The 111,825-nt window shown below is 66.9% G+C and carries 114 protein-coding genes, 1 tRNA gene and 1 pseudogene (2 of these 116 running past the window's edge); 44 read left to right on the plus strand and 72 right to left on the minus strand.

Annotated elements, in window-relative coordinates; translation table 11 throughout:
* The 3 genes in view from ACFVUS_RS07690 to ACFVUS_RS07700 are tightly spaced (at most 31 nt apart) and all read left to right on the plus strand, a layout consistent with a single transcriptional unit that may run on beyond the window.
* On the plus strand, window positions 1-1,036 hold the 3' portion of the coding sequence (locus tag ACFVUS_RS07690; RefSeq protein WP_387762387.1) for a glycosyltransferase. It extends 134 nt beyond the left edge of the window; only the last 1,036 of its 1,170 coding nucleotides appear in the window; the start codon falls outside the window, past its left edge; the stop codon is at window positions 1,034-1,036.
* Window positions 1,037-1,048: 12 nt separating this feature from the next.
* A complete protein-coding gene (locus ACFVUS_RS07695) occupies window positions 1,049-1,522 on the plus strand; it encodes an NUDIX domain-containing protein (protein WP_387762388.1) in 474 nt (157 codons plus the stop codon).
* 31 nt (window positions 1,523-1,553) lie between these two features.
* Window positions 1,554-2,207, plus strand: a complete 654-nt coding sequence (locus ACFVUS_RS07700) for a L,D-transpeptidase (RefSeq protein WP_387762389.1) — start codon at window positions 1,554-1,556, stop codon at window positions 2,205-2,207.
* A gap of 49 nt (window positions 2,208-2,256) precedes the next feature.
* Here ACFVUS_RS07700 and ACFVUS_RS07705 read toward each other — a convergent pair whose 3' ends face one another.
* Both ACFVUS_RS07705 and ACFVUS_RS07710 read right to left on the minus strand, forming a co-directional pair.
* Window positions 2,257-2,700 carry a hypothetical protein gene (locus ACFVUS_RS07705; protein ID WP_387762390.1) on the minus strand — a complete coding sequence of 148 codons (444 nt, stop codon included), beginning with the start codon at window positions 2,698-2,700 and terminating at the stop codon, window positions 2,257-2,259.
* Between the two features lie 99 nt (window positions 2,701-2,799).
* A complete protein-coding gene (locus ACFVUS_RS07710) occupies window positions 2,800-3,459 on the minus strand; it encodes an RraA family protein (protein WP_387762391.1) in 660 nt (219 codons plus the stop codon).
* Window positions 3,460-3,665: 206 nt separating this feature from the next.
* Between ACFVUS_RS07710 and ACFVUS_RS07715 the strand changes: the two genes are divergently transcribed.
* Window positions 3,666-4,460 carry a hypothetical protein gene (locus ACFVUS_RS07715; RefSeq protein WP_387762393.1) on the plus strand — a complete coding sequence of 265 codons (795 nt, stop codon included), beginning with the start codon at window positions 3,666-3,668 and terminating at the stop codon, window positions 4,458-4,460.
* Here the strand turns inward: ACFVUS_RS07715 and ACFVUS_RS07720 are convergent.
* Window positions 4,454-5,464, minus strand: coding sequence for an Lrp/AsnC family transcriptional regulator (locus ACFVUS_RS07720; RefSeq protein WP_387762394.1), 1,011 nt, complete (start codon window positions 5,462-5,464; stop codon window positions 4,454-4,456). The genes ACFVUS_RS07715 and ACFVUS_RS07720 overlap by 7 nt on opposite strands.
* 125 nt (window positions 5,465-5,589) lie before the next feature.
* Here ACFVUS_RS07720 and ACFVUS_RS07725 point away from each other — a divergent pair, with 125 nt between their 5' ends.
* Both ACFVUS_RS07725 and ACFVUS_RS07730 read left to right on the plus strand, forming a co-directional pair.
* Window positions 5,590-6,750, plus strand: a complete 1,161-nt coding sequence (locus ACFVUS_RS07725) for a lactate 2-monooxygenase (RefSeq protein ID WP_387762396.1) — start codon at window positions 5,590-5,592, stop codon at window positions 6,748-6,750.
* A gap of 154 nt (window positions 6,751-6,904) precedes the next feature.
* Complete coding sequence (locus ACFVUS_RS07730; RefSeq protein WP_387762397.1) at window positions 6,905-8,050, plus strand: FG-GAP repeat domain-containing protein; 1,146 nt, start codon at window positions 6,905-6,907, stop codon at window positions 8,048-8,050.
* 3 nt (window positions 8,051-8,053) lie between these two features.
* Here the strand turns inward: ACFVUS_RS07730 and ACFVUS_RS07735 are convergent, their stop codons facing one another.
* A complete protein-coding gene (locus ACFVUS_RS07735; RefSeq protein WP_387762398.1) occupies window positions 8,054-8,956 on the minus strand; it encodes a helix-turn-helix transcriptional regulator in 903 nt (300 codons plus the stop codon).
* Window positions 8,957-9,029: 73 nt separating this feature from the next.
* On the opposite strand from ACFVUS_RS07735, the gene ACFVUS_RS07740 reads away from it, so the two are divergent.
* A complete protein-coding gene (locus tag ACFVUS_RS07740) occupies window positions 9,030-9,701 on the plus strand; it encodes a methyltransferase domain-containing protein (RefSeq protein ID WP_387762399.1) in 672 nt (223 codons plus the stop codon).
* A 42-nt stretch (window positions 9,702-9,743) separates the two neighbouring features.
* On the opposite strand, the gene ACFVUS_RS07745 is transcribed toward ACFVUS_RS07740, so the two are convergent.
* Together ACFVUS_RS07745 and ACFVUS_RS07750 are read right to left on the minus strand one after the other, a co-directional pair.
* Window positions 9,744-10,292 (minus strand): HD domain-containing protein, encoded by a 549-nt coding sequence (locus tag ACFVUS_RS07745; RefSeq protein ID WP_387762400.1) that lies wholly within the window; start codon window positions 10,290-10,292, stop codon window positions 9,744-9,746.
* 154 nt (window positions 10,293-10,446) lie between these two features.
* Window positions 10,447-11,430, minus strand: a complete 984-nt coding sequence (locus ACFVUS_RS07750) for an alpha/beta fold hydrolase (protein ID WP_387762401.1) — start codon at window positions 11,428-11,430, stop codon at window positions 10,447-10,449.
* A gap of 54 nt (window positions 11,431-11,484) precedes the next feature.
* Here ACFVUS_RS07750 and ACFVUS_RS07755 point away from each other — a divergent pair, with 54 nt between their 5' ends.
* From ACFVUS_RS07755 to ACFVUS_RS07770, 4 genes are all read left to right on the plus strand, one after another.
* The gene (locus ACFVUS_RS07755; RefSeq protein ID WP_387762402.1) at window positions 11,485-12,333 is read left to right on the plus strand and encodes an SDR family NAD(P)-dependent oxidoreductase; all 849 of its coding nucleotides are present in this window, start codon (window positions 11,485-11,487) and stop codon (window positions 12,331-12,333) included.
* 44 nt (window positions 12,334-12,377) lie between these two features.
* Window positions 12,378-13,571, plus strand: a complete 1,194-nt coding sequence (locus ACFVUS_RS07760) for a beta-ketoacyl synthase N-terminal-like domain-containing protein (RefSeq protein ID WP_387762403.1) — start codon at window positions 12,378-12,380, stop codon at window positions 13,569-13,571.
* Window positions 13,572-13,593: 22 nt separating this feature from the next.
* A complete protein-coding gene (gene fadD8 / locus ACFVUS_RS07765; RefSeq protein ID WP_387762404.1) occupies window positions 13,594-15,201 on the plus strand; it encodes a fatty-acid--CoA ligase FadD8 in 1,608 nt (535 codons plus the stop codon).
* Between the two features lie 166 nt (window positions 15,202-15,367).
* The gene (locus tag ACFVUS_RS07770; RefSeq protein ID WP_387762405.1) at window positions 15,368-15,871 is read left to right on the plus strand and encodes a hypothetical protein; all 504 of its coding nucleotides are present in this window, start codon (window positions 15,368-15,370) and stop codon (window positions 15,869-15,871) included.
* A gap of 133 nt (window positions 15,872-16,004) precedes the next feature.
* Here the strand turns inward: ACFVUS_RS07770 and ACFVUS_RS07775 are convergent, their stop codons facing one another.
* The 9 genes from ACFVUS_RS07775 to secG form a co-directional block, all read right to left on the minus strand.
* Window positions 16,005-16,385, minus strand: coding sequence for a hypothetical protein (locus ACFVUS_RS07775; protein WP_387762406.1), 381 nt, complete (start codon window positions 16,383-16,385; stop codon window positions 16,005-16,007).
* A 98-nt stretch (window positions 16,386-16,483) separates the two neighbouring features.
* Window positions 16,484-17,362, minus strand: a complete 879-nt coding sequence (gene thpD, locus ACFVUS_RS07780; RefSeq protein WP_387762407.1) for an ectoine hydroxylase — start codon at window positions 17,360-17,362, stop codon at window positions 16,484-16,486.
* A gap of 23 nt (window positions 17,363-17,385) precedes the next feature.
* On the minus strand, window positions 17,386-17,775 hold the full coding sequence (locus ACFVUS_RS07785) for an ectoine synthase (RefSeq protein ID WP_387762409.1): 390 nt from the start codon (window positions 17,773-17,775) through the stop codon (window positions 17,386-17,388).
* A 1-nt stretch (window position 17,776) separates the two neighbouring features.
* On the minus strand, window positions 17,777-19,048 hold the full coding sequence (ectB, locus tag ACFVUS_RS07790; protein ID WP_387765444.1) for a diaminobutyrate--2-oxoglutarate transaminase: 1,272 nt from the start codon (window positions 19,046-19,048) through the stop codon (window positions 17,777-17,779).
* Window positions 19,048-19,590 (minus strand): diaminobutyrate acetyltransferase, encoded by a 543-nt coding sequence (gene ectA, locus ACFVUS_RS07795; protein WP_387765446.1) that lies wholly within the window; start codon window positions 19,588-19,590, stop codon window positions 19,048-19,050. The genes ectB and ectA overlap by 1 nt, the downstream gene beginning before the upstream one ends.
* Window positions 19,591-19,705: 115 nt before the next feature.
* A complete protein-coding gene (locus ACFVUS_RS07800; protein ID WP_387762411.1) occupies window positions 19,706-20,494 on the minus strand; it encodes a sensor histidine kinase in 789 nt (262 codons plus the stop codon).
* The gene (locus tag ACFVUS_RS07805) at window positions 20,494-21,219 is read right to left on the minus strand and encodes a response regulator transcription factor (protein WP_387762413.1); all 726 of its coding nucleotides are present in this window, start codon (window positions 21,217-21,219) and stop codon (window positions 20,494-20,496) included. The genes ACFVUS_RS07800 and ACFVUS_RS07805 overlap by 1 nt, the downstream gene beginning before the upstream one ends.
* A 119-nt stretch (window positions 21,220-21,338) precedes the next feature.
* Entirely contained in the window at window positions 21,339-22,025 is a 687-nt protein-coding gene (locus ACFVUS_RS07810; protein WP_387762416.1) for a DUF1361 domain-containing protein, read from the minus strand.
* 79 nt (window positions 22,026-22,104) lie between these two features.
* Window positions 22,105-22,338, minus strand: coding sequence for a preprotein translocase subunit SecG (gene secG / locus ACFVUS_RS07815; RefSeq protein WP_067564549.1), 234 nt, complete (start codon window positions 22,336-22,338; stop codon window positions 22,105-22,107).
* 249 nt (window positions 22,339-22,587) lie between these two features.
* Between secG and ACFVUS_RS07820 the strand changes: the two genes are divergently transcribed.
* On the plus strand, window positions 22,588-23,784 hold the full coding sequence (locus ACFVUS_RS07820; RefSeq protein WP_387762419.1) for an alpha/beta hydrolase family protein: 1,197 nt from the start codon (window positions 22,588-22,590) through the stop codon (window positions 23,782-23,784).
* 3 nt (window positions 23,785-23,787) lie between these two features.
* Here ACFVUS_RS07820 and ACFVUS_RS07825 read toward each other — a convergent pair whose 3' ends face one another.
* Entirely contained in the window at window positions 23,788-24,153 is a 366-nt protein-coding gene (locus tag ACFVUS_RS07825; protein WP_387762421.1) for an HIT family protein, read from the minus strand.
* A gap of 33 nt (window positions 24,154-24,186) precedes the next feature.
* On the opposite strand from ACFVUS_RS07825, the gene ACFVUS_RS07830 reads away from it, so the two are divergent.
* A complete protein-coding gene (locus ACFVUS_RS07830) occupies window positions 24,187-24,795 on the plus strand; it encodes an NAD-dependent epimerase/dehydratase family protein (protein ID WP_387762422.1) in 609 nt (202 codons plus the stop codon).
* 3 nt (window positions 24,796-24,798) lie between these two features.
* On the opposite strand, the gene ACFVUS_RS07835 is transcribed toward ACFVUS_RS07830, so the two are convergent.
* The 3 genes from ACFVUS_RS07835 to ACFVUS_RS07845 form a co-directional block, all read right to left on the minus strand.
* Window positions 24,799-24,872 (minus strand) — tRNA-Met (locus tag ACFVUS_RS07835).
* A 192-nt stretch (window positions 24,873-25,064) separates the two neighbouring features.
* Window positions 25,065-26,684: an MFS transporter gene (locus tag ACFVUS_RS07840; RefSeq protein WP_387762424.1), complete on the minus strand. Its 1,620-nt coding sequence runs from the start codon at window positions 26,682-26,684 to the stop codon at window positions 25,065-25,067.
* 85 nt (window positions 26,685-26,769) lie between these two features.
* Window positions 26,770-27,402 carry a TetR/AcrR family transcriptional regulator gene (locus ACFVUS_RS07845; RefSeq protein ID WP_387762426.1) on the minus strand — a complete coding sequence of 211 codons (633 nt, stop codon included), beginning with the start codon at window positions 27,400-27,402 and terminating at the stop codon, window positions 26,770-26,772.
* A 169-nt stretch (window positions 27,403-27,571) separates the two neighbouring features.
* Here ACFVUS_RS07845 and ACFVUS_RS07850 point away from each other — a divergent pair, with 169 nt between their 5' ends.
* The 5 genes from ACFVUS_RS07850 (at window position 27,572) to ACFVUS_RS07870 (ending at window position 34,017) form a co-directional block, all read left to right on the plus strand.
* Window positions 27,572-28,978 carry a lipase family protein gene (locus tag ACFVUS_RS07850; protein WP_387762428.1) on the plus strand — a complete coding sequence of 469 codons (1,407 nt, stop codon included), beginning with the start codon at window positions 27,572-27,574 and terminating at the stop codon, window positions 28,976-28,978.
* Between the two features lie 18 nt (window positions 28,979-28,996).
* Complete coding sequence (locus ACFVUS_RS07855; protein ID WP_387762430.1) at window positions 28,997-29,779, plus strand: META domain-containing protein; 783 nt, start codon at window positions 28,997-28,999, stop codon at window positions 29,777-29,779.
* A 58-nt stretch (window positions 29,780-29,837) separates the two neighbouring features.
* Window positions 29,838-30,392, plus strand: coding sequence for an exonuclease domain-containing protein (locus ACFVUS_RS07860; protein ID WP_387762432.1), 555 nt, complete (start codon window positions 29,838-29,840; stop codon window positions 30,390-30,392).
* Window positions 30,393-30,530: 138 nt separating this feature from the next.
* Entirely contained in the window at window positions 30,531-32,732 is a 2,202-nt protein-coding gene (locus ACFVUS_RS07865; RefSeq protein ID WP_387762434.1) for a thiamine pyrophosphate-dependent enzyme, read from the plus strand.
* Window positions 32,733-33,054: 322 nt separating this feature from the next.
* Window positions 33,055-34,017: a M56 family metallopeptidase gene (locus ACFVUS_RS07870; protein ID WP_387762436.1), complete on the plus strand. Its 963-nt coding sequence runs from the start codon at window positions 33,055-33,057 to the stop codon at window positions 34,015-34,017.
* Here the strand turns inward: ACFVUS_RS07870 and ACFVUS_RS07875 are convergent.
* The 8 genes from ACFVUS_RS07875 to ACFVUS_RS07910 form a co-directional block, all read right to left on the minus strand.
* Window positions 33,926-35,227, minus strand: a complete 1,302-nt coding sequence (locus ACFVUS_RS07875) for an MFS transporter (protein WP_387762438.1) — start codon at window positions 35,225-35,227, stop codon at window positions 33,926-33,928. The genes ACFVUS_RS07870 and ACFVUS_RS07875 overlap by 92 nt on opposite strands.
* Window positions 35,224-36,348, minus strand: a complete 1,125-nt coding sequence (locus ACFVUS_RS07880) for a PLP-dependent cysteine synthase family protein (RefSeq protein ID WP_387762440.1) — start codon at window positions 36,346-36,348, stop codon at window positions 35,224-35,226. Before ACFVUS_RS07880 ends, ACFVUS_RS07875 begins: the two co-directional genes overlap by 4 nt.
* Before the next feature lie 99 nt (window positions 36,349-36,447).
* Entirely contained in the window at window positions 36,448-37,011 is a 564-nt protein-coding gene (locus ACFVUS_RS07885) for a hypothetical protein (RefSeq protein ID WP_387762442.1), read from the minus strand.
* 170 nt (window positions 37,012-37,181) lie between these two features.
* Window positions 37,182-37,553, minus strand: a complete 372-nt coding sequence (locus ACFVUS_RS07890) for a BlaI/MecI/CopY family transcriptional regulator (RefSeq protein ID WP_375953342.1) — start codon at window positions 37,551-37,553, stop codon at window positions 37,182-37,184.
* 253 nt (window positions 37,554-37,806) lie between these two features.
* Window positions 37,807-38,169: an ACT domain-containing protein gene (locus tag ACFVUS_RS07895; RefSeq protein ID WP_364632589.1), complete on the minus strand. Its 363-nt coding sequence runs from the start codon at window positions 38,167-38,169 to the stop codon at window positions 37,807-37,809.
* Between the two features lie 115 nt (window positions 38,170-38,284).
* Complete coding sequence (locus tag ACFVUS_RS07900) at window positions 38,285-38,941, minus strand: response regulator (RefSeq protein ID WP_387762445.1); 657 nt, start codon at window positions 38,939-38,941, stop codon at window positions 38,285-38,287.
* Entirely contained in the window at window positions 38,908-40,071 is a 1,164-nt protein-coding gene (locus tag ACFVUS_RS07905) for a sensor histidine kinase (RefSeq protein ID WP_387762447.1), read from the minus strand. The genes ACFVUS_RS07900 and ACFVUS_RS07905 overlap by 34 nt, the downstream gene beginning before the upstream one ends.
* 5 nt (window positions 40,072-40,076) lie before the next feature.
* Entirely contained in the window at window positions 40,077-40,565 is a 489-nt protein-coding gene (locus tag ACFVUS_RS07910; protein ID WP_387762449.1) for a hypothetical protein, read from the minus strand.
* A 132-nt stretch (window positions 40,566-40,697) separates the two neighbouring features.
* On the opposite strand from ACFVUS_RS07910, the gene ACFVUS_RS07915 reads away from it, so the two are divergent.
* The 4 genes from ACFVUS_RS07915 (at window position 40,698) to ACFVUS_RS07930 (ending at window position 43,373) form a co-directional block, all read left to right on the plus strand.
* On the plus strand, window positions 40,698-41,537 hold the full coding sequence (locus ACFVUS_RS07915) for a TIGR02452 family protein (RefSeq protein ID WP_387762451.1): 840 nt from the start codon (window positions 40,698-40,700) through the stop codon (window positions 41,535-41,537).
* Entirely contained in the window at window positions 41,534-42,127 is a 594-nt protein-coding gene (locus tag ACFVUS_RS07920) for a DUF4291 domain-containing protein (protein WP_387762453.1), read from the plus strand. The genes ACFVUS_RS07915 and ACFVUS_RS07920 overlap by 4 nt, the downstream gene beginning before the upstream one ends.
* Window positions 42,128-42,293: 166 nt before the next feature.
* The gene (locus ACFVUS_RS07925) at window positions 42,294-42,671 is read left to right on the plus strand and encodes a hypothetical protein (RefSeq protein ID WP_387762455.1); all 378 of its coding nucleotides are present in this window, start codon (window positions 42,294-42,296) and stop codon (window positions 42,669-42,671) included.
* Window positions 42,672-42,758: 87 nt separating this feature from the next.
* Window positions 42,759-43,373, plus strand: coding sequence for a methyltransferase family protein (locus ACFVUS_RS07930; RefSeq protein ID WP_387762457.1), 615 nt, complete (start codon window positions 42,759-42,761; stop codon window positions 43,371-43,373).
* A 3-nt stretch (window positions 43,374-43,376) separates the two neighbouring features.
* Here the strand turns inward: ACFVUS_RS07930 and ACFVUS_RS07935 are convergent, their stop codons facing one another.
* Window positions 43,377-43,754 carry a hypothetical protein gene (locus ACFVUS_RS07935; RefSeq protein ID WP_387762459.1) on the minus strand — a complete coding sequence of 126 codons (378 nt, stop codon included), beginning with the start codon at window positions 43,752-43,754 and terminating at the stop codon, window positions 43,377-43,379.
* A 75-nt stretch (window positions 43,755-43,829) separates the two neighbouring features.
* Between ACFVUS_RS07935 and ACFVUS_RS07940 the strand changes: the two genes are divergently transcribed.
* Window positions 43,830-44,816 (plus strand): dimethylarginine dimethylaminohydrolase family protein, encoded by a 987-nt coding sequence (locus ACFVUS_RS07940; protein WP_387762461.1) that lies wholly within the window; start codon window positions 43,830-43,832, stop codon window positions 44,814-44,816.
* 65 nt (window positions 44,817-44,881) lie between these two features.
* Here ACFVUS_RS07940 and tpiA read toward each other — a convergent pair whose 3' ends face one another.
* The 7 genes from tpiA to uvrC all read right to left on the minus strand — a co-directional run bounded on the left by tpiA (window position 44,882) and on the right by uvrC (window position 53,273).
* The gene (tpiA, locus tag ACFVUS_RS07945; RefSeq protein WP_387762463.1) at window positions 44,882-45,667 is read right to left on the minus strand and encodes a triose-phosphate isomerase; all 786 of its coding nucleotides are present in this window, start codon (window positions 45,665-45,667) and stop codon (window positions 44,882-44,884) included.
* Between the two features lie 3 nt (window positions 45,668-45,670).
* Window positions 45,671-46,885, minus strand: a complete 1,215-nt coding sequence (locus tag ACFVUS_RS07950; RefSeq protein WP_387762464.1) for a phosphoglycerate kinase — start codon at window positions 46,883-46,885, stop codon at window positions 45,671-45,673.
* 5 nt (window positions 46,886-46,890) lie between these two features.
* Complete coding sequence (gene gap, locus ACFVUS_RS07955) at window positions 46,891-47,907, minus strand: type I glyceraldehyde-3-phosphate dehydrogenase (RefSeq protein ID WP_364632567.1); 1,017 nt, start codon at window positions 47,905-47,907, stop codon at window positions 46,891-46,893.
* Window positions 47,908-48,133: 226 nt separating this feature from the next.
* Window positions 48,134-49,117 carry a DNA-binding protein WhiA gene (gene whiA, locus ACFVUS_RS07960; RefSeq protein WP_364632565.1) on the minus strand — a complete coding sequence of 328 codons (984 nt, stop codon included), beginning with the start codon at window positions 49,115-49,117 and terminating at the stop codon, window positions 48,134-48,136.
* Window positions 49,108-50,154, minus strand: a complete 1,047-nt coding sequence (yvcK, locus tag ACFVUS_RS07965; RefSeq protein WP_387762467.1) for a uridine diphosphate-N-acetylglucosamine-binding protein YvcK — start codon at window positions 50,152-50,154, stop codon at window positions 49,108-49,110. The genes whiA and yvcK overlap by 10 nt, the downstream gene beginning before the upstream one ends.
* Window positions 50,151-51,101 (minus strand): RNase adapter RapZ, encoded by a 951-nt coding sequence (gene rapZ / locus ACFVUS_RS07970; protein WP_387762469.1) that lies wholly within the window; start codon window positions 51,099-51,101, stop codon window positions 50,151-50,153. The genes yvcK and rapZ overlap by 4 nt, the downstream gene beginning before the upstream one ends.
* Window positions 51,102-51,272: 171 nt before the next feature.
* Window positions 51,273-53,273 carry an excinuclease ABC subunit UvrC gene (gene uvrC, locus ACFVUS_RS07975; protein ID WP_387762472.1) on the minus strand — a complete coding sequence of 667 codons (2,001 nt, stop codon included), beginning with the start codon at window positions 53,271-53,273 and terminating at the stop codon, window positions 51,273-51,275.
* 187 nt (window positions 53,274-53,460) lie between these two features.
* Here uvrC and ACFVUS_RS07980 point away from each other — a divergent pair, with 187 nt between their 5' ends.
* Complete coding sequence (locus ACFVUS_RS07980) at window positions 53,461-53,673, plus strand: hypothetical protein (protein ID WP_387762474.1); 213 nt, start codon at window positions 53,461-53,463, stop codon at window positions 53,671-53,673.
* 117 nt (window positions 53,674-53,790) lie between these two features.
* Window positions 53,791-54,123 (plus strand): hypothetical protein, encoded by a 333-nt coding sequence (locus tag ACFVUS_RS07985; protein WP_387762476.1) that lies wholly within the window; start codon window positions 53,791-53,793, stop codon window positions 54,121-54,123.
* 179 nt (window positions 54,124-54,302) lie between these two features.
* On the opposite strand, the gene ACFVUS_RS07990 is transcribed toward ACFVUS_RS07985, so the two are convergent.
* On the minus strand, window positions 54,303-55,553 hold the full coding sequence (locus ACFVUS_RS07990; protein WP_387762478.1) for a winged helix-turn-helix domain-containing protein: 1,251 nt from the start codon (window positions 55,551-55,553) through the stop codon (window positions 54,303-54,305).
* 80 nt (window positions 55,554-55,633) lie between these two features.
* Here ACFVUS_RS07990 and ACFVUS_RS07995 point away from each other — a divergent pair, with 80 nt between their 5' ends.
* Complete coding sequence (locus ACFVUS_RS07995) at window positions 55,634-57,298, plus strand: FAD-binding dehydrogenase (RefSeq protein ID WP_387762480.1); 1,665 nt, start codon at window positions 55,634-55,636, stop codon at window positions 57,296-57,298.
* 55 nt (window positions 57,299-57,353) lie between these two features.
* Here the strand turns inward: ACFVUS_RS07995 and ACFVUS_RS08000 are convergent, their stop codons facing one another.
* Together ACFVUS_RS08000 and ACFVUS_RS08005 are read right to left on the minus strand one after the other, a co-directional pair.
* The gene (locus ACFVUS_RS08000) at window positions 57,354-57,851 is read right to left on the minus strand and encodes a hypothetical protein (protein ID WP_387762481.1); all 498 of its coding nucleotides are present in this window, start codon (window positions 57,849-57,851) and stop codon (window positions 57,354-57,356) included.
* A gap of 241 nt (window positions 57,852-58,092) precedes the next feature.
* Entirely contained in the window at window positions 58,093-59,562 is a 1,470-nt protein-coding gene (locus ACFVUS_RS08005; RefSeq protein WP_387762482.1) for an amino acid permease, read from the minus strand.
* Window positions 59,563-59,791: 229 nt separating this feature from the next.
* Here ACFVUS_RS08005 and ACFVUS_RS08010 point away from each other — a divergent pair, with 229 nt between their 5' ends.
* On the plus strand, window positions 59,792-61,756 hold the full coding sequence (locus tag ACFVUS_RS08010) for a gamma-glutamyltransferase family protein (protein ID WP_387762484.1): 1,965 nt from the start codon (window positions 59,792-59,794) through the stop codon (window positions 61,754-61,756).
* A 4-nt stretch (window positions 61,757-61,760) separates the two neighbouring features.
* Here the strand turns inward: ACFVUS_RS08010 and aztD are convergent, their stop codons facing one another.
* From aztD to aztB, 3 genes are read right to left on the minus strand one after another with little or no spacing between them, the layout of a single operon-like run.
* Window positions 61,761-62,924 (minus strand): zinc metallochaperone AztD, encoded by a 1,164-nt coding sequence (gene aztD / locus ACFVUS_RS08015; RefSeq protein ID WP_387762486.1) that lies wholly within the window; start codon window positions 62,922-62,924, stop codon window positions 61,761-61,763.
* 43 nt (window positions 62,925-62,967) lie between these two features.
* Complete coding sequence (gene aztC, locus ACFVUS_RS08020; protein WP_387762488.1) at window positions 62,968-63,882, minus strand: zinc ABC transporter substrate-binding protein AztC; 915 nt, start codon at window positions 63,880-63,882, stop codon at window positions 62,968-62,970.
* Window positions 63,879-65,912 (minus strand): zinc ABC transporter permease AztB, encoded by a 2,034-nt coding sequence (gene aztB / locus ACFVUS_RS08025; RefSeq protein WP_387762490.1) that lies wholly within the window; start codon window positions 65,910-65,912, stop codon window positions 63,879-63,881. Before aztB ends, aztC begins: the two co-directional genes overlap by 4 nt.
* A 51-nt stretch (window positions 65,913-65,963) precedes the next feature.
* Here aztB and aztA point away from each other — a divergent pair, with 51 nt between their 5' ends.
* The gene (gene aztA, locus ACFVUS_RS08030) at window positions 65,964-66,656 is read left to right on the plus strand and encodes a zinc ABC transporter ATP-binding protein AztA (protein ID WP_387762492.1); all 693 of its coding nucleotides are present in this window, start codon (window positions 65,964-65,966) and stop codon (window positions 66,654-66,656) included.
* On the opposite strand, the gene ACFVUS_RS08035 is transcribed toward aztA, so the two are convergent.
* From ACFVUS_RS08035 to ACFVUS_RS08050, 4 genes are all read right to left on the minus strand, one after another.
* Window positions 66,657-67,187, minus strand: a complete 531-nt coding sequence (locus tag ACFVUS_RS08035) for a PH domain-containing protein (protein ID WP_387762494.1) — start codon at window positions 67,185-67,187, stop codon at window positions 66,657-66,659. It lies immediately after the preceding gene.
* A gap of 150 nt (window positions 67,188-67,337) precedes the next feature.
* Window positions 67,338-67,817, minus strand: coding sequence for a 6,7-dimethyl-8-ribityllumazine synthase (gene ribH / locus ACFVUS_RS08040; RefSeq protein WP_387762496.1), 480 nt, complete (start codon window positions 67,815-67,817; stop codon window positions 67,338-67,340).
* Between the two features lie 37 nt (window positions 67,818-67,854).
* Window positions 67,855-69,114, minus strand: coding sequence for a bifunctional 3,4-dihydroxy-2-butanone-4-phosphate synthase/GTP cyclohydrolase II (locus ACFVUS_RS08045; protein ID WP_387762498.1), 1,260 nt, complete (start codon window positions 69,112-69,114; stop codon window positions 67,855-67,857).
* A gap of 85 nt (window positions 69,115-69,199) precedes the next feature.
* On the minus strand, window positions 69,200-69,826 hold the full coding sequence (locus ACFVUS_RS08050; RefSeq protein WP_387762500.1) for a riboflavin synthase: 627 nt from the start codon (window positions 69,824-69,826) through the stop codon (window positions 69,200-69,202).
* A 581-nt stretch (window positions 69,827-70,407) separates the two neighbouring features.
* On the opposite strand from ACFVUS_RS08050, the gene ACFVUS_RS08055 reads away from it, so the two are divergent.
* Window positions 70,408-70,719 carry a hypothetical protein gene (locus ACFVUS_RS08055; protein ID WP_364632527.1) on the plus strand — a complete coding sequence of 104 codons (312 nt, stop codon included), beginning with the start codon at window positions 70,408-70,410 and terminating at the stop codon, window positions 70,717-70,719.
* On the opposite strand, the gene rpe is transcribed toward ACFVUS_RS08055, so the two are convergent.
* Window positions 70,705-71,370 carry a ribulose-phosphate 3-epimerase gene (gene rpe, locus ACFVUS_RS08060; RefSeq protein WP_364632841.1) on the minus strand — a complete coding sequence of 222 codons (666 nt, stop codon included), beginning with the start codon at window positions 71,368-71,370 and terminating at the stop codon, window positions 70,705-70,707. The two genes, ACFVUS_RS08055 and rpe, sit on opposite strands and share 15 nt — an antisense overlap.
* Before the next feature lie 261 nt (window positions 71,371-71,631).
* Between rpe and ACFVUS_RS08065 the strand changes: the two genes are divergently transcribed.
* From ACFVUS_RS08065 to ACFVUS_RS08075, 3 genes are all read left to right on the plus strand, one after another.
* Window positions 71,632-72,054, plus strand: a complete 423-nt coding sequence (locus ACFVUS_RS08065) for an anti-sigma factor (protein ID WP_375953389.1) — start codon at window positions 71,632-71,634, stop codon at window positions 72,052-72,054.
* A 314-nt stretch (window positions 72,055-72,368) separates the two neighbouring features.
* Window positions 72,369-73,157, plus strand: a complete 789-nt coding sequence (locus ACFVUS_RS08070) for a SigB/SigF/SigG family RNA polymerase sigma factor (protein WP_387765448.1) — start codon at window positions 72,369-72,371, stop codon at window positions 73,155-73,157.
* Window positions 73,158-73,243: 86 nt separating this feature from the next.
* A complete protein-coding gene (locus ACFVUS_RS08075) occupies window positions 73,244-73,870 on the plus strand; it encodes a hypothetical protein (RefSeq protein WP_387762502.1) in 627 nt (208 codons plus the stop codon).
* A 141-nt stretch (window positions 73,871-74,011) separates the two neighbouring features.
* Here ACFVUS_RS08075 and ACFVUS_RS08080 read toward each other — a convergent pair.
* From ACFVUS_RS08080 to ACFVUS_RS08105, 6 genes and pseudogenes are all read right to left on the minus strand, one after another.
* A pseudogene (locus tag ACFVUS_RS08080) lies at window positions 74,012-75,331 on the minus strand (RsmB/NOP family class I SAM-dependent RNA methyltransferase); the annotation flags it as partial.
* A gap of 773 nt (window positions 75,332-76,104) precedes the next feature.
* On the minus strand, window positions 76,105-77,028 hold the full coding sequence (gene fmt / locus ACFVUS_RS08085) for a methionyl-tRNA formyltransferase (RefSeq protein ID WP_387762505.1): 924 nt from the start codon (window positions 77,026-77,028) through the stop codon (window positions 76,105-76,107).
* On the minus strand, window positions 77,028-77,588 hold the full coding sequence (gene def / locus ACFVUS_RS08090; protein ID WP_387762507.1) for a peptide deformylase: 561 nt from the start codon (window positions 77,586-77,588) through the stop codon (window positions 77,028-77,030). Before def ends, fmt begins: the two co-directional genes overlap by 1 nt.
* A gap of 86 nt (window positions 77,589-77,674) precedes the next feature.
* Window positions 77,675-78,652 carry an esterase/lipase family protein gene (locus tag ACFVUS_RS08095; protein ID WP_387765450.1) on the minus strand — a complete coding sequence of 326 codons (978 nt, stop codon included), beginning with the start codon at window positions 78,650-78,652 and terminating at the stop codon, window positions 77,675-77,677.
* 123 nt (window positions 78,653-78,775) lie between these two features.
* Window positions 78,776-79,480, minus strand: coding sequence for a PadR family transcriptional regulator (locus ACFVUS_RS08100; protein WP_387762509.1), 705 nt, complete (start codon window positions 79,478-79,480; stop codon window positions 78,776-78,778).
* A 116-nt stretch (window positions 79,481-79,596) separates the two neighbouring features.
* On the minus strand, window positions 79,597-80,292 hold the full coding sequence (locus ACFVUS_RS08105) for an HAD family hydrolase (RefSeq protein WP_387762511.1): 696 nt from the start codon (window positions 80,290-80,292) through the stop codon (window positions 79,597-79,599).
* 87 nt (window positions 80,293-80,379) lie between these two features.
* Here ACFVUS_RS08105 and ACFVUS_RS08110 point away from each other — a divergent pair, with 87 nt between their 5' ends.
* Window positions 80,380-81,180 (plus strand): ABC transporter ATP-binding protein, encoded by an 801-nt coding sequence (locus ACFVUS_RS08110; RefSeq protein ID WP_387762513.1) that lies wholly within the window; start codon window positions 80,380-80,382, stop codon window positions 81,178-81,180.
* A 69-nt stretch (window positions 81,181-81,249) separates the two neighbouring features.
* On the opposite strand, the gene ACFVUS_RS08115 is transcribed toward ACFVUS_RS08110, so the two are convergent.
* Complete coding sequence (locus tag ACFVUS_RS08115) at window positions 81,250-81,822, minus strand: TetR/AcrR family transcriptional regulator (RefSeq protein WP_387762515.1); 573 nt, start codon at window positions 81,820-81,822, stop codon at window positions 81,250-81,252.
* Between the two features lie 75 nt (window positions 81,823-81,897).
* On the opposite strand from ACFVUS_RS08115, the gene ACFVUS_RS08120 reads away from it, so the two are divergent.
* Genes ACFVUS_RS08120 through ACFVUS_RS08130 form a run of 3 tightly spaced genes read left to right on the plus strand, consistent with a single transcriptional unit; the run spans window position 81,898 to window position 83,672 of the window.
* A complete protein-coding gene (locus ACFVUS_RS08120; RefSeq protein WP_387762517.1) occupies window positions 81,898-82,743 on the plus strand; it encodes an NAD(P)H-binding protein in 846 nt (281 codons plus the stop codon).
* Window positions 82,744-82,789: 46 nt separating this feature from the next.
* Complete coding sequence (locus tag ACFVUS_RS08125; protein ID WP_387762519.1) at window positions 82,790-83,221, plus strand: hypothetical protein; 432 nt, start codon at window positions 82,790-82,792, stop codon at window positions 83,219-83,221.
* A gap of 10 nt (window positions 83,222-83,231) precedes the next feature.
* Complete coding sequence (locus ACFVUS_RS08130) at window positions 83,232-83,672, plus strand: MarR family winged helix-turn-helix transcriptional regulator (RefSeq protein WP_375953410.1); 441 nt, start codon at window positions 83,232-83,234, stop codon at window positions 83,670-83,672.
* A 45-nt stretch (window positions 83,673-83,717) separates the two neighbouring features.
* Here ACFVUS_RS08130 and ACFVUS_RS08135 read toward each other — a convergent pair whose 3' ends face one another.
* The 9 genes from ACFVUS_RS08135 to ACFVUS_RS08175 form a co-directional block, all read right to left on the minus strand.
* Window positions 83,718-86,609 carry a primosomal protein N' gene (locus ACFVUS_RS08135; protein WP_387765452.1) on the minus strand — a complete coding sequence of 964 codons (2,892 nt, stop codon included), beginning with the start codon at window positions 86,607-86,609 and terminating at the stop codon, window positions 83,718-83,720.
* Between the two features lie 48 nt (window positions 86,610-86,657).
* Window positions 86,658-87,872, minus strand: a complete 1,215-nt coding sequence (metK, locus tag ACFVUS_RS08140; protein ID WP_387762521.1) for a methionine adenosyltransferase — start codon at window positions 87,870-87,872, stop codon at window positions 86,658-86,660.
* Window positions 87,873-88,068: 196 nt separating this feature from the next.
* A complete protein-coding gene (coaBC, locus tag ACFVUS_RS08145; protein ID WP_387762523.1) occupies window positions 88,069-89,289 on the minus strand; it encodes a bifunctional phosphopantothenoylcysteine decarboxylase/phosphopantothenate--cysteine ligase CoaBC in 1,221 nt (406 codons plus the stop codon).
* A 79-nt stretch (window positions 89,290-89,368) separates the two neighbouring features.
* Window positions 89,369-89,647 carry a DNA-directed RNA polymerase subunit omega gene (gene rpoZ, locus ACFVUS_RS08150; protein ID WP_213556271.1) on the minus strand — a complete coding sequence of 93 codons (279 nt, stop codon included), beginning with the start codon at window positions 89,645-89,647 and terminating at the stop codon, window positions 89,369-89,371.
* 78 nt (window positions 89,648-89,725) lie between these two features.
* Window positions 89,726-90,307 carry a guanylate kinase gene (gene gmk, locus ACFVUS_RS08155; RefSeq protein ID WP_387762525.1) on the minus strand — a complete coding sequence of 194 codons (582 nt, stop codon included), beginning with the start codon at window positions 90,305-90,307 and terminating at the stop codon, window positions 89,726-89,728.
* 7 nt (window positions 90,308-90,314) lie between these two features.
* Window positions 90,315-90,638 (minus strand): integration host factor, actinobacterial type, encoded by a 324-nt coding sequence (gene mihF, locus ACFVUS_RS08160; RefSeq protein WP_067571887.1) that lies wholly within the window; start codon window positions 90,636-90,638, stop codon window positions 90,315-90,317.
* A gap of 537 nt (window positions 90,639-91,175) precedes the next feature.
* A complete protein-coding gene (locus ACFVUS_RS08165; protein ID WP_387762529.1) occupies window positions 91,176-91,601 on the minus strand; it encodes a VOC family protein in 426 nt (141 codons plus the stop codon).
* A 13-nt stretch (window positions 91,602-91,614) separates the two neighbouring features.
* Entirely contained in the window at window positions 91,615-92,244 is a 630-nt protein-coding gene (locus tag ACFVUS_RS08170; RefSeq protein WP_387762531.1) for a LysE family translocator, read from the minus strand.
* A gap of 53 nt (window positions 92,245-92,297) precedes the next feature.
* The gene (locus ACFVUS_RS08175) at window positions 92,298-93,140 is read right to left on the minus strand and encodes a patatin-like phospholipase family protein (RefSeq protein ID WP_387762534.1); all 843 of its coding nucleotides are present in this window, start codon (window positions 93,138-93,140) and stop codon (window positions 92,298-92,300) included.
* Between the two features lie 77 nt (window positions 93,141-93,217).
* On the opposite strand from ACFVUS_RS08175, the gene ACFVUS_RS08180 reads away from it, so the two are divergent.
* On the plus strand, window positions 93,218-93,739 hold the full coding sequence (locus tag ACFVUS_RS08180; protein ID WP_387762536.1) for a hypothetical protein: 522 nt from the start codon (window positions 93,218-93,220) through the stop codon (window positions 93,737-93,739).
* A gap of 62 nt (window positions 93,740-93,801) precedes the next feature.
* Here the strand turns inward: ACFVUS_RS08180 and pyrF are convergent, their stop codons facing one another.
* Genes pyrF through pyrR form a run of 7 tightly spaced genes read right to left on the minus strand, consistent with a single transcriptional unit; the run spans window position 93,802 to window position 102,512 of the window.
* Complete coding sequence (pyrF, locus tag ACFVUS_RS08185; RefSeq protein WP_387762538.1) at window positions 93,802-94,626, minus strand: orotidine-5'-phosphate decarboxylase; 825 nt, start codon at window positions 94,624-94,626, stop codon at window positions 93,802-93,804.
* A gap of 4 nt (window positions 94,627-94,630) precedes the next feature.
* A complete protein-coding gene (gene carB, locus ACFVUS_RS08190) occupies window positions 94,631-97,936 on the minus strand; it encodes a carbamoyl-phosphate synthase large subunit (RefSeq protein WP_387762540.1) in 3,306 nt (1,101 codons plus the stop codon).
* Window positions 97,936-99,054: a glutamine-hydrolyzing carbamoyl-phosphate synthase small subunit gene (gene carA, locus ACFVUS_RS08195; protein WP_387762542.1), complete on the minus strand. Its 1,119-nt coding sequence runs from the start codon at window positions 99,052-99,054 to the stop codon at window positions 97,936-97,938. Before carA ends, carB begins: the two co-directional genes overlap by 1 nt.
* The gene (locus tag ACFVUS_RS08200; protein WP_387762544.1) at window positions 99,051-99,563 is read right to left on the minus strand and encodes a transporter; all 513 of its coding nucleotides are present in this window, start codon (window positions 99,561-99,563) and stop codon (window positions 99,051-99,053) included. The genes carA and ACFVUS_RS08200 overlap by 4 nt, the downstream gene beginning before the upstream one ends.
* On the minus strand, window positions 99,563-100,918 hold the full coding sequence (locus tag ACFVUS_RS08205; protein WP_387762546.1) for a dihydroorotase: 1,356 nt from the start codon (window positions 100,916-100,918) through the stop codon (window positions 99,563-99,565). Before ACFVUS_RS08205 ends, ACFVUS_RS08200 begins: the two co-directional genes overlap by 1 nt.
* Complete coding sequence (locus ACFVUS_RS08210) at window positions 100,915-101,880, minus strand: aspartate carbamoyltransferase catalytic subunit (protein ID WP_375953429.1); 966 nt, start codon at window positions 101,878-101,880, stop codon at window positions 100,915-100,917. Before ACFVUS_RS08210 ends, ACFVUS_RS08205 begins: the two co-directional genes overlap by 4 nt.
* Window positions 101,877-102,512, minus strand: coding sequence for a bifunctional pyr operon transcriptional regulator/uracil phosphoribosyltransferase PyrR (pyrR, locus tag ACFVUS_RS08215; protein WP_387762548.1), 636 nt, complete (start codon window positions 102,510-102,512; stop codon window positions 101,877-101,879). Before pyrR ends, ACFVUS_RS08210 begins: the two co-directional genes overlap by 4 nt.
* Window positions 102,513-102,922: 410 nt before the next feature.
* Here pyrR and ACFVUS_RS08220 point away from each other — a divergent pair, with 410 nt between their 5' ends.
* Window positions 102,923-103,798, plus strand: coding sequence for an alpha/beta fold hydrolase (locus ACFVUS_RS08220; RefSeq protein WP_387762550.1), 876 nt, complete (start codon window positions 102,923-102,925; stop codon window positions 103,796-103,798).
* A gap of 3 nt (window positions 103,799-103,801) precedes the next feature.
* Here the strand turns inward: ACFVUS_RS08220 and ACFVUS_RS08225 are convergent, their stop codons facing one another.
* Window positions 103,802-104,404 carry a TetR/AcrR family transcriptional regulator gene (locus ACFVUS_RS08225; RefSeq protein WP_387762552.1) on the minus strand — a complete coding sequence of 201 codons (603 nt, stop codon included), beginning with the start codon at window positions 104,402-104,404 and terminating at the stop codon, window positions 103,802-103,804.
* Window positions 104,405-104,501: 97 nt separating this feature from the next.
* On the opposite strand from ACFVUS_RS08225, the gene ACFVUS_RS08230 reads away from it, so the two are divergent.
* The 4 genes from ACFVUS_RS08230 to ACFVUS_RS08245 all read left to right on the plus strand — a co-directional run bounded on the left by ACFVUS_RS08230 (window position 104,502) and on the right by ACFVUS_RS08245 (window position 108,027).
* A complete protein-coding gene (locus ACFVUS_RS08230; RefSeq protein WP_387762554.1) occupies window positions 104,502-104,948 on the plus strand; it encodes a MarR family winged helix-turn-helix transcriptional regulator in 447 nt (148 codons plus the stop codon).
* Window positions 104,945-106,342 (plus strand): MFS transporter, encoded by a 1,398-nt coding sequence (locus ACFVUS_RS08235; RefSeq protein WP_387762557.1) that lies wholly within the window; start codon window positions 104,945-104,947, stop codon window positions 106,340-106,342. Before ACFVUS_RS08230 ends, ACFVUS_RS08235 begins: the two co-directional genes overlap by 4 nt.
* Before the next feature lie 84 nt (window positions 106,343-106,426).
* Window positions 106,427-107,053, plus strand: coding sequence for an alpha-ketoglutarate-dependent dioxygenase AlkB (locus tag ACFVUS_RS08240; protein ID WP_387762559.1), 627 nt, complete (start codon window positions 106,427-106,429; stop codon window positions 107,051-107,053).
* Window positions 107,054-107,142: 89 nt separating this feature from the next.
* Window positions 107,143-108,027, plus strand: a complete 885-nt coding sequence (locus tag ACFVUS_RS08245) for an aldo/keto reductase (protein WP_387762561.1) — start codon at window positions 107,143-107,145, stop codon at window positions 108,025-108,027.
* Between the two features lie 22 nt (window positions 108,028-108,049).
* On the opposite strand, the gene ACFVUS_RS08250 is transcribed toward ACFVUS_RS08245, so the two are convergent.
* Window positions 108,050-109,282 carry an FAD-dependent oxidoreductase gene (locus tag ACFVUS_RS08250; RefSeq protein ID WP_387762563.1) on the minus strand — a complete coding sequence of 411 codons (1,233 nt, stop codon included), beginning with the start codon at window positions 109,280-109,282 and terminating at the stop codon, window positions 108,050-108,052.
* A 73-nt stretch (window positions 109,283-109,355) separates the two neighbouring features.
* Window positions 109,356-109,919 (minus strand): DUF4334 domain-containing protein, encoded by a 564-nt coding sequence (locus tag ACFVUS_RS08255; RefSeq protein WP_387762566.1) that lies wholly within the window; start codon window positions 109,917-109,919, stop codon window positions 109,356-109,358.
* Window positions 109,920-110,006: 87 nt separating this feature from the next.
* Here ACFVUS_RS08255 and ACFVUS_RS08260 point away from each other — a divergent pair, with 87 nt between their 5' ends.
* Both ACFVUS_RS08260 and ACFVUS_RS08265 read left to right on the plus strand, forming a co-directional pair.
* Entirely contained in the window at window positions 110,007-111,155 is a 1,149-nt protein-coding gene (locus ACFVUS_RS08260) for a serpin family protein (RefSeq protein WP_387762568.1), read from the plus strand.
* A gap of 74 nt (window positions 111,156-111,229) precedes the next feature.
* A protein-coding gene (locus ACFVUS_RS08265; protein ID WP_387762571.1) for a J domain-containing protein crosses the window boundary here: on the plus strand, window positions 111,230-111,825 show its 5' portion. The gene runs 424 nt beyond the window's last position; only the first 596 of its 1,020 coding nucleotides appear in the window; the start codon lies at window positions 111,230-111,232; its stop codon lies off the right edge, out of view.

A 111,825-nucleotide genomic window follows, 5' to 3' on the forward strand; every position in this document is an offset into this window, starting at 1 on the left:
GGCCGGCTTGCCGTTCGCGCAGGCGGGCCTGAACGCGCCGGACGCGGCCGCCCAGGCGGTCGGATTGCCGGAGTTCCGCGCCGGTGCACAGCCGTGGCGAATCGGAGCGGTGATGTTCAGCCGAGTCATGGCACCGGCCAAACTGCCCGAGTTGCGCGAGATCGCAAAGGATTTCGCCCCGGATCTGGTGTTGCACGCACCGGTGGATCTGGCCGCGCCGATCCTGGCGGCCGAAATCGGCGTCCCATCGGTCACCTACGGCACCGGACTGCCACTCGAACCGGAATTGATCGCCGCGATGGCGGAATGGGTTGCCCCACTGTGGCATTCGTCCGGCCTGGAGCCCGATGACCACGCCGGACTGTACCGCCACGGCTACCTCGATCCGATCCCGCCGAGCCTGCGACCGGATCTCGGACCGGCGCGGGCCATCGCACTGCCGATCCGCCCGGCGGTCTCCGGACAGCACGACGACGAACTCCCGGACTGGGCAACCGGACTGGGCGGCCGTCCGGTGGTGTACGTATCCCTCGGCACCGTGCCGATCTTCAATCAGCCCGCGGCCTTCGAACCGCTGCTGCGCGGACTCGCCCACCTCGACGCCGACATCATCGTCACCGTCGGCACCGAGACGGACCCCACGGCGATCGGCCCGCAACCCGGCAATATTCATGTCGCACAGTGGTTGTCGCTGGCCGCACTGCTCCCCCGCTGCGATGTGGTGCTCTGCCACGCCGGTGCGGGCACCACCCTGGCGGCGTTGACGCACGGAATTCCCCTGCTGCTGTCCCCGCGCGGCGCGGATCAGTTCCCCACGGCCGCCGCCGTCCGGCACGCGGGTGCGGCGCGCGTGCTGCCGCCGGACCGCGTCACCCCCGCCGCCGTTGCCGAGGAAGTTCGCCTGCTGCTCACCGAGGACGCGTATCGTAGTGCCGCCGAACGCATTCGCTCGGAGATTGCCCGCATGCCCGCACCGGCCGCGGCGGTCGATGAGCTACTGCACCGCTTCGCGCTCGAGCCCCGAGTCGCGCCGTGAACGGAGTTACCCGTGCCGTATACGAGCTACGTCGATGTGCTGCTCATTCTGACGCGCGGCAATGAGGTGCTGCTCGCGCGACGAGCGAATACCGGCTATTCGGACGGATTGTGGAATCTGCCGTCCGGCAAGCTGGAAGCCGGTGAGGATCTGGAAGCCGGAATGATTCGCGAGGCCGCCGAGGAGATCGGTATAGCGCTCCGCCGCAAGGACATTCGCATGGCCGCCGCGGTGCACTATCTGCCGCCCGATGGCCAGGCCCGGGTCGGATTCTTCTTTCACGCCGACCGCTGGTCCGGCGAACCCTTCAATGCCGAGCCGGACAAGTGCTCCGATCTGCGCTGGTTCGGGTTCGACGAGATTCCGCCGGACACGGTCCGCTATACAAATGCCGGATTGGATCTGTTTCGGCGCGGTGAGCATTTCGGCGTGTCAGGCTGGACAGCGACGGCCGATACCGCCGGGGACTCTAGTGAGATTGGCTGATATCGGCGTTCTAACAGCAGGGCGGTGGATCATGGCGGTATTCGTCGTTGGGCTCGGCGTTGCGCTTTTGCCGCGCGTCAGTACGGACAAACCGCCATTCGATCCCGATTCGGTCCCCGGCACCCAGGTGGTGTGGGTGACCGCACCCGCGGGTGAGGCGCGCGGCACCCTGGAGTTGTGGCAGCGAAATCGCCTGCGCGACTGGAAGCGCAGCTTCGCGACACCCGCGTGGGTCGGCTCGGAGGGCATCTCCGAACTCGCCGCGGAGGGCCGGTCCTTCACGCCCAAGGGCACTTTCGCATTGACCGAGGGATTCGGCCGCATTCCCGATCCGGCCGCGCGACTGCCGTACATCGCGATCGACCGATCCAATACCTGGTGGTGGGTCTCGGATGTGGAAAGTCCGCTGTACAACCGGAGTTTCCGCTGCGCATCCCCGGACTGCCCGTTCGACACCTCGCTGAGCGAGAATCTGGGCCGGACCGATCCGCAGTACAACCACGCGCTGGTCATCGATTACAACCGTTTTCCGGCGGAACCCGGCGCGGGTTCGGCGTTCTTCGTACACGGCGATATCGGCAGGCCCACGGCGGGCTGCGTGGCCGTCTCCGAGGATGTGGTGCGCACCCTGCTGGCCACCCTGCAACCGTCCCGGAAACCGGTGATCGGCCTGTACACGAGTTGAAAAGCGCTCCGGCCCACAGTGACTCGGGCCGGAGCAACCGTCGTACGAATCAGACGCACATACCGTTCAGGTTCACGGCGTTGATGGTGGTCTGACCGACCGCGGGACGCATATCCGACGAATCGTCGAAGTAGAACGCGCTCACCGTATGCGTGCCCTCGACACCCGGCACCCAGAAGATGCTGGCGGTGCCATCGGTGACCGGCACGGTGCCCACCACATTGCCGCCCATATTCGGCAGGTGGCTGGTGAATTCGACGAACCCGCGCGAGACCGGGGTGCCGTCCGCCATTTTCACCGAGGCGATCGCGGTCTGCCCGCAGCCCACCGAGGCCACCTTGACCGGCCCGATCGGCGCCCCCGACATGGAGACCGACAGGTTGGGCGTCGCCGCCGCGCCCGCCTGCGGTGCGATGACGGCCACCGTCACCGCCAGACATGCTGCCGCGACCGCCGTACCGGCTATGCCGCGCGAAACTTCCAATCCGCTCATCGTGCCCCGTCTTTCGGATTTCCGGACCAATCGTGGACAGATCATCGAACCGGAGGCAGGGTACCGGATTCGGGGGCGGTGACCCGGTAGGCGGGCCGATCAGACCAGGAAGGTCAGCGCGGATTCCGCATCGTTCTCCAGCGCCTCGGTGTGCGCGGCGATATTGAGGCAGTCGCTCAGGGTCGCTCCCGCATCGAGTTTCGCGATGACCCGGGATTCGGCCTGTTTGACCGCGGTCGCGGCGGCCAGCAGCCCGTCCAGCGCGGCCGGGTCCACCACCACGATGCCCTCCTGATCGGCCAGCACCACATCGCCGGGACTCACCGGCACGCCACCGCAGGTGACCCGCACCTGGAGTTCCCCGAGTTCGGTGGTGGAACCGGACATCGGCGTGATGAAGCGGCTGTAGATGGGCAGTTCGCATTCGCGCACATAACCGATATCGCGGTACCCGCCGTCGACGATGATGCCGCCGAGTCCGCGCACCAGCGCACCACGCGCGAAAAGCTCACCGGCCAGGGCGATTTCACTGCTGCCCCCGTCGATGATGACTACATCGCCGGGCGCGGCGGCCTCGATGGCGCGCAATGCCCCGAAGAAGTCGTCCTGACAGCGAACGGTGAAGGCGGGTCCCAGGATTCCGATACCCGCCGAACGCGGTCGAATCGCACTGTCCATCACCCGTAATGACTTGTCGGCATCACAGAGTGCGGTCGTATCAACGGAGTGGAATGCGGCGGCATATCGGTCGGCGAGCATGAGCGACGCCTTTCGAGTTCGAATGCTGGTGGAACCTTCGACCCTACCGACCGCCGCCCGCGCAATTCGGTGTGTCGCCGGAATCGGGCGCGAGACGGAACCTGGCGCGGTCCGCGATTTCGGGTAGTGCGCTACTCGCGTTTCATGCGCTGACCAGTTCTAACGTCATCTCGGCGGCGAACGGTTCGCCGCAGGAGGGGACGATCATGATCGACGTAATCACCCTGCGCGGCACCGGCGAGCAGCGCAGCACGGACGGCACCCCGGCGGGCATGCTGCACGATGTGGCCAAATTGCTGGATCCCGCGAAATTCGACTGTTTCGAACCGGATTGGCCCGCGTCCATCGGCCCGGAGCCGGCGGTATGGGGGCCGTCGTTGGAGACCTCGGTGCGCAAGGGCGTGGCGGCGGGGGTCAAGGCCATTCAGGATTCACCGAATATCTGTGGGCTGCTGAGCTATTCGCTGGGCGGCATTGTCGCGAGCACCATTCTGGCGGGCGTGCGGACCGGGCTCTACACCAATACCGACGGATCTCCGCTGGAGATCGCGTTCGTGGTGAACATCGCCAACCCGATGCGCAGGCCCGGTCAGTCCGTCGGAAATCTCTGCGGTTCCGGCACTTTCGGCCTGCACGGCAAACGCAACGCCTGGCCGGCGGGGATCGATGTGCGGGAGTACGCCAATCCCAATGACATCATCACGTCCGCGCCCGCGGATTCGCCGCTGCGGTTCATCGATACCACCATCTCTCCGTTCTCGCTGATCGAGGGCGCGCGCATCGGGAACCTCACCGCACCGCTGTTCCAGGAACTGCTGAACTTCCTGCTGCAGAACCCGATCGCCAATATCGACCGGTATTCCGAGGCGGTGCGCGGACTGCTCGGCTACCTCACCCCGTGGCCGGACGGCGAGCATGTGCGTTATTCCGGGCACACCATGCCCGGCACCGGCGTGCTGTGGACCACGCACGCCGCGGACTATCTGAACGCGAACTACTGAGTCGTATCGGCCCAGATATCGGGCGGCACGACGGCGCGGGATCGGCCGTGCGAGTCCAGAATTCGACCGAGCAGCTTCTCATGCCGCAGCGTCACGGTGCGTTCGGCGACGAGCAGTCCCGGATGGGCTGTGGTGAGCTGGTTTTCGAAACGCGTCACCTCGGCGACCGAATGCAGCCCGGCCTGCAGCACGAGATTGTGGGTGCCACTGACGGCGGCGCAATTGCGGGTCTGCGGTAGCCGGATGAGGGCGTAACCGATCTCGGGCAGCGCGGCGGTGGGCGCGGTGGCCCGATAGGTGACCGCCACCGGCCACCCGCCCAGCGGGCGCGCGAAATCGCAGCGGAACTTCAGCATGCCCAGCCGGGTGAGTTCATCGATGCGCCGCTTGACGGTGGCCCCGCTGATGCCCAGGGCGGCCGCGACCGCGCGATGCGAGGCCCGGCCATCGCGCGAGAGTTCCGCCATCATGTCGCGATCGGCCGCGCTGATCCGGCGATCGTGGGCACGGGTGGCGGCTATCGCGGGCGCGCGCAAGCGTTGGCGCTGCTCCGGGGCGAGGGCGTCGATACGCCAGCTGCCGCCCTCGGCGAACCAGTGCGTGACGATCTGGGTGCGCACGGCGGCGATATGCGCGATGGCCGGGAGTTGGTCCAGGGTGTAGCGCGCCATCTGGTCGAAGTCCCGCGTCGCGACCGTGGCGAAGACGCGATTGCTGCCACCGGCGCGTTCCAGGGTGAGCATATGCGGATGCCGGGCGAGCGCGGCCACCACGCTCGCGGTTTCCCCTGCGGCGCAATCGATATCGACGTAGGCCGCGCAGACGTGATCGTAGAGCGCCGGGCCCGGTGACATGCACACCCAGGCCTCACCGCGCTCACCGAGCCGCTGCCAGCGCCGCGCCACGGTCACCGGGTCGACGCCCAGTACCGCCCCGAGTTCGGTCCAGGAGGCGCGCGGGCGCAGTTGCAGGGCGTGAATGAGCGCGAGGTCGTCCTCACTCAACCGCCTGGCATCATCCTGCATTGCGACCCGACTTCCTGGCGACATCCTGCGAAATACCCGCCCGCATCGTTCAGTCTCGCACAATCGATACGACCCTCGATGCGGAGAGAGCTGGAGACTGCGGCATGGCGTTCGGTGACTATCAGAACGAGATCTACTTCAATGGCCTGCGCGGCGTGGTGCCCACGTTCCCGGTGAGCTTCGGCGAGCTCGAAGCCCGCGCCCAGACCGCCATGCCGCCCTCGGTGTGGTCCTATGTCGCCGGCGGCGCGGGCGATGAGCGCACCCAGCGCGCCAATGTCAGCGCCTTCGACCACTGGGGGCTCATCCCGCGCATGTTCGTCGGCGCGGCGCAGCGCGATCTCTCGGTCGAGCTGTTCGGAATGACCTTGCCCGCACCGGTTTTCATGGCGCCCATCGGCGTGATCGGCATCTGCGATCGGGACGGGCACGGCGATCTGGCCACGGCCCGCGCCGCCGCCCGCACCGGGGTGCCCATGGTCGCCTCCACGCTCACCGTCGATCCGCTCGAGGAGGTGGCGGCCGAATTCGGTGATACCCCGGGCTTTTTCCAGCTCTACACCCCCACCGATCGCGATCTCGCGGCCAGCCTCGTGGAGCGCGCCGAAAAGGCGGGCTACAAGGGCATCGTGGTCACTCTGGACACCTGGGTCACGGGGTGGCGGCCGCGCGATCTGTCCACCGGCAATTTCCCGCAGCTGCGCGGGCACTGCCTGGCGAACTACTTCAGCGATCCGGTCTTCCTGAAGAGTCTGGCGAAGTCACCCGCCGAGGATCCGCAGACGGCGATCCTGCGCTGGATCCAGCTTTTCGGAAACCCGCTCACCTGGGCCGATCTGCCGTGGCTGCGCTCGCTCACCACGCTGCCGTTGATCGTGAAGGGCATCTCGCATCCCGATGACGCCCGGCGCGCCCGCGATGGCGGCGTGGACGGCATCTACTGCTCCAATCACGGTGGGCGGCAGGCCAATGGCGGTATTCCGGCCATCGATCTGCTCCCGGATGTGGTGGCGGCGGCCGACGGGCTGCCGGTGCTGTTCGACTCCGGTATTCGCTCGGGCGCGGACATCGTCAAGGCGCTGGCGCTCGGGGCCACCGCGGTCGGCATCGGCCGTCCGTACGCCTACGGCTTGGCGCTCGGCGGTACCGAGGGCATCGTGCATGTGCTGCGCACGCTGCTCGCCGAGGCCGATCTCATCATGGCCGTCGACGGATATCCCACCCTCGCGGATCTGACCCCGGAGGCGTTGCGCCGCGTGCTGTGAGGCGAGGCCGCGTCTTTGGCGGATTGCACCAGGAAATCCGCGCGAGTCCGGCAATCGGCCGAAAAGCGTTGAAGCCGTGAGAATGCCGGTTGCGGGTGTCCTAGAGTCCGTGGCCACCACCGCACGGTGGTGCTACTGCGAATCAGGAACACCTATGCAACTTCGCACTTTGCGCGCCTTCCTCGCCATTTCCGCCGCCGCCTCGGCCATTGTTCTCGTGCTACCGGGAGCGGCCTGGGCGGCGGGCAGTATTCAATTCGCGGCATCGGTCGACTCGCCTTCGGGCGGGTCGTTTCCGTCCTGGGGGCCGGGGCCGTCGCCGATCGGAATGGTGGGGGCGGATTTCACCGGGGACGGGGTGCCCGATATCGTCGCCGCCGATTTTCAGGGCGATGGCCCGATTATCATGGCGGGCAAGGGCGATGGCACCTTCTCGCCCGGAAAGCGCGTCGGTTCGGTGGGCATCGGATTCGGCGCCATCGGGGCGGGTGATCTCAATGGCGACGGTAAGCCCGATGTGGTCGCGCAGGCCTGGACCCAGATCGTTGTCTTTTTGAACAATGGCGACGGCACCTTCAAGGTGGGCAAGAAGTACACCACCCTCGAAGGCGCACAGCAGGAGGTCATCGTCGCCGATGCCAATGGGGACGGGAAAGCCGATGTGCTGAGCCTGATTCCGACCGGGGTGCAGACCTGGCTGGGGCAGGGCGACGGGACGTTGAAGTCGGGTCCGTCCGCGCTCATCGCCGGTCCGGCGGCGGCGTTCACCACCGGAAAGTTCAACAGCGACAATAAGATCGATATCGCCGTGAACAATGATCTGCTGCAACAGGTGGAGGTGTTCACCGGTAATGGCGATGGCGGGTTCACCCGCCGTGGCGCCAGCACCAGCGGATTGATCACCGAGGATGTCCGGGCGGGTGATTTCAACGGTGACGGCATCGACGATATCGTCACCGCGGATTCGTTCTCGTTCAGCACCACCGTGCTGATCTCGGACGGTCAGGGCGGCTTCAAGAAAACCAATCGGGTGAATCTGTCCGGCCTCGGCCCGACCAGTATCGCGGTCGCGGATTTCGATCACAACGGCACCCTGGATGCCGCGATGTCGGCGGTATTGAGCTCGAAGATCGTGGTGTTCAACGGAAATGGCGACGGCACCCTCACCATCGCCAACAGCTATCCGGTGACCGGGCAGCCGCAAACGCCGGTGATCGCCGATTTCAACGGCGACGGTAAGCCCGATATCACCGTGGCGGGTGCGGCGAACGCGGTGTCGTTCCTGCGCAATAATTCCTGACCCTCAGCCGAATGACCCCGCGGGATCCAGGCGTTCACGCCACGCCCGCGGGGTCATTCCGTGTTCGCGGCGGAAGCGGCGGGTGAAGTAGCCGGGATCGAAAACGCCTACGCGCCTGGCGATATCGTTGATGGGCAACTCCGATTCGGCGAGCAGGCGGCGCGCCTCGGACATCCGGCGATCGATGAGCCAGTCCTGTACGGTGCGCCCGGTGCGGCGGCGCACCAGCGTGGTGAGGTAGGCGGGGGTCATGCCGACCGATTTCGCCACATCGCGCAGCGAGATCTGTTCGGCGAAGCGCTGTTCGATCACCTCGAATACCTCGGCCAGTACGGTCTCATTGCTGCGCCGCAGATCGCCCACCACATCGACGGCCAGGCGCGCGACATCGACCAGCAGCAGGGTCAGATGTGCGGCGGCGGCCTGCCGGAATCCGGTGCGGCGCGCGGCCAGTTCCTCCTCGATCGCGGCGAGCGTGCTCTCCCACACCGGTTGCCGTTCCGGCGGCACCCGCAGTCGCAGCAGGCCCGTGGAGGTGCCGTGCAGGAAGGGGAACAGCAGCGGATGTCCGCGCCAGGCGGGCCACGGCGTGCCGGTGTCGTCACCGAGCGCGGCCGGGTCGAAGAGCACGCCGACCGCGCTGCCCATTCGCATTCCGGCCGCGTCGATGACCGCACCGGGCGCGACGACGTAGAGATCACCGGTGCGCGAGGCCGGGTCGTCGTCATCGGTTCCGGCGGCGATGTACATGAGCACCGGAAAGTCGTGAATGTGCGGTACCCCGTGCGCGGGCCGCATATCGCCGGTGAAGCGCATGACCGAGAGCGGTGGCACCGCCGGGTCGGTGGCGTAGCGGTACACCGGCACACCCGCCTGATATCGGATGGGGTGCATGCGTTCGGACATGAACCAAAGATAATCCCAGTTCTACCGAAAATCCCCCAATTGCTGTGGCCGCAAGGCGACGAGCATGGAGCACATGACGAAAAATACTCCGCTTTCGCAGGCCATGGGCAATGACCACGACTATCTCCCCGCCGCCGGGCGCGATGCCATGCTGCCGTACTACGACATACTGACCAGGGCGCTGGGTGCCGGTAAGGTGCACAGCGCGCTACTGCGGCAGGCGAGCCTCGCACCCGGGGACCGCGTCCTCGAAATCGGCTGCGGTACCGGAAATCTCACCATTGCCGCCAAGAATGCTCAGCCCGGCGCGGAGCTGATCGGCACCGATCCGGATCCGCTGGCGCTGGCTCGCGCCGAGCGTAAGAGCAAAGGCCGCAATGGACTTCGCTACGAACGCGCCTACAGTCAGGCACTGCCTTTCCCGGACGGCGGTTTCGACCACGTGCTGTCGGCCTTCATGCTGCATCACCTCGACCCCGAGGTGAAGGAGGCCACGGCGGCCGAAGTCTTCCGCGTGCTGCGCCCCGGCGGGCAGCTGCACCTGGTGGATATCGGCGGTAACCTCACCGCCGCCGATGGGTTCAGCGCCCGTCGCATGCTGAAGAACCCGCACGTGGCCGCCAATCTCGGCGACGGCATTCCCAGCCTGCTCCGCAAGGCCGGATTCGATTGCCAGGAGGTGGATTCCAAGGTCTACCGGCACGTCAGCCGGGTCACCTATTTCCGTGCGACCCGTCCGGCCTGATCGGCGACTCGGCGCGGCGTCGACTCCTCGCTCTCGGACCACTCACCACTTGAGCACGGGCAGCGGGGAAAGCGGGTGTGTGCGAATGCGTTCCGCGCCGAGCTGGAGTAGACGGCGGTGGAATCCGGCGTCCGGGAACTCCTCGGTCAGTTCCCGGTAGGCGGCTCGCCGCACGCCGAAGCGGCCCAGCACCGCCATTTCCACATCGACGGCGTCGGCCCGGCGGAAGATCTCCACCGGGTCGTCATCCTCGCCCGCCGACCGGAGTTTGTGGTGCTGGTCGATCATCCGGGTGACCAGCGGGGTGAGTTCGCTCTGGCCGTTGCCCTCGAGCCAGTGCCCGGCGAGTTCCTCGGACGGGGCGAGGTAGTCGAAGGTGCCGGCGGTCCAGATGCCGAGGTCGTGAAATACGCCCGCCGCCAGGAACTCCGGCCGATCGCTCGGCGCGGGGCCCGGCCCCCGGGCGATCAGGTCACTGAGTGCGATGACCCGGATGACGTGGTTGGTGTAGGCGATTCGATCGGGGCCCAGTTGTGCCGACCACGGTTCGAGGCGGCGATCGATTTCCTTGCGCAGCGCAGTGCTGTCCATACCTGGAGACGATAGAAGAATCGCCGCGCCGCAGGCCGATATCGGGCCTCGACGCGGCCGATTTCTCTTGGTACAGGACCGATTTCGCGATCGATTCGAGTTCTCGGCGGCGAATCGGTGGCCCGCGTACCCGTTGCGCGGGCCACCATCGGCGCTAGGAGTTGACGGCCGCGGGTACGCCCAACGATTGCAGGGTGTCGATCAGGAAGGCGTTCACGGCGTCGGGGCGTTCCAGCTGGACCAGGTGGCCCGCCGCCGGAACCTCGGTCACCGTGCGCAGATCGGGCACACCCGCGCGCATGGTCGCCAGTGGATCGCGACCGCTGAAGCCCTCCATATCCGGATCCTTCTCGCCGTAGAGGAAGAAGGCCGGAACCGAGACCTCGGCGTCCGCGAACGCCTCGGTGAGTTCCCAGTTGCGGTCCAGATTGCGGTACCAGTTCAGGCCGCCGGTGAATCCGGTGCGTTCGAAATCGGCCACCAGCGTGTCGAATTCCTCCTGCGAGAGCCAGGCCCAGGGCAGCGGCGGAGCCTCGGGCAGCACATCCAGGTAGCCCAGGCCGGGCGGGTTCTTCCAGGTGTCCAGGTAGTGGTACTCGCCGCTGAGCGAGTAGTACACCCGGGCCAGGAAACCGCGGGTATCGGCCGCGAGTTCGGCATCGGCGATGCCGGGGGTCTGGAAGTACGACAGGTGCAGGAAGTGCTTCTCGGCCGCCCGGGTCCAGAAGGCCGAGGGCGCGCGGGGCGGGCGCGGGCTGAACGGATTGTTCAGCACCGCCACCGCCGCGACCCGTTCGGGCGCGCGCAGGGACAGCTCCCAGACCAATTGCGCGCCGAAGTCCAGGCCGACGAAGACGGCCTTGTCCGCGCCGATATCGTCGAGCAGGAAGAGCAGATCGCCGATCACGGCCTCATTGGTGTACGACTCCAGCCCGGCGGGCGCGTCGGTGCGACCGTACCCGCGCAGGTCCGGCGCGATGGCGCGGTAGCCGGCCGCGGCCACCGCTTCCAGCTGGTTGTGCCACATGAACCAGGTGTGCGGGAACCCGTGGCAGAAGATGACCGGATACCCCTCACCCTGCTCTGCCACGTGCATACGGATCTCCCCGGTATCCACCGTCCGATGCGTCAGCTCCACTACCGCCTCCAATTTCTAGAACACGTTCTTATTTCAAGGTAGTGTCCAGAGGTCGTGAGCGAAATACCCAAGATTCTCGCCGGAACGGTCGCCGTGGTGACCGGAGCCAGCCGTGGCATCGGCAAGGGCATCGCCCTGGAGCTGGGCGCGGCCGGTGCGACCGTGTACGTCACCGGCCGCACCACTACGCCCGGACACCTGCCCGGCACGGTGGCGGGCACCGCCGCCGAGATCGACGCGCTCGGCGGCGTCGGTGTGCCGGTGGTCTGCGATCACAAGGACGACGGGGCGGTGGAGAAGCTGTTCGCGCAGGTGCGTGACGAACAGGGCCGCCTCGACGTGCTGGTGAACAATGTCTACAACTCCCCCGCCGCCGCGCGCTGGCTGGGCCGCAAATTCTGGGAGGTACCCGCCAAGGCGTGGGATGAGACCTTCGATATCGGGGTGCGATCGCACTATGTGGCAAGCGTTTTCGCCGCGCCGCTGCTGATCGAATCCGGCGGGTTGATCGTGAACGTTTCCTCGCCGGGCGCGGTGCGGTACATGCACAATGCCGTCTACGGCGTCGGCAAGACCGCACTGGATCGGCTCACCGTCGATCTGGCGCACGATCTCGCCGAGACCGGGGCGACCGCGGTCTCGCTGTGGCCGGGCATCGTGGATACCGAACTGCTGCAAATGGTTCCGGCGGACGCGAACGGCAATCGCATCGTCACCCTGCCCGGAGAGGGCAGCTTCGATCTCAATGACGCCGAATCCCCGCGCTTCCCGGGTCGCGCCGTCGCCGCACTGGCCGCGGATCCGAATCGCAAGGCGCGCGGCGGGAAAGCCTGGAAGGTCGCCGACCTCGCCGAGGCGTACGGCTTCACAGATATCGACGGCCGCGTACCGCGCGCGGACTAGTCACAACCGAAAAACGTTCCCGGACAAGAGGAGTACAGCAAGTTATGCGTCGCGTTTTCGTCGTCGGTGTCAACATGACCCCGTTCGTCAAGATCGGGTCCCGCGAGTGGACCTACCCCGAAATGGTCGGTGAGGCCGTGCGCGGGGCACTCGGCGATGCGGGTGTCGGCTATGACCAGGTGCAGCGCGCCGCCGTGGGATACGTGTTCCAGCCGTCGGCCGCCGGTCAGCGCGCGCTGTACGACGTGGGCCTGACCGGGATTCCGGTGGTCAACGTGAACAACAACTGCGCCACCGGATCCACCGCGCTGATGCTGGCGCGCGAATGGGTCGGCAGCGGGATCGTCGATGTGGCACTGGCGGTCGGGTTCGAGCAGATGACCAAGGAGGCCATGGCGGGTCCGGCGACTCGACCCAAGGCCACCACCGTCGACCACCACCTGGGTGTGATGCGCGGGCAGTACGAGTTCAGCCAGGCGCCGATCACCACGCAGTTCTTCGGCAATGCCGCCATCGAGCATATGAAGCAGTACGGCACCACACCCGAGCAATTGGCGGCGGTCGCGGTCAAGAATCATGAGCATTCGACGCGGAATCCGCTGGCGCAGTTCCAGGACGCCTACACGCTGGAGCAGGTGCTCGGCGATAAGCCGGTGCACGGGCCGCTGACGCGTTCGCAGTGCTCGCCCATGTCCGATGGCGCGGCGGCCGCGGTGGTGGTCAGCGAGGAGTACGTGCGGGCACACGGGCTCGAGGCGCAGGCCATCGAGATCCTGGCGCAGGAGCTGGCCACCGATGACGGGACCTCGTTCTCGACCGGGTCCATGATCGATGTGGTGGGTGCGCCCATGACGCGCGCGGCGGCCTCGAAGGTGTTCGCCACCGCCGGAATCGGCGTGAATGACGTCGATGTGATCGAGCTGCACGACTGCTTCACCATCAACGAGCTCATCACCTATGAGGCGCTCGGACTGTGCGGTGAAGGCGAGTCCGGTGCGCTGATCGAATCCGGTGCGACCACCTACGGCGGTACCTGGGTGGTGAATCCGTCCGGCGGGCTCATCTCCAAGGGGCATCCGCTCGGTGCGACCGGCCTGGCGCAGGCCACCGAATTGTCCTGGCATCTGCGCGGACTCGCGGGCGACCGGCAGGTGCCGGGCGCACGCACCGCGCTGGCGCACAACCTCGGCCTCGGCGGCGCGGTGGTTGTCACCCTGTACGCCGCCAACACCCTCTGATTCCGGACGGAGTGAGATCCCTATGACTGCAATCGATCCCGACACCCTGCTGCGGCTGCCGGTGCACAATGGGCACGCCCTGGTGGCGGGGCTGCGGCGGCACAAGAACCGGCCGGTGCTCACGCTCGGCGACCATATCCTCACCGGCGGTGAGGTTTTGGACGCCGTGAGCCGGTATATCGCGGCGTTCGAGGAATACGGCGTCGGCACCGGGACGCCCGTGGGCGTGCTGGCGCTGAACCGGCCCGAGGTGCTGTTCACCATCGGTGCGGGTCAGATCGTGGGTTCGCGGCGTACCGCGCTGCATCCCATCGGCGGGCTGGACGATCACGCGTATGTGCTTGCGGACGCCGGGATTACGACGCTGATCCTGGATCCGGTACCCGCGTTCGTCAAGCGGGCGCGCGAGCTGGTGGACCGCGTCGAGGGGCTGAACCGCGTGCTGACGCTCGGGCCCGTGCCCGAGGAGCTCGCCGATGTGGGCGTGGATCTGCTCGCGGCAGCGGACAAGTACGAGCCGCGGCCGGTCGAGGCCGTGGAACTGCTGCCCGATGATGTCATCTCCATCGCGTACACCGGTGGCACCACCGGTAAGCCCAAGGGTGTCATCGGCACCGCGCAGGCCATGGCCACCATGACGCAGATTCAGCTCTCGGAGTGGGAATGGCCGACGCGGCCGAAATTCCTTATCTGCACACCGCTTTCGCATGCGGGCGCGGCGTTCTTCCTGCCCGTGGTGCTGCTCGGTGGGCAGTGCGTGGTGGTGCCGCGCTTCGAGCCCGGTGAGGTGCTCAAAGCCATTGAAGAGCACAAGATCAGCGCCACCATGCTGGTGCCGTCCATGCTCTACGCGCTGCTGGATCACCCCGATTCCAAGACCCGCGACCTGTCCTCGCTGGAGACGGTCTACTACGGCGCGGCCGCCATCGACCCGAATCGGTTGCAGGAGGCCATCGATCGGTTCGGCCCGATCTTCGCCCAGTACTTCGGTCAGTCCGAGGCGCCCATGGCGATCAGCTACCTCGGTAAGGAGGAGCACGACAAGGAACGCCTCACCTCCTGCGGCCGTCCCTCCACCGCCATCCGAGTCGCGTTGCTGGACAAGGAAGGCAACCAGGTCCCGCAGGGCGAAGTCGGCGAAATCTGCGTCTCCGGACCGTTGCTGGCCGGTGGCTACCTCAACCTGCCCGAGGTGACCGCCGAAACCTTCACCAACGGCTGGCTGCACACCGGCGACCTCGCCCGCCAGGACGAGGACGGCTTCCTGTTCATCGTTGGCCGCAGCAAGGACATGGTCGTCACCGGCGGGTTCAACGTCTTCCCCCGCGAGGTGGAAGACGTTGTCTCCGAACACCCCAAGGTCCTGAACGTGGCAGTGGTCGGCGTCCCCGACGCCTACTACGGCGAAGCGGTCACCGCCGTAATCGTCCTGGACCCGGCCACCGCCGCCGACCCCGCCGCGATCGAAACGGTCACCGCCGAAATCCAGGCCGCCGTGAAGCAGCGCAAGGGCTCGGTCCAGGTCCCCAAGCACGTCATCATCATCGAGGAACTCCCCCTCACCGGCCTCGGCAAGCCCGACAAGAAGAACATCCGCATCCTCGCCGCCGAACGCCTCGGCCTGGCCTGACACGTACCGACCACAAGCCCCGCCGGCAGTCTTCACAGACTACCGGCGGGGCTTGCCTCGTCCCGAGCCCATATATTCGGCTGCGCCCCACAAACGACACCTCGAGCACGGTGGTCGGGTTCTTCTGTATTGTGTTCTGTTCCAATACTTTCCGGGGAGATCGACAATGAGAACACTGGGCGTCGCCATGTCATTCGGGGCGGCGATGGTTATGGGGCTGTGCGCGTCATCGGTGGCGGGGGCGTATCCGAATCAGTACGAGGGCCTGCCCGTCGGCGGTTGCGCGTATTGGGACCAGGCGAGCAATACCGCCGGACCCGCCGATTGCGACACACCGCTGGCGAAATACCGCCTGATCGAACAGGTCCAATTGACGCCGGAGACACAGGAACTCGACTGCGGACCCGAGGCGACCTTCCGCTACCGGCACCGCACCGCTGACGGCTACCGGCTGGCGCTGTACTGCTTCACCTACAACATGACGGTCGACAGCTGCTGGGACCTCACCGACACCAAGAACCCCTATCGCCTCGATTGCGCTGCCCGCCAACCCAACAGCGAACGAATCACCCAGGTCTTCAACGACGTCTACCCCGACAACCCCTGTTCCTCACCGGCAGTCATCTACGACCGAGTCAAACTGACCATCTGCGTCGTCCCCAACTCATGATCCTGCCGACGAGGCGCGCGCGTCGCTGTTGCGATTGTCGGCGTTGCGGTCGCGGTGGCGCTTGATAGCGACTGAGCGCCCCGCGGACCATATAGGTCCGCGGGGCGCTCGGCGAAATACGTTGGGGCGGGTGTTAGATCACGAGGCAGGAGCTGCCGCCGTTGATGCCGGTGCCCACGGTGAGGGGGATGGTTTTGGTGTCGCCGTTTTGGACTATTTGGAGGATGTGGGTGCCGGGGGTGGCGGGGGTCCAGTTGGCTACGTGGGTTTTCGGGGTGGGGCTGCCCTGGGTGGCGGCGAACCAGGCGCCGTTGTCGTAGAAGTCCATGCCAGCGGTGGAGGCGCTGTTGGCGGTTACCGCGTAGGTGCAGCCGGTGCCGTAGCCGTTGCTGAGGCCGCCGCCCGCGATGATGACCTGGGAACCTATTTCGGCTGAGGCCTGCGGGGCGGTCAGGGCGACACCGGCGGCGGCCAGGGCGATGGTGACGGGCAGGGCATTCCGAAGGTTGCGCATCGAATACCGACTCCTCTAGTTGCTCGGATGGACCCGAACCATGTTGCCGGTCAAGCGTTCCCGGCCGTATCGGTCATGTGCCCCATTCTGGGAACCACTCAGGCGATCGGGCGGAAGTCGCGGCTGCCGATATGGGTCGGGCGGGGAGCGGGAGCGGCGAACGGGGTGGTGAGGGTGTTTTCGACGCTGTTGAAGACGATGAACAGGTTGGAGCGCGGGAACGGGGTGATGTTGTTGGACGAGCCGTGCATGATGTTCGAATCGAACAGCAGGGCCGAGCCCGCGCGACCGGTGAACTGGGCTATACCGTGCTTGTTGGCGAGTTCGGTGATATCGGCTTCGGACGGGACGCCGATCTGCTGCTCGCGCAAGGAGTTTCGGTAATTCGCGTCGGGCGTCTCCCCTTCGCAGGGCACGAATGTCCGGTGCGAGCCGGGCATCACCATCAGGCTGCCATTGAAGGGGTGATTGTCGGTGAGCGCGATGGAAACGCTCACCGCGCGGGGCGCGGGCATTCCGTCTTCGGCATGCCAGGTCTCGAAGTCGGAATGCCAGTAGAAACCCGCGCCGCGCAGACCGGGCATGTAGTTGATGCGGCTCTGGTGGATGTACACCTCGGAGCCGAGCACCTGCCGCGCCAAACCGGCGATTCGGCTCTCCCGCACCAGATTCGCGATGACGTTACTGAGCGTGTGCACCTCGAAAATGGAGCGCACGCGATTCGAGCCCTTCTCGATGACGACGCGCTCGTCGAGCATGAGTTCGGGATCGCGAGTCATGCGGCCGAGTTCGGCCACCACATCGGCGACCTCCTCGCGCTCGAGCAGACCGTCGAGAATCGCGTAACCATCGGCATCGAAATTCGACAGCTCCGGAATACCGATCTCACCCCACACGGTGGGATCGATGCGCTCCAGATGGGGTGCGGGTCCGGCGGTGCGGGTGGGGTATCGGTCGATCAACGCGTGCGACGACATTCCTTGCGAACTCCCAACTTTGGCTAGTCGACGGCGACGAGCGGATAGACGCCGTGCTCGTCGTGCACTTCCTTGCCGGTGACCGGCGGATTGAACACGCACAGCATGCGCATCCGGGTGCGGGTGCGCAGCCGGTGCTTCTCATGGCCATTGAGCAGGTACATCGAGCCGGGACCCAGGTCGTACGTGACGCCGTTGTCGAGGTCTTCCAGGGTCCCGTCGCCTTCGACGAGCCACACCGCCTCCACGTGATTGCGGTAGTGGAATTCGTGCTCGGTCCCGGCTTCGATGGTGGTCTCGTGGAACGAGAATCCCACGCCGTCACCACCGAGCACGATGCGCTTGCTGCGCCAACCCGCTTCGGCCACATCGCGATCGGTGCCGGTGATCTCCGAGGTGCTGCGAACGATCATGTCAGTGCGCTCCTTCGCAGACCACACCCACCGATTCGGCGAGAATGCCCAGTCCGTGCTCCAGTTCCGCGCTGGTGATCGTCAGCGGCGGAAGCAGTTTCACCACTTCGTCGGACGCGCCGGAGGTCTCGGTGAGCAGACCGCGCTCGAAGGCCGCCTGGCAGACCTTGCCCGCCTGCGAGGGCTCATCGAAGACCAGGCCGTGCACCAGACCGCGACCGCGCGTCGACAGACCCTGGAACGATTCGGTGAGTCCGCTCAGATTGCGGTGCACCAGTTCACCCTTCGCGAGCGTCCCGGTGCTCAGCAGGGTATCGGACCAGTAGTGCTCCAGCGCCACCTGCGCGGTGATGAAGGCGGGGTTGTTGCCGCGGAAGGTGCCATTGTGCTCGCCGGGAGCCCACTGATCGAGCTCGGGCTTCATGAGCACCAGCGCCATCGGAAGCCCATAGCCACCAATGGATTTGGACAGCGTCACGATATCCGGGGTGATGTCCGCGGCCTCGAAGGAGAAGAACGGCCCGGTGCGCCCGCAACCCATCTGCACATCATCGACGATGAGCAGAATCTCACGGTCGGAGCACAATTGGGCAAGGCTGCGCAGCCATTCCGCGCTGGCGATATTCACCCCGCCCTCGCCCTGCACGGTCTCCACGATCACCGCGGCGGGCTTGTCCACGCCCGAGGAGGCATCGTCCAGGATGGTCTCCATCCACACGAACGGGTCGTCCCCACCCTCGGGCAGATAGCCTTCGAACGGCATCGGCGTGGCATGCAGCAGCGGCACACCCGCACCGGCCCGCTTGGCGGCATTGCCGGTGACGGCCAGCGCGCCCAGCGTCATACCGTGAAAAGCGTTGGTGAAGTTCAGAATCGTGGTGCGCCCGGTCACCTTGCGCGCCAGTTTGAGCGCGGCCTCGACCGCGTTCGCGCCGGTCGGCCCGGGAAACTGCACCTTGTAATCGAGATCACGCGGCTCGAGCAGTGTGGTCCGAATCGTCTCCAGCAGCCGTCGTTTGGCCACGGTCGACATATCCAGTCCGTGCGTAATGCCATCGCGCATCACATAATCGACGAGCGCCTGCTTGAGCACCGGATTGTTGTGCCCGTAATTGAGCGCGCCCGCACCGGCGAAGAAATCCAGATATTCCCGGCCGTCCTCATCGCGCAGCCAGGAGCCCGACGCGGTATCGAAAACCGTCGGCCACGCCCGGCAGTAACCACGCACATTCGATTCGAGTTGTTCGAAGATGTTCATATCGAGGGTAGTCATCATCCAACCTCCTGGTCAGGGGTTATACGGAACAGATGCTCGGGTTCGTGGCCGTCGGGGAAATGGCTGGGATCGAACAGCGCGCGGTGGCTCAGCCAGCATTCGCGGCGCACCGCGAGCGAGGCGAACATGGCCCGCGACGCGGTGTTGTCCGGTGAGATGGTGGTCTCCAGAATGGAGACGCCGTGCGGGGACAGGTTTTCCATCAGGAAGTCGAGCATGGCCACACCGAGGCCCTGACCGCGATGTTTGCGATCCACCGCGACCTGCCAGACGAAGAAGATGTCGGGTTGTTCCGGACGGACATAGCCGATGACGAATCCGCCCACTTCACCGTCGATTTCGACGACCGCCGAGGTGGCCGCGAAATCGCGGCACCACAGCAGATAGGCGTAGCTCGAATTGGTGTCGAGCACTCCCGAATTCGCGGCGATCTGCCACAATCGGGCTCCGTCGGCCAGGACCGGAGAACGAAGGAGCGCCGCATTCTCGCCGCGTACCGAGTGCAGGGGAATCAGCGCGGTAGGGGGTTCCGGAGTGATTTGCTGAACTAGGGCGTCGAATTTCATGAATTGGGTTTGCATGACCCAATTCAGATTGCCGAACGAACTTTGAGGTCTTCTTGTCGCTTCATTACGATCGTGTGACGATCCGGTGTCATCGGGTGGCGCTCGGCAACCTGATGGTGAATCGTGCTCCGCCGCTGGGACGTTCGTCACAATTCACCCGGCCACGATGGGCCGCAACGGTTTCCGCGACCAATGCCAGGCCGATGCCGGTGCCGCTGGCGGCCCGGCGGGCATTGCGCACGGTCGCGAAGCGTTCGAAGATGCGTTCCCGTTCGGCGGCGGGGACACCGGGACCTGCGTCATCGACGGTGATCACCACTTCCGAGCCCGCTCGGACTGCGGTCACGGCCACCACTCCCCCGCCGTGCCGGTCGGCATTGTCGAGCAGATTGCCGATCGCGCGCTCCAGCTCCAGTTTCCGGCCCGAGATGATGATCTCGCCGGGCGCCGTCAACAGATCAGGGGCATAGCCGCGATCGGCCAGCATATGGGTGAGAAGTTCTGCGGCACAGAGTGGTTCGGTATCTCCGCGATGCACACCGGCTTCGACCCTGGCCAGTTCGAGCATATCGTCGAGGATGTGACGCAGATGCTCGAGTTCGACGCTCACGAATTCGAGCGCACGGCGCGATCGTTCGGGCATTTCGCTCGAATGCCGGTTCAGCACAGCGACACTGGTGATCAAGGTGGTCAGCGGGGTGCGGAGTTCATGGCTGACATCGCCGACCAGGCGGCGTTCGCGATCGACCCGGCATTGCAGCGAATCGACCATGGTGTTGAACTCTTCGACGGTGGTGGACAGCCGCCGCCGGGTCGCCCAGACACCCACCGCCGCACCGAGAATGGCCGCGAGCACGCCGACCAGCAGGGTGAGCATCAGCGCTGGGTGTCGAGCCGGTAGCCCAGACCGCGCACGGTCACCACGAGTTGCGGATCCGAGGGATCGTGTTCGATCTTGGTACGTAGTCGGCGGACGTGGACATCGACAATGCGCTCATCGCCGAAAAAGCCGCGGTCCCAGATGCGTTCGAGCAGAGCCGTGCGGCTGAGCACGCGGCCGGGACTGGCGGCCAGTTCACACAGCACCCGGAATTCGGTGATGGTCAGGTGCAATTCCTCATCGCCGCGCCGCACCGTGCCACCGTCGGGTGAAAGCATCAGCGGGGCTTCCGGATCCGCGTCCAGCATCACTTCCTCGGGCGATTCGGGCGCGGGCTCGTCCTGGGCACTGGCCAGTCGGGCGCGGCGGCGCAGGGCCCGCATGCGCGCGGTGATCTCCTTGATCTCGAACGGTTTGGTGACGAAATCGTCCGCGCCCGCCTCCAGCGCCGCGACCACGTCATGGGTGTCATCGCGGGCGCTCACCACGATGATCGGCACATCGTGATCGCGGCGCACCTCGCGGATACAGGTGAAGCCGTCCATTTCGCCGAGCATGAGGTCCACGATCATCACATCGGGCACTCCGTGATCGCGCAGATGCTCGAGCGCGGTCTCGGCGGCCTCGGCCTCGGCCACGTCGTAGCCCTCGTCCTCCATGGCGAGCCGCAGCGCCCCGCGAACCCGGTCGTCGTCCTCCACGATCATCAGGCTCGCACCCATACCCATCCCTCACCTACCCACGAATGCGGCGAACCGCACCCTCGCGAACGCGCGCCCAGGCGGGCGCACACGAACACCCCCGGTTACCCGGTGTCGCGGATGGCAAACAGTCGCGTGGTTCAGGCCTGGTCAGCGCTGGGCGGCGTGAGCCGGACCCCGCGCACCACCCGCACGCCACGGCGGGCGCTGGCCACGCTCGCCTCGACCACGGCGCGGGTGACGAAATGCCCCAGCGCGGTCGCCACGAATACGGCGGCGATCAGGATCGGAGCCCACTCCCAGGTGAGCGCCAGCACCATGCGCTCGAATGCGCCACGGGGTTCGACCATGGGTTCCCAGCTGTTCAGCCGCACCCAGCGACCCAGGAAAACGCCTATGGCACAAAGAAAATGGATGGTGAGAATGACCGGAACCCGCCAGAACGCCAGCCCCGAACGCTCCAGGAACGCGCGTAGCTCGGCGAGAACCAGGTAGTAGGCCACGAATCCCGAGACGATGAAAACGCCGTAGACCGGCAGCACCGTACTGACCACCGGCCCATTGCCGATGGCCTTGATGTCATCCCGCAAATGCACCAAATCGGTCACCACATAGGGCGCGTTGGGCAGAAACAACATCAACAGCACCACCCCGGCCCACCACACCGGCGAAACCGGCAATCTCTTGCCCACCTGCGGGTTCGACCGAAACACCAGCAGTGCCAGAGCCACAGGCACCCAAGCCAATACGGTATTCCAGGTCATCCACAACAGATCCCGCCGCAACAGCCCCGCCAGACTCGGTGTGACCGCGTTCACCACGTCCATGGATCCATGATGCACGCAGACAGCACAAGTCGCCCGGGCGTCGCTGAAAGCGAGACCCGGGCGTTTTGCGCTGAACGAACTAGCTGAACTTGATCTCGAGTCCGATACCCAGAATCGAGATCAACCAGATCACCCCGAGAAAGATGGTGATCCGATCAAGGTTCTTCTCCACAACCGTCGACCCGGAAAGGCTCGACTGCACGCCACCACCGAAAAGGCTCGACAAACCTCCGCCCTTGGCGCGGTGCAACAGCACCAGCAGCACCAGCAGCACGCTGGTGATGATCAGGAGGATATCGAGGAACATCCGCATGCCGGACATCCTATGCGGTCGGATTCAATCCCCCCGCATCAGCCCTCTCGCCTGGGCATGCCCACCGCCGACCCCCGCACCGACAGCTCCGATGACGTGACGATCCCAGCGCCGCGGACGCGCCCATGCGCACCCGTGCGGGCTTTACCGTCGCTTCGGCATCCCGAGGACTCCATATTTGTGACCCACGCATGTTTTCGATCTTGTATGGTGACGAACCGAGGATCACACCTACTCGGGGGAATTATCTTGGAACACAAGGGTTTACGGCGGCATATCCTGGCCGCCGCCGCGATTTCGATGGCTGCTACCGCGGCCGTCGGTGTTGCCGACGCGAGCCCGGGCACGCCTGTTGTCACGATCTCGCTGCCCGCTCCGACCGGGGCGAACGCGGTCGGAATGACGGAATGGCATATCGTCGATGATGCGCGCGCCGACCCGTGGGATGCCACGCGACGGCGCGAACTGATGGTGCAGATCTGGTATCCGGCCGGCGACGCCGGTGGTGCGCCTATGGCTGCGTGGATGCCGCCGGGTGGGCTGCAGGAGCAGCAGTTCGGGCTGGGGCAGTTCGGGGTCGCCGCGGACAGTTGGCAATTGGGGCCGAGTCATAGCCGGGACAGTGCGTCGGCGCGGGTCGGCGGGCGGTTTCCGATTCTGCTGAATTCTCCGGGGATGGGTGACACCACCGGTTTCAGCACCGCTCAGGCCGAGGATCTCGCCAGCCACGGTTACGTCGTGGTCGCCATCAACCACACACATGAGTCGTTCGCGGTGCAGTTCCCGGATGGGCGCACCGAACGTGGTGTGGTGCTGCTGGATTCGCCGCCGAACGTGCTCCCCGATCTGCTGCTTCCCGTCCGGGTGGCCGATGCGCGATTCGTGCTCGATCAGCTCGCGGCCGCGGCGGCGCACCCGGGCGATGCCGCGCTGCCGCAGCATCTCGCCGAGGATCTGGACCTGACGAAGGTCGGAATGTTCGGCCATTCGCTCGGCGGATCGACCACCGCGCAGACCATGCACGACGATCCGCGAATCGCGGCCGGGGTCAACCTGGACGGGCCGATACTCGGCTCGGTGGCCGCCGAGGGTCTCGATCGTCCGATGCTGATGCTTGCCAGCGATACCTCGCCCTGGTTCGGAAACGCCGGGTGGGAGCCGTATTGGGCGACCAATAGCGGGGTGAAGCTGCCGCTGCGCATCGCGGGCACCCGGCATATGTCGCTCTGCGATGAGCAGGTGATCGCGGCGCAGCTGGCCACCGCGGGACTCATCAGCCCAGAACTGAAGGACACCGCGATCGGCACGATCGATGCCACCCGTTCGGTCGACCTCCAGCGTGCCTATCTACTCGCCTACTTCGATGCCGCGTTCGGCCGCGGCGTCGCCAATCCCGCGGAAACCATCACGCGGCTCGCCCAGCCCGAGATGCTCCCGCATCCCTAGCCCTCATCCCGCCGTCCCCGACCATGGCAGCAGCAGTCCATCACCTGCGGCGCGTGGCACATAGTGCACGTGAATGTGCGGAATCGTCTGCGTGGCAGCGGGTCCCGATGAGGTGATCAGGTTGAAGTCGACGCGCTGACGACCGGCGTAGACCTCGGCATCACTCATCGCGGCCCGCACCGCGAGGTGATTCGGATGCTCGGCATGCCAATCCGGGATGATCAGCATGTGTCCCGGGGTGACGGGGTTCAGCGGTTCGAAACGCACGGCCTGCGCACTGACGCGTTCCGCGTATTCTCCGCGTTCGATGCGATCGCAGAACCGGCAATCCGCATCGAGAATGGCCGGGGTTCTTCCGGGGGCAGACATGACCCCATTCTCGATCCCTTAGCCTGGAAAACTATGCGGATCTTTCTGGCAGGCGCCAGCGGCGTCCTCGGCGCCCGGCTCGTCCCACTGCTCATCGCGGGAGGCCACCAGGTAGCGGGCATGACCCGCTCTCCGGAAAAGGCGCAGCTGCTCGCCGCGGCCGGAGCCGAGCCCGTCGTCTGCGATGCCTTCGACCCGGACGGTCTCGTCGATGCCGTCACCGCCTACGCCCCCGACCTGGTCATGCATCAACTCACCGACCTCCCCGACGACCCCGCCCGCCTCGCCGAAGGGCGCGCCGCCAATGCCCGCATCCGCCGCGAAGGCACCGCGAACCTGCTGGCAGCCGCCCGAGCCGCCGGCGCGAAACGCTTCATCGCCCAGAGCGTCGCCTGGGAAATGACCGGAGAAGGCTTGGCCGCCAAGAACTTCCTCGAGGAATCGGTACTCGCCGCGAACGGCGTGGTCCTGCGATACGGCCAGTTGTACGGCCCCGGAACGTATTACCCGGACACCCTCCCGGCGGCACCCCGCATCGCCGTCGACGAAGCAGCGGCCCGCACCGCCCAGACCCTCGATCTGGCATCGGGTATCTACGAGGTCACCGATGAATCGACCTCTGCGACAGGCGTGGCCGACTAATTGTGACGATGGTCGGATTCGAACCGACGACCTACGGCTTATGAGTCCGTTGCGCTTCCGGGCTGCGCTACATCGCCGCGGAGGACAGAGAAGTCGAATCCCAAGGCGGTGCCTCGATCTCGCTAGCAACGAGTCCCGGCACCCTGGCCGGTTTATCCTCCAGTATGAATTGACTTGGCGTGCAATTCATTTCGCTTTGCCCTGGCGGGCTTGCGGTAGAAGAAGACTCGCAAATCAATGTGGTAGGCGCAACCGATTATTCGGTGGGGTCAGGTGCGCCACCAGGAGCGGGCCGGGTCGGGTGGGGTTACGGCTATGAGGTGGAGGGTGCGGCCTTCGCCGAGGGTGAATTCGGCTACGCGGGCTTCGGCGGCGGCGTCGGTGGCGGTGAGGCGGAGTTGGTGCTGGCGCATGTGCTCGGACCAGGAGCGGACGGTGAAGGCTTCGATGAAGCGGTCGGCGTGGCCGACATCGCGGTAGAGGCGCCATTCGGTGGCGCCGGTGCGCTGGCGGGAGCGGCCCACGCGGGTCATGGCGGCGGTGAAGTCGGCGGTGAGTTCTTCGGGGACGTGGTAGGTCTCGAGGACCAGGACCGGGCCGTCGGTGGGGGCAGGTTCGAAGTCGAGGATGGGGTCTTGCCAGTGGGTGGAGGGGGTGGTGTCCAGGGAGGAGATGCGGACCGGCCACCAGCGAGTGCTGATGGCGCACAGGACAAGTAGGACCGTGGCCGCGATCAGGGCGGTGACGGTGCCGTGGCGTTCGGCCACCAGACCCCAGGCCAGCGAGCCGATGGCTTGGCCGCCCATGAAGACGAGCTGGTAGACCGACAGACCGCGGGCGCGAACCCAGCCGGGAAGCAGCAGCTGCATGGTCGAGTTCATGGTGGACATGGCGATCATCCAGCCGAAACCGCCGACCACCAGCAGCGCCAGCACCGCCGGCATATTCGGTACCAGGGCCGCACCCAAGGTGGCGGCGGCGAAGGCCAGGGCGGCGACCGCCAGCATGCCGGTCGGGGCAAGAAACCGGCGCACCCGGCTGAGTTGGGTCGCGCCGAAGACCGCACCCGCACCGAGAGCGGCCAGCAGCAGACCGTAACCCGAGGACGAGAGCTGGAGTTGGCCGTGGGCGACCAGGGGCAACAGCGCCCACAACGCACTGCCCGGGGCGAGAAAGAGCAGGCAGCGCAACAGCACTCGGCGCACGGCAGGAGCGGCGCGGATGAAGCGCAGGCCCGCCAGCAGCGCGGCGATGGGCCGTTCGACGGGGAGATCGTCATCCAATCGCGGACGCTTCCAGCGCAGCAGGACGATCAGAATTCCGGTGAAGGACACCGCGTTCAACGCGAACACCAGCGTCGGACCCGAAAGCGATACCAGCACACCGGCAATCGCGGGACCGACCGCGCGGCCGATATTGTTGCTCATACTGCCCAGCGCGGCAGCGGCGGGAATCTGACTGCGCGGCACCAGATCCGGTTGCACCGCCTGCCAGGCGGGAGCGGTCAGCGCCTGTCCGCAGCCGAGCAGGAACAACAGCGTGAGCAGCAGCACCGGGGTTGTGTGGCCGGTCGCGGTGAACACCGTCAGCAGCGTCGCCAGGATCGCCATGGCGGTCTGCGCCACGATCAGCAGCCGACGGCGATCCACCAGATCGGCCAGCACTCCGGACGGGATGGACAGCAGCATGACCGGCAGCGTGGTCGCGGTCTGCACCAGCGAGACCAGAGTCGCGGCATTCGGCTGATCGACCAGAATCCACTGCGCGCCAACGGTTTGCATCCAGGTGCCGAGATTGGACACCAGCTGCGCGATCCACAGCGCGCGGAAGACCTTGGACGCCAGCGGTGCCCACGGCGATCCGGGCGTCTCGGTGCGTACGGCTGTCACCGGATCAGCTTAGTCTCAGCAACCAACCGGTCGGTCTACGCGGGCCGCCTCCCCACCGCATGTCGCCAACCACCCGAAACGCCCATCACGATTCCGCCGCGGTCCGCACCCGCGCCGCATACGTGGCCAGCATGTCCTCGACCAACCCGAGGATCGCCACATCCAGATCGGGCCGCGGATACACCCCGCGCACCACCGCCTCGCCCGAGAACAGGTGCAGCATCATGAAGAAGATGGGTTCACGCAGCTCAGCGGGGAAATCATCGAGCAGCCCGGTGCTATTGAGCGTGGCGACGATATCGCCGTAGTACCCCTCGGCAATGGGCGCGATGCGCTCGCGCAGCTCGGTGTCCGATCGCGCCGCGAGAAAGATCTCGCGCAGCGCGTGGATCAGATTCGACGATTGCGCCGCCCGCAGGAACCGTAGCGCGGCATCGAGGGCATTCTCTTGCGCCCCAAGGTGTTCCATGGTCGCGCGATAGGCGTCGAGCTGCCGGGAGAACGCTTCCTGCGCCGTGCGCACGATCAGATCCAGGCGCGTGTCGAACTGCCGGAACATGGCCCCGGCGGACAATCCGGCACGACCGCAGATCTCCTGCACGGTGGCCCGCTGATAGCCGACCTCACCGATCGCGGCGATGGTCGCGTCGACCAGCTTGGCCACCGTCGTGGCCCGGCGCTCCTGTTGGGTGCGGCGCGGGCGCGAAACTTCACTCACGTCGCACCATCCTGCCGTGCGCGTGACGGCATGCGAAGCAGCGGCCCGGGGTGACCGTTGACACATTCCATTTCCGCATCATATGGTCTGCATCGCAACTTAGAAACCAAGCGCTTCCTATCTATGAGTGAGGCGCTCTGCCGTCAGGGGCGGCACGAAGGAGTTCGATATGACAGCGGGGACTCGAACCACGATCGCGCAGGCCGCCCTGGCCATAGCGGCGGGACTGACGGTGACCATCTGCCCGGTGATAACCAATACGGCTGCGGCGGAACCGGTTACGGTGGAACCAGCGCTGCCGTTCCCGGTGCCGCCCGCTCCGCCGTATCTGGATCCGGGCTTCTACCAACCCGATCCGGCACGGGTGGCCGCGGCGCGACCGGGCGAGATCCTCTCCGCCCGGCAGGTGAACCTGGCCAATTTCTGGCTGCTGCCGCTCAATACGAACGCCTGGCAGCTGTCCTACCGCAGCACCAATACCCGCGGCGAGGCCATCGCCGCCGTCGCCACCGTCATCGTGCCGCACCGTCCCGCGCCCAGCGGTGAGCGCGGTCTGCTCTCCTTCCAGTTCGCCGAGGATTCGCTGTCTCAGAACTGCGCACCCTCGTACACCCTCCAGATGGGTTCACTGCCGAACCCGTTGAACCCGGTCATCTCCGCCGAATTCATCGAAGTGCAGGCCATGTTGCAGCGCGGGCACGCTGTGGTGATCCCGGATCATCAGGGCCCGAACGCGGCGTACGCGGTCGGCCCGCTCGGCGGGCGCATCACCCTCGACGGCATTCGCGCCGCCGAGAATTTCGAGCCCGCCGGACTGCCCGGCACCGCGACTCGCGTTGCGCTGTGGGGATATTCGGGCGGGGCGATCCCCACCGCGCACGCGGCCGAACTCCAGGCCGACTACGCGCCGGAACTGAACCTCACCGGTTCGGCAACGGGCGGTCTGATGGCCGATATCCGCATGGCCGTCGACTACAACAACGGCACCTCCACCTTCGGCGGCGCGGTATTGGGCGGCCTGTTCGGTGTCGCCCGCGAGTACCCGCAGGTCGCGCAATTCATCGACCAGCATATGAACCCGCTCGGCAAAGCCGTGCGCCTGGTACACGAAGGCCAGTGCGTCGCACTGCAATTCGCCGGATTCCCGTTCATCAACATCAAGGGTCTGTTCGACTATCCGGGCGATCCCATGCGCTCCCCCGAAATGCAGCCGGTGCTGGACGAACTCGGTCTCGGCCGCCGCGGCACACCGAGCGCGCCCGTCTACATCTATCAGGCTCCGCTCGATGAGGTGATGCCGATCAACGCGGTCAACAACCTCTACGACACCTACTGCCAGGACCCGAACGCGCGCGTGGCCTACACCCGCGACCTGCTCAGCGAACACGGCATCGCCGCCGTCGCCGGAACCGCGAGCGCGGTGCTCTGGCTCGACGACCGCCTCAACGGCGTCCCGGTCCCCACCGGATGCCATCAGCGCGATGTCCCCACCGAAATCCTGGATCCGGGCGCGGTCGCGGCCTTCGCCGACGCGATCGGCGGCACGCTCGCGGCCGCGCTCGGTATGCCGGTCTGAATCCGTACGATCGGCTACATGTCAGCAACTCGCAGGTGGTGCGCACTGCTCGTCTTGACGGCGGGCGCGATGGCCGGATGCACGAATTCCCAGCAGGCCAGTGATCAGCCGCGGGAAACACCGATGGGACGAGCGTTCGTATCGACCGAGGTCAAAGGCACCGCCATTCCCGGCGGCGGGCCTTTGACCCTGCGCTTCCAGGACGGGCGGGTGACCGCGAACGCGGGCTGCAATACCGCCACCGGACCGGTCACCCTGGATGGGAACACCCTGAAGGTCGGCGAACTCGCGACCACGATGATGGCCTGCCCGGGCGATGTCGCCGGGGCGGACGGTTGGGTGGCGGGACTGCTGCACTCCTCCCCCACCTGGAAGCTCAATGGCTCGGATCTGACCCTCACCGGAAACGGCAATACGGTGACCATGCTGGACCGCAAGGTCGCGCATCCGGACAAGTCGCTCACCGGCACCCCGTGGATCGTCGACGCGCTCGTTCGCAATAACGGCGTGGAACGCTCCCAGACCCTCGACGAGGTGCGCCCGACCCTGACCATCGCACCCGATGGCAGCGTCTCCGGTAGCGCGGGCTGCAACCGCATGACCGGCCGCGCCGAGATCACCGGTTCCGATATCAGCTTCCATATCGCCACCACCAAGATGATGTGCGATCCGCAGGTGATGGACGTGGAACGGGCGGTGCTCCAGGCATTGGACGGGAACGCCACCGCCACAGTCGATTCCGACACCTTGACGCTGCGCAACACGGGCAACGGCACCGGTCTGAACCTGCGCGCGGAGTAGGCGCGCACGCCGAAATTCGTTGTCGCCGGACGGTATCGGAGCGGTACCGTCCGGCGCTATGCATACGAGATACCTCAATGTGGTGGATGTGGAGGCCACCTGCTGGCAGGGCCCGAATCCGCCCGGACAGCCGATGGAGATCATCGAGATCGGGCTGTGCGTGCTCGACCTCGAGGCCCGCGAGCGCGTGTCCAAGCACAGTATCCTGGTTCGCCCGGAGCGCTCGACGGTGAGCGAGTTCTGCACCCAACTGACCACCCTCACCCCGGAGCTGGTGGCCACCGGCATATCCTTCGCCGAGGCCTGTGAGCTGCTGCGCACCGAATTCCATTCCGATTCCCGGCCGTGGGCCAGCTGGGGCGCGTACGACCGCCAGCAGTTCGAACGCCAGTGCGCCGCAACCCAAGTGCGCTATCCGTTCGGATCGAAGCACACCAATGCCAAGATCGCCTTCTCCGAATCCCGCGATACCGGGCACCGCTTCGGCATGGCGGGTGCATTGAAGGCCGCCGATATCCCACTCGAGGGCACCCACCATCGCGGCGGCGATGACGCCTGGAATATCGCCGCGCTCATCCTGGACATGATGCACCGCGACCGCTGGCCCGAATAGCCCGCCGGAAGTTCGCCGAGGCGGCACAATCGAGGGAGTTCGCGACCAGCCGAGGCCACCGGAATTGCGCCGGACCTGCGCATTCCACCTCTACTCTGATAGCCCGGCGTACGCGACATATCGGACATACGGGAGAGGGTGGGTCGCATCAACGAGCGGGAGGCCGAACTCGACGGCTGGTTCCGGGCGGAAATCGCGGCGACGCGACCGGGACCCACACGGCCACAACAGGAATCGCTCGAACCGGGCAGCGGGCTCACCGGTGCGCAGGTGCTCGAATTGTTCGAGGCGCAGGCCACCTCGAGACATCTGGATCTGGCGGCGCGACAGCTCGCCCGCGACGGGGTCGGCTACTACAGCATCGGATCCTCCGGGCACGAGGGCAATGCGGCGGTAGCCGCGGCATTGCGTGTCAACGACCCCGCACTGCTGCACTATCGCTCGGGCGCGTTCTTCGCGCACCGCACCCGCCAGGTCGGCGGCATCGATCCGATCCGCGATGTGCTGCTGGGCATCACCTCTGCGGTCGCGGATCCGATTTCCGGTGGGCGGCACAAGGTTTTCGGCAGCAAGGCCGCGCACATCATTCCGCAGACCTCCACCATCGCCTCGCATCTGCCGCGCGCGGTCGGGCTGGCGTTCGCACTCGAGCGCGCCGCGCAGATGAAGGTGGCCTGCCCGTGGCCGTCGGACGCGGTGGTGGTGTGCAGTTTCGGTGACGCGTCTGCCAATCACTCCACCGCCACCGGGGCGATCAATACCGCCGTGTACACCGCGCAACTGGGCGTGCCCGCGCCGATTCTGTTCGTGTGCGAGGACAACGGCATCGGCATCAGCGTGCCCACCTCGCGCACCTGGATCGAACAGGCCTACGGCGCGCGGCCCGGACTGCGCTATTTCGAGGCCGACGGGGCCGAACTGACCGATGCCTTCGCCATCGCCCGCGAGGCGGCGAATTGGGTTCGCGCACATCGCAAACCGGCATTCCTGCGATTGCGCACCGTGCGCCTGCTCGGACACGCGGGCTCCGATGTCGAATCGGCCTACCGGCGGCCCGCCGAACTGGCGGCCGATCTGCGCGGCGATCCGGTGACGCGCACCGCGCGACTGCTCATCACGGCGGGCTTCGCCACACCCGGTGAGATGCTGCGCCGGTACTCCGATATCGGTTCGCGGGTCACCGCCACCGCCGAAAGCATCAGGGGCGAAGCACAACTCACCTCCGCCGCCGCGATCATGGCCCCGCTCGCGCCCGCCCGGCCCACCGTCGTCCGCACCGATGCCCTGCGCGGCACCACGAGTTCGCCCGGTGACACCGATGCCGGGGCCCCGATGACGTTGGCGCAGGCCGTGAATCACACCCTCGCGCAGTTGCTCGCACGCGATTCCGATGTCCTGGTCTTCGGCGAGGATGTCGGCCGCAAGGGCGGCGTGTACGGCGTCACCAAGGGTTTGCAGCAGACCTTCGGTGTGCGAAGGGTTTTCGACACGCTGCTCGATGAGCAGAGCGTGCTGGGCACCGCCCTGGGCGCGGCGCTGGCGGGCTTCGTGCCGATTCCGGAGATCCAGTACCTGGCGTACGTGCACAACGCCGAGGATCAGCTGCGCGGTGAGGCGGCGACGCTGTCGTACTTCTCCAACGGTCAGTATCGCAATCCGCTGGTGGTGCGGATCGCGGGATTGGCCTATCAGAAGGGCTTCGGCGGTCACTTCCACAATGACAATTCCATTGCGGCACTGCGGGATATCCCCGGCGTGGTGATCGCCGCGCCGTCCCGCGCCGATGACGCGGCGGCCATGCTGCGCACCTGCGTCTCCGCGGCGCGGGTGGATGGCCGGGTGTGCGTGTATCTGGAGCCGATCGCGCTCTATCACACCCGCGATCTGTACCGCGGCGGTGACGGCGGCTGGCTGGCTCCGGCCGCGGCGGTGCGTCATGCCGAGATCGGCCGGGCGCGGGTGCACGGCACCGGGACGCATCTCACGATTGTGAGCTTCGCCAATGGCGTGCCCATGAGTTTGCGGGTCGCCCGGCGACTGGCCGAGCGCGGCGTGCACGCGCGGGTACTGGATCTGCGCTGGCTGGCCCCGCTGCCGGTCGAGGATCTGCTCGACAATGCTCGAGCCACCGGCCGGGTACTGATCGCCGATGAAACCAGGCGCAGCGGAGGCGTTTCCGAGGCGGTGTGCACGGCGCTGCTGGATGCCGGATTCGACGGCCGTATCGCCCGGGTGACCAGCGAAGACAGTTTCATTCCGCTCGGCCCCGCAGCGAACGCGGTGCTGCTGGATGAGGACCGGATCGAGGCGGCGGCGGATAAGTTGCTCGCGGCGCTCTGAGATCCGCCGGATCGACGGCTACGGCGCTCGAATCGGGTCGGAATTCCTCGGTGACGGAGGGTGGCAACGAGCGGAGCGAGCCCGATGAGGGGTGGTCCCCCGTCCGCTCGTTGCCGGCGCCGGTCCGGTCGGCGCCCCTGTGCCGATGAGGGGGCGGCACAAGCTTTATCTACTATCTCCGTACGTAGATAGTATTACCGTACGAGGGTCCTACATGGCAATACCCGGGTGTGACAGTAAGGGTTCCCTCAGGTTTCGTCCGTACACTCGGGCCGACCAACGGGAGGAGTTCGATGCGGGCGGATGGACGGCGGTTGGTCCGATGAGCGTTGCCGCGTGTCTCGCGCTCTACGGATTCGCCGTCGCGGTGCTCGCGCCGCGACTACTACGCCTGGTGGAACACGGGGGCGCCACACCCCGGGTGGCCCTGGCCGCCTGGCTGTCCTCGATCGCGTCGACCGTCCTGGCTTGGGCGGTGGCGCTCGCGATTCTCATCCTCGACCTTGCCACACACCGGGTTTCGAGTGTGCCGCACCGCTTCATGGACAGCTGCCTGGTGCACCTGCACGATGCGGTGATCGGCGATTACGGCCTGCCCGTGCAGACCGGACTGCTGCTGCTGTCCGGAGTCGCCGCCCTGGCCGCCGGACTGGTTGCCGCCCGATTGGTGCGGACGCTGATGAAGGCCCGGCGCACCACGCACGAGCACGCGCGAATGGCCCGCCTGGCGGGGCGGCATCATGCCGGATTGGACGCGGTGATCCTCGAGGTCGATCAGCCCGCCGCGTATTGCGTTGCGGGCAAACCACATACGGTCGTGGTCAGTCGCGGCGTGCTCAGCGCGCTGGAAGACGAGCACCTGGAAGCGGTGCTCAGCCATGAACGCGCGCACCTGGAGGGCAGGCATCACCTGATCCTGGCGCTCACCCGGGGCCTGGCCACCGTCATGCCGCGCATCGAGCTGTTCACGCACGGCGCGGCCGAGGTGGCGCGACTGCTGGAGATGATCGCCGATGATGCCGCGGCGCGAATTCACGGCCGCGGCACCGTACTTCAGGCGCTGCTCACCCTCTCCGGCATCGCCGACGGACCCGCGGGCGCGCTCGGTGTCGCCGAAGTCGGGCTGGCGGTGCGGGTCGAGCGGCTGGCCGAGCCCGCCGCCCCGGCCCAGCGCACCCGGGCCCGGGTGACGCTCACCGCCGCGGCCGGAGCGGCGGTGCTGATTCCGCTCGCAGCGGTGGGTGTGGGGGTAATGGGCCTGGTGATATGCCCGCCGGTGGGGTGAGGGTGCGGTCCAGCCGATACAGCGCGGTCGCCGCGATGACGCCGATCCCGATCAGGCCGATCCACACCGCCCGATCCATACCCGCCGTACGGGCCGCGCCCACGATGACGCCGGTGGCCAGATTGCCGATCAGGATGCCGACGCCCACCACGGTGTTGTAGAAGCCGTAGTGGGTGGCAACGAGGCGGTCTCCGGACAGCGAGACCACGGTATCCATCTCGAAGGGAAAGACGGCGGCCGTGCCGACGGCCAGCAGGGCCGCTGCGATCAATAGCGCGATGATGGCGGCTACCGAACCGAAAGGCTGTGCGGCGGGCACGATTACAAGCGGCAGGAAAGCCGCCGACAGCATCGCCATACCCGCGACCAGACTGCGGCCGGAACCCCAGCGGGCGCGCAGCCACGCGGTGATGCGCAATTGCCCGGCGACGGCGACCACGCCGGAGATGACGAACACCGCCGAGGTCACCATTTGCGCGCTGTCACCGGCGATATAGCCCGCCTGCAACGGCAACGCCAGATACACCTGGAACGAGAGCACATACGAGCCGATCATGGCCACCGAGAAGGCCAGGAAACGGCGATTGCCGATGATCGTGCGCCAGTCCTGGAGTACCGAGGCTCCGGTCGGGGCGGCCGCCTTGCGCGTGGGCAGGGCGAACAGCTGTGCCACCGTCAGGGCCGCGAAGACCACCGCCGCCGCGGCCGCCGTGACGCGAAACTCGAAGGCCAACAACGCGAGTCCCACCAATGGTCCCGCGAGAATACCCGCCTGGTAGAAGACGTTGAAGACCGCGAATGCTTCGACGCGCCGCTCCCCCGCCTCCGCCGCCAGATAGGCGCGCACTGCCGGATTGAACAGCGCGCCCGCGAATCCCGTTGCGGCCGAGGCGATCAACAGTCCGGGGAGCGATGAGGCGAAGGCCAGCAGCGCGAAACCTCCGGTGCGCAGCAGACATCCGGCCACGATGAGCGGTTTGTAGCCGAGCCGATCCGCGAGCGTCCCGCCCAGCAGGAACATGCCCTGCTGGGAGAAATTGCGGACCCCGAGCACCAGCCCGACCGCCCACGCCGCCAAACCCAGTGGCCCGGCGAGGTATCCGGCCAGATACGGCATCAGCATGTAGAAGCCGAGGTTGATGCCGAACTGGTTGACCATGAGCAGTTGCGCCGCGCGATCGAAACCGCGGAACTTCGACAGCACGCTCATCGCACCCGCTCCACGGTGAATCGGCTGGGATCGAGCACGGTGTCACAGCGCGTCCAGGAATCGACCTGCCGCTGCGCGGGATGTGCCAGGACATCGGGTTCAGTGGGCGGGGTGATGTCCAGCAGGCCGTGTTCGGCGCAGTAGTCGTCGTTGTAAACGGTGTCGAAATAGCGGTGCGGGCCATCGGGAAACACCGCCGCGACCGTGGCGTCCGCACCGTAGGTGCGGGCCGCCCAGCCCGCTACCAGCGCGACCGCGCCGACGCTCCAGCCGCCGCTGGCCAGGTGGGTGGCCGCGAGCGTGCGGCAGGCCCAGACGGCCTCGGACGGTGCGACCCAATGGATTTCGGCGAACGCGTCGTAATCCACATTGCGCGGATAGATGCTCGAACCGAGTCCGCGCATGAGCCTGGTCCCAGCCCGCTGCCCGAAGATGGTGGAGGACACCGTATCCACGCCGATGAGCCGCAATCCGGGATTGACCCGGCGCAGCACCCGCGCCACACCCGCCGAATGCCCACCGGTACCGACCGCGCACACCAGCACATCGACGGTGCCAAGCTGTTCGATGAGCTCGAGGGCCAGGGATTCATAGCCGTCGACATTGTCGGGATTGCTGTATTGATCCGGGCACCACGAATCCGGTTCGGCCGCAAGCAGTTCGGCGACGCGATCGCGGCGCGCCTGCTGCCAGCCACCGATCGGATGCGGGGCCGTCACCATGTCCACGCGCGCGCCGTAGGCGGTGAGCATGCGCGCGACGATGGGTTCCAGCCCCGGATCGGTCACCAGGGTCACCGGGTGCCGGTACACCAGTCCGGCCAGCGCCAGGCCGAGACCCAAAGTCCCGCTGGTGGATTCGATGATCCGCGCACCGGGCGCGAGATCACCGCGCAGTTCGGCGCGCCGCACCATGTGCAATGCCGGGCGATCCTTCATACCGCCGGGATTGAAGCCCTCGAGTTTCGCCCAGAAGCCGCGGCCGCCGGGCGCGAACGGCTCCCCCACCCACAGCACCGGGGTATTGCCGACCAGGCCGCGCGGGCGGCGCGCCGCGCCGGGCGCGGCGATCACCTGCTCATCGACCAGGGCGGCGATCTTGCCGAGCATGATCTTGTCCATTGCGTATCGCTTTCGGTATCGAGCCGCCGGGGGCGGCCGAAGGACGCGGGCAGCGGACACCGGCCGATGGCGAACACACACCGGCCTGACGCTGACCGATCAGCGCCGGGCGATACACAGGCGCGTCAACAGCATTCGGCCGCTGACGACGGACGGCACCGGATTCGGCGGGCCGCGCCCGGAATCCGCGCCGGAGCAACGGGACGCGCCGAATACCGCCAGCGCGGCCGCGATGAGCAGCAGCGACTGCGAGTGCGGAATCTCCGGCGTCGCCGGCAGCGAGACCTTGAGACAGTGCTCCTGATGCGGTCCGCAATCCACGACTTGCGCTGCCGGACCCCGGAATTCACCCGGGATCACGGCGGCCACCAGTGGCGGGACCGCCGCGGCCATGCGGTGCACGCCCGCCACGGTCGCGCCGGTCACCGTCGCGGCACCGGCCCGCAGGATCGGCGGCAGGGCTGCCGACGCCACAACGGCTATCGACGCGGTACCGCCCGATTCGGCCGCCGGTGCGATCGCTTCCTCAGCGAGCGGCGTGCTGCCGTGATGGTGGCCGTCGCGGTGCGAGAGCGTGCAGTCGGCGACCACCGCCACCAGGAGCAGTACGGCGGCCAGCAGTGCCGTGAGCACCACCGAGGGCCGCCTCCGGGCTCGCCGCACGCCACCTCCCGACTCGAATCCGGTTGACCGGATGCTGGTTCCGAGGGATCACGTACGCCAGGGCGACATGATCGACACCGTCCGGAAACAATCTACTATCTCCGTACGTACTTAGTCGGAACCGTGTGAGCTAGCCGACGGTGGCGTTCGGCGCGCCGCGGATCGGCGTGTCAGCGCTTGCCGCGGGTCAGCTTGCGCAACGCCGCGCGCAGGCCCTCGGACTCCTCGGCGCTCATCTGCTCGACGAAATGCGCCAGCACCAAATCGGATCGGCCGCCGCTGCCCAGCGCCTCGCGCATGAGCCGGGCGCTGTATTCCTCGCGGCTCAGGGTCGGCCAGTACCGGTAGGCCTTACCGGCGCGCTCGCGCTCCAGCCAGCCTTTGCGATGCAGGTTGTCCATGGTCGACATGACCGTCGTGTAGGCGATATCGCGCTCGGCGGCCAAGCCGTCGAACACCTCGCGGACAGTCGTCTTCTCATTGCGATCCCAGATCCGTTCGATCACGACCGCTTCCAGGTCGCCGAAACCTCGCGCACCCATGCGTGTCACTCCTCATCTCACGACGCCTCATACGCCGTGCCTGGGCTCGAAGTCCTGGTGCGTGGTACTTGGAATAGGGGGGACGCCCGTACCTGCTCGAGCCGGTGTCCACTGGTCCGCAGCGTATGCCCTCACATACGTTCTACGTACGTAGACAGTAGTATCGTGCACCCGTGTGGGATTCCACGCAACTGGGCGGGAAATGTACACCCGTGGTTCACCTACTGGACAGTGAACACCCCGGCGGGAGTGTCTAGTCGGCTATGCGGTGCCCGGCCTCGCGGAGCACTTCGGAGGCTTCCACCAGCCGATGGTCCGGGACCAGCACCAGATCCGCGTGGTAGGTCGAGACCACGAATACCGGGATGGCGGCATCGGCGAGCGGGCCGACCAGCGCGGCCAGCATGCCGGGTTTGTCCAGGGCGTGCGGACCGTCGCCGTAGAAACCCTTCCAGCGCTCACCCTCGACCCAGCCCGGCGCCTCGCGAATCGCGGTGAGCCCCTCCGGCGCTCGCACCAGCGCGATCCAGTCGTCGTCTTCCGGGAAGGTCGAATTCGGCAGATGTTCCACCACGAATTGGGACGGGACTATGCGCAGACGCTGGCGGGCTGACATAGCTGCATCGTAGAGCCGGGCACCGACCGAATCCGCATCCGCGCACCGGGTAATTCGTGCATACGGGACAGCACAATCGGGAGCGGAGCGTCCGGCCGCGGCACCGATGGCGCGATCAGCGAGCCAAACCGGCGCGATGCGCGTACGCGATGGCCTGGCCGCGATCTCGGACGCCGAGCTTGCCGAAGAGCGAGTTGATATGGCTCTTGACGGTGCTCACACCGATGAACAGCTCCCGGGCGATCTCGGTGTTGTTGCGGCCCTTCGCCATCAGGCGCAGCACATCGAGTTCGCGATCGGTGAGATCGGCGGCCGGGGCGGCCGGGGTGTCGAGCGCGGCGACCAGGCGCGCGCCCACATCGGCGGCCAGGGTGGTGTGGCCGCTGGCGACCGAGCGAATCGCGGCGGCGATCTCGGCGCGGCCCGCGTCCTTGGTGAGGTAGCCGCGCGCGCCCGCGCGCAGTGCGCCCGCGATGGAGGCGTCATCGGCGTAGGTGGTCAGCACCAGCACCGCCGTTTCCGGATGGGTGGCGGTAATGGTCGCGGTCGCGGCGACGCCGTCGATACCGGGCATGCGCAGATCCATCAGCACCACCCGGGGTGCGAGGCGACGCACCAGTTCCACCGCCTCCGCGCCGTCGCGGGCCTCGCCCACCACCTCGACATCGGGGAGCAGGGACAGCACCGTACTGAGACCGTCGCGCACCGTGGTCTGATCATCGGCGACCACCACCGTGATCACCTGCGCGGCACCAGGATTCGCACCGTCCATCGACCGTCCTCCTTCCCCGCCGTCACCGTGCCGCCGACCGCCGCGATGCGTTCGCGCATACCGAGCAGACCCGCACCCGATCCGGAGCGGGCGAGCGTCCCGAGATGGGAGGCGATCGGATTCGACACCGTCCACTCGATCTGCGCCGGGGCATCGTGCCGCACGAGCGTAACCGGCTGCCCCGGAGCGTGTTTGCGCGCGTTCGTCAGCGCCTCCTGCACGGCCCGCGTCAGCGCCACCGTCACCTGCTCGCTCACGGCGGTGGTTCCCGCCGTGGGTGGATCGCTACCCTCGGTCTCATCGAAAGGCGTTTCCGCGCTTCGCATTTCGACAACGCCGCCCGCAGCACGATGCTCAGCCGCGAGCCGGTGCAGTTCGACGCCGAGGTCGATATCCTCCGACCGGAGCGTGCCCACCACGCGGCGGGCATCGGCCAGGCCCGAAACCGCCAGTGCGTGCGAGGCTTTCACCCGCTCCGCGGCTTGATCGGTCTTTCCCGCCTCCAGCAGCGCGTCGGCGGCATCGAGTTGCAGCACCAGGCCGCCCAGGGTGTGCGCGAGGACATCGTGGATATCGCGGGCGATGCGACCGCGCTCGGCCAGGGCGGCGGCGCGATCGCGTTCGGCGCGAATCACCCGGCTCTGCTCCACCAGCAGTCGATTCTGCTCGTTGGTGACGCGGGTCTGCCGGCGGTTCCAGCCCATCAGGGCAACGACGACGATGGAAATGGCCATGCCCAGGTAACCGGTCGCGCTGGAACCCGCCAGCACCGCGGACACGCACATGGCGGTCACCGTCACGGCCGCCATGGCGATACCGAACCACAGCGGATCGGTCAGCACCGCCACCGACAGGACCACCAGCACCAGGGCCGTGATCATCGATCCGGTCAGCTGCACGGCGGTCAGGCCGCCACCGATGGCCATGGCGGACAGAAAGATTCGCTCCGTACGCCGGGCGGTGAACGGGGTGAGCAGCCATCCCACCCAGCCGATCCAGGACACCGCGGCCGCGGCCGCCACCCACGGGTGATGCAGGCTCGAATCGTGCCAGGAGGTCGCGATCACCGCGACCAGCCCGATCAGGCGGAAGAGCCTGGTCAGGCGAGTCGGGGGCGTTCCGAGCAGCATTCGGATCAGTCTGCCGTAACCAGGTGCGACTGTGCGGCGCGACGGGCCAGCACCACGCCGCGACCCGCGCGATTCAGGGCGAGCATGATCAGAATCGCGCCAACCGAGGCCACCACATCCGCGCCCAGTTGCTTCGCGCCGATATCGACGCCGATGCGGACCGCCAGCAGGACCAGCCACAGCGCCGAGCCGAGCCAGCCGGTGCGCGCCTGCCACAGCTCGCCGGATCGGCGCACCTGCGACAGCGCGCCCATGGCGAGTCCGACCGCGATGCTCAGCGCCGCCGACACCACCAGCAGGACGATCGCCACCCCGCCGATTCCGGCCGCCGGGATCGCGGATTTGAGCTGTACGAATCCGATGACGCCGAGAATGATCGGGCCGCGCCACATGCGCATGGGGTCCAGGTCCTGCCAGCGGGTCTGGCGGAGCATGATCCAGCCGACCACCAGCACGATGATCGCGCCCTCGACTACCGCGTTCTGCAAGTTCATGATTCGAGCGTCGGGCACACAGGGATCGCGTCCCACCACCCCGGGGTGGAGTGCGGGTGGAAATCCCGCGATTTAGTGGTGGTGACCAAAATTCGGGTGACGGGCTGAGATGCGCGCCGTACGGTCTGGGATATGAGCATCAGTCCCAGGGAGATGGCCACGCGGAACGAAGCGATCGCGGACGCGGGCGGCTATCGCACGACCGACGGTATCGAGGTCGATATTCGGGCGGGCCTGGCGGCGGCGCGGGCCGGAACCGTCTCGTACGCACCCGAAGACGCCGTCGCCGGGGGCGAGCGCGGACCCTTCGCCGGGCAGATCGAAGTCACCGCCGAGGGCAGTATCGACGCGGCCCGGCGATTGTTCGAGGATGGCGGCCGGACGATCGGCGTGCTGAACTTCGCGTCGGCGCGCAATCCCGGCGGCGGGTACCTGCGGGGCGCGCGGGCACAGGAGGAGGATCTGTGTCGCAGCGCGCTGCTGTATCGCTGCCTGCTCGAGGCTCCGGATTACTATGCGGCACATCGTGATTCGACGGATCTGCGGTACAGCGACCGGGTGATCTTCTCGCCCGGGGTGCCGGTTATCCGGGATCGGCGCGGTGAGTTGCGCGCCGATCCGTACTCGATCTCCTTCCTGACCTCGCCCGCGCCGAATGCCGGTCAACTGAATTCGCGTTCGGGCCCGGGCGTTTCGGTGCGCGATGTGTTGAACGTGCGCGCGGACAAGGTCATCGCCGTCGCGGCTCGGCATGGAATCCGTGATCTGGTGCTGGGCGCGTGGGGGTGCGGGGTCTTCCGCAATGATCCCGCCGAGGTCGCCGCGGCCTTCGACTACGCCCTCGATACATACGGAGCATCGTTCGATCGGGTGGTGTTCGCCGTATGGGATCGCGCCGAGGTCTCCGCCAACCGCACCGCCTTCGAGGACAGGTTCCTCTCCCCCACAACACAATCCAGCGAAAGACAATGACGAACAACTTCGAGATCAGAGGCGATTACGACCGCGACAGCATTGTCGTGTACCAGGCATTCCGCGAACAGATCGCCGTGCCCGCGGTGGCGGCGCAGCGGTTCGTGCCGCCGTTCTCCACCAATCGCATGACCTGGATCAAACCGTCGTTCCGGTGGCTCATGCATCGCAGTAACTGGGCGCGCAAGCCCGGGCAAGAACGCATTCTCGCGGTGCGTATTTCGCGGGACGGCTGGGAAGAGGCGCTGGGGCACGCGGTGCTCACCGGTCATGACCGCCGGGTGTACGCCGACTCGACGGAGTGGCGAAAGGCGTTCTCGCGCGCGGTGGTTCACGTGCAATGGGATCCGGAGTACTCGCTGCGCGATGCCAAGCTCGATCATCGCAGTATTCAGGTGGGGCTGTCCCGGCACATTATCGAGCGCTATGTCGAGGAGTGGACCGTGGAGATTCGGGATCTGACGCCGCTGGTGCACCGGATGTCCGCGCATCTGCGCGCGGGTCATATCGAGCGCGCGAAGGCGCTGTTGCCGCCGGAGCGACCGTATCCGCTGACGGCGGAGCTCGCGCGGCGAGTCGGGGTGCGCTGAGGCGGCCACGAAGCGTTCCGCCGGGTCGCTGTGCGAGATCGGGTGAAAGCGCCACCCGGCGGCCCATTGCCGATTACCCTGCGAAACGCTTTCATTTCAGATCAGATGTGGGTCGCGACAGGCGTCGGGTTTCGTGCTGGCGGATCCGCCGAAAGGACCCTGCCGCATGCGTAAATCCCTGTGGGTCAATGGTATTGCCCTCACCGCCGCCGCGCTCATGAGCGCGGCCGGGCCCGCCTCCGCCACCGTGTCCGACACCATGGGCTACGACTCCACCTTCAAGGTCGGCGTCGATATCAAGCCCGGTGTCTACACCACCACCACGGCCGCCACCGTCTGCGCGTGGGCGCGGCTCTCGGCCATCACCGATGATCTCAGCGCCGTGCTGGAGAGCGGTGGCGCGATCAACGGCAAGGTGACCGTGGAGGTCAAATCCGGCGATATCGCGTTCTTCACCACCGGGTGCGGCACCTGGAAGTTGCAGACCACCACCAATATCTCGACCGGTTCCGGCGGCAGCGGATCGGGCACCGGTTCGTCCTAGGCGGCACCGCCGTGTCCACCCCCGGGTGGACACGGTTCGGCCCCGAGGTGGTGGTCGCGACGGCGCGCGAGGAGCACGCTGAAACACATGGTCATCATTCATCTACTGCCGAATATCGCGAGCTGGAGCGTGCAGGCGGTCGGGATCGTCTGGCTCGTCACGGCCGTCTGGTTCGCGGCGGTGCGCCGGGATACGACGCGCGGCAAACTCTGGCATTTCGCGCGCACCCTGCTGCCCGAACCGTGGATGATCATCGGTCTGGTCGCGCTGATCATCGTGTTGAACCTGCTGCCCGGCTCGCTCTGGGATCCGATCAGCTGGCGCAATCCCGCCCTGACCGAGATCGGGTCGGTGGTGGTGATCGCCTCGGCCGCGCTGATGATCTGGGCGCGGCTGGCGCTGGGGAATATGTGGGCCGGGCGGCCGATGATCCAGTCCGAACACGAATTGCGCACCGGCGGGCCATATCAGCTGGTGCGGCATCCGATCTACACCGGAATTCTCGGGGTCATGGCCGGGCTCATGCTGATGGCCGGCTTCGGGGCCTCGATCGTGACGTTCCTGTTCGTACTCGCGTGGCTGGTGCGGCGGGTGCACGAGGAGGATCGGATCCTGATCGATACCTTCGGTGCCGACTACCGGGAGTATCAGCAGCGGGTCGGGGCGCTGATTCCCTTGCCGCGCCGCATGATTCACCAGTGAGAGCTACTTGGTGGTGATGGTCTCCTCCGCCCACGGGGTGCAGGTCGACGATGCCAGGAAGTGCGTGGTGCAGCCCTGGACCTTGACGGTGTAGGTGGTGTGCGAATGCGCGTTGGTGATCTGGGTGTGGCCGCGGCTGCCGCCGGACACCTCGAACTGCGCCTCCGCGCGACCCGGACGGCTCCAGCGGACGTTATAGGCGTCGTACTTCTGATGACCGTCCCAGCCGATCTGGATGGTGGAACCGCTCTGATACAGCTCGGTGACGCACGGGCGATCCGCGGGGCACAGATGCTGGGCGCTCGCGACGCCCGCCGGGAGGACGGCGATCGATGAGCCCGCGATGGCCAATACGGCCCCGGCCAGGTAGCTATTTCTCATGTCGCGATACTCGGTGACCGCACTCTCGAAGCACTAAGCGGCAACTAACGAGACCGCTTCGCTAATATCTGGAGAATGCCCCTCGACAATGCGCGAGTTCAGGTAGACAGCGAGTTCGCGACCCTGCGAACGGTGGTCGTATCCCGCTCCGAGGTACGCGCTCCCAAGGATCTGGCAACTATCGGGCACCGTCCCCCGGTCCCCGATTCCGCCCAAGCCGAGGTCGCCGCCATCGCGGGCCACGATTTCGGCGAGGCCTTCCCCCGCGAACAGCTGCGCTGGGAGGCCGAACGCGACAATCTCGCCGCGGTGCTCCGCAAGCACGGCGTGGAGGTCCTGCGGCCCCGCCTGCTCACCGATGCCGAGAAGGCCGCGGGCGCGACCACCGGCTACGCCAACTTCTTCGTCCGCGACCCCTGGTTCACCATCGGCGACAACGTCATCGAGGGCGTCCTGCAATTCCCGCACCGCCGCAATGAAGTCCTCACCAGCCGCGAACTGCTCGTCGAACACGTAATCCCGAGCGCCGCAAGCTATGTCGCCCTCCCCACCCCCGCCATCCCGGATCCCGGCACCGGCGCGGGCCCCGGCCCCTTCCTCGAAGGCGGCGACATCCTGGTCCTCGGCAAACACATCTTCGTAGGCGCGTCCGGAATGGCCACCAACGCCGCCGGCATCGAATGGCTCACCAAATACCTACGCCCCCAAGGCTTCATCGTCACCACCGTCCCCCTCCCCGCCCACGTCCTACACCTGGACTGCGCCTTCGGCATGGTCCGCGAAGGCCTGCTCATCAGCTGCCCCGACCGACTCCCCCAAGGCCTCCCCGCTCCCCTCGAAGACTGGGACCAAATCCACGTCTCCGAAACCGAAGCCGAAGCCATGGCCACCAACGGCCTCCCCATCAACCCCACCACCTACATCCTCGACCCCGAATTCGACCGAGTAGCCGCCGCCCTCCAATTCCGAGGCATCACAGTAGAACTCATCGACTTCACCATCTCCCGCACCTTCGGCGGCGCCTTCCGCTGCTCCACCCAACCCCTCAACCGCACCGACTGAGCCGTGAAAACGGCGCAGGGGCCGGACATCTGGTGATGTCCGGCCCCTGTGGGGTGGTGTGACCGTTATGGGAGGGGGCCGCCGGCGGCGATGGCTGAGAGGGTGGCGAATTCGTCGCCCTTCAGGGAAGCGCCGCCTACGAGGGCTCCGTCGATATCGGTTTGGCTGATCAGTTCGCCTACGTTCTTGGCGTTGACCGAGCCACCGTAGAGGACTCGGACTCCGGCTGCCACTTCGGGATTCGCCAGGTCGGCGAGTTCCTTGCGGATGGCGCCGCAGACCTCTTGCGCGTCCGCGGGGGTGGCTACCTTGCCGGTGCCGATGGCCCAGACGGGCTCGTAGGCGATGACGACCTTGGAGATTTCCTCGGCGGTCAGGCCCTTGAGCGAACCACGCAGCTGTTCCAGGTTGTACTGGACGTGGGTCTTGGATTCGCGGACGCCCAGGCCCTCACCGATGCAGACGATCGGGGTGATGCCGTATTTGAGCGCCTGCTTGGCCTTGGCCAGCACCGTCGCGTCGTCTTCCAGGTGGTACTGGCGACGCTCGGAGTGACCGACGACCACGTAGGTGCAACCCAGTTTGGCCAGCATGGAACCGCTGATCTCGCCGGTGTAGGCACCCTCGTCATGGGTCGAGACATCCTGCGCGCCATAGGTGAGCAGGAGGCGGTCGCCTTCGATGAGGGTTTGCACGCTGCGCAGATCGGTGAACGGCGGGATGACCGTGACATCGACCTTCGCGAAGTACTTCTCGGGCAGGGCGAAGGCGATCTTCTGCACCAGAGCGATGGACTCCAGGTGGTTCAGATTCATCTTCCAGTTGCCCGCGATAAGAGGCTTACGTGCCATTGCTCAGTCCTCCAGTACCGCGATGCCGGGAAGTTCCTTGCCCTCCAGGTACTCCAGCGACGCGCCGCCACCGGTGGAGATGTGCGAGAAACCGTCATCGGGCAGGCCGAGGGTGCGCACGGCCGCGGCCGAATCGCCGCCACCGACCACGGTGAACGCGCCCTTGCCGGTGGCGACCACGATCGCCTCGGCAACACCGCGGGTACCGGCGGAGAACTTCTCGAACTCGAACACGCCCATGGGCCCGTTCCAGAACACCGTCTTGGCCTCGGTCAGCAGTGCGCCGAACCGATCGGTGGACTCCGGACCGATGTCCAGACCCATCCAGCCTTCGGGAATCTCGTTGGCGGGCACCACCTTCGACTCCGCGTCGGCGGCGAACTTATCCGCCACCACGATATCGCGCGGCAGGTGGATCACATCGGCGTACTTGTCGAGCAGACCCTTGCAGGTGTCGATCATCTCTTCCTGCAACAGCGAACCGCCAACCGGAAGTCCTTGCGCCGCAAGGAAGGTGAAGCACATACCGCCGCCGATGACCAGCGTGTCGACCTTCGGCGCGAGCGCCTCGATGACAGCCAGCTTGTCGGAGACCTTGGAACCGCCGAGCACGACCGCGTACGGCCGCTCCGCGTTCTCGGTGAGCTTCTTCAGAACCTCGGTCTCGGCCGCGACCAGCCCGCCCGCGTAATGCGGAAGCAGCTTGGCCACATCGAATACCGACGCCTGCTTGCGGTGCACGACACCGAAACCGTCGGAAACGAACGCACCGTCATCGCCGACCAGCTCGACCAGCGCCGCGGCCAGCTTGGCCCGCTGCGCGTCGTCCTTGCTGGTCTCACGCGCGTCGAAGCGAATGTTCTCCAGCAGCAACACATCACCGTCGGTGAGGCCCTCGGACCGCGCGAGCGCGTCCTGCCCCACCACGTCACCGGCGAGCTGCACATTGCGGCCCAGCTCTTCGGCCAGACGCGCAGCTACGGGAGCGAGCGAAAGCTTCGGATCCGGCTCACCCTTCGGGCGGCCCAGATGCGCGGTCACCACCACTTTCGCGCCCGCCTCGGCGAGCGCCTTGATGGTCGGCGCCGACGCGATGATGCGGCCCGGATCGGTGATAGCACCGTTGTCGTCGAGGGGAACGTTCAGGTCGGAGCGCACGAGCACGCCCCGACCCTCGACACCCTCGCTCAGCAGATCCTGGAGTGTCTTGATCGCCATCGCGCTTACAGGGACTTGCCGACGAGACCGATGAGGTCGGCCAGGCGGTTGGAGTAGCCCCACTCGTTGTCGTACCACGAGGCGACCTTGACCTGGTTGTCGATGACCTGGGTCAGCGGCGCGTCGTAGATGGACGAGTGCGGGTCGGTCACGATGTCGGTGGAGACGATCGGATCGGTGTTGTACTTCAGGATGCCCTTGAGCGGTCCGTCGGCGGCGGCCTTCATGGCGGCGTTGATCTCGTCGACGGTCGCGGCCTTCTTCAGCACGACGGTCAGGTCGGTGAGCGAACCGGTCGGAACCGGCACGCGCAGCGCGTAACCGTTGAGCTTGCCCTGCAGTTCGGGGAGCACCAGGCCGATGGCCTTGGCAGCGCCGGTGCCGGTGGGCACGATGTTCAGCGCGGCGGCGCGGGCGCGACGCAGGTCCTTGTGCGGGGCGTCCTGCAGGTTCTGGTCCTGGGTGTACGCGTGCACGGTGGTCATCAGACCGTGCTCGATGCCGAAGGAGTCGTTGAGCACCTTGGCAATCGGGCCCAGGCAGTTGGTGGTGCACGAGGCGTTGGAGATGATGTTCTGCGAGCCGTCGTACTTGTCGTCGTTCACGCCCATCACGATGGTGATGTCCTCACCCGAGGCGGGGGCGGAGATGATGACCTTCTTGGCGCCGGCGGACAGGTGACCCTTCGCCTTGGCGGAGTCGGTGAAGATACCGGTGGACTCGACGACCACGTCGACACCCAGCTCGGCCCACGGCAGGGCGGACGGGCCCTCCTTGATGGCGAGCGCCTTGATGCGCTGCTCACCGACAACGATGAAGTCACCGTCGACCGAGACGTCCTGCGGCAGGCGACCCAGGATGGAGTCGTACTTCAGCAGCGTCGCCAGAGTCTGGATATCGGTCAGGTCGTTCACCGCGACAATCTCGATGTCGGTGGTGCCGAGGGCCTTCAGCGCCTCTACGGCCCGGAAGAAGTTACGTCCGATGCGGCCGAAGCCGTTGATACCTACCCGGACAGTCACGTTATCGCTCCTCAGTTGTGTCGCGGAACTTATTCTGTTGCACCCTCACCCTAGACCGTCACGCGGATGTAACGGACAGGCCCCTCTCACGGCCGTATGGCCCGGTGTGAGCAGGTCGCAGCGTCCGTACGGAACGGTCTGCGAGGGTGCGCTGAAACACCGATGGCACCGCACCCTTTTCGAGGTGCAGCGCCATCGGATCATTATGTCCGATTTCAGGACATGATCACGCCTCTTCCAACAACTCCGCGGTAACAGCGGATTCGGTGTCCGGTATGCCAAGTTCCTTGGCGCGCCGGTCAGCCATCGAGAGCAGTCGCCGGATACGGCCTGCCACAGCGTCTTTCGTCATCGGCGGGTCGGCCAGCTGGCCGAGCTCCTCCAGCGACGCCTGACGGTGCAGTACACGCAACTTGCCGGCGGCGGCCAAATGATCGGGCACGTCGTCGGCCAGAATTTCCAGCGCGCGTTCGACGCGCGCTGCGGCTGCTACCGCGGCCCGAGCCGAGCGACGCAGATTGGCGTCGTCGAAGTTCGCGAGACGGTTCGCCGTCGCACGCACCTCGCGGCGCATGCGCCGTTCCTCCCAGGTGAGCCGGGTGTCCTGCGCACCCATGCGGGTGAGCAGGGCGCCGATGGCCTCACCATCGCGCACCACGACGCGGTCGGTACCGCGTACTTCGCGTGCTTTGGCCGAAATGCCCATGCGGCGAGCGGCACCGACCAGGGCCAGCGCGGCCTCCGGTCCGGGGCAGCTGACCTCCAGCGCGGAGGAACGGCCCGGCTCGGTGAGCGAACCGTGCGCGAGAAACGCTCCGCGCCAGGCGGCTTCGGCATCACCGATGCTGCCGCCGACCACCTGCGCGGGTAGACCCCGCACCGGCCGCCCGCGCACATCGAGTAGGCCGGTCTGGCGCGCCAGCGCCTCGCCTTCCTTGGAAACCCGTACCACGTACCGGGAGGTTTTCCGGAGTCCGCCCGCACCCAGGACATGCACATCGGAGCCGTATCCATACAGCTCGAAGATCTCGCGTCGCAGTCGGCGCGCGATGGAACCCATGTCCACCTCTGCCTCCACGATCACGCGACCACCGACGATGTGCAATCCACCGGCGAACCGCAGTAGCGCGGACAGTTCCGCCTTGCGCGAGCTCACCTGAGAAATGGTGAGCCGGCTCAGCTCGTCCTTCACTTCCGCTGTCATCGCCACGAGACGCGCTCCTTTCCACCCAACCCGGTGCGCACATGTTGGCCCATATGCCGTCCTTCGACTCGAAGCCCTGCTGATTCCGGCCGAGGTTGCCGGATCACCTGATCCAGTGCGGCGGCAAGCTTTCCGGGGTGGTGCCGGTCTGTCCCGGCCTCGGCGACATCAGCGAAGGTTACTCGTGCTCGCAGCTGTTCGGCAGCTCTTGCCACATGTTCGCGCTCCCTACCCTCGGGTACGGATCCGGAATCCACCAAAACATGGTCGACCGTGAAATCCGGTGCGTGCTGGGACAATACATGGAGATGCCGTTCCGCGGAGAATCCGGCCGTTTCGCCCGGTTCCGCAGCGAGGTTGAGCACCAACACTTTCCGCGCCCGAGTGTGCAGTAGAGCTTCGTGCAAATCGGGCACGAGAACGTGTGGAATCACGCTCGTGAACCAACTGCCCGGGCCCAGCACCACCACGTCGGCGTGCTCGATTGCCGAGGTCGCCTCGGGGCACGCGGGCGGATCCGACGGAATCAGCCGCACCCGCCGCACCTTGCCGGGCGTGGTCGCCACGGCCACCTGACCTCGAATGCAACGGCTCACCCGGGGGTCGCCCTCCAGGCCCGCGACATCGGCTTCGATGGTCAGCGCGATCGGCGACATGGGTAGCACGCGACCGGTGATCCGCAGGATCTTGCCCGCTTCGTCAAGCGCCGCAATGGGATCCCCGAGCTCCTCGGTGAGGCCCGCCAGGATCAGGTTGCCGACCGAATGCCCGGCGAGTGCGCCGGAGCCGCCGAAGCGATGCTGCAGGGTCCGCGCCCAGACGCCGTCGGACTCTTCGGCCAAGGCCGCCAACGCCATTCGCAGATCACCCGGCGGTAGCATGCCGAGTTCGGCCCGCAGCCGTCCGGAGGACCCACCGTCATCGGCGACCGTCACCACCGCCGTGATCTTGCGAGTCAGCCGTCGCACCGCCGTCAGCGTCGCGTACAGACCGTGTCCACCGCCCAGCGCGACAATCGCCGGGTTGGTTTCGCGCGCACTCATTCCCGCCCCAAATCCCGATGAACCACGCGAACAACGTCCCCCGATCCGTTGTTCGCGCCGGCGCCGAGTAGTTCACCCAGTGCCTCCGCTATCGCCACACTGCGGTGCTTGCCGCCGGTGCAGCCCACTGCCACGGTCATGTATCGCTTCCCCTCTTGGCGGTAGCCCTCGGTGGTGAGATCGATGAGGTGGCGGCCGGTACCCAGATAATCCTGGGCACCCGGACGTGACAGCACGTACTCACTGACCGGGGCATCCTGTCCGGTCTGTTCGCGGAGTTCCGGGACCCAATGCGGATTGGGCAGGAAACGCAAATCCAACACCATATCGGCGTCCAGTGGAACTCCGTACTTGAAACCGAACGATTGGATTGTTAATTGGAGGGCGGTGGGGGTGGCCCCGCCGTAGGCCTCTTCCAGCTTTCGGTGCAGCTGGTGAATCGATAGCGCGGTGGTGTCGATGACCAGGTCGGCCGCGGTCTTCACCGAGGAAAGCCGCGCACGCTCGGCCGCGATGCCCGCGGTCAGCGTGCCGTCGGCGCTCTCGCTCTGCAGCGGATGGCGCCGCCGGGCGAACCCGTAACGACGGATCAGAACATCGTCGGAGGCCTCCAGGAAGAGAATGCGGGTCGGCACGCCCGCGGCGCGCAATTGTTCGGTGACCGCCGAGAGATTCCCGGTGAAGAAACGGCTGCGCACATCCATGACCATGGCGAGCTTGCGAATCGGTGGAACGGCACTCTCGCCGAGTTCGACCAGGCGGCCGATCAACTCGGGCGGCAGATTGTCGGCCACGTAGTAGCCCAAATCCTCGAGCACCTTCGCAGCGGTACCACGCCCCGCTCCGGATAAACCGGTGACGATGACCACCTCGACCGGTTGCTCACCGATCTCGGTCGTACTGCTGGATTTTGCGACCGCATTGCTGCTGGCTTCGACGCGCGTCATGTCCTACCGGGTTCGTCTCTGAGGGTCCCTCGATCATCCTGCACCGATACCCGATTGCCGCGCAGGCGCACGCTCGAGGAGAGACACAGATGTAATTCTCCCTCCCGACCTGCACAGTCGGCGTGTCGCGCGACTCGCTCTCGGCGTGTCGCGCTACTGCCCAGGGATGAACTAGTCGGTATGCAAAGCAGCGAGCACTGCCTTGGCCGTAGCCATCCCGATGCCCGGGACCTCGGTGATCTGCTCCACCGTAGCCTCCTTGAGCTTGGCGACCGATCCGAAGTGCGTCACCAGCGCCGTTTTCCGGGTTTCGCCCAGGCCCGGCACGGTATCGAGCACCGAGGCGGTCATCCGGCGCGAACGTTTGCTGCGATGGAAGGTGATGGCGAAACGGTGCGCCTCATCGCGCACGCGTTGCAGCAGATACAGCGCCTCACTGGTGCGCGGCATGATGACCGGATCGGGTTCGTTCGGCACCCAGACCTCTTCCAGGCGCTTGGCCAGGCCGATGACCGCGACATCGGTGATGCCGAGTTCGTCCAGGATTTCCGCGGCCGCGTTCACCTGGGGTGCGCCGCCGTCCACCACGTACAGGTTGGGCGGATAGGCGAAGCGACGCGGTTTGCCGGTCTTGGGATCGATTCCGGGCAGGCCGGGTTCCATTGCGTCCGAATCGGATTCGGCGAGCTCGGCCGCCTCGGCGGCATCCAGATCGCGGCGTAGCTTGGCGAAGCGGCGGCGGGTGACCTCGGCGATGCTGGCCACGTCATCGGAGCGGCCGTCACCGGCGGCCTCCTTGATGGCGTAGTGCCGGTACTCGGACTTGCGCGCCAGACCGTCCTCGAACACGACCAGCGAGGCCACCACATCGGTGCCCTGTACGTGGCTGATGTCGACGCATTCGATGCGCAGCGGGGCGCTGTCCAGATCCAGGGCGTCCTGGATCTCCTGGAGTGCGGCCGAGCGGGCGGTGAGATCGCCTGCGCGCCTTAGCTTGTGCTGTTGCAGCGCCTCCTGCGCATTGCGCTGCACGGTCTCGGCGAGCGCCTTCTTATCGCCGCGCTGCGGGATGCGGAGCTGCACCGCGGAGCCGCGCAGGGTGGAGAGCCACTGCTGCACCTGTTCGGCGTCCCGGGGCAGAGCGGGGACCAGGACTTCGCGCGGCACCACATTGCCGGGCTGTTCCTCACCGGTCTGCTCGGCCAGATTGGACTGCTCACCGTAGAACTGGGTGAGGAACTGTTCGACCAGCGCGGGCAGTTCGCCGCCCGCCTCGACCTCGTCGATGGCATCGCCGGATTTGTCCACCACCCAGCCGCGCTGACCGCGCACGCGGCCGTTGCGGACGTGGAAGATCTGCACGGCGACTTCCAATTCGTCTATGGCGAAGTCGATTACGTCGGCATCGGTGCCGGTGCCGAGCACCACTGCCTGCTTCTCCAGGGCGCGGCGCAGCGCCTGCACGTCATCGCGCAGGCGCGCGGCGGTTTCGAAATCGAGCTCCTCGGAGGCGGCGTGCATCCGCTTCTCCAAGTCTTTTACCAACCGGTCGGTCTTACCCGCGAGGAAGTCGCAGAAGTCGTCCACGATCTGCCGATGCTCATCGGCGCTCACCCGCCCGACGCACGGTGCGGAGCATTTATCGATATAGCCGAGCAGGCAGGGACGGCCGATCTGGTTGTGCCGCTTGAAGACTCCCGCCGAACAGGTGCGCACCGGGAAGACCCGCAACAGCAGATCCAGGGTTTCGCGAATCGCCCAGGCGTGCGCGTACGGGCCGAAGTACCGCACCCCCTTCTTGCGCGCGCCGCGATAGACGAACACCCGCGGATACTCCTCATTGAGGCTGACCGCGAGCACCGGATACGACTTGTCGTCCCGGTAGCGCACATTGAAGCGCGGATCGAATTCCTTGATCCAGTTGTACTCGAGCTGGAGCGCCTCCACCTCGGTGGACACCACGGTCCACTCCACGCTGGCGGCGGTGGTGACCATCTGGCGGGTGCGCGGATGCAATCCGGAGATATCGGCGAAGTACGAGTTCAGCCTGCTGCGCAGGCTTTTCGCCTTACCGACGTAGATGACCCGCTTGTGGACATCCCGGAACTTGTAGACGCCGGGCTCAACAGGAATGGTCCCCGGCGCGGGCCGGTACGTCGCGGGATCTGGCACGCACCCAGATTAACGAGCCCCTCCGACAGCTCCCCCGCACCCATGTCACGACCAATCCGGCGAACACGACACGACACTCATGTAGGACGCGCCACGCCGGAAGACTCATCCGCGGACACGTCGGCTCCGAAGGTACGGGCAAGATCACCGAACTGCCTGATCAGCGAACCCAGAGGAGAGCAGAACCATGATTCGCCTTCGCCGCCAGCGCCGGTCGCTCGCGATAGGTGCCGCGCTGACCCTGGCCGCCGCCGCGCTGGTCGCGGTCTCCGTACCGGCGGCCGCCGAATCAGCGGACGGCACCATATTCGTCTACGGCGACTACCTGATTCACGAATCGACCGTCGTCATCTGCGGCGGCCCGGTGCTCACCGCGCCCGCGCCATTGCTCGTCGCATAACCGCGCCACGCCGACCGCTCGCGCGCGTACTCCCACGTACCGCCGCCGACTGAGGCCAGTATGGGTGCGCACTGTCATCGGACCAGCTGTCCACGCAACAACGGGAGAGTATTGAAGATGAACCGTCCCCACCTCCGCACGCTCGCCACCGGCTCGGCCCTGAGCCTGGGCGCGGCCGCCCTGGTCACCCTCGGCGCCCCGGCCACCCAGGCCGACGCGCCCTGCCGGATCGACCGCACCCTCGACACCGCGACCTACACCTGCCCCGAGGGCATGTGGTACGCCGCCGTCGTCGAATGTCTCGGCACCCGCCAGGTCGGACGCGGGTTCCAGTCCCCCACGTACATCGTCGGCGACTCCCCCCGCCCCATGATCCCCATGACCATCGAGTGCAATGGCGAGGGCAAGCAGGGCATCGTGCTCAACGCCTACACGGACGGCCCGTTCTGACGCTCAGCTAGGCGCCGCACCCCTCTGCGCCGAAACATGTTGCGGTGCAGAGGGTGTGGATCCCGGCCAAAAACGTGCCGGGATGACGAGCGGCGTCACACCGGCAAGCCCTTACCCTGCCATACCGACTTACCAGCTTGCCGTCATCCCGGCGTGCTTGTGGCCGGGATCCACACTCATTACGTGCTCACGCGGACTCGACCAGCCTTGGACAGGGCCGTTGCGAGGTCGCCTCGGGCGCCGATTTCCAGGGTGTCGAGTTCGAGCCAGTCGGCCATTTCGCGAAGGGCCGCAGCGAGTTCCACCGCTACGCGGGTCCGGTCGTGACCCGGTTCGAGGAAAGCGCCCGGGACGCGCAGGATTCCGGTGGTGCGGTCGGCGCGCAGGTCCACGCGGGCGACGATCTCACCGTCCAGCAGGAACGGGAAGACGTAGTAGCCGTGCACGCGTTTGTGTTCGGGGGTGTAGATCTCGATGCGGTAGTGGAAGTCGAAGAGCCGTTCGGTGCGGTCGCGGAAGAAGATCAGCGGGTCGAAGGGGCACAGTAGAGCCGAGCCGGTGACCCGGCGTGGCATGCGGGCCGCGGTGTGCAGGTACGCGGGCTTGTCCCAGCCTTCGACGGAGACCTGTTCGAGTTCACCGGCATCGATGAGGTCGGCGATGGCGGGCTCGGTTTGGGTGCGCTTGAGGCGGTAGTAGTCGCGCAGGTCGGTCTCGGTGCCGATGCCGTGTGAGGAGGCCGCACGGCGGACGAGTTCGCGGATGGCGTCGGGTTCATCGATCTCGCGGGCGCACACCTCGGCGGGCAGCACGCGTTCGGTGAGGTCGTAATGACGTTGGAAGCCAACACGTTTGGGAACCGAGAGCTCACCCGAGGCGAACAGCTGCTCGCAGACGACCTTGGTCTCGCTGTAGTTCCAGCCCCAATTGTCCTTGGCGCGCGGGCGATCCAGCTCCAGATGCTTCTCGATCTCACCGGCGGTGCTGGGGCCGAATTCGCGCAGCACGCTCTGCACCTCGTCGGCGAGCTTCTCATCGCGGTGGCGGCCCAGGCCCGCCCAGCGGCCGTGCCGGTATTTGATCATGCGCCAGCGCATCAGCGGCCAATCCTCGACCGGGAGCAGCGCGGCCTCGTGCGCCCAGTATTCGACCAGCTTCCGCGGGCGGCGCGCGGTATCGCTCCAGGCCATCTCGTCCAGGAGCGCGCGGTCGTACGCGCCGATGCGGCTGAACACCGGCGCGTAGTGCGCGCGCACCACCGCGGAGACCGAATCGATCTGTAGCAGTTTGGTGCTGTCCAGCACCTTGGCCAGCGTGCGGCGGGTGGGCGGACCGCTCGGGCGGGCGCCGGCGAAGCCCTGTGCGCCCAGGGCGATGCGACGCGCCGCCGCGACGGTCAGAGCAGCAGATCCATTGGAGGAAATCGGCACAGTAGAACAATGCCACGCCGCACCGACAGCTCAGTTCGATACACTCGTGTATCGAACTTCTACAACCCTAGGAATTGGGCATGATCGAGAACCCGGATGTCATCGTCGTCGGCGCCGGTCTGGCCGGTCTCGTCGCGACCCACGAACTGGTCAAGGCGGGTCGCCGGGTGCTGGTGGTGGATCAGGAGAACCGCGCCAATCTGGGCGGGCAGGCGTTCTGGTCGCTGGGCGGCCTGTTCTTCGTGGACAGTCCGGAGCAGCGCCGCTTGGGCGTGAAGGATTCGCTGGAGCTGGCCATGCAGGACTGGCTGGGCTCGGCGGGCTTCGACCGCGAGGACGAGGACCACTGGGGCCGCCAATGGGCGCGCGCCTACGTGGAATTCGCGGCCGGTGAGAAGCGGCAGTACCTGCACGATCTCGGACTCCGGGTGACGCCACTGGTCGGCTGGGCCGAGCGCGGCGGCGAATTCGCCGACGGGCACGGCAATTCCGTACCGCGCTTCCATCTCACCTGGGGCACCGGGCCGGAAGTGGTGCGGGTGTTCCTGGAGCCGGTGCTGGCCGCCGAACAGCGCGGACAGGTCGGCTTCGCCTTCCGCCACCGCGTGGACGAACTGGTGGTCTCCGATGACGCGGTGACCGGTATTCGCGGTAGCGTCCTGGAGCCCTCGGACGAAGCCCGCGGGATGGCCTCATCGCGAAATGTGGTGAGCGACTTCGAACTCGCGGCGAAGGCCGTGATCGTCACCTCCGGCGGTATCGGCCACAATCACGATCTGATTCGCGCCAACTGGCCGGTGGATCGCCTGGGCCCGTGCCCGGAGCACATGATCTCGGGCGTGCCCGCGCACGTGGACGGTCGCATGCTCGGCATCACCGAGGCCGCGGGCGGGCGCATCGTGAACCGGGATCGCATGTGGCACTACACCGAAGGCATTCACAACTGGGATCCGATCTGGCCCGATCACGCCATTCGCATCATCCCGGGCCCGTCGTCACTGTGGTTCGACGCCAATGGAAAGCGCATGCCCGCACCGTGTTTCCCGGGCTTCGACACCAATGCCACCATGAAGCAGATCCTCTCGACCGGCTACGACTACTCCTGGTTCATCCTGGATCAGTCGATCATCGAGAAGGAGTTCGCGCTCTCGGGTTCGGAGCAGAATCCCGATATCACCGGTAAGGATCTCAAGCTCACGCTCAAGAGCCGGGTGGCCAAGGGCGCACCGGGTCCGGTGGAGGCCTTCAAGCAGCACGGCGTGGACTTCGTTGTCGCCGACACCCTTTCGGATCTCGTCGCGGGTATGAACAAGATCGCCCGCGGCCCGCATCTGGACGCCGCCGATATCGAACGCCAGATCGTGGCCCGCGACCGCGATGCCGAACACAAGTTCAGCAAGGACGGCCAGCTGATGGCCATCGGCAATGCCCGCCGCTACCTCGGCGACAAGCTGGGCCGCGTCGCCACCCCGCACAAGATCCTCGATCCCGCGCACGGCCCGCTCATCGCGGTGCGGTTGAACATCCTGACCCGTAAAACGCTGGGCGGCTTGCAGACCAACCTCGACTCGCAGGTCATGCGCCCGGACGGCACGGCCTTCCCCGGGCTCTACGCGGCGGGTGAGGTGGCCGGTTTCGGCGGCGGCGGTGTGCACGGCTACAACGCCCTGGAGGGCACGTTCCTGGGCGGCTGCATCTTCTCCGGCCGCGCGGCCGGACGGGCGCTGGGCCGCGGCCTGAAGTAGCGCATCGACCGGAAGTTCGTGCCGCCCAGGCTGATGCGTGGGCGGCACGTTCGTATCAGGCGGTCACGAACCAGTTGTAGCAGTCCCGGCGCAGCAGCAGCGCCAGCACCACACCCGAGGCCATGATGCCGAACAGCACGGTGAAAGGCCCGACCCCCGTGGGCATTTCGGCCGATACCAGGGTGAATACCCCGAAGAACGCCTGCAGGCTGGCAACTCCCAGCGCCGCGATCCAGATCCACTGCGATCGCATGCCGAAAAACAGTGCGACACCGCCGGTTACCCAGGCGGCGAAGAAGTGCCCCGCGCTGCCGAGCATCTCGCCGAGACCGTCGGTCGCCGCCAGCAGCACATGCAGAAACGCGAATCCCGCTGCGAATAAAGCCGCGTTCCGCGTTTCCCGCACCTGTGCGGGCAGCTCGATCTCGGAACTATTACGGCGGATAATTCGTAGAACCTGTGTCAATCGCTCGAAAATCGTGGCAGGAACACTGTTCCCGGCACTCGTCGGCGAGATGTCCACCTCGTCGACCACAGCCGAAGTCGAACTCACAGCACTCCTCATCGAGTAACCCCTGGTTGCGCGCCCCCTGCGAACGCGCAGAACCTGACGCTAACCAAATGTTTTGCTGCGAGACAATCGAGTTCGGGAAGTTATGACCATGGCCACAGCGGATAGCAAGCGCGGCAAACAGTGATATCGAACACATAACGGCCGCACACGAATTGCGTGTGCGGCCGTTGTAAGCGCAGGTCTTCCAGCGATTCTCCAGTATAGCGCCGGAAGCCGGAAACTACTTGTCGTCCATCGGGATCGGCGGAATCACCGGGAATTCCCCGGTGTACCCGGCCCGCTCCTGGGCGATGGCCAGCACCCGCGGTGCGGCGAACTTCCACCCGATCATCAAGGCGGGCACGATGATCACCAGGCTGGCCACGGTCCAGGTGCCCACCGGCCGGTCGAAGGCCATCAGCACCAGCACCGCGAACAGGAACACCAGCGTGGCGATACCGGTGTAGGGCGCACCGATCATCCGGAAGGCGGGGCGCTCGGCGCGGCCGTCACGCGACCAGTACCAGAGCTTCAACTGGCACAGCACGATCGTGGCCCAGGAGGCCAGGATGCCCAGCGAGGCCACATTCAGCACGATCTCGAAGGCGTCCTCGGGAACGATGTAGTTCAGCCAGATGCCGAACAGCGCGATGGTGCTGGTGAGCAGAATGCCGCCGTAGGGCACGCCGGCGCTGGACATGCGCGCGGTGAACTTGGGCGCGCTGCCGTTCATGGCCATCGACCGCAGAATGCGCCCGGTCGAGTAGAGACCGGCGTTCAGCGAGGACAGCGCGGCGGTGAGCACCACGAAGTTCATGATCGAACCCATGTGCGCCACACCGACTTTGCTGAAGAAGGTGACGAACGGGCTCTCACCGCCCTTGTACGCGGTGTACGGCAGCAGCAGTGCCAGCAGAATGACCGAACCGCAGTAGAACACCGCGATACGCACGATCACCGAATTGATGGCGCGCGGCATGATCTTGGCGGGATTCTCCGTCTCGCCCGCCGCGATACCGACCATTTCGACAGCGGCGTAGGCGAATACGACACCCGAGGTGACGGTGATGAGCGGCAGCACGCCGGTCGGGAACCAGCCGCCCGCATCGCTGACCATCCGGAATCCGGTGGCCGCGCCGTCGACATCGAAACGCCCGGCCAGGAACACCGTGCCCACCACCAGGAAGGTGACCAGGGCCAGCACCTTGATCATGGCGGCCCAGAACTCCATCTCGCCGAACCACTTCACCGAGGCGAGGTTGATGCCGAGCACGATGATCAATGCGCCCAGGGCCAGAATCCATTGCGCCACAGGCTCGAACGGGCCCCAGTAGTGCAGATAGGTGGCCACCGCGGTGGTGTCGACGATGCCGGTCATGGACCAGTTCAGGAAGTACATCCAGCCCGCGACGAACGCGGCTCGCTCACCGAAGAATTCACGAGCGTAGGAGACGAACGAGCCCGAGGACGGGCGATGCAGCACCAGCTCGCCCAGGGCGCGCAGGATGAAGAAGACGAAAACTCCACAGACCAGGTACACCACGAACAGCGACGGCCCCGCGCTGTGCAGGCGACCGCCCGCACCGAGGAACAGGCCGGTGCCGATGGCGCCGCCGATGGCGATCATCTGCAACTGCCGAGGTTTGAGCGCCTTGTGATAGCCGCTGTCCTCGGCGGTCAGATTTGTGGCCTGTGTCCGGATCTCGGTCATATGCCGGTTAACCCTCCGCAATCGTGTGTTGAGGCGGTCCGACAGTACCTTGCAAATAACTGAGAACCACATCGCCGCTCCGAGCTGGGCGAGTTAGTGATGGTCAGGGCACTTCAGCCGATATGACGGGCTTCCCATCACTGATAACCAGCGCGACGCCGATAGTCGGCATATCACCCGAGCAACGCAAAATCCTGTCGGCATCGCGGCCCGGGGCTAGAGTCCGACCATGAGGCGCATGCGACGGCATACCTGGAGCGGCGCCGCGGCCGCCCTGCTGCTGCTACTCGGAGTGGCCACGGCCTGTTCGTCCGAATCGGACTCGAAACTGGGCGTGTGCGAGACCTCCCCCAACGGCACCCCCATCAGTGCCAGTGCGGGTAGCGGCCCCACCAGCACGAATCTGAGCCTGCACCCGGAGATCGCCACCGGGTACCGGACCGGCATGACACCGGTGCACACCAAGACCTTCGCGGTATCCACCGCCAATCCCATCGCGACCGCGGCGGCCTGCAAGGTGCTGCACGACGGCGGGACCGCCGCGGATGCGCTCATCGTGGCGCAGACCGTGCTCGGTCTGGTGGAACCGCAGGCCTCCGGACTCGGCGGCGGCGCGTTCCTGCTGTACTACGACGCGGCGAGCAAGCAAATCGACGCCTACGACGGGCGGGAGACCGCGCCCGCCGGGGCGACACAGGACTATCTGCGCTGGATAAGCGATACCGACCGCACCACACCGCAACCCAATGCGCGCGCCAGCGGCCGCTCCATCGGCACCCCGGGCGCGCTGCGCATGCTGGAGCTGGCCCAGCGTGAACACGGGAAGCAAACCTGGCGTGATCTGTTCGCCCCGGCGATTTCCCTGGCGGATCAGGGCTTCCAGATCAGTCCGCGCATGGCGGGCCAAATCGCCGACAGCGCAGCGGATCTCAAGCGTGACGAGAACGCGAGCGCGTACTTCCTGCAGCCCGACGGCAGCCCCAAGACCGCCGGGACGACGCTCACCAATCCGGCGATGTCCAAGACGCTCAATGCGATCGCCACCGACGGTGCGGACGCCTTGTATACCGGGGCCATCGCCAAGGACATCGTCGACGCCATCAACACCACCTCCGGCGGGCGCACCCCCGGTCTGACCACGCTCGCCGATCTGGCCGCGTACCAGCCGAAGAAGCGCACGGTGGTGTGCGCGCCGTATCGCACGCACGAGGTGTGCGGGATGCCCAATCCGTCCTCGGGCGGGATCACCGTCGAGGCGACGCTGGGCATTCTGTCGAACTTCGATCTGGCGTCCATGAAACCCACCGACACCACCGGTGACAATGACACCGCCCGCAATGGCGGTAAGCCGACGGCCGAGGCGGTGCACATCATCTCCGAGGCGGAGCGGCTCGCCTACGCCGATCGCGACAAGTACATCGCGGACTCGGATTTCATTCCGCTGCCGGGTAATTCGCCGCAGACGCTGTTGAACCCGGACTACCTGAAGCAGCGCGCCGGGCTCATCGACCGCAATCACAGCATGGGCACCGCGCAGCCCGGTGACTTCGGGCCGGTGCCGCTCGGCACCGCCGCACCGCAGCCCGAGCACGGCACCAGCCATATCTCCATCGTGGACGAATACGGCAATGCCGCGTCCATGACCACCACGGTGGAATCGGCCTTCGGCTCCTTCCATATCGTGGACGGGTTCGTGCTGAACAATCAGCTCACCGACTTCGCCGCCGAACCGCTCGGCAAAGACGGTCTGCCCGTGGCGAATCGGATCGACGCGGGGAAGCGACCGCGCAGCTCCATGGCCCCGACCCTGGTCTTCGACCGCGCCGCCGACGGATCGCGGGGACAGCTGACCTATGTCACCGGATCCCCCGGCGGCGCGGTGATCATTCAGTTCGTGGTGAAAACCCTGGTGGCCATGCTGGATTGGGGCCTGAACCCGCAACAGGCTGTGTCCATGGTGGCATTCGGCGCGGCCAACTCCCCCACCACCAATGTGGGCGGTGAACATCCGGCCATCAATGCCGCCGACAATGGCGATCACGACGCGCTCGTGCAGCAATTACGCCAACTGGGACACCAGGTTTCGGTGCTCCCGCAATCCAGCGGCCTGTCCGCCCTGGTGCGCGACGGCAACGGCTGGGTCGGTGGAGCCGACCCGCGCCGGGAAGGCGCGGTGCTGGGCGACCCCAACTGAATGATCAGTGCGCCTGGGCCACAACGCCGCTGAGTTCATTCGGCGCGTGGTCCAGGGTCACCGAGGCGGCGATGGTGCCCGCCGCGAGGTCGATGCGGTGAATCTGTTTGGTGGCGGGATCACTGACGAAGACATTCGCTCCGCGCACGAAGATCGACGGGCGGGCCTGCTGCCATTCCAGGGGCTCCTCCCAGGCCCGCAGGACCGGGAAACTGCGGGTTTCGGTGCCCGCCACCGGATCCACCACGTGGATGCGGCCGTCGGTGCCCAGGATCAGGGCCTCGCCCTGTGCGCCCCGCGCCAGGGAGCGGAAGGTGTAGCTGGTGCCGAGCGGCACCAGGCGGATGCTGCCGTCGCGCGAGTCGATCAGGGAAACCTGTTGCGGGCGTTCCAGTTCGGCGTTCTTGTCCTGCTTGTAGTCACCGAGGGCGATCGGTGAGGCGGCACTGCCCGCCTGATTGCCGATGCGGCCGTACGGCGTCGGGCTGGTGACCTTGGTGATGACACCGTCGCGGTAGACGAGGGCGCCGGTCTGGCAGCCGATGACGACCGCTTCGCCCGCGACGGTGGATTCGCCGTGCACGCCGGGGCAATCCTCATTGCGCGTGATCTCCCGGCGGTCCCTATCGAGAACCACTATGCCGGTGCGCTTTGCCTCGGTGCCGAGGGTGGTGACCAGCTGTCCGTTCGCGAGTTCGACGGCGACGCCGTGATGCGGGGCGGCGGATTTGTAGACCTCGGCCTTGGGCTGACCGTGGTCGAGCTCGCGCGGATCGAAGATGGTGACCTCACCGGTGCCATCGGTGAACAGCACGGTGCGATCGGCGTGCCGCACCACATGGCCGGGTTTGGCCCCGGGGAACTTGACATCGGTGAACTCACCGCGCACGGCATCGAGTGCCTGGAAGCCCTCCTTGGTGGACACCATGATGTGGGTGTCGTTACCGGCCGGATTGACACGGTTGAACCCCGCCAGCGGGAGATCCTTTGCCACCGTGAGGGTTCGACCGTTCAACAGGTAGATACCGCCGTCATAGGTCACCGCGAGCGGTTCGGCGATCACGAGCCGGTCGTCCTTGCTGTCGGCGCTACAGCCGCTCAGGGCGACCACGGAGGCCAGCAGGCCGGTGAGCGCCGTCGCGGACGCGACTCTGGTGCGGGTCGACATTATTGCTCCTCATCATCTTCGGGTGTTGCGCAATGCTGGTGGGTCAGCGCAGGGTCAGACCGGTGACAATCGCCTCGGTATTGGCGCGCATCATTTCCAGGTAGGTCGCCGCTCCCCCGCCGGGCGCGGTCAGCGATTCGGTGTGCAGGGCGGCGACTTTCACGTGCACGCCCGCCTGTTCGGCCAGCACCCGGGCCAGACGGTCCGGCTGGGAGGAGTCCGCGAAAATGGTGGGCACCCCGGAATCGCGTACCGCGGTGGCGAGTTCGGCCAGGTCGGAGGCGCTCGGGGAGGCCAGCGCGGTACCGCTGGGGACGATCGCGCCGATCACCTGGAAATCGAAACGCTGTGCCAGATAACCGAATACATGGTGATTGGTGACCAGGCGGCGCTGATCGGGTGTCAGGGTGGCGAAGCGCTGGGTCATCCAGGCGTCCAGCGTCGAGAGCTCGGTCAGATAGCGGGCGCTGTTGCCGCGCACCGCCTCGGTGTCGATTCCCGAAATCTCCAGCACGCGGGCGCTGATCGCTTCGACGGCGCGGTGGGCGCGGGCCGGATCGGTCCAGAAGTGCGGATCGGGCCGGTCGCTGTTTCGATAGTTGATCGGGCCGACCCGTTCGCCCACGGAAAGCGCTGGGACGCCGGAGTCTTCGGCGGCGCTCACCTGTCGTTGCACGCCGGTCTCCAACCCGAGACCATTGTGGATCAGCAGCGCGGCCCGCTCGATGCGCGCCGCCTGCTGGGCCGAGATGGCGAACTGGTGTGGGTCCGCACCGGCGGGCATGAGCACCAGGACATCCGCGGCATCGCCGACGACGGCCCTGGTCATATCGCCGAGAATGTTCGTGGTGACGACGATTTGAACCCGGTCGGTGCCGGAGGACGAACAGCCGGAAACCAGCAGCAGTGCCGCGCAGGCGGCCAGGACGACCGCGCAGGGCCGGAACAGGGTTCTCATCGGCCGGTCTCCACCATGTGCGCGGGGGCGATATCGAGGGCGAAAGTGCGCGCGCGGCGCAGATTGTCGCGATAGTCGATCTCGTGGACCGCGCGCCCGGTGGCGTCATTGAGGTAGGCGCGGTTGGTATCGATCTCGATCACCGGCGAAACCGCACTCGAAACAGGTTCGGTAAGTATCTGCGCCCGTGCGGTTTCCACTCCCGTCGCGATGTCGTAGGCATGCAGGACACCGTCTCGGGTCAAGGTCAGCAGGGAACTGCCCGAACCCGCGGTGTTGACGGCGAGCACCGGCCCCGTGTCTACGAAACGCCAACCGCGAGCATCGACGTCGAGCACCCAGACACCGCGCTCTCCGGCTCGGGCGGCGAGCGTGGTTCCGGTCGCGCGGTGGGTGAACTCGGTGGCGCGTTCGGCGGCGGGAACCGCGTCCGGGTAGGCGATCTTCGCGGTGTCGAATCGGCCCTCATCGGCGGTGATCAGCAAAGCTCCATCCGCACAGCCGAATACGACGCCTCGCCGGGTCACGGTCGGTGATCGCGGTTCGGCACACTGCTCGGCGAGCGGTGTCACCGGTCCGCCGTCCCGCATCCGGACCTGCACGCTCCCGGACGCGGTGGCGACGACGAGATGCTCCGCGTACGGGACCGCGATGCCGTCGACGATGCCGTGCTCGGTGACCGTGCCGGTATCCAGCGCGGCCCGATCCAGTAGGACCGTCTGCGCCGCCGCCCCGGAGCCCCGGACCATGGCGGTGATCATCTTGTCGCCGACGACGCCGGTCACATCGCCGCGTCCGAGGCTGCCGATATCGCGAATCGTGGTGCGGTAGTAGTGCATATGGTCGCCGTGATCGACGGTCCAGCCACCGCCGTCCACAATGCGGGTGGTATCGGCGCTGACGGGATATCCGAAGCGATCGTCACCGGTCAGGCGCATGATTCCGGGTGCGTTGCCCGCGGCGGCAACCTGGCCGGTGATCAGATCGATCACCCGAATAGCTCCGCCGGGATCGGCGACCACGAGTCTGGACTGGGGCGAGTCGGCTTCCTCAGCCCCCGCGACGTAACCGTGCGGAGTCTCGGCGACCGGCTGTTCCGCCGGCTCGGCACCGCATGCGGCCAACGGCAGCGCGGTGGCCAGAACCGCCAGCAGGACAAGGCCGTTCGCACTCGGCACGGGCGTTCGCGCCCGAAATCGCGCCGTCCATCGTGCGATCGGCGCACGCGTGCGCGCCAGCACCGCCGAGGCGAAGAACAGCGCGACCGCGAGGGCGGAAATGGTGGCCCCGGCCGCCGTTCCGGCATGCCAGGAGACCAATAGTCCGGCGGCGGTGGCGAATCCGCCCAGTACGGCGGCCAGGGCCATGATCACCGGAATCCGATGCGACCAGTACGTCGCGGCGGCGGGCGGTGCGATGAGCAGTCCGAACACCAGCAGCGTCCCCACGACGTGGAAGGACGCGACAATCGCGAGCGTCAGCAATCCGAGCAGCGCCGCCTGCGCCCAGCGGGGTCGCAGACCGAGGGTGTGCGCGGTGCGCGGATCGAAGGTCAGGGCAACGAACGCGCGATGGCCGAGCACCGCGACGGCGAGCGAAATACCTAGCGCGACAGCCAGATACGCGATATCACGCTCCCGGATGGCCAGCACGTCACCGAACAGCAGCCCGGTCACATCCACGGCGAAGGACTGCGACCGCGAAACGATGAGCACGCCGATCGAGAGCATGCCCGCGAACAGCAGTCCGATCGCGGTATCGGCGGCGAACCGCGGACTGCGACCCAGGGCCGTCACCCCCGCCGCCATGGCTCCGGCACTGAATGCCGCGCCCAGCACCAGATTTCCGCCGAGCAGCGAGGCGATCGCCACCCCGGGCAGCAGCCCGTGCGCCATCGCCTCACCCAGAAAAGCCATACCGCGCACCACAACCCAGGTCCCGGCCAGCGCGCACACGGCCGAGACGAGCAGTCCACCCCACAGCGCGCGCTGCACGAATGAAACCTCCAACGGGGCGATCAGCCACTCCATGGCACGGCACGCTATTATGAAAACGATTTTCAATACAAGTTAGGTGACGCAGTGCACAATTCCCCCACCCCGGCCGTTCGGCTCGACGCGCTGACGGCCGGGTATCGATCGCAGACGGTGCTGCACGAGATCACCGCCGAGATTCCGGCGGGGCGGGTGACGGCGCTGGTGGGCCCGAACGGATCGGGGAAATCCACTCTGCTCGGGGTGCTGGCGGGCGTAATCCGCCCGGCCGCAGGCACTGTCGAGCGCTCCGGCGCGCGGCGGCCCGCCCTGGTCGTGCAGCACAGCGGGGTGCCCGCGACCCTGCCGATCACCGTGCGGGAGACGGTGGCCATGGGCCGCTGGGCGCATCGGGGTCCGTGGCAGCGGCTCACCCGCGGTGACCGAGCGGTGGTGCGGGACTGCATGGACCGCATGGGGATCGCCGCACTCGCGGACCGCCGCCTGACCGATCTGTCCGGCGGACAGCGGCAGCGGACACTGCTCGCCCGCGCATTGGCGCAGGAGTCGGATCTGCTACTACTCGATGAACCCACGACGGGATTGGATATCGAAGCGCAGCAGGAGATCTCGCGAACGCTACGGGAGACCGCGGCCGCCGGTGTCACGGTCGTGCATGCCACACACGACCGCACGGAGGCGCTCGACGCCGATCACTGTGTGGTGCTTCGCGAGGGCGCGGTGGCCGGCGTCGGCCTACCGCACGATGTCATGAATGCCCGTGCCGCCGGGCGGAATTAGTCAGTTGGTGTTCGCGGCAGTGTATTTCGCGCCCAGCTCACGGAAACGATCCATCGCCCCGGCCGCGCGCAGTTTGTCATTGGTGCGAATGGCCATCATAGGCACGTATTCGTCGTGCACCAATTCCAGCCGAGCCCAGGACTTCTTATCCGCGAAGGAGATGCCGCGAATATCCTGCCAGCGGAACTCATTGTCGCCCAGGATATTCCGCACCGAGACGCCGCGCTTACCGACGCGCACCCGGGGACGGGTGAGCAGCAGTACCGCACCGCCCAGCAGCAGACCGAAGACCGCGAGACCCAATTGGTCCGCGAGCCGGAAATTCACGCCGGTCGAACCGCGACGCAGCAGGATCCCGGCGATGATGAAGATCAGCGCCAGCGCCGCCGCGACGATCCGCGCGGTCATGATGGCGTGCCGCGGACGCACCTCGAGATCCCATTCGGCTCCCGATGACGCGGGGTTCTCGTTCTCCTCGGCCGCGTCCGCGGTCGATTTCGACTGCGCGCCAGCGGTTTCGGTGCCAGACACTTCGGTTTCACCGGCCTTCGATTCGGTTGCCGACGGCTGCGTCGACGAGGTTGCCGACGGCTGCGTCGATGCGGTCGCGGACGGCTCGTTCCGGCGGGGCGGTTCTTCCGCTCCGCCGTCGCGCTTCCAGATCCGGACGACCGGCATGACTCAGACCGTCTGCGAGAGTTCGCGCAGGGTCAGCGCGGCATCCAGGGCCGCGGCGGAGGCCTGCTCGCCCTTGTTCTCGAACGAACCGGGCAGTCCGGCGCGATCCAGGGCCTGCTGTTCGGTGTTCACCGTGAGCACGCCATTGGTGACCGGCACGCTCTCATCGAGCGAGACCCGGGTCAGCCCGGCGGTGACCGAATCGCAGACGTACTCGAAATGCGGTGTCTCACCGCGAATCACCACGCCCAGCGCGACGACGGCGTCATGGCTGCGGGCCAGCGCCTGCGCCACCACCGGCAGTTCCATCGCGCCCGCGACGCGGACCACGGTGATATCGGAGACCCCGGCGGCGCGCGCGGTCTGCTCGGCGTTCGCGACCAGCGCGTCGCAGATGGTGGTGTGCCAGCGCGACGCCACGATGCCAAGTTTGAGATCCTTGGCATCGGCGAGCTCGAACGTGGGTACGCCCGTGCCGCTCATCGGTTTTCCGCCCTTCTCAGTGCTCGGGAACAGTCGGTCAGTTCGCGGTTTCGCCCAGGTCGAGATCGTCCAGGCCGACCAGGTCGTGGCCCATGCGATCCCGCTTGGTGCGCAGGTAGCTCAGATTGTGCGAATTGGCGCGCACCGGCATCTGCACGCGTTCGGTGATGCTCAGGCCGTAGCCCTCGATCCCGGCGCGCTTATCCGGATTATTGGTGAGCAGCCGCATCGAGGTGATGCCCAGATCCACCAGAATCTGTGCGCCCGTACCGTAATCGCGCGCGTCGGCGGGCTGGCCGATGGCGATATTGGCGTCGTAGGTGTCCAGCTGCTGCTCGTCCTGCACCTGGTAGGCCTGCAACTTGTGCATGAGGCCGATACCGCGGCCCTCGTGCCCGCGCATGTACAGCACCACGCCGCGACCCTCATCGGCCACCAGCTGCAGGGCCGCGTTCAGCTGCGGACCGCAATCGCAGCGCAGCGAACCGAAGACATCGCCGGTGAGGCATTCGGAGTGCACGCGCACCAGCACGTCCTCACCCTTGCCGTCGGCGCCGGCGATATCGCCCATGACCAGGGCGACATGCTCGGACTCGTCGTATTCGCTCTCGTAGCCGATGGCCTTGAAGTCACCGAACGAGGTCGGGATGCGGGCCTCGGCGACGCGGCGGACATGCTTCTCGTTCTTGCGCCGCCAGGCGATCATGTCGGCGATGCAGATGAGCGCCAGATCGTGTTCGTCGGCGAAGACGCGCAGCTCCTCGGTGCGCGCCATATCGCCTTCGTTCTTCTGGCTGACGATCTCGCAGATGACGCCGGCGGGGCTGAGCCCGGCCATCCGGGATAGGTCGACCGCGGCCTCGGTATGCCCGGCGCGGCGCAGCACGCCACCGTCCTTGGCGCGCAAGGGAACCACGTGGCCCGGGCGGGTCAGGTCGTCGGACTTGGCCAGCGGATCGGCCAGCACCCGCATGGTGGTGGCGCGGTCGGCGGCGGAGATACCGGTCGAGATGCCCTCGCGGGCATCCACGGACACGGTGTACGCGGTGCCGTGCTTGTCCTGATTGACGGCGTACATGGGCGGCAGGCCCAGGCGGTCGCAGTCTTCACCCGTGAGAGGGACACAGATGTAACCGGAGGTGTAGCGGATCATGAAGGCCACGAGCTCGGGTGTTGCCTTCTCCGCCGCGAAGATGAGGTCGCCCTCGTTCTCCCGGCCCTCGTCGTCGACGACGACAACGGCCTTACCGGCTGCGATGTCGGCGACTGCGCGCTCGATGGTGTCGAACCTGGTCACGTCTGTTGTGCTCCATCTCGAATTAGGTGCCGCTACCTACAGTAGGGCAGCGTCCGTTTTGCGCCGCCTCCGGCGTCGTCTTGCGCTAGCCGCGCTGAACGAGCCTCTCCACGTACTTAGCGATGATGTCCACCTCCAGGTTCACCGTGGCGCCCACCGGGGCGGTGCCGAGCGTGGTGAGTTCGCGGGTGGTCGGGATGAGCGAGACCTCGAACCAGTCCTTGCTGCCGTCCACGGCGACCGCATCGGACAGGCCCAGACCCGAGACCGTGAGCGAGATGCCGTCGACGGTGATCGAACCCTTCTCCACCACGTAGCGGGCGATGCTGTCGGGCAACGAGATTCGCACGACCTCCCAGTTCTCCGAGGGGGTGCGGGAGAGCACGGTGCCGGTGCCGTCGACATGGCCCTGCACGATATGCCCGCCGAGGCGGCTGTTCACCGCGGCGGCGCGTTCCAGATTGACCCGCGCGCCATTGGCGAGGCCGCCGATGCTGGAGCGATTGAGGGTCTCCGCCATGACGTCGACGGTGAAGGTGTCGCCTTCGACCCGCTGATCCACGACGGTCAGGCACACACCGTTGACCGCGATCGAATCCCCGTGTCCGGCATCGGAGGTCACCAGCGGACCCCGAATGGTGAGCCGGGCCGCATCGGCCAGCTGCTCGGTGGCGACGATCTCGCCCAGCTCCTCAACGATGCCAGTGAACATGCCCAACCTCTCCCAGTCGCCGCGGGCCGTGACTGGCGGCCCTACGCTTGCGCCAACAGCCCGGACCACCGGTGATATTCCCCGATGAGCGGGCGTCCGCCACCAGCCTAACGACAGCCCGTCGTAGCGGGCAGAGCGCCTCACGCGCTGGAACATCACACTTCAGACAGCTGCGTCCCGAGATCGTCGGCGCGTCGTACCCAAATCCGACTCGCTTACACCAGAATCTTGCGCATCTGAAGAAATGGTCGCAAGATTGTTATGCAGCTGATTCCTACAGTTCAACTTCGCTCAGTTTTACCTCTCGCGAGCAGTTCAGCGCAGAACAGTCCCGCATCCGCCGCCGGTTCTCGGCGCGGGTGAATCTTCGCCACGTCGAACCTAAGGAAGGTTGGACCCCGCGCGGGTCGGATCCAGGTGGACTACAACACAATTGGGAGTGCAGCGTGACCACGCTTCTCGATACCACCCTCGAAGTTCGTTGCGTGCAGTACCGGCGCGAATTTCATCTCCCGGCATCGATAGATCCCACGTCACGACACATTCTTCTGGAGATAGGCAGCCGTTACGGCGCCGTCACCATGCCCGCCGAACTAGGCGAACGCGTGCTCGCGCGGCTCACCCAGGCTGAACTGGCCGGGCCGGTCGTGCACCATCCGCGGGCGCGGCGCTGGACCTTCATCACCGGTCCGGCCCGCCCGGAGACGCTGAGCACGCCGGTCGGCGCGGCACTGTTCCGGATGTACGCCACCGTCGCGTGCGCCGGAGCCCAGGTGGTGCTGCCGTCCGCCGATGACGAGCGGACGGGCTACCGCACCTGGATTCAGCCGCCGGAGACGGTCAGCTCGGTGCCACCGCTGGAAGCGGTGGTCGAGGCCCTACTGGGCCGCTGAGGCCTCCACCGCAATCACCTTCTGCCGCAAGGCTTCCACCGTTGCGGCCGGATCTGCGGTGTTGTAGACGGCGGAACCCGCTACGAAACAGTCGATTCCGGCTTCGGCCGCCTGCTCGATGGTGTCCATATTGATGCCGCCGTCGATCTCCACCACCAGGCGCAGCTCACCGGAATCGACCAGGCGGCGCACGATGCGGGCCTTCTCCAGCACCTCGGCGATGAACGACTGGCCGCCGAAACCGGGTTCGACACTCATCACCAGCAGGGTGTCGAAATCGCGCAGGATCTCCAGGTACGGCTCGATCGGGGTGCCCGGCTTCACCGAGAGCCCCGCCTTCGCACCGGCCGCGCGGATATCGCGGGCAACGGCGATCGGATTATCGGTCGCCTCGGCGTGGAAGGTGACGTTGTACGCGCCCGCCTCGGCGTAGCCCGGGGCCCAGCGCTCGGGATCCTCGATCATCAGATGGCAGTCCAGCGGAATGTCCGTGGCCTTCAACAGGCTCTGCACCACCGGCAAACCCAGCGTCAGGTTCGGCACGAAGTGGTTGTCCATCACATCCACGTGCACCCAATCGGCTCCCGCGATGGCCTTCACCTCATCCCCGAGGCGTGCGAAATCGGCGGACAGGATGGACGGCGCGATCATGGGCGCGGGCCGCGTGAAAGGAGAGGAAGGGGTGCACACACGCGGCAGTCTAACGGTCGCCGCACCCCCGAAACCACGACACCGCAGACCCCGCCACGCCCGGTGAACGTGCCCGGTTCCCCGGGCGACGGCGCACATGATCGATCCGGGCGCGTGGCAGACTGCGGGCGAACTCGATTCAGCGGGGTGGGCACGCATCCGGGCGGTGGATCGGGGCCATTGCGCTGATTGCCGGGCGCGGAAATGGGTAGCCTAGTGCAGGTGATCAACATTTCGGCGGAAAAAGGGGTCCGCGCCACACCGGTCGAGATCGGTGTCGCCGCGTCCGTCTCCCAGTTGCCCATCGTGCGCGGACTCGCCGAAACCCTGGTGCTACTCAGTGAATTCACCCTGGACGAGGTAGCCGATATCCGGCTCGCCGTTGACGAGGCCGCCTCCACGGTCATCGCCCTGGCCGTACCCGGGTCGACGCTGCAGTGCGTGTTCACCGTGGGTGACAGCGATTTGGTGATTCGGGTCAGTGGGATCGCGGGTTCGGAAGGTTTGCCGAACCAGCACAGTTTCGGCTGGCATGTGCTGCGCACCCTGGCCGATGAGGTGACAGCCAACCAGGGCGCGTACGACCCGGCGATCTCCGGATACCCGACGACGGTGGAGTTCCGGCGGGTCCGGGGGAAGGCGTAGTGACCGACGAGGACATGGTGTTCGCCTCGCCCGATGCGTCGCAGCCCGATTCGCCCGATTCCGAGCACAGCGCCGCCGACTCCAGACAGAATAACGGGGTGCCGAGCGAGCGGTCCGCCGCGAGCGGAACACCCGCGCCCGATAGCGCGGGAACCCCCGAAACCGCTGCCACCGCAGCGAAATCCCCGCAGGACACCACGGCGGCAGACGTCGCCTCCGCTGCCGCGGCCGCACAGGACGCAGCGACCGGCACCGAGGACGACGCCGAGAACAACGAAGCGGCCGACAACGATGAGACGGTCGACGCCGAGGAGATCGAAGAGGTCGCCGAGGAGGTCGCGCGCAGCGGCTCCGGCTACGACGATGTGGCGGCACTGTTCGAGCAATTGGCCGCCACCGAACCGAATTCCGCGCGCCGCGCCGCGCTACGCGGCCAACTGATCAACCGGTGCATACCGCTCGCCGATCACATCGCCCGCAAATTCAGCGGGCGCGGGGAACCCTTCGACGATCTCACCCAGGTCGCCCGGGTGGGGCTGGTGCACGCGGTGGACCGCTTCGATATCGGGCGCGGCTCCAACTTCCTGTCCTTCGCGGTGCCCACCATCATGGGTGAGGTTCGCAGATACTTCCGCGACAACACCTGGGCCATGCGAGTTCCGCGGCGGGTCAAGGAAACTCATCTGCGCATCGGCGCGGCCATCGACGCGCTCTCCCAGCAGCTGGGCCGCTCCCCCACCGCCAAGGAGATCGCCGCCCAACTCGGCATCGACGCCGATGAGGTCACCCAGGCGGTCATCGCCGGAAACGCGTACCAGCCCAGCTCCATCGACGCGGTCTCGGTCGGTCGCGATACCGAGGCGTCACTGCTGGACACCCTCGGCGAGGAGGAATCCCAGTTCGATCGGGTCGAGGAGTACGTGGCCATCCGGCCGCTGCTCGCCGGACTGCCCGAACGCGAACGGCGCATCCTCACCATGCGGTTCTTCGAATCCATGACCCAGACCCAGATCGCCCAGCAGATGGGGATCTCGCAAATGCATGTGTCTCGCATCCTCGCGAAAACCCTTGCGCGCCTGCGGGAGCAGTCCGCCCGCGAGTGAGTGCCCGGCAAGCAATGGGCTTGCCTGCGCCCGCCGCCGGTGGAACGATCGAGGCCACTCGGCACGCACCGCAACCTGGCGGGACCATGACGCAGTATCGCGATCGACACATCGTGAATCAGATCGACCAGCTCGTGAACGAACAGCTGGCCGACGGCGAACCACGCACCGGCTACGACTACGGTGATCCGGACTTCCCACGCTGCCCGCACCCCTGGTGCGATGAGGAATGGCATGGGCTGCCGATCACCACGCGAATGGCCGAAATGCGCTGGCGCGGTGAGGTCGATCCCGGCTATCGATATCCCGATGATCAATCGCCGGTGCTGTGCCCCGGATCCGATGATCCGGGGGATTTCACACCCGCCGATCGATTCCGGGCGCTGGCCGAACTGCGGCATACGGTCTCGGCGGCGCGCACCATCACCCGGCGCACCCGGACCCAGCCGCAATGGTGGTGCTGCTTCCATATCGCGGACCTGACCATCAACTCGGTGGTGCGCTACGGCAGTGGGCGGCCGCAGCGGTTCCTCGAGGTGAATGGCGAAACCATCGAGCTGATACCGGATTCCGATGGCAGCTGCATGCTCGGGCGCACCGATCTCGGGCCGGATGACACCGAGCGGCCGCAGTGGATGGCGATCCGCTGCCGGCGCGCGCCGCGGGCGGGCGTGTGGGTGTCGTGGCGGCCGAATCCGCCCGCGCGGCAATGAATATCGTGCGCTGACAACGATGCGGCCCGGGCAACCCGGGCCGCATCACCGCGACCGCGTCCGATGCGATCGCGGGCGTGACACCGAGTCGACCGAGCCACGTCGCGCATCAGCGCGGCTTTCGAGCGGCTTTCGCCCGAATTAGGCGAGCGGTTTGCGCAGGGCCGCGACGAACATCGCGTCGGTGCCGTGGCGGTGCGGCCACAGCTGTGCGCCCGGGCCGTCGCCGAGATCCGGTACGCCCGGGAGCAATTCGCGGGTGTCGAGCTGTTCCGCGCCGGTGCGCCGGACCATATCTCCGACCACCGAAACCGTTTCCGGGAGGTGCGGGGAACACGTCGAGTACACGACCACGCCACCGGGGCGGACCAGATCCCATGCGGCGCTGAGCAATTCGCGCTGCAACTTGACCAGATCCTTGACGTCCGAGGGCTGCCTGCGCCAGCGCGCCTCCGGGCGGCGGCGCAGCGCGCCGAGACCGGTGCACGGGGCGTCGACCAGGATGCGGTCGTATCCGGGGGTGAGTCCGCTCTCGCGGCCGTCGGCGATATGGATATCGACCGGCAGCCCACGCGCCGCCTGCCGCACCAGATCGGCGCGATGTTCGGCGGGCTCGACGGCATCGATGTGGAAGCCGTCGATATCGGCGATCGCGCCCAGCAGCGCGGTCTTACCGCCCGGTCCGGCACACAGATCCAGCCAGCGGCCGCCATCGGGGCCCTGCAGGGGTGCGCGCGTAACCGCGAGCGCGACAAGCTGACTGCCCTCGTCCTGAACGGCGGCCATACCCTCGCGCACCGGCTCCAGCTTGCCCGGATCGCCACTGTCGAGATAGACGGCGTACGGCGACCACTTACCTTCCTCGCCACCGCTGACCAGCGCCAACTCCTCGGCACTGATCTCACCCGGCCGGGCGACCAGATGCACGGTGGGCCGGGCGTCATCGGCCGCGAGCACCTCCTGCAACTCACCCGCCCGCGCACCGAGGGCATCGGCGAAGGCCTGCGCGATCCACACCGGATGCGCGTACTCGAACGCCAGATTCCCCAGCGTGTCCTGCGGCGCGAGTTGCTCGACCCATTCCTCGGCCGTCTTCTCCGCCACCCGGCGCAGCACCGCGTTCACGAATCCCGCACGCCCGGCGCCATATTCGGCCCGAGCCAACGCCACCGAGGTGTCCACCGCCGCGTGCGCCCCGATCCGGGTCCGCAACAGCTGATAGGTCCCCAACCGCAGCGCATCCAGCAGCGGCCCGTCGATCTCCGCGACCGACCGCCCCGCCCCGGCCTCGATCACGGCATCGAGCAGACCGAGCGACCGCGCCGCCCCATAGGTCAACTCGGTGGCCAGCGCCGCGTCCCGCCCACTGATCTTCCGCTCCCGCAACAACCCCGGCAGCACCAAATTCGCGTAGGCATCCCGCTCCCGCACCGCCCGCAACACATCCCGGGCCACAACCCGCACCGGATCCACCCCGTGCACGACCGCAGCGGCCTTCCCACCCGCCCCACCGGACTTGCCCCCGCCGGCACGCGACTTCGCACCGGCAGCACCGGAATCCCGACCACCCGAACCGGCCTTACGGCTCGGGTCGGAACGATTCGAGTCTCGGCGTCGATCATCCTGTGCCGCAACGAATTCGCGCTTGCCACGCGGGCGTTCCGCGCCGCCGCTCCTACCGCTCGGCGAGGCGGCCGATGATGCCGTACCAGGCTTGCCACCCGTCCCGCGCGAGTCCTTGCGGGTCGATTCGGCGGCGCGGCGCTCATCGGACCCGCGTCCGGGGCGTTCGGAGGTGCCGCGCGGAGAATCGGTCTTGCCCGCGCTGTAGGACCGCTTGGGGTCACTGTCGGGGCGTGCCGACTTGTATTGGCGTGAGCCGCTTGGGTTGTCGCCGCGGCTCGGCTCGCCGGATGCGGTGGCGGGCTTGCCGTACGGTGCGTTGGCCGCGCGGGGACGCCAGTCGCGGCGCGCGGGCTTGGCGGGGCGGTCGTCGCGGCGGTCGCCGCCGGAACGAGCGCCGCCGTTATCGCGGCGGTCCGCGCCGCCGGAACGAGCTGTGCCCGAATCGCGGCGATCGGTGCCCCCGGTGCGGGCCGCGCCGCTGTCGCGGCGATCGGTGCCACCGGTGCGGGGAGTGCCGTTGTCGCGGCGCTGGCTGTTTCCGTCTGCGCGGCTGGCGCTTTGGCGGAGGCTGCGCGATTTGCCGGTTGGTTCGTCCCGCTCGGGGCGGGTCATTCGGTGACCGCGCCGGGCTGGAGGCGGGCGCCGCGCGCCCAGTCGAGGGCAGGCATCATGCGCTTTCCTTGGGGTTGGACCTCGGTGAGGCGGACGGCTGTGGTGGCGGTGCCGATGAAGACGCCCGACTTGCGGACCTCGATCTCGCGGGCGGGGAGGGTTTCCTCCACCATTTCGACGGGGCCGAGCTTGATGCGCTTACCGTCGACCTCCGTCCAGGCTCCGGGGTTGGGGGTGACCGCGCGAATGCGGCGGTTGATGGCCAGGGCCGGCTCATCCCAGCGCACCCGGCCCGCTTCCACCTCCACCTTGGGGGCGTACGAGACGCCGTCGGTGGATTGCGGAACCGAGTGCAGCGCACCGGCTTCCACCCCGTCGAGGGTGGATTCCAAAAGGTGCGCGCCACTTTCGGCGAGGCGCTCGAGCAGTACGCCCGAAGTATCGGTGACCCGGACCTTTTCGGTGACGGTGCCGAACACCGGCCCGGTATCGAGGCCCTTCTCGATCAGGAAGGTGGACGCGCCGGTGATCTCGTCACCGGCCAGAATCGCCGCCTGCACCGGAGCCGCGCCACGCCAGGCGGGCAGCAGCGAGAAATGCAGGTTGATCCACCCGTGCCGCGGAATCGCCAGCACCCGCTCGGGCAGCAGCGCACCGTACGCCACCACCGGGCAGCAATCGGGCGCGAGCTCGGTCAATTGCTCGATGAATTCGGGTTCGGACGGTTTGCGCGGGGTGAACACCGGAATCCCGTACTCGTCGGCGAGCAGTCCGATGGGCGAGCGCGTCACCTTGCGCCCGCGCCCGGCCACCGCGTCCGGCCGGGTCACCACCCCGACCACCTCGTGCCGTCCCGATTCGATGAGCCGCCGCAGCGACGGCACCGCCGGTTCGGGCGTGCCAGCGAAGACCAAGCGCATCAACGACTCCGTTCCCGGGTGCGACGGCCGCCACCGAGCTCGGACGCGGCCAGCACCGTGATTCCCTGTGTGAACCAAGACGATTCACGCAGGGTGCGCATCGCCTCCTTACGCACGGCCGGATCCAGCCGCTGCAGGAACAGCACACCGTCGAGATGATCGGTCTCATGCTGTACGCATCGGGCCAGCAGCCCTTCCGCCCGGAACTCGACCGCCGCGCCCTCCATGTCGACGCCGCGCGCGATCACCGTATTGGCCCGCGAAACATCTTCCCGCACACCGGGAATCGACAGACATCCCTCGGGCCCGACCTGCGTCTCGTCACCGACGACCTCGAACACCGGATTGATCAGATGCCCCTGCGCGTCCCCGGTGTCGTACACGAACACCCGCAACCCGACCCCGATCTGCGGCGCGGCCATCCCGACCCCGCCGCTCTCGTACATGGTGTCGAGCAGATCGGTCACCAACTGACGCACCTGGGAATCGAAGGTCTCGACCTCCGCCGCGCGAGCGCGCAGGATCGGATCGCCGAACAGGCGGACGGGCTGGATGGTCACGGACTACTCCCGGTGCGAACGAATACGGTCGTCTCATTTTACGGATAAGAACGAACCGCCACGCCGCGCACCGGGCCGCGACCACCTCAGGAATGTGCCGCCAGCACCACTTCGCTGATTCCGGTGCCCAGCGCGACCGGCACACAGGACGGTGCCGTCGCATGTTCGGGATCGAGCGCGTTGCGCACCAATTGCTGCACGTATGGGTCGTAGACCTCGTGGAAGTGTCCGGTCTTGTTGACCGCGCACAGGTCCTGCAAGACCACATTGTCCGCGCCCGCACCACGCAGCGCGATGTTCTCGAAGGGCTGGATCATCTCATCGACCCGGCTGCCGATTGTGGTGTAGCGCACGCCGGGGACGGTGTCACCGCCCGCGTTCAACTCACTGATGAACGCCGAACCCGCCGCCTGCTGAACCGCGGCGACGGAGCTGAACAGTTCGGCCACGGTGTAGAGCGCGGGCACCTGCTGCGCCACCGGCACCAGTCCGTACATCACGCCGCCGTAGCTGGGCGAGGCCACCCCGACCCATCGATCCACCTTGGCCGCGCCATCGAGTTTGTTGATGAAATAGCGAGTCACGCTGGCGCCCTGGGAAAATCCGACCATATCGACCTTGGCGGCCCCGGTCGCGGCGAGCACCTGATCGACGAACGCACCGATCTGCGCGGAGCTGGCCCATACGTCCTCGGTGCCGAAGGTCTTCGCGCCCGGCTTACCGCCGTAGTTCAGCGCGAAAACGCAGAATCCGGCCTGTACGAGTTGCGGGCCGATGACCGAGAAGTCCGAATAGGCCGAGGAATCTGTGCCGTGTGCCAGAACCACCGGTCTCGGATGTTCGGCGTTCGGCTTGCATCCGAAGTTGTTCGTGCCCTCGGGCGCGGCGTTCGGATGCAGCTTCAAATAGTTGGCGGCCGCGAGCGGACCGTCCTGCGGCGGTCCCGGTTCGGTCGGCACCACCGGCGGCAGAAAGAAGATCGTCCCTGCCACCGGCTGCCCCGAAGGTTGTGCCGCCGCCTCGACCGGCATTGCCGTCACGCCCGCGATAACCCCGAGCACCATCACCCCGACCGGTGCGACGCTGCGCAACAGCGACTTTCGCGACCGGCTCCTCCGAATTCCCATATAGGAATGATCGCTTGTGAGGGGTCACAATGCCTACCGGGTTGCGGTGTTGTGACCCCACTACTTTTCGGGTGTGTCGTCTTCGGCGAGGATCCGGTAGAGCGACCGGCGCGCCTCGGTGAGTACCTCCGCGGCCTTGGCGGCCTGATCCGGCGTGCCCGCCGCGGCGACCTGTGCGGCCGCACCCATGAGCTGACCGATCAGCGCGCGCAGATCGAGCGCCTGATCGCCGACGCCGTCCTTGACGTCCTGCCAGGGATCGCCCAGTTCGGAGCGGTTCTCCTCCAGGTACGCGGTGCCGGCCTCGGTGAGCTTGGCGGTCTTGCGACCGGCCACCTTCTCGATGATGACCAGGCCCTCGTCCTCGAGCTGCGAGAGCGCGGGGTAGATGGAACCCGGGCTCGGACGCCAGACATCCTGGCTCTTCTCGCGGATCTGCTGGATCAGCTCGTAGCCGTGCATGGGCCGCTCCTGCAGCAGCAGCAGGATGGCGGCGCGGACATCACCGCGACGACCACGTCCACCGCGACCGCGTCCACGACCGAAGTGCGGGCCGCCGCCGGGACCGAAACCGCCCGGGCCGAAACCGCCGGGACCGAAGTCCGGGCCGAAACCCCGGCCGTGACCGTGACGATGCGGGCCGTTCTCACGCGGGCCGAATTCGCCGCGTCCACCGCGTCGCATCCGCGGGTGTTCGGGGCCCTGCTGCTCTTCGCTGCGCAGTCGCCGCCAGGGCCCGCGGCCCCTGTTGTCAAAGTTCTCCATGCGTTCCATGGTGTGCCTCCTCAGGCTTCGTCGTTGTTCTTGACGCTATCAACGATATATCGGCAAACAGTCGACAGCAAGTGTGTCGTGGGACACGAACCTGCCGGTTTGGTTGGTTAGGCGGGACGGGCGATCAGGCCGCGGGACGCGACGATATCGCGCAGGGCACTCGGGCGATCCAGCACCGAAACGGGGTCTACCAGGGCGAACTCGCAGCCGAGAGCCGTCGCGCCGCCGTCGGCCTCGGCACTGTCACCGATCATCAGCGCTCGCTCGGGCGCGACGCCCAGGCTGGTGAGAGCGGATTCGAAGATGCGCGGATCCGGTTTCACCGCGCCCACTTCGAAGGAGAGGGTGAACTCGTCGATATAGCGGTCCCAGCCCCGGCTGCTGAATGCCGGGCGGATATCCCAGGCGATATTGCTGACGATGGCCACCGGTACGCCGCGTTCGTGCAGCGCGCGCAGCACCTCACCGGTATCGGGATAGGGACTCCACATCACCGCGTCGAGCATGCGCTCGTAGATCTGTTCGGCGGGAATCTGCGGAACACCCTTGCGCAGCAGCGTCTGCATATAGGCGATGCGATGCAGGGCGGGGTCGAGATCCCTTCGCTCCCAAGCGTATTGGCCTTCCTCGTCGAGTTCGACGAATTGGCCCACCGGAGCGGTCATGGCGCGCATGATCGCGGCGACCTCGTGGGTGTCCAGGCGACGGCCGTCGCCGTCGGTCAGATCTGCGTTCTGGTATTCCGATTCCTCGAATCGGAATACGGTGCCGGAGAAGTCGAAGAGAACAGCCTCGATCGCCATATCGCCACCCTACACAGCGGGTTTCCGGCAAACTGTGGCGTTGCTCGCACTCCTCAACTTGTCTGAGGAGTTTGCTACGGTGGAGAGATGACGGACTCCCCGGTGCTCCAGGTCGACGCGGTCGATGTCGTGCGGGACGGAAACGCTATTCTGCAAGCGGTTTCATTGACCGTGCGCGCGGGCGAGCACTGGGCGCTGCTGGGGCCGAACGGCGCGGGCAAGACCACCCTGCTGCGCATGCTGGGTGCCTTCGAGCATCCCACGCGCGGGAGCGTGGAAGTGCTCGGCAAACGACTCGGGCGCGTGGATATGCGCGAATTGCGTACCGCCATCGGGCATGTCGACCCGCGGCATACGCCGCGCAGTCCGCTGACCGTGCACGAGGTCGTGCTGACGGGCATTACCAATACCGCGGAACTGGTGCCGCGCTGGCAGCCCAGCGCCGAACAGCTTGCCGAGGCCGATCGACTGATCGACATGCTGGGTCTCGCGCACCGACATGACGCGCCCTGGCCGATTCTGTCGCAGGGGCAGCGCGGGCGGGCGCTCATCGCTCGTGCGCTGATGCCGAAACCGCGACTGCTGCTGTTGGACGAACCCGCGACGGGGCTCGATCTCGCTGGGCGCGAACAACTTCTGGAGCGGATCGACCTGCTTCAGCGGGCGCACCCCGATTTGGCGTCGGTGCTGGTGACCCATCATCTGGAGGAACTGCCGACGGGGACCACACATGCGATGCTGCTGCGCGACGGTCACGCGCTGGTGAGCGGATCCGTCGACGAGGTGGTCACGACCGAGCACATCAGCGACGCTTTCGATCATCCCGTGCGCATCATTCGCGCCGACGGCCGGTGGAGTGTGCGCCCGGCGCAGCCCGCGCTGAGCTGAGCTGAGCTGAGCTGAGCTGAGACAGACTCTCCCGCAGCTCATCCCGAAGGCTCGGGAATCGCGGGGCGTTCAAGCCAGGGAATCGATCCAGCGCTCCAGCCGCCGACCCTCCCCCGCCATCATCTCCGGATCGCGGAAGGTGTTGGTGAGCAGTGAGATTCCCTGATACGACGCGAAGAGCGCGACCGCGAGTTCACGAGCGTCCTTGCGACCCATTGCCGCGAACTGGGTTTCGATCCAGTCCAGCAGGCCGCGCATGACATCGGCCAGTTCCTGATCCAGGCCGTCGGCGCGCTTATCCAGTTCAGTGGCGAGACTGCCGGAGGGGCAACCGAATTGGACGGCGGTATCGCGCTGATCGACCCAGCCGCGCACCAGCGCCTTGAGTCGCTCGGCCGGGCTGTCGAACTGCTCCAGCGCGGCGATGATCTCCTTCGCGGTGCGGTCGTGCGCGCCGATCGCCGCCTGGACCAGCTGATCCTTGGTCTTGAAGTAGTAGTAGACGTTTCCCACCGGCACCTCGGCGACGCGCGCGATATCGGCGATGGTGGTCTTCTCCACGCCCTGCTCGTGGAAGACCTTGGCGGCCGCGTCGGCCAGCCGCTCGCGCTTACCCGCGCCACGACCTACTGAGTTAGTCATACAACTCACTATAGACAACCTGCCGTCGACTGCTCTATCGTTCTTTTCAGTCAGCCAACTAACTAAGGAACGAACATGATCGTGGTAACCGGAGCAACGGGCAATGTCGGCGGCACCGTGGTGCGCATCCTCGCCGATGCGGGCGAGAAGGTCGTCGCGGTATCGCGCGGCACCAAGCCGGTGGAACTGCCCGCGGGCGTCGAGCACCGCACCGGAGATGTGGGCGATCTCGCCAGCCTCGCCGCGGTCGCGGCCGGAGCGGACGCGCTGTTCCTGCTCATCACCGGCGAGCAGTTGGTGTCCGGGCCCGAACCGAGGGAGATCCTCGAAACTCTCGCCGCGCAAGGGGTTCGGCGAGTGGTGTTCCTGTCCTCGCAGGGTGCGGTGACGCGGGCCGAGAGCGCGGGCTACGCCCGCACCATTGCATTCGAAAAGGCCTTGGCCGCTTCGGATCTGGAGTGGACCTCGGTGCGGCCGGGAGCGTTCGCCAGCAATACCTTCGCCTGGATCGAGCCGGTACGGACCCAGCGCATGGTGCCCGCGCCGTTCGGGGATGTCGGACTGCCGGTGGTCGATCCGGGCGATATCGCGGCGGTGGTGGCGGCCGCGCTGCGCGAGGACGGGCATCACGGGCAGGCGTACACGGTGACCGGACCCGCGGTGATCACGCCGCGCGAACAGTCGGAGGCGTTGGCCGCCGCACTCGGGGAGCCGCTGCGGTTCGTCGAGTTGACTCGTGATCAGGCCAAGGTCAACATGCTGCGGTTCATGCCGGAATCGGTTGCGGATCACACGCTTTCGATTCTCGGCGAGCCGACCGAGGCCGAGCAGCAGGTCAGCTCGGATGTCGAGCGCGTGCTCGGCCGACCGGCGACCAGCTATGCGGAATGGGCGCAGCGGGTCGCCCCGGCGTACCGCTGAAACCGATCCCTTGCCGATTTAGTATGTATCCGCTTATCGTCTACATATGCATACTAAATCTGACCTCTTCTCCGACGGCACCGTGCTGATGCCGTGGAATCCCGGACCCCGCCAAGACATCTCCGGTGACGTTTTCGTCAGCGTGACCGACTTCCTGGCGGGGTCGGACGAGGAGGTTCGAAGCATCTACGAAACCGGCCTCGACCTGGGGCGCACCTGGCCCGTCATGCAGGGCGCGGTCGGACTCTGGCTGTGGGGCAGGCCCGCCGAACGGCGCGGCGGATCCATCTCGGTATGGGAATCCGAACGCGATATGCGGCGATTCGTGCGCTGGCCGGTGCACACCGAGATCATCAAGGCGTGGCGGGGACGGGTCGGCATCGGAACCGACTCGTGGCAGGCCGATCATTTCGACGCGGACCGGATTCTGACCCGCGCCGCGGACACGATCGAACGGCCGCACCGCAACGCCGCATAATCTTGTCCGCATGAGGACAACCCGCCCGGATCTGGCAGCGATGATCGTTCCCCTCGGCCGCGCGCTGATGGCGGCCGAGCAGCCGATCCTGGCGGCACACGGGGTGAGCATGTGGGCGTACGTGGTGCTGCTCGCCCTGGGCGAGGGACCCGCGCGCGGGCAAGGGGTGCTGGCCCAGGAGATCGGCGCGGACAAGACCCGCATCATCGCCGTCCTGGACGATCTGCAAGCCCGCGGCCTCATCGAACGCACCCCCGACCCCGCCGACCGCCGCGCCCGGCTACTCGCCCTCACCCCGGCCGGACGCCGACTACGCGATGCGGCCCAAGCCGATATCCAGGCTCGCGAAGACCGCCTCCTCGACCGCATCCCGGCCGCCGACCGCCGTGGCTTCCTCAACGCGCTGACCGCGCTGGCCGCGCTTCCACGTCACGAGGTCACCGGCGAGTAGCGCCGAACGCGGCAGCGGCCGTATTCCACTGTCCGACACGGGCTCTCAGCCGATATCGACCGGATCGATCTGCACGCGCAACGGGTCGTCGGACTTGTGGGTGCTGCGCACGGCCTGGGCGATGCTCAGCGCTTTGGACAGCGAGGATCCGGCCGAGCGGTCCACGCGCAGAATCATCCGCTCCACTTCGGCGGGAGAATCGCCGGAGGAGAACGGCTTTCGCGCCCCGGGCGGCAGCGGTACCGGCCCGAGTACCTCGACCACATCGGGGAGCTTTGCCTCGGCGAGCAACTCGGCGATCGAATCGGCGGTGCCGTCGATGGCGGCCAGCCGAACGGCGGGCGGGAACCGCACATCGATCCGCTCCCCCAGCTCGAACTGCGCGTGCCCAACCGGATCCCAGCGCAGGAATGCCTGCACGGTCGCGAGTGCCGGATCCGCCATAACGATCACCTGACCCCCGGGCCGCACCAGCGCCGCAGCGGACATCCACCGCCGCATGGCGTCCTCCGCCGCCCGCAGATCCTCGCGCCCGAGCAGCGCCCACCCATCGAGCAACATCGCCACCGAATACCCGCCCGGCACAGACGGTTCCGCCCCGATCGTGGACACCACCACCTGCGGCCCCTCCGGCACCGAACTCAATACGGCCGACCCACCCGACCCCCGCACCGGCACACCCGGAAAGGCCCGCCCCAACTCCTCCGCCGTCCGCGCCGCACCGATCACAACGGCACGCAACGCCCTGGACCCACAAGCCCCACACCGAAACGCCGCCTCGGTGATCCCACACCACCGGCACGCCGGACTGTGCGCCACCTCCGCACCCCCGCGCGGCGTCCCAACCCCCACCGCCACACCGAGATCAACCCGATCCCGCGCACCCCGAGCCTGCGCCCCAACACCCTGACCGCGCCCGCCGCTGTCGCGTCCGTGCGCGCCGGGGCCGGGCGCACCTGCTCCCCAATCGTTCTCGAAATTCAGCCCTTGCTGCTCGTACTCGCCGCTCTGCTGGAATCCTCGACCCTGCGCGCCCGAGGCTCCCGGCGAACCTGTGGCGCGGCTCCGTCCAGCCGGACCCGCACCGCGCTGATCGGAGGTCGGCCCGTGACCGGCACCTCGGCCCGCAGCGGCAGTACCACGCTCTGTCGTGGTCTTACCCGCTGCCGAAGCGCGGATGTTGTTGTCCGGCAGTGCCAATGGGCCGTTGCAGTGGCGGCAGCGGGCCGGGGTCCGGCATTTCGAGCAGGACAGGGCGGGGATGTAGCCGCGGCGGGGAACCTGTACCAGCACGGGTTCGCCCGCTGCTAGGGCGCGGCGGGCGGCCATGAACGCGGCCGCCGGGATGCGGATCGCTCGCGCCATCGGATCGCGTTCCAGGGCGGCATCGGTGTCGCCGGGCGCGATGAGGCGGGGCATCACCTGCCGGAGCAGGCTGCGTTCGGCGAGTAGGTCATGGGCCCAACCGGATTCGACGATCGCCTGCACCTCGGCCGTGCGCGCGAAACCGGCCGCGACAAACGCCGCTCCGGTCTCGTGCGCACGCAGCATCGCCACTTCCCGCGCATGCGGGTAGGGCGAGCGAGGCTCCGCGTAGGTGTCATCCCCGTCATCCCAAATAGCGATAAGCCCAAGGTCTTTCACCGGCGCGAACACCGAACTACGCGTCCCCACCACCACGCGCGCCGTCCCGCGCAACGCCGCCAGCCACCGCCGATACCGTGCCGAAGGCCCCAGCCCGGCTGCCAGCCCCACCGCCGACTCCCCCACCAGCGCAACACATTCCGCCAGCACCCGATCCAAATCCCGCTGGTCCGGCACCATCAGAATCGCACTGCGCCCACTCCCCACGGTCGTGGCCGCCAACTCCGCCAACCGCCGCGCCCAATCCTCCCCGGGCAACGCTTGCCAAGCCGCCCGCGGCCCCCGCCCAGCCGCCACCGCACCGAGGAAGGAATACCCATGCGCATACCGTCCCCAACCCGGGTATCGGTCGGCAACCCCCTGCCCCGGATCAGCTTCCGCAGTCGCACCGTCGACGTCGATCTTCCCCGTTGCCGGTTCGATGGGCGCGCCCCGCAAGTCGTCATGGGCCAAATCCGGCGCACCAGCACCGGACTCGGCCGCACCCGACTCGAGCGAGGCTTCATTGCCGGAGATGTCGACGCCCGCCACCTGCGACGGCGCGCCACCGACCGGGCTCGCCCCCGGCTCCGGGTGATCGGAAAGCTCCGCACCGATCGCCCCCGCTACCTCTCCCTGCGCACCGTCTGCGGCCGCGCCGGATCCTCCCACAATGCGAGTCGCCGGTGAAAAGTTCTCCGACGCAACAGTATTCGATGATTGATCAGCGTTGGACGACCCCAACCCCGCGTCCGGTGCCGGTTCGACTTCTACCGGAGGGGTTGGCGAAAGAGCGCCGGGTTGGCCGGAATCGCTGTCCGGGATCGGGTCGGCCGGGTCGTCGAGGTCGATCGGGGTGGGTTCCGGGGCAGTGGCTTTCGCGGTAGCGGACTTGCCCCGGCGTTTCTTCGGGGTGGCCGGTTTGGGGGTGGTGCCTTCGGCTTCGACTTTGGCGTGGCGGGGTGGGATGGCCAAGCGGAGGACGTCGGCTCGGGTGCCGGCGTAGCGGGCGGCCACGGCGGTGACGAGGCGCAGGATCTCTGGGGTGAGGACCTTTTCCGGGGAGACCACTCGGTCGAGGCGGACGAGTTTGCCTGTGTGGGAGGTCTTTTCGAGGCGTTCGAGGATGTAGCCGTCGATGAGGCGGCCGGAGAAGCGGACTCGGACTCGGACGCCGGGTTGGGCGTCGGCGTCGAGGTCGGGCGGGACGAGGTAGTCGAAATCCCGGTCCAGGTGGGCGGGTTCGAGCAGGGGCAGGACCCGGGCGATGGGGCGGGGGGTGGCTACGACGGCGGGAGCGCCGGGCTCGGAGATGGTCTCCGTGCTCGGCGCTCCCGTCGATACCTGTCCCGTGTCGGCCAATTACAGACCGGCGGCGGCGCGCAACTTCTCCGCGCGGTCGGTGCGCTCCCAGGGCAGATCCACATCGGTGCGGCCGAAGTGGCCGTACGCGGCGGTGGGTCCGTAGATGGGACGCAGCAGGTCCAGATCGCGGATGATCGCGCCGGGACGCAGGTCGAAGACCTCGCCGATGGCGGCCGAGATCTTGGCCGGATCGACCAGTTCGGTGCCGAAGGTCTCCACGAACAGGCCGACGGGGGCGGCCTTGCCGATGGCGTAGGCGACCTGAACCTCGACGCGCTCGGACAGACCGGCGGCGACGACATTCTTGGCGACCCAGCGCATGGCGTAGGCGGCCGAACGGTCCACCTTCGACGGATCCTTACCGGAGAACGCGCCACCACCGTGGCGAGCCATGCCGCCGTAGGTGTCGACGATGATCTTGCGACCGGTCAGACCGGCGTCACCCATCGGACCACCGAGCACGAACTTGCCGGTCGGGTTCACCAGCAGTCGAATGTTGGAGGTGTCCAACGGATTCGGCAGCGACAGCTCGGCGAGCACCGAGTCGACGACCTTCTCGCGGATGTCCGGGGTGAGCAGGTTGTCCAGGTCGATATCGGCCGCGTGCTGGGTCGAGATGACGACCGTGTCCAGGCGCACCGGGATGTCGCCCTCGTATTCGATGGTGACCTGGGTCTTGCCGTCGGGACGCAGGTACGGCAGCACACCGGACTTGCGGACCTCGGTCAGACGCCGGGAAAGCTTGTGCGCCAGCGAGATCGGCAGCGGCATCAGCTCGGGGGTCTCGACGGTGGCGTAACCGAACATCAGACCCTGATCGCCCGCGCCCTGGCGCGCGATGTCATCGTCCTCGCCGCCGACGCGGGCCTCGTGCGAGGTGTCCACGCCCTGCGCGATATCGGGTGACTGCGCGCCGATGGCGATGTTCACGCCACAGGACGCGCCGTCGAAACCCTTTGCGGAGGAGTCGTATCCGATCTCCAGCACCTTTTCGCGGACGATGGTCGGGATATCGACGTAGGCCGACGTGGTGACCTCACCGGCCACGTGCACCTGACCCGTGGTCACCAGGGTTTCCACCGCGACACGGCTGCGCGGATCGGCCGCGAGCAACGCGTCGAGGATGGAATCGCTGATGGCATCACAGATCTTGTCCGGATGACCTTCGGTCACGGACTCACTGGTGAATAGGCGGCTGCCAGACGTGCGCACAGTTGTTCCCTCTCCCTCAACGGGTTTCTCGTATCGGGCTGCCACGGTAGCGCTTGTTCACCACCGCACAACCCTTTGTCTCAGGTTATGCCAATAAGTTCGTCACAAGGCGCGAGGACGCTCCGGTGACGAACGTATCGTGACTCAGACAGCTGCCGTCATTTGGCAGCCGTCCGAACCCTGCGGTGCCGAGGCTTCAGCGGAGCAAGGGGCCGAGCGCATCGAGCACTCGACTGGCCAGCAGTGCCTTGGATCCGTGGTCCAAGGCGATCTCGGTGCCATCGGCACCGAGCAGCCAACCATCATTATGGTCTACTTCGAAGGCTTTGCCTTCACCAACTGCGTTGACCACCAAAAGATCACAGCCCTTACGGGCGAGTTTGGCACGCGCGTGGGTGAGCACATCGGCGTGTTCATCACCGGTTTCGGCGGCGAAGCCCACGATCGCGGTACCCGGCAGCTGACCGTCGCGGCGCGACTGCACCAGACCCGCGAGAATGTCCGGGGTCTTGGTCAGTTCGATCGAATTCGGTTCGTCCGCACCCTTTTTGATCTTCGCGGCGGCCACGTTCACCGGTCGGAAGTCGGCCACGGCGGCGGCCATGATGACCGCGTCCGCACCGATGGAATGCTTGTCGACCGCCACCTTCAACTGCTCGGCGGTATTGATGTGCACGACCTCGACCGCGGCGGGCGGGGGCATACCGATGGTGTTGCCCGCGATGAGCGTCACCTGGGCACCGCGCTGCGCGGCCACCCGGGCGATCGCGTAGCCCTGCTTACCGGAGCTGCGATTGCCGAGGAACCGCACCGGGTCCAGAGGTTCACGAGTGCCACCGGCGGACACCACGACGCGACGACCCTCGAGATCACGCGGGATCGCATCCTTGCGCTCGAGCAACAGCGAGGCGAGCGCGTAGATCTCCTCCGGTTCGGGCAAACGCCCTGCGCCGGAATCGGATCCGGTGAGTCGCCCGTGCGCGGGCTCCATCACGGTGGCGCCGTGCGCGCGCAATGTCGCCACATTCGCGATCGTCGCGGGGTGCTCCCACATCTCGGTGTGCATCGCGGGCGCGAACAGGATGGGACATCGGGCGGTGAGAAGTGTGGCGGTGAGCAGATCATCCGCGCGGCCGGAAGCGGCACGCGCCATGAGATCCGCGGTCGCGGGGGCGATGACCACCAGTTCGGCCTCCTGGCCGAGTCGCACGTGCGGCACCTCGGGCACATCGGAGAAGACTCCGGTGTGCACGGGATGGCCGGACAGCGCCTCGAACGTGGCCTTGCCGACGAAATTCAACGCCGACTCGGTGGGAATGACGCGCACCTCGTGCCCGGTTTCGGTGAACCGGCGCACGAGGGCGCAACTCTTGTATGCGGCGATACCGCCGCCGACACCGACGATGACCCGGGTCACCGCATGTCCCGGGTGGATTCTGTCGTCACTACGCCTCCAGCGCCGTAGAGAGTTGCCTGGCTCTTACCCTCTCGGGGGCTTATTCGCCCTCGGAGTGCTCCAGCAGATCGGCGTGGATCTCACGCATGGCCACCGACAGCGGCTTCTCCTGCAGACCCGGCTCGACCAGCGGGCCGACGTATTCGAGAATGCCGTCGCCGAGCTGGTTGTAGTAGTCGTTGATCTGCCGGGCCCGCTTGGCTGCGTAGATGACCAGCGCGTACTTGGACGAGGTCCGTTCCAGCAGTTCGTCGATCGGCGGGTTGGTGAGGCCGACCGGAGTGTCGTAGGCGGGGACGGTCTTCAGATCCGTACTCACTAGGAAGGCTCCTGCGGGTTGGTGTTGAAAGGGTGAAACCGGCTCACTTCGAAGATGAGCCGGTCGTTCTTTCGAGAACTACCTCGAAATTGTGCTAACGAACAAGGATACCAACTGCTCACAGGCGGTCGTCACCTCGTCGTTCACTATGACGATGTCGAACTCGTCACAGGCCGCCAGTTCGGTCTTGGCGGTGAGCAGCCTTCGCTCTATGACCTCGGGCGATTCAGTGCCTCGCGAGGTGAGCCGGGAGACCAATTCCTCCCAGCTGGGCGGGGCCAGGAAGACCAAAGTGGCTTCCGGCATCGCTTTGCGAATCGAGCGCGCTCCTTCGAGGTCAACCTCGATCAGGACCGGGTGTCCGGTCGCGAGCGCTTCGCGCACAGGTGCGGCCGGGGTACCCGACCGCTGTAGTCCACCGTGGATATCGGCCCATTCGAGTAGTTCGTCCGCCGTGATCATGGCGTCGAACTCTTCACGGGACACGAACCGGTAGTCGCGACCGTCGACCTCCCCGGGCCGGGGGGCCCGGGTGGTGGCCGAAACACTGAAAACCAGTTCGGGCAGTCGTTCGCGCACGCAGCGCACGACAGTGGACTTGCCGACGGCCGAGGGGCCGACCAGAACTACCAGTCGTCCCTTCCGAGTGTGTTCGACCACCCTCGGATTAATCTGCCGTGAAGTCGAACCGGGCCAGCAGCGCCTTACGCTGCCGGTCACCCAGTCCGCGCAGGCGGCGAGTGGGAGCGATTTCGAGCTCGCTCATGATTTCGGCAGCCTTGACCTTGCCCACCTTCGGCAGAGCCTCGAGCAGAGCCGACACCTTCATCTTGCCGAGAACTTCGTCCTTCTCGGCATCAGCAAGGACCGTCTTCAGATCGGTACCGCCACGCTTCAGGCGCTCCTTGAGCTCCGCCCGAGCACGGCGAGCGGCAGCCGCCTTCTCCAAAGCAGCGGCGCGCTGCTCGTCAGTCAGCTGGGGAAGGGCCACGGTTCCTCCGTCTCATCGTTCATTGCATGTACTCCCGCCGTTCTAACCCGGCGGTCTCAGCGACCGTACCCACGACGCCTCCCGATTGCGAACCCGCCCCCCAGGTCAGCGCGTGATTCCGAGCACGACCGGGCGGAATGCGGCCATCCGGGTGGCCGGTCGGACCGGGTCCGGCACCGCACCCGGAAGGTGCACGAATCCCCTTGTGGCCAGGGGTTTTTCGGGTTTCGGCGGCCGAGCGGAACAGCGTTACCGATGTCCGATTCAGACCGTGACCCACCTGTAATCATCCGACCTGGAACTTCTTCGAATTTACCGGCGTGTCGCGCGAAACTGCACCGCGTGTCGCGGATCACGCGACGCATTCGAACACCGTTCGAACACGCGATCCCGCCGCAGGTCCAGCCCCCTAATGCCACCCCGGCCGGGTGCGCTGACCCCTGACGCCGTCACAGACGGGTGAAACCCGAAGGATGTGACTTCCCGGGCGTTTCGCCCACAGCGCAGCGCCAGGGGCGCAGCAGGACAAGCGATCGATCAATCCTCGTACTGGCAGAGCTCGATCAGGGTGCCCTCGGGCGCGCGCAGATGGGCCACGCGCATACCCCAGGCTTCCTGGTCGACCGGACCGGCGGCGAGGGCCACACCCCCGGCTTCCAGCGTCTTCGCGGCGGCGTCGACATCGGCGACGCGCAGCACCACCACGACGGCGTCGACCCCGTCGCGCGGGCGGTGCTCGGCCCCGACTGCCGCCTCCATGAACGCGCGGGTGAACAGCGCGATATCGGCGTCACCGGCGACGAAGCAGGCGTAGGGACCGTTCTCGGGTTCCGCGCCGCTCTCGTCGCGATGTTTGAGCGGCAGCCCGAGAACATCGCGGTAGAAGCGGTAGCTCGCCGCGAAATCGTCTACCAGGACACGTGTTTGGCCGTAGGACAGCAGGCCGAGGTTGTTGTTCGACACAGGGCAAACCTAATCAGTTGGACTGCACCGCGATACGCAGGCCCAGCGCCACCATGACCGATCCCATGACCGCGTCCAGGGCGCGGCGCACGCGGCGGCGGGTGAACAGGTGCCGCAGCGCGCCGACGCCGATCGCCAGGGCCGCGAACCAGGACAGATTCGCCACGGTGCAGACGATGCCCAACTCCAGGGTGCTGAGCACGGTCGGGTCGGCCGGGAGGAACTGGGGCACAAGCGCGATGAAGAAGACCGCGCATTCGGGGTTGAACAGGTTGGTCAGCAGGCCCTGCCGGAAGGCGAGGCCGATACCGCGCTCGCGGCCGGAATCGGCCGCGGCGGGCGCGTATTCGCCGCGCCGGGCCGCCAGCAGCGCCCGAATTCCCAGGTAGCCCAGGTAGATCGCGCCCGCGAGCTTGACGACCGTATAGGCCATCGCGGAGGCCGCGAGCAGTCCGGCGATGCCCACCGCCGTGACGATGGACCAGGTGAACACACCCACGGCTACGCCTGCGGCACAGGCGATTCCGGCACGACGGCCGGTGACGGCGGCATTGCGGATGACGATCATCCAGTCCGGTCCCGGTGACATGGAACCGAGCAGGATCACACCGGCCAATGCGAGCACCTCTGCCGTGGACATCATGCCGACAGCGTACGAGCGCGGCCGCGACGCCGCGCCGGGTTCAGCGATTGCCGTCAGCGCGTGGGCCACACCGCTTTCAGGCGCGTCGCGGCCTCGGCGGCCTGGCGATAACCCGCCTCGTACGAGGGGTGCAGGGCGGCGGGGTTGAACAGATCGATGCCGAAGACGGCGATCGTCTCCGCGTCCGGAATGATGGACAGCGTTGTCGCGCCACCCAATTCACCGTCCGACGGCGCATGCGGGAACAGATGCGCCAGCGGCTCGATGATCAGCATGAACTCCGCGCCCGCCGCCAGATCGGCATTGATGGGCGAGCGCATACCCCCGTCGATGTAATAGCGCCCATCGATCGGAATGGGTGGGAACACACCGGGAACCGACGTACTCGACGCCAGCGCCTGCGGCAGCGTGGCCACACCGTCCCGGGTCCACGGTTGCAGTTCACCGGTGGTGATATCCACCGCGGTGACAATGAAATCCGCCTCCGGCCACTCGGAAACCGCTGCGACACCGGCTATCCGGGCAATGTGATCATCGGGATCCCCGACCCCCATCTCCAGCGCCCGTGCTCCAGCCCGCCGCCGCGCCTCATTCCCACTGATCCCCGGCGTAGCGAGAATCCCCATGATCTCCCCGAACCCCGCCGGATCAATATGCGGCGCATCACCATCCGGAACCGGCATCGAAACCAACTGCCGCAGATCACCGTGCCCGGTGATAACCGACCCCACCACCGCCCCAGCGGAGGTACCGACAACCCGATCAGCCAGCGACAGATCGATCCCCGCCTCACGTAACCCGACAGCCAAACCCGTCATCCAGCAAATACCGAGCGCACCACCTCCGCCGAGAATCAGAGCATGGTGAATAGCATTGGGCGGCACCGCGTCGGACATACGACCACTGTAGCGAAACGGTCGACTACGGGATTCGACGACGAGCCGTTCGCAAGTCGATCATCAGATTGGGAAGCATGAAGACCGGATACTCGATACCCGCCGTATTGCTGGCGGTGCTGGTGAGTGGATGCACGTCGGCGACCGACGCCACGCACGACGATGCGGAACGGTGCCCGAATGGGCTCGAGATTCGCAATGACATCCAGAATCTCGGGGCGAGTGCGGGATTGGTGCCCGCACTGCGCAATGCCGCGAGCGGGATCCAGTTGATCGCACTGGGCGACATCACACGCGCGGCTGGGCTGGCGGATGACTGGGATCTGATGACGGACGTCACCCCCAATATCTCGGAGGCCGAACTCAACACGAACGCGGGTACCACCGGATGTTGGCGAAATCTTCCGGAGAGCGCGGGCGACCGTGATATACCGTCGGGCTACTACATCTTCGTCAAAGACCGGAAATTGGTTCAGGTTGTTCCGTGGCATGGCGGCAGCAGGCCGCTGGAACTGCGGGATCGTCCGTCATTGACTCGCGAATCGGTGCTGTTGCCGCAGAATTTCGGTGCGAACAGCCGTCTCGTTCCGCAACCGTAGTCGAATATGGAACCGCCCCCGTATCGAGATCGATACGGGGGCGGACCTTTTCACGACGCTTCTCAGCGCTGGAGGAAGGCGAACTCCTCGGCGAGGCGGTCTACCTGCTCACGCAGGGCGGTGACCGAGGGGCCGAATTTGAGGACCTCGCGGGAGACGTTCGGCAGGACCGCGCCGAGATCACTTGCGGGGACCAGGGTGCGGATGGAGTCCGCTCCCCCGCCCTGCGCGCCCACACCCGGCATGAGGATGGGGCCGTTGAGGGCGGACAGGTCCGGGGCCTCGGTGAGGGTCGCGCCGACGACCACACCGACGGAACCGAATTCGGTGTCCCCGTTGATGGCCGCCGCGTCGTCGACCATGCGCTGGGCGATGGTGCGGCCGTCCGCGCCGGTGATGCGCTGGAGTTCGGCGCCTTCCGGGTTGGAGGTGGCGGCGAGTACGAAGACGCCGCGGTCGTTCGCGCGTGCCAGCTCCAGAGCCGGTGCGAGCGAACCGAATCCGAGGTAGGGCGAGACCGTCACCGCATCGCTGGCCAGCGGGCCGTCACCGAGCCAGGCGTGCGCGTAGGCGTCCATGGTGGAGCCGATATCGCCGCGCTTGGCATCGGCGAGCACCAGGGTGCCCGCCTCGCGGAGGGCGCGAATCGTCTCCTCCAGCACGATGATTCCGGCCGAACCGTAGGTTTCGAAGAACGCCACCTGCGGTTTGACCAGCGCCACCCGACCGGCGAACGCCTCCACGCAGGCATTGGCGAACTTCGCCACGCCCGCGGCGTCCTCGGTCAGGCCCCACGCCCGCAGCAGCGGCGGATGCGGGTCGATGCCAACACAGACGGGTCCGTGCTTGCGCATCGCATCCCGCAGCCGCACACCGAAACTCGTCATCGCGTCAGCCCCGCAGGGTGGCGTGGAGTTCCTGCAGGGACCGCACGCCGATGCCGCCGTTGATGGTGGCCTCGATGCCCTGTACGGCCGCGGCCGCACCCTGGACGGTGGTGATGCACGGGATGTTCGCGCTCACCGCGGCGGTGCGGATCTCGTAACCGTCTACGCGCGGACCGTTATTGCCGTACGGGGTGTTGAAGACGATATCGACTTCGCCGTCCTTGATCATGTCCACGATGCTGGGCTGATCGGTGGCCTCGTCCGAATGCTTGCGCACCTGCTCGCACGGAATACCGTTGCGGCGCAGCATTTCCGCGGTGCCCTCGGTGGCCAGGATGCGGAAGCCGAGGTCGTGCAGGCGCTTGACCGGGAACACCATGGCGCGCTTGTCGCGGTTGGCGATCGAGACGAAGGCGGCGCCCTCGGTCGGCAGCGAACCGTAGGAAGCGGTCTGGGACTTGGCGAATGCGGTACCGAAGTCGGCGTCGATGCCCATGACCTCACCGGTGGACTTCATCTCCGGCGAGAGCAGCGAATCGATACCGCTGCCGTCGGGCCGCTTGAAGCGGTGGAAGGGCAGCACGGCTTCCTTCACCGCGACCGGCGCGTCGATCGGGGTGTGCCCGCCGTCGCCCTCGGCCGGGAGCAGGCCCTCCTTGCGGAGTTCAGCGATGGTGGCGCCCAAGGCGATTCGCGCCGCGGCCTTGGCCAGCGGCACCGCGGTGGCCTTGGAGACGAACGGCACGGTACGGCTGGCGCGCGGGTTCGCCTCGAGGACGTAGAGCACATCGTCCTTGAGCGCGTACTGCACGTTCAGCAGGCCCTTGACGCCGATGCCCTTGGCCAGCGCCACGGTCGAGCGGCGCACGGCCTCGATATCGCTGCGGCCCAGGGTGATCGGGGGCAGGGCGCACGCGGAGTCACCGGAGTGGATACCGGCTTCCTCGATGTGCTCCATGACGCCGCCCAGGTAGACCTCGTCGCCGTCGCACAGGGCGTCGACGTCGATTTCGATGGCGTCCTCCAGGAACCGGTCGATGAGCACCGGGCGGTTCGGGGAGATATCGGTGGCGCGGGAGATGTAGCCCTCGAGGGTGGCCTCGTCGTAGACGATCTCCATGCCGCGACCGCCGAGCACGTAGGACGGACGCACCAGGACCGGGTAACCGATCTCGGCGGCGATCCGCTTGGCCTGCGGGAAGGTGGTGGCGGTGCCGTACTTGGGAGCCGGAAGGCCGGCCGCGACAAGGACATCGCCGAATTCGGCGCGGTCCTCGGCCAGGTCGATGGCGGCGGCGGAGGTGCCGACCACGGGCACGCCCGCATCGGTCAGCTTCTGCGCCAGGCCCAGCGGGGTCTGGCCGCCCAGCTGGCAGATGACGCCCGCGACGGTGCCGGATTCGGTTTCCGCGTGGTAGACCTCGAGCACGTCCTCGAAGGTCAGCGGTTCGAAGTAGAGGCGGTCGGCGGTGTCGTAGTCCGTCGAGACGGTCTCGGGATTGCAGTTGACCATGACGGTTTCGAAACCGGCGGCCGAAAGCGTCTGCGCCGCATGCACACACGAGTAGTCGAACTCGATGCCCTGACCGATGCGGTTCGGGCCCGATCCGAGGATCAGCACCTTCTCGCGTTCCTTCTGCGGCGCCACTTCGGATTCCGCGGCGGGATCGAGCTCATAGGCCGAGTAGTGGTACGGGGTCTTGGCCTCGAACTCGGCGGCGCAGGTGTCGACGGTCTTGAACACCGGGCGAATGTGCAGGCGGTGCCGCAGTGCGCGCACGCCGTCCTCACCCGCGAGTTCCGGTCGCAGCGCGGCGATCTGGCGATCGGACAGGCCGTAATGCTTGGCGGTGCGCAGCAGCGGCTCATCCAGCACGGCGGCGTCCAGGATCTCCTGGCGCAGCTCGACCAGTGCGGCCACCTCGGCCACGAACCACGGGTCGATGCCCGAGGCCTTGGCGGTGTCCTCGATGCTCGCGCCCAGGCGCAGCGCGCGCTCGACCTGGTAGATGCGCCCCTCGGTGGGGGTGCGCAGGTCCTCGAGGATGGCCTCGACGTCGGTCCACTCGCCGTCGGGCTGGGTCCAGAAGCCCACGGCCTTGGTCTCGAGCGAGCGCAGCACCTTGCCCAGGGCCTCGGAGAAGTTGCGGCCCATGGACATTGCCTCGCCGACCGACTTCATGGTGGTGGTCAGCGTCGGGTCGGCGCCCGGGAACTTCTCGAAGGCGAAGCGCGGGGCCTTGACCACGACGTAGTCGAGCGTGGGCTCGAAGCAGGCCGGGGTCTCCTTGGTGATGTCGTTGACGATCTCATCGAGGGTGTAGCCGATGGCCAGCTTGGCGGCGATCTTGGCGATCGGGAATCCCGTTGCCTTGGAAGCCAATGCGGACGAGCGCGAGACGCGCGGGTTCATCTCGATGACGATGAGGCGGCCGTCGGCCGGATCCACCGCGAATTGGATATTGCAGCCGCCGGTGTCGACGCCGACCTCGCGCAGGATGTCGATGCCCAGATCGCGCATCTTCTGGTATTCGCGGTCGGTGAGGGTCATGGCCGGGGCGACGGTGACCGAGTCACCGGTGTGCACGCCCATCGGGTCGACGTTCTCGATCGAGCAGACGATGACCACATTGTCATTGCGGTCGCGCATGAGCTCGAGCTCGAATTCCTTCCAGCCCAGGATGGATTCCTCGATGAGCACGTTCGCGGTCGGCGAGGCGGCCAGGCCGCCACCGGCGATGCGATCGAGATCCTCATCGTTGTAGGCCATACCGGAACCGAGGCCGCCCATGGTGAAGGACGGGCGCACCACGACCGGGAATCCCAAGTCGCGCACGGTCTCCCGGACCTCGTCCATGGTGTAGCAGACCTTGGAGCGCGCGCTCTCGCCGCCGACCTTGGCGACGATGTCCTTGAACTTCTGCCGGTCCTCACCGCGCTGGATGGCTTCGAAGTCCGCGCCGATCAGCTCGACGTTGTACTTCTCCAGAATGCCGTTGTCGTGCAGGTCGACCGCGCAGTTCAGCGCGGTCTGACCGCCCAGGGTCGCCAGGATCGCGTCCGGACGCTCCTTGGCGATGACCTTCTCGACGTACTCCCAGGTGATCGGTTCGACGTAGGTGGCGTCGGCGAACTCCGGGTCGGTCATGATGGTCGCCGGGTTGGAGTTGACCAGCGATACGCGCAGGCCCTCGGACCGCAGCACGCGACACGCCTGGGTTCCGGAATAGTCGAACTCACAGGCCTGGCCGATGACGATCGGACCGGAGCCGATCACCAGGATGTGATTGAGGTCGGTACGGCGTGGCATCAGGCACCTTCCATCAGGCCGGCGAAACGATCGAACAGGTAGGCGGCGTCGTGCGGTCCGGCGGCGGCCTCGGGGTGGTACTGCACCGAGAAGGCACGGCCGCTGACCAGCTGAACACCTTCCACGACACCGTCATTGGCGCAGATATGGCTGACCTCGGCCTTGCCGAACGAGGTGTCGAAGACCTCGCCGCGCTCACCTTCGAGGGCGAAGCCGTGGTTCTGGGCGGTGATCGAGATGCGCCCGGTGTGGTGTTCGATGACCGGGACATTGATGCCGCGGTGGCCGAACTTCATCTTGTAGGTATTGCGCCCGAAGGCGCGGCCCAGGATCTGGTTGCCGAAGCAGATGCCGAACAGCGGGATATCGGCCTGTAGCACCTGCTGGGTCAGCGCGACCGCGCCGTCGGCGGTGGCCGGGTCACCGGGGCCGTTCGAGAGGAACACCCCGTTCGGGTTCAGTTCCTTGATCTGGTCGAAGGTGACGTTCGAGGGCACCACGTGCACCCGCATACCGCGCTCGGCGAACATGCGCGGGGTGTTGGACTTTATGCCGAGGTCGACCGCGACCACGGTGAAGCGGTGCTCGCCGACCGGTTCGATGGTGTACATCTCATCGGTGGAGACCTCACCGGCCAGGTCCGCGCCCAGCATGGAGGGCTGGCCGTTGACCCGTGCGACGAGTTCGTCGTAGTCGGCCAGGGCGGTGCCGGAGAAGACGCCCGCCTTCATGGAACCGCGAGTGCGCAAGTGCCGCACCAGGGCTCGGGTGTCGATGCCCGCGATGCCGACGATGTTCTGGTTCTCCAGCTCGTCCTGCAGGGTGCGCTTGGAGCGCCAGTTGGAGGCGCGGCGCGCGGGGTCGCGCACGGCGTATCCGGCGACCCAGATCTTGCTCGACTCGTCGTCCTCGTCGTTCCAGCCGGTGTTGCCGATCTGGGGCGCGGTGGCCACCACGATCTGGCGGTCGTAGCTGGGGTCGGTGAGGGTCTCCTGGTAGCCGGTCATCGCGGTGCAGAACACCGCCTCACCCAAAGTCTGTCCCTGTGCGCCGAAGGTCGTCCCGCGGAATACGCGGCCGTCCTCGAGCACCATCACTGCGACGTTGTCGCTGCTCATGCCTCGTCTCCCGTCTTTGTCGTCTCTGTCTGCACGGTCCCGGTCCAGGCCGGGTACACCGTCTTGTCATCGCCCCGGAATCCGGTATCCACCTCGGTCCCGGTCGGCAGCTTCCAGCGAATCACCAGCACACCGCCTTCGGTCATCACTTTGCCCGCATGCCCGCGCTCGGTGCGCACCGCGGTCACCGACTCCTGCGGAATCCAGATGGTGCCCGCGCCGTCGCGCTCGAGCAGAATGCCGCGCTCGAATCGGGTGAGTTCCGCGGTGGCGCGGAAACCCAAGTCGCCCACGGTGACTCGCTGAATCCAGCTCGGAGCCAGGGTGCTGCCGAGGTAGAGGCCCGTGGTGGGCTCCAGCAGCTGTGCGCCGCAGTCGGCGGGCACGGCCGGCAGGTCACCGATCGACGCCGCCTGCTTCTTCGCGCGGCCGGTCCAGGCCCGGTACATGCCCCACAGGCACAGCGCGAAAACTGCGAGCAGCACGACGATCGTCAGTGTTCGCTCCATTACGGTCCTCCTCGGTTCCCCACCCGCCGGTCGCCACCGGCGAAGACCTCATCGCCACCGCGCGGGGCGCTGGCAACTCCGTTGCGCGAGGTGATACGGCCGCGCAGGAAGGTGGCGGTCACCTTCGCGGGCAGGGTCATCTCGTCGAACGGGGTGTTGTGGGCGATGCTGGCGAGTTCCTTCGCGCGCACCGTCCACTCGGTGTTCGGATCGATCAGGGCCAGGTTGGCCGGTTCGCCGACGGCGAGCGGGCGGCCCTGATCGTCCAGGCCCACGATGCGGGCCGGGTTCTCGCTCATGACGCGGGCGACGCCGCGCCAGTCGAGCAGGCCGGGCTGGACCATCGTCCGCACGATGATCGAGAGTGCGGTCTCCAGGCCGAGCATGCCGGGGCGGGCGGCCGCGAATTCGCAGCACTTGTCCTGTTCGGCGTGCGGGGCGTGATCGGTTGCGACACAGTCGATGACGCCGTCGGCCAGGGCCTGGCGCAGCGCGGTCACATCGGAGGATTCGCGCAGCGGCGGGTTGACGCGGTTGACCGCGTCGTAGGTCTCCAGGCGCGAATCATCGAGCAGCAGGTGATGCGGGGTGACCTCGGCGGTGATCGAAATACCCTGGGACTTGGCCCATTTGAGCAGTTCGACGGTGCCCGCGGTGGAGGCGTGGCAGATGTGCACGCGCGCACCGGCATCGCGGGCCAGCAGCGCGTCGCGGGCCACGATGGATTCCTCGGCGGCGCGCGGCCAGCCGGCCAGACCCAGGCGGGCTGCGTTCGGACCCTCGTGCGCCACGGCGCCCTTGGTCAGGCGCGGCTCTTCGGCGTGCTGGGCGATGAGGACGCCGAGCGAGTTCGCGTACTCCAGCGCGCGGCGCATGATCAGCGGGTCGTAGACGCAGTGCCCGTCATCGGAGAACATGCGCACCGCGCCGACTCCGGCTGCCATGGTGCCCATTTCGGCGAGCTGCTTGCCCTCCAGGCCCACGGTGACCGCGCCGACCGGATGCACGTCGACCAGGCCGACCTGCTGTCCGCGCCGCCACACGTGGTCGGTGATGACCTGCGAATCGGCGACCGGGCTGGTGTTGGCCATGGCGAAGACCGCCGTGTAACCGCCCAGAGCCGCTGCGGCGGAACCGGTTTCGATGGTCTCGGTGTCCTCGCGGCCCGGCTCGCGCAGATGCGTGTGCAGGTCGATGAAGCCCGGCAGCAGGAATTGCCCGGTGCCGTCGATGGTTTCGGCGTCATCGGCCTTCAGGTCCGCGCCGATCTCACGGATTTCACCATCTGCGAGCAGTACGTCGACCGGGTCGCCTGCACCGTAAAGACGGACGTTCTGAATCAAGACGTTGTTCATGCCACCACCTCGTCGGTTCCTACCAGCAGGCGGAAGAGCACCGCCATGCGCATATGGACTCCGTTGTTGACCTGTTGCAGCACAGCCGCTTTGGGGGAATCGGCGACGGCCGACGCGATTTCCATGCCGCGCAGCATGGGGCCCGGATGCAGTACCACCGCATGTTCGTCGAGCATGCCGAGGCGGCGCTCGCTCAGGCCGTAGTTGATCGAGTACTCGCGCGCCGACGGGAAGAAGCCGCCGTTCATGCGCTCGGCCTGCACGCGCAGCATCATGACCGCGTCCGCGCCGGGGAGTTCGGCATCGAGCGAATGTGAGATCCGCACCGGCCAGGCCTGCACACCCACCGGCAGCAGCGTCTGCGGCGCGACCAGCACCACATCCGCGCCGAGGGTGCTGAGCAGGAAGGCGTTCGAGCGCGCGACCCGGCTGTGCAGGATGTCCCCGACCAGCACGATCCGCTTACCCTCCAGATCGCCGAGGCGCTGACGCAGGGTCAGCGCGTCCAGCAGCGCCTGGGTGGGGTGCTCATGGGTGCCGTCACCGGCATTGATGATGGCCGGGCCGGGGCCGGTGAAACCGCCGCTGCGCTCCTGGATCTGGGAGAACCAGTGCGCGATCTGATGCGCCGCGCCCGAGGCCGGATGCCGCACGATGAGCGCGTCCGCGCCCGCCGCGTGCAGGGTCAGCGCGGTATCGCGCAGCGATTCGCCCTTGGAGTTCGAGGAGCTCGACGAGCTGACGTTGATCACGTCCGCGCTCATCCACTTGCCCGCGACCTCGAAGGAAACCCGGGTGCGCGTGGAGTTCTCGAAGAACACGGTCATGACCGTGCGCCCGCGCAGGGTCGGCAGCTTCTTCACCTCGCGCCCGAGCAGGGCCTGTTCGAAGCGTTCGGCGTCGTCGAGCAGTTCGGTGGCGGCGGCGCGATCCAGATCGGTCACCGAGAGCAGATGCTTCACTTGTCACCCTCCTGACGCAGGTACACACCGTCGCGGCCGTCGTGCTCGCGCAGCAGCACCGAGATGTCCTCGCTGCGATTGGTCGGCACGTTCTTGCCGACATAGTCGGCGCGGATGGGCAGTTCGCGATGGCCGCGGTCGATGAGCACGGCCAGCTGGACCGCGCGCGGGCGGCCCAGATCGCGCAGCCCGTCCAGGGCCGAGCGCACGGTGCGGCCGGAGAACAGCACATCGTCGACCAGCACCACCAGCACATCCTCGATACCGCCCTCGGGCACCGAGGTGCGCTCGAGCGGACGGTGCGGTTTGCTGCGCAGGTCATCGCGGTAGAGGGTGATGTCCAGGGAGCCGACGGCGGGGCGGACCCCGGCGAACTCCTCGATACGATTCGCCAGTCGAGCGGCGAGAGTCGTTCCGCGCGTGGGGATTCCGATCAGGACCACGCGCGGGGCGGCGGGATCGCCGGAGTCCAGCGCGGTCTTCTCGATGATCTGGTGCGCCATGCGCGCGATGGTGCGGCCGACATCGGAATCCGAGAGCAGCTCGCGCCCCGCGTCCAGCTGAGCGGGATCGTGTCGCTGCGAGTGGTCAGCAGCGCTCGACTTGGCAGCCCGGTCTTCGGGCACAGCCATGCCGACCTCCTTCCCCGCCTCACCGGACGGTCCGTTAAAGGATGTCTTTTCGGGTTGCGAGCCTAGCAGCGCCGCCGACCCGGGCCGCCACCGCACCCCTGTGGCAACCAGCGGTTCGCGGCAGGTCGGCGAGTTGCGCGTGACACACCTGCGGACAAGGTGCGGGTTCGGCGCGATCGGGCCGCATAGGCCCCGCACCAGCGAGTTTTCCAACCCGAATCCTCGCAAGCCGGACATAGTGCAGGCAACTCCGCAGCTATGAATCAAACCGATTGGTCTGGCAGAAATTCACGACCGCCATTCACCGCTGGGAGGAAGCTCACAATGCGCGAGCGACCGATCCGAGGATCCGGTCCCACTTGGCGGCAGGTCTTCATACACCGTAAACCGGTCTGTGCGATGCTCGGAGAGTGAGCAACGAAGCCGACTTCACCGAACCTGCCCGCGTCACCTTCCGCGGCCACGGCGGTATCACCCTCGCCGGTGACTCCTGGGGACCCCAGGACGGACCACTGGTGGTGTTCCTGCACGGCGGTGGCCAGACCCGCCATTCCTGGAAGGATTCCGGCCTGGCGCTGGCCAAGGCCGGGATGCACGCGGTGCTATTGGACGCGCGCGGGCACGGGGACAGCGAGTGGGCTCCCGGCGGTGACTACACCCGCGCCGCCATGGTCGAGGATCTGATGGCGGTGCTCGAACAGCTCGGCAAGCCCGGATTCGTGGTCGGGGCCAGCATGGGCGGGCTCACCGGACTCATCGCCAGCGCGCATCCGCAGCATGAGCGCATCACCGGACTGGTACTGGTGGACGTGGTTCCGCGCCCCGAGGTCGCGGGCGTACAGCGGGTGATCAGCTTCCTGGGCAGCAATCCCGAGGGCTTCGCCAGTCTCGAAGAGGCCGCCGACGCCGTGGCCGCCTATCTGCCGCATCGCCGTCGACCGCGCAATCCCGAAGGGCTGCAACGCAATCTGCGCCAGCGCGAGGATGGGCGCTGGTACTGGCATTGGGATCCGGCCATGCTGGGCGGTGACCGCGGCGAGCAGATCGATATGCACACCAGGGCTTTGGAAGACGCGGCCCGGCAACTGACCATGCCGGTACTGCTGGTGCGCGGCGCGCTCTCGGATGTGGTGAGCGAGGAGGGCGTTCGGTCCTTCCGCGACTTGGTGCCGCATGCCGAATACGCCGAGATCGGCGCGGCCGCGCATACCGCGGCCAGTGATGCCAATGACGAATTCACCGATGCCGTGGTCGATTTCGTGCGCGCGCATGTGAGCGTGGCCTGAGGGCTAGCAGTCCCCCAGCATGCGATCGAGTAGGTGGCGGATCAACTCGACCACCTGCTCGCGCGTGTGACTGCCGATCAGCACGCCCTGGGTGATGGCACCGAGGCTGGCGACGATCAGCTGTGCGTCCAGCGGCGCGGTGTCGTAAGCCTTGCCGGGCACGCGATCGCGGCGCAGCTGTTCGGTGAAGAGATTGACCAGGTACAGCGGCGCGCCGTGGGTGTCCTCGGGTTTGATGAACTCCGAATTGCTCAGCGCCGCCGCGTGATACGCCGCCAGCACGAGACTGTCCGCATGGGCCTGGTCATCGAGCGGCAGCAGCGCCAGCGAGACCGCCTCGATCACCTCGCGCGCGGTGGGGTCCGGTCCCAGCGTGCCCATGCGCGCGGCGAACCGCTCCCCCGAATCCACCACCACCGCGAGGTGCGTGGCCAGCAGCAACTCTCGCTTCGCACCGAAGTAGTACTGGATCAGGCGGACCGAGATTCCGGCCTCGGCCGCCACCGATTGAAATGTCGCCGCCTCCAGCCCCCCGGCGGCAATGACGCGCCGGGCGGCCGTGGTGATCTCCCGGCGGCGCTGCTCGTGATCGACCAAACGTGGCATGGGGAGTCATGGTACGCCCATACCACGCCGTCGATTACACAATCCGGATTGAACAACCTGGATTGAACAATCCAGGTTGTCGATCTACCGTGGGGGGATGACCGAACCCACCGCGACCGTGTCCCGGTCCGCCGCGAGCGCCGCCCGTGACCTGCGGATTCTGGTCGGGCGATTGCGCAGGCGATTCCTGGAACAGTCCGACAGTCGCGAGCTCACCCCCTCGCAGCAATCGCTGCTGAGCCGATTGAGCAGGGCGGACAGCTCGGCCAGCGATCTCGCCGCCGCCGAACGGGTGCGACCGCAGGCGGTCGCGGCCACCCTGAACATTCTCGAGGAACGTGGGCTGATCGAGCGGCGGCCGGATCCGGCGGACCGGCGGCGGCAATTGGTCTCACTCAGCGCCGCCGGGCGCGAGTTCCACGAGGGCAGGCGGCGCGCCGGAGACGAGTGGCTGGCCACCGTCATGCAGGACCGGTTCACCGAGGACGAGCGGCGCATCGTGCTCGAAGCCCTCACGCTGCTGGAAAGACTTGGGCAGGAATGACTTCGGTTCTCACCCGGCGCGGGCGTGCGACGTCCGGGGACGGTTTCGACCGCTCCCTGCTCACCCCGATGCTGCTCGGCACGATTCTCAATCCGATCAATTCGTCGATCATCGCGGTATCGCTGGTGCCGATCGGGGTGGCATTCGGCGCACCCGCCGCCGAGACGGCCTGGCTGGTGTCGGCGCTGTATCTGGCCACCGCCATCGGACAGCCCGTGGTCGGGCGGCTCATCGATCTGTTCGGGCCGCGGCGGCTGTTCCTCGCCGGTGCGACGCTCACCGGAATCGCCGGTGTGCTGGGGGCTTTCGCGCCCGCGCTATGGGTGCTGGTGGTAGCGCGAATCGTGCTCGGATTCGGTACGTGCGCCGGATATCCCGCGGCGATGTACCTGATTCGCGGTGAAGCGGACCGCACCGGCAAGGACAGTCCGGCGGGCGTGCTGACCGCGCTCGCCGTGGCGGCACAGACCATCGTCGTGATCGGACCACCGCTGGGCGGCCTGCTGATTCACCTCGGCGGCTGGCGCGCGACCTTCGCGATCAATATTCCACTGGCGGTGGCATGCCTGGTCGCGGGACTGCTGTGGCTGCCGAAAACCACTATGCCGCAGCGGGAGAAGACCTCCGGACTCGATATCCCGGGCATCGCCCTGTTCACCGCGCTGCTACTGACCGCACTGCTGTTCCTGATGAATCCGCAAGCCGCGCACTGGTATCTGCCGGTCCTGGCCATCGCATCGGCGGTCGCACTGGTGCTGCGCGAACTCCACACGCCCGCACCATTTCTCGACGTGCGCGTACTGGGCGGCAATTTCCCGCTGCTGGCCACCTACGGCCGGGTAATGCTGACCAGCACGGTCGGCTACTGCTTCCTCTACGGCTTCACCCAGTGGCTCGAATCCGGTCGCGGCCTGAATCCCGGTGCGGCCGGACTCATCCTGTTACCCCTCTCCCTCACCGGTATCGCGGTCTCGGCAATCACCGGTCGCCGCGCGGCGATTCGTGGCAAGTTGATCGTCGGCGCGACGGCCCAAATCGTCGGCTGCACAGTCCTTCTGCTCATGCCCGGCCACGCCCCCATCTGGCTGCTGCTCACGGCCGCCTGCGTCATGGGCATCCCGCAGGGCCTCAACAGCCTGGCCAATCAGAACGCCGTCTACTACCAATCCACCCCGGATCGCATCGGATCCTCGGCCGGATTGCTACGCACCTTCAACTACATCGGCGCGATGATCGCCGCGGCAGCGGGCGGCGCGTTCCTGACCACCGGCGACAACCCCGCCGGACTGCACCACCTCGCGATCTTCATGATCGCCGCCGCGACCCTGTTCCTCGCATTGACCCTGGCCGACCGCTCCCTGAGGCTGGTGGGCCGACCCGCCCGGCGGACCTGAGTCACCGCGTCGGGATGCCGCGCTCGCCGCGCGTCACACCGCGCACGCTTGAACATCATCGAGCTAGAACGTATGTTCGATCTTATGTCGACGCCATTGCAGGGATCGCTGCTCGACGGATTCGGCGAGCTCGAAGTCGGTGCGCTGGATGGGCTCCGGCGCACCGTTCTGAGCGCGGGCGCCTGGATTGATGTGCTCCCGGGCTGGCTGACCGGGGCCGACACGCTGTTCGAACGGCTGGCCGCCGAGGTGCCGTGGCGCGCGGATCGGCGTGCCATGTACGACCGGGTGGTGGATGTGCCCCGGCTGTTGGCGTTCTATGAACAGGGGCAGGGGCTACCGGATCCCGTGCTGGATGAGGCGCGCGATGCTTTGAGCGATCATTACCGCGATGAACTCGGTGAGCCGTTCACCACGGCCGGGCTCTGCTACTACCGCGATGGCGATGACAGTGTCGCCTGGCACGGCGATACCTCCGGGCGCGGAGCCACCCACGACACCATGGTGGCGATCGTGTCGGTGGGCGCCGCGCGGGCGTTGCTGTTGCGGCCGCGCGGGGGCGGGGAGAGCCTGCGGTATCCGCTGGGGCACGGGGATCTCATCGTGATGGGTGGGTCGTGCCAACGGACCTGGGAGCACGCGATACCCAAAACGCGGCGGCCGGTGGGGCCGCGCATCAGCATTCAATTCCGCACGCGCGGCGTGCGCTGAACTCCTGATCTAGAACCGCGTGGAATGGAAACCGATTGGTTCGGGTTCATTCGCTGCGCAAGCAGACAGCGCGCGAGGAGTGATGCGATATGGCGAGTTTCGAACTCGGTAGCCAGCTTTCGGTGAATCGGATCGGTTACGGCACCATGCGATTGGCGGCCGCGCCGGAACCCGGATACGACGCCGGGATGGGGCATATCTGGCGTGCGCCCGTTGATCGCGAGGCGGCGATCGCGGTGCTGCGGCGCGCGGTGGAACTCGGGGTGAACCTCATCGATACCGCCGACTCCTATGCGCTGGGCGAGAACGAGGAGCTGGTCGCGGCGGCGCTGCACCCCTATCGGGATGATGTGGTGATCGCCACCAAGGTGGGCGTGGTGCGCCCGTCGCCGACCGAATGGGTACCGCTCGGTCATCCCGCCTATCTGCGGCAGCAGGCCGAATTGGGTTTACGGCGACTGAAACTCGACCATATCGACCTGCTGCAATTGCATCGCGTCGATCCGCAGGTGCCGCTCGAAGATCAGATCGGCGCGCTGCGGCAACTGGTGGACGAGGGCAAGGCGCGCCATATCGGGCTCTCCGAGGTAGGCGTCGAGGAATTGCGCGCGGCCCAAGAGATCACGCCCATCGCGAGCGTGCAGAACATGTACAACCTCGGGGCACGGCAGCACGAGGATGTGGTGGATTACACCGCGGCACAGGGGATCGCGTTCATTCCATTCTTCCCGGTCGCGATGGGCGCGCACGCGGCGGCGGACGGCCCGCTCGCCGCGGTGGCCGCCGAGCTCGGCGCGACAACCGCACAGACATCGCTGGCGTGGCTGCTGCGCCGTGCGGACAATATCCTGCCGATTCCGGGCACCACCTCCCTCGCACACCTGGAAGAGAACGTCGCAGCGGCAGCCGTGCAGCTCTCCGATGCGCAGTTCGAACGGCTCTCCGCCATCGCGCCGGTGGGCGTCGACGCGTGATCATGCCGTGCCGCAGCCTCTTTCAGGGTCGGCGCGCGAATTCGGGAGCGTGTTCGGCGAACACGCCGCGCGCCACCAGGTAGGGCGGGAGGCTGCGCAGCACGGGGAGTCGACGGAAGACACGCAGGGCCATCGGGGTGTTCGCGGAGTTCGAGATATTGAGCTTGCCGGATACCGCGGGCGCGATGGCGCGGGCGTGCGCCACACGTTGCATACCTTGAATGACCCGGGTCGGTATGGCGCGGCGGCGCTGCACCCGGGCCAGGTCCGAGGTATCGAGGGTGCCCGAAATCAGTTTCGGGGCAAGAATTCTCGCCGCCGCCACGCCGTCCTGAATGGCCAGGTTGATGCCCACCCCGCCGACCGGTGACATGGCGTGCGCCGCATCGCCGATGCAGAGCAGCCCGGGGGCAAACCAGCGGTCGAGCCGATCGAGTTTGACGTCGAGCAGTTTGACCTCGTCCCAGCTCTGGACCGCGCCGACCCGATCGGTCAGCCACGGGGCGGCCGCGGCCATATCCCGCAGGATATCGGTCACCGGATACTGTTGCCGCACAGCGGAATCGCTGCCCTTGGCCAACAGAATGGCGCACTGCCAGTAGTCGCCGCGATCGAGCATGATGGCGAACCGGTCGGCGGTGAGCACCGGGACCGCGCCCGCCGGGTCGGTGTCGTGGCGCGCGACGCGCATCCACCACACGTCGAACGGGGTCGGCCAGTCGCGCACCGGTAGCCCCGCCGCGGCGCGCAGCGTGGAGGTGCGGCCGTCGCAGGCGATGGTGAGATCGGCCCGAAGTTCGCCCGTGGCACCGTCTTCGGTGCGATAGCGCACCCCGGCGACCCTGCCGTTCTCGCGCAGCAGATCGGTCGCCTCGGTGTTCATCCGCAGCCGGAAGGTGGGTTCGGCGTCGGCGGCATGCGCGAGCAGGTCCAGCAGATCCCACTGCGGCACCATGGCGATGTACTTGAACCGGCCCGGGATGTGTTCGAAGGTGGCGAGGGTGCGCATGCTCCCGCCGATCGGCATCTGCACCGAATTCATCCGGCGCTGCGGCAGTTTCGCGAACTGCTCGTGCAGGCCGAGTTCATCGAGTAGTTCCAGGGTGGTGGGGTGCACGGTGTCACCGCGGAAATCGCGCAGGAAGTCCGCGTGTTTCTCCAGCACCGTCACCTCGACGCCCGCACGCGCGAGCAGCAATCCGGAAATCATGCCCGCCGGACCACCGCCGACGATGAGACAGGTCGTATCCTTCATCGGGCACCCCTCCCGAGCGACAACCATCGGTCAGCTCGAGAGTAGCCCCGAAACAGCTGGTAGGCGGCTGAATCTAGCGATCCCGGTAGAGGATGAAGAAGTACGGATCGCGCAGACCGCGCTTGTCCATCACCCCCAGCAGGGTGTCCTCGTCCACCCGGCGGAAGATGTCGATGATCGGCAGATCGTCGTAGATCATTGCGGCGCTGGACTTTCCACGGAATTCCAGATTGCGCAGCCGCGCACGGGGGGCCTTGGTGCGCAGGGCCGGGCGCAGTACACCGAGCGAACGGCGCACCGGGCGCAGCGTGGCGACCGGTACCCGGCCCGCCAGGAAGAGTGGGACACGCCGCGGGTCCACCGGGAAGATCTGGCCGTCGGGAGTGCTGAAGAGCAGCGGCTGCACCGCGTCGGCGCTGTCGAACTGCTTTCCGTACCAGCCGGATTCGACCAGCACGTCCTTCCAGGGATGCCCGGTGTCGAGTTCGGCGCCACGCCAGCGGCCGACGGTCACCTCCTCCACGCGGGCGGCGGGCAGTCCGTCGAAGAATTGCCAGGCCTGTTCGGGCGTGCACCCGGTCGAGCGCAGCTCCGCCAGGCGTGCCGTGGCACTGGATACCGATTCACCGATGGCCATCCGCGGCCTCCTTGCCCGAGTGGATGAAAGATTCGCACTCACAATATCTCAGGTCCTCGGCGCGCTCCCCGCCCCTAGGCTGGCGGTATGCCGACACCGCTCGCCACCCACGTGCACGCCGCCAATCGACTCACCGCGCGCTGGTGCGCGACCGCGGGCACGGACGATTTCGTACTGTCCGGATGCGGCGTCTGGCCCCTGCTGGCGCTGCTCGCCGCGACCGCCGACGAACCCGCTCGATCGGAACTCGCTGCGGCGGCCGGAGTTTCACCCGAGAACGCGCACGCACAGGCCCTGGATATGGTGCGAACGCTGACGCGGGCGGACTCGGTCTCGGCCGCGCTCGGGGTGTGGGTGCGCCGCGATGTGCCGCTGCGCGAGCAATGGTTGCGCGCCCTGCCGCCGGGGACCGCCGATGTACTCGGCGATCAAGCCCAACTGGACGAGTGGGCGAGCAAGTACACCGAGGGGCTGATCGAGCGATTCCCCTTGCAAATCGACTCGAACACCCTGCTGGTGCTGGCCACCGCATTGGTGGCGCGCACCCGGTGGCAGTCGGCGTTCACCGAGATCCGCATGGAAATCGCCGACGGACCGTGGCGCGGTTACGCCGGAACCGGCCTGTACCGCTCGACGCCGGGCGGCGGCGATGCGAGCGTGCTGGAAACCGCACAACCCGTCACCCGCATCGTGGTGGCGGGCACCGGCGACCTGGATGTGCATCTGCTGCTCGGTGACGGCACCCCCGGCGAAGTGCTCGACGCCGGACTGGGCGCGACCGACGGCACGGTGGACGCGCGCACCGACCTGCCGGTGGGAACCGATGCTCCGGGGCTGACCGTACGCGAGATCGAGAGCACCAGCCGATCCGATGTCGAACGAATCCTGCTGCCCCCGTTCACCGTTCGCACCAAGCACGATCTGTGCGAACAGCCCGGACTGTTCGGGCTCAGCACGGCACTGAACGCGGATCGCGGACACTTTCCCGGCATGTCCGACCGGCCGCTGTGCATTCAGGCCGGGGCGCAGGATGTGTACGCGAAATTCAGCGCGACCGGTTTCGAGGCGGCGGCGGTGACCGCGTTCAGCATGCAGCCCGGCGGTATGCCCCCGCGTGATCGGCACACCATCCGATACACCGAGGTGACCGTCGATCGGCCGTTCGGATTCCTGGCGGTGCACCGGCCGACGGGTGCGGTCGTGGTGGCCGGCTGGGTAGCCAGGCCTCCCGTCTAGCGTTTTAGTCCCATTGACAAAATACTTCCCGAAAAGACTGGCGCCCATCGTTTTAGTCTCCTAGTCTAAAACTCATGACGACGGTGCGAGACACAGCGGAGGCGATCCGGGCAGCCAACCGACCCGAAGACCTGTTCGGTACTGCCACAGCCGATTCCGCCACGCGCGCCGAGGGACGGCGGCGCTACCACCGGCTCGCCGCACAGGTGCATCCCGATCGCGCCACACCCGGTGAGATCACCCTGGCGCGCCGGGCATTCGAGCGGCTCACCGAGCTGTACCGGCAGTGGTCGCAGACCGATGACGGCGGAATGCGGGTGCGCGGGACGCGCGGGACGTATCCGATCGGCGCACTGCACGCCCGCGGCTCGGTCGCGGACCTGTACCGCAGCGGCCGCGACCGAATCGTCAAGATCCCCCGGCGCGGCGCGGCCAACAAACTGCTCGCCGCCGAACGAAACGCGTTGCGGGACATCGCGATCGTCACCGGTGAACACGACTGGCTGCGACCGTACTTCCCGATCCTGATCGATACCGTCGATCACCTGGACACCGATACCGGCGAACAGCGGAGCATCAACGTGCTCGACGCGCTCACCGACGGATTCGTCACCCTCGCCGATGTCCACGCCGAATATCCGGACGGCCTCGACCCGCGCGATTACGCGTG

Origin of the sequence: Nocardia sp. NPDC058058 (assembly GCF_042885355.1) — a bacterium.
GTDB lineage: Bacteria > Actinomycetota > Actinomycetes > Mycobacteriales > Mycobacteriaceae > Nocardia.

What these genes read in the sequence shown, in the direction of transcription:
- fadD8 (WP_387762404.1), top strand. Translation starts at nt 13,594, where the DNA reads ATGACTGCAATCGATCCCGACACCCTGCTGCGGCTGCCGGTGCACAAT.
- ACFVUS_RS07995 (WP_387762480.1), top strand. Translation starts at nt 55,634, where the DNA reads ATGATCGAGAACCCGGATGTCATCGTCGTCGGCGCCGGTCTGGCCGGT.
- ACFVUS_RS08205 (WP_387762546.1), bottom strand. Translation starts at nt 100,918, where the DNA reads ATGAACAACGTCTTGATTCAGAACGTCCGTCTTTACGGTGCAGGCGAC.
- rapZ (WP_387762469.1), bottom strand. Translation starts at nt 51,101, where the DNA reads ATGACGCGCGTCGAAGCCAGCAGCAATGCGGTCGCAAAATCCAGCAGT.
- ACFVUS_RS08005 (WP_387762482.1), bottom strand. Translation starts at nt 59,562, where the DNA reads ATGACCGAGATCCGGACACAGGCCACAAATCTGACCGCCGAGGACAGC.
- carA (WP_387762542.1), bottom strand. Translation starts at nt 99,054, where the DNA reads ATGAGCAGCGACAACGTCGCAGTGATGGTGCTCGAGGACGGCCGCGTA.
- ACFVUS_RS07935 (WP_387762459.1), bottom strand. Translation starts at nt 43,754, where the DNA reads ATGAGAAATAGCTACCTGGCCGGGGCCGTATTGGCCATCGCGGGCTCA.
- ACFVUS_RS08170 (WP_387762531.1), bottom strand. Translation starts at nt 92,244, where the DNA reads ATGATGTCCACGGCAGAGGTGCTCGCATTGGCCGGTGTGATCCTGCTC.
- ACFVUS_RS07705 (WP_387762390.1), bottom strand. Translation starts at nt 2,700, where the DNA reads ATGAGCGGATTGGAAGTTTCGCGCGGCATAGCCGGTACGGCGGTCGCG.
- ACFVUS_RS07725 (WP_387762396.1), top strand. Translation starts at nt 5,590, where the DNA reads ATGGCGTTCGGTGACTATCAGAACGAGATCTACTTCAATGGCCTGCGC.
- ACFVUS_RS07895 (WP_364632589.1), bottom strand. Translation starts at nt 38,169, where the DNA reads ATGTCAGCCCGCCAGCGTCTGCGCATAGTCCCGTCCCAATTCGTGGTG.
- ACFVUS_RS07740 (WP_387762399.1), top strand. Translation starts at nt 9,030, where the DNA reads ATGACGAAAAATACTCCGCTTTCGCAGGCCATGGGCAATGACCACGAC.
- ACFVUS_RS08255 (WP_387762566.1), bottom strand. Translation starts at nt 109,919, where the DNA reads ATGGCCATCGGTGAATCGGTATCCAGTGCCACGGCACGCCTGGCGGAG.
- ACFVUS_RS07910 (WP_387762449.1), bottom strand. Translation starts at nt 40,565, where the DNA reads ATGAACTTGCAGAACGCGGTAGTCGAGGGCGCGATCATCGTGCTGGTG.
- ACFVUS_RS07905 (WP_387762447.1), bottom strand. Translation starts at nt 40,071, where the DNA reads ATGCTGCTCGGAACGCCCCCGACTCGCCTGACCAGGCTCTTCCGCCTG.
- ACFVUS_RS08115 (WP_387762515.1), bottom strand. Translation starts at nt 81,822, where the DNA reads ATGACTAACTCAGTAGGTCGTGGCGCGGGTAAGCGCGAGCGGCTGGCC.
- ACFVUS_RS08100 (WP_387762509.1), bottom strand. Translation starts at nt 79,480, where the DNA reads ATGGAGAACTTTGACAACAGGGGCCGCGGGCCCTGGCGGCGACTGCGC.
- yvcK (WP_387762467.1), bottom strand. Translation starts at nt 50,154, where the DNA reads ATGAGTGCGCGCGAAACCAACCCGGCGATTGTCGCGCTGGGCGGTGGA.
- ACFVUS_RS07950 (WP_387762464.1), bottom strand. Translation starts at nt 46,885, where the DNA reads ATGGCGATCAAGACACTCCAGGATCTGCTGAGCGAGGGTGTCGAGGGT.
- ACFVUS_RS07800 (WP_387762411.1), bottom strand. Translation starts at nt 20,494, where the DNA reads ATGCTCACCCTGCTGGTCGGCGTGCTCGCGGCCATTCTCGGTGCGGCG.
- ACFVUS_RS07870 (WP_387762436.1), top strand. Translation starts at nt 33,055, where the DNA reads ATGAGCGTTGCCGCGTGTCTCGCGCTCTACGGATTCGCCGTCGCGGTG.
- ACFVUS_RS08240 (WP_387762559.1), top strand. Translation starts at nt 106,427, where the DNA reads ATGTCGACGCCATTGCAGGGATCGCTGCTCGACGGATTCGGCGAGCTC.
- ACFVUS_RS07915 (WP_387762451.1), top strand. Translation starts at nt 40,698, where the DNA reads ATGAGCATCAGTCCCAGGGAGATGGCCACGCGGAACGAAGCGATCGCG.
- ACFVUS_RS08175 (WP_387762534.1), bottom strand. Translation starts at nt 93,140, where the DNA reads ATGTCCGACGCGGTGCCGCCCAATGCTATTCACCATGCTCTGATTCTC.
- ACFVUS_RS08245 (WP_387762561.1), top strand. Translation starts at nt 107,143, where the DNA reads ATGGCGAGTTTCGAACTCGGTAGCCAGCTTTCGGTGAATCGGATCGGT.
- ACFVUS_RS07930 (WP_387762457.1), top strand. Translation starts at nt 42,759, where the DNA reads ATGGTCATCATTCATCTACTGCCGAATATCGCGAGCTGGAGCGTGCAG.
- ectB (WP_387765444.1), bottom strand. Translation starts at nt 19,048, where the DNA reads ATGACTACCCTCGATATGAACATCTTCGAACAACTCGAATCGAATGTG.
- ACFVUS_RS07700 (WP_387762389.1), top strand. Translation starts at nt 1,554, where the DNA reads ATGGCGGTATTCGTCGTTGGGCTCGGCGTTGCGCTTTTGCCGCGCGTC.
- ACFVUS_RS07775 (WP_387762406.1), bottom strand. Translation starts at nt 16,385, where the DNA reads ATGCGCAACCTTCGGAATGCCCTGCCCGTCACCATCGCCCTGGCCGCC.
- ACFVUS_RS08200 (WP_387762544.1), bottom strand. Translation starts at nt 99,563, where the DNA reads ATGGAGCGAACACTGACGATCGTCGTGCTGCTCGCAGTTTTCGCGCTG.
- ACFVUS_RS07880 (WP_387762440.1), bottom strand. Translation starts at nt 36,348, where the DNA reads ATGGACAAGATCATGCTCGGCAAGATCGCCGCCCTGGTCGATGAGCAG.
- ACFVUS_RS07825 (WP_387762421.1), bottom strand. Translation starts at nt 24,153, where the DNA reads ATGTCTGCCCCCGGAAGAACCCCGGCCATTCTCGATGCGGATTGCCGG.
- ACFVUS_RS08095 (WP_387765450.1), bottom strand. Translation starts at nt 78,652, where the DNA reads ATGGTGCTCGGGGTTATCGCGGGCGTGACGGCAATGCCGGTCGAGGCG.
- ACFVUS_RS07985 (WP_387762476.1), top strand. Translation starts at nt 53,791, where the DNA reads ATGAACCGTCCCCACCTCCGCACGCTCGCCACCGGCTCGGCCCTGAGC.
- ACFVUS_RS08010 (WP_387762484.1), top strand. Translation starts at nt 59,792, where the DNA reads ATGAGGCGCATGCGACGGCATACCTGGAGCGGCGCCGCGGCCGCCCTG.
- ACFVUS_RS08230 (WP_387762554.1), top strand. Translation starts at nt 104,502, where the DNA reads ATGACCGAACCCACCGCGACCGTGTCCCGGTCCGCCGCGAGCGCCGCC.
- ACFVUS_RS07940 (WP_387762461.1), top strand. Translation starts at nt 43,830, where the DNA reads ATGCCCCTCGACAATGCGCGAGTTCAGGTAGACAGCGAGTTCGCGACC.
- aztC (WP_387762488.1), bottom strand. Translation starts at nt 63,882, where the DNA reads ATGAGAACCCTGTTCCGGCCCTGCGCGGTCGTCCTGGCCGCCTGCGCG.
- carB (WP_387762540.1), bottom strand. Translation starts at nt 97,936, where the DNA reads ATGCCACGCCGTACCGACCTCAATCACATCCTGGTGATCGGCTCCGGT.
- ACFVUS_RS07760 (WP_387762403.1), top strand. Translation starts at nt 12,378, where the DNA reads ATGCGTCGCGTTTTCGTCGTCGGTGTCAACATGACCCCGTTCGTCAAG.
- pyrR (WP_387762548.1), bottom strand. Translation starts at nt 102,512, where the DNA reads ATGGCTGTGCCCGAAGACCGGGCTGCCAAGTCGAGCGCTGCTGACCAC.
- ACFVUS_RS07850 (WP_387762428.1), top strand. Translation starts at nt 27,572, where the DNA reads ATGACAGCGGGGACTCGAACCACGATCGCGCAGGCCGCCCTGGCCATA.
- aztD (WP_387762486.1), bottom strand. Translation starts at nt 62,924, where the DNA reads ATGTCGACCCGCACCAGAGTCGCGTCCGCGACGGCGCTCACCGGCCTG.
- ACFVUS_RS07810 (WP_387762416.1), bottom strand. Translation starts at nt 22,025, where the DNA reads ATGGACGTGGTGAACGCGGTCACACCGAGTCTGGCGGGGCTGTTGCGG.
- ACFVUS_RS07715 (WP_387762393.1), top strand. Translation starts at nt 3,666, where the DNA reads ATGATCGACGTAATCACCCTGCGCGGCACCGGCGAGCAGCGCAGCACG.
- rpe (WP_364632841.1), bottom strand. Translation starts at nt 71,370, where the DNA reads ATGATCGCGCCGTCCATCCTGTCCGCCGATTTCGCACGCCTCGGGGAT.
- ACFVUS_RS08130 (WP_375953410.1), top strand. Translation starts at nt 83,232, where the DNA reads ATGAGGACAACCCGCCCGGATCTGGCAGCGATGATCGTTCCCCTCGGC.
- ACFVUS_RS08260 (WP_387762568.1), top strand. Translation starts at nt 110,007, where the DNA reads ATGCCGACACCGCTCGCCACCCACGTGCACGCCGCCAATCGACTCACC.
- ACFVUS_RS08125 (WP_387762519.1), top strand. Translation starts at nt 82,790, where the DNA reads ATGCATACTAAATCTGACCTCTTCTCCGACGGCACCGTGCTGATGCCG.
- ACFVUS_RS07730 (WP_387762397.1), top strand. Translation starts at nt 6,905, where the DNA reads ATGCAACTTCGCACTTTGCGCGCCTTCCTCGCCATTTCCGCCGCCGCC.
- fmt (WP_387762505.1), bottom strand. Translation starts at nt 77,028, where the DNA reads ATGCGCTTGGTCTTCGCTGGCACGCCCGAACCGGCGGTGCCGTCGCTG.
- ACFVUS_RS07890 (WP_375953342.1), bottom strand. Translation starts at nt 37,553, where the DNA reads ATGGGTGCGCGAGGTTTCGGCGACCTGGAAGCGGTCGTGATCGAACGG.
- ACFVUS_RS07710 (WP_387762391.1), bottom strand. Translation starts at nt 3,459, where the DNA reads ATGCTCGCCGACCGATATGCCGCCGCATTCCACTCCGTTGATACGACC.
- ACFVUS_RS08055 (WP_364632527.1), top strand. Translation starts at nt 70,408, where the DNA reads ATGCCCGCCGAACTAGGCGAACGCGTGCTCGCGCGGCTCACCCAGGCT.
- ACFVUS_RS08075 (WP_387762502.1), top strand. Translation starts at nt 73,244, where the DNA reads ATGACGCAGTATCGCGATCGACACATCGTGAATCAGATCGACCAGCTC.
- ACFVUS_RS07785 (WP_387762409.1), bottom strand. Translation starts at nt 17,775, where the DNA reads ATGATCGTTCGCAGCACCTCGGAGATCACCGGCACCGATCGCGATGTG.
- ACFVUS_RS07855 (WP_387762430.1), top strand. Translation starts at nt 28,997, where the DNA reads ATGTCAGCAACTCGCAGGTGGTGCGCACTGCTCGTCTTGACGGCGGGC.
- ACFVUS_RS08110 (WP_387762513.1), top strand. Translation starts at nt 80,380, where the DNA reads ATGACGGACTCCCCGGTGCTCCAGGTCGACGCGGTCGATGTCGTGCGG.
- ACFVUS_RS07980 (WP_387762474.1), top strand. Translation starts at nt 53,461, where the DNA reads ATGATTCGCCTTCGCCGCCAGCGCCGGTCGCTCGCGATAGGTGCCGCG.
- secG (WP_067564549.1), bottom strand. Translation starts at nt 22,338, where the DNA reads ATGCGGATGTTCCTCGATATCCTCCTGATCATCACCAGCGTGCTGCTG.
- ACFVUS_RS08105 (WP_387762511.1), bottom strand. Translation starts at nt 80,292, where the DNA reads ATGGCGATCGAGGCTGTTCTCTTCGACTTCTCCGGCACCGTATTCCGA.
- ribH (WP_387762496.1), bottom strand. Translation starts at nt 67,817, where the DNA reads ATGAGCGGCACGGGCGTACCCACGTTCGAGCTCGCCGATGCCAAGGAT.
- ACFVUS_RS07875 (WP_387762438.1), bottom strand. Translation starts at nt 35,227, where the DNA reads ATGAGCGTGCTGTCGAAGTTCCGCGGTTTCGATCGCGCGGCGCAACTG.
- ACFVUS_RS08235 (WP_387762557.1), top strand. Translation starts at nt 104,945, where the DNA reads ATGACTTCGGTTCTCACCCGGCGCGGGCGTGCGACGTCCGGGGACGGT.
- ACFVUS_RS07770 (WP_387762405.1), top strand. Translation starts at nt 15,368, where the DNA reads ATGAGAACACTGGGCGTCGCCATGTCATTCGGGGCGGCGATGGTTATG.
- ACFVUS_RS07920 (WP_387762453.1), top strand. Translation starts at nt 41,534, where the DNA reads ATGACGAACAACTTCGAGATCAGAGGCGATTACGACCGCGACAGCATT.
- ACFVUS_RS07925 (WP_387762455.1), top strand. Translation starts at nt 42,294, where the DNA reads ATGCGTAAATCCCTGTGGGTCAATGGTATTGCCCTCACCGCCGCCGCG.
- pyrF (WP_387762538.1), bottom strand. Translation starts at nt 94,626, where the DNA reads ATGACGAGTTTCGGTGTGCGGCTGCGGGATGCGATGCGCAAGCACGGA.
- ACFVUS_RS08250 (WP_387762563.1), bottom strand. Translation starts at nt 109,282, where the DNA reads ATGAAGGATACGACCTGTCTCATCGTCGGCGGTGGTCCGGCGGGCATG.
- ACFVUS_RS07900 (WP_387762445.1), bottom strand. Translation starts at nt 38,941, where the DNA reads ATGGACGGTGCGAATCCTGGTGCCGCGCAGGTGATCACGGTGGTGGTC.
- aztB (WP_387762490.1), bottom strand. Translation starts at nt 65,912, where the DNA reads ATGGAGTGGCTGATCGCCCCGTTGGAGGTTTCATTCGTGCAGCGCGCG.
- ACFVUS_RS08120 (WP_387762517.1), top strand. Translation starts at nt 81,898, where the DNA reads ATGATCGTGGTAACCGGAGCAACGGGCAATGTCGGCGGCACCGTGGTG.
- thpD (WP_387762407.1), bottom strand. Translation starts at nt 17,362, where the DNA reads ATGTCGTCGCACGCGTTGATCGACCGATACCCCACCCGCACCGCCGGA.
- ACFVUS_RS07805 (WP_387762413.1), bottom strand. Translation starts at nt 21,219, where the DNA reads ATGGGTGCGAGCCTGATGATCGTGGAGGACGACGACCGGGTTCGCGGG.
- ACFVUS_RS08050 (WP_387762500.1), bottom strand. Translation starts at nt 69,826, where the DNA reads ATGTTCACTGGCATCGTTGAGGAGCTGGGCGAGATCGTCGCCACCGAG.
- ACFVUS_RS07830 (WP_387762422.1), top strand. Translation starts at nt 24,187, where the DNA reads ATGCGGATCTTTCTGGCAGGCGCCAGCGGCGTCCTCGGCGCCCGGCTC.
- ACFVUS_RS07735 (WP_387762398.1), bottom strand. Translation starts at nt 8,956, where the DNA reads ATGTCCGAACGCATGCACCCCATCCGATATCAGGCGGGTGTGCCGGTG.
- ACFVUS_RS08180 (WP_387762536.1), top strand. Translation starts at nt 93,218, where the DNA reads ATGAAGACCGGATACTCGATACCCGCCGTATTGCTGGCGGTGCTGGTG.
- ACFVUS_RS07860 (WP_387762432.1), top strand. Translation starts at nt 29,838, where the DNA reads ATGCATACGAGATACCTCAATGTGGTGGATGTGGAGGCCACCTGCTGG.
- tpiA (WP_387762463.1), bottom strand. Translation starts at nt 45,667, where the DNA reads ATGGCACGTAAGCCTCTTATCGCGGGCAACTGGAAGATGAATCTGAAC.
- ACFVUS_RS07745 (WP_387762400.1), bottom strand. Translation starts at nt 10,292, where the DNA reads ATGGACAGCACTGCGCTGCGCAAGGAAATCGATCGCCGCCTCGAACCG.
- ACFVUS_RS08225 (WP_387762552.1), bottom strand. Translation starts at nt 104,404, where the DNA reads ATGCCACGTTTGGTCGATCACGAGCAGCGCCGCCGGGAGATCACCACG.